General features: G+C 53.3%; 94 protein-coding genes and 3 tRNA genes (2 of these 97 cut by a window edge). 78 read left to right on the forward strand and 19 right to left on the reverse strand.

Annotated elements, in window-relative coordinates; genetic code table 11:
• Together JSS75_00440 and JSS75_00445 are read right to left on the reverse strand one after the other, a co-directional pair.
• A protein-coding gene (locus JSS75_00440; GenBank protein MBS1902156.1) for a DUF1501 domain-containing protein crosses the window boundary here: on the reverse strand, positions 1-83 show its start. It extends 1,537 nt beyond the left edge of the window; the window shows 83 of its 1,620 coding nt (coding positions 1-83); it begins with the start codon at positions 81-83; its stop codon lies beyond the left edge, outside the window.
• 28 nt (positions 84-111) lie between these two features.
• On the reverse strand, positions 112-1,854 hold the full coding sequence (locus tag JSS75_00445) for a DUF1800 domain-containing protein (protein MBS1902157.1): 1,743 nt from the start codon (positions 1,852-1,854) through the stop codon (positions 112-114).
• Positions 1,855-1,956: 102 nt separating this feature from the next.
• Here JSS75_00445 and JSS75_00450 point away from each other — a divergent pair, with 102 nt between their 5' ends.
• The gene (locus tag JSS75_00450) at positions 1,957-2,874 is read left to right on the forward strand and encodes a hypothetical protein (protein MBS1902158.1); all 918 of its coding nucleotides are present in this window, start codon (positions 1,957-1,959) and stop codon (positions 2,872-2,874) included.
• An 11-nt stretch (positions 2,875-2,885) separates the two neighbouring features.
• Here JSS75_00450 and JSS75_00455 read toward each other — a convergent pair whose 3' ends face one another.
• Entirely contained in the window at positions 2,886-3,458 is a 573-nt protein-coding gene (locus JSS75_00455) for a hypothetical protein (GenBank protein ID MBS1902159.1), read from the reverse strand.
• A 110-nt stretch (positions 3,459-3,568) separates the two neighbouring features.
• Here JSS75_00455 and JSS75_00460 point away from each other — a divergent pair, with 110 nt between their 5' ends.
• Genes JSS75_00460 through JSS75_00470 form a run of 3 tightly spaced genes read left to right on the forward strand, consistent with a single transcriptional unit; the run spans position 3,569 to position 6,623 of the window.
• Positions 3,569-4,591, forward strand: a complete 1,023-nt coding sequence (locus JSS75_00460) for a GNAT family N-acetyltransferase (protein MBS1902160.1) — start codon at positions 3,569-3,571, stop codon at positions 4,589-4,591.
• Positions 4,592-4,593: 2 nt separating this feature from the next.
• Positions 4,594-5,757 carry a glycosyltransferase gene (locus JSS75_00465; protein ID MBS1902161.1) on the forward strand — a complete coding sequence of 388 codons (1,164 nt, stop codon included), beginning with the start codon at positions 4,594-4,596 and terminating at the stop codon, positions 5,755-5,757.
• Positions 5,754-6,623 (forward strand): EamA family transporter, encoded by an 870-nt coding sequence (locus JSS75_00470; protein MBS1902162.1) that lies wholly within the window; start codon positions 5,754-5,756, stop codon positions 6,621-6,623. Before JSS75_00465 ends, JSS75_00470 begins: the two co-directional genes overlap by 4 nt.
• A 9-nt stretch (positions 6,624-6,632) precedes the next feature.
• On the opposite strand, the gene JSS75_00475 is transcribed toward JSS75_00470, so the two are convergent.
• Positions 6,633-8,000: a choice-of-anchor D domain-containing protein gene (locus JSS75_00475; GenBank protein ID MBS1902163.1), complete on the reverse strand. Its 1,368-nt coding sequence runs from the start codon at positions 7,998-8,000 to the stop codon at positions 6,633-6,635.
• Positions 8,001-8,406: 406 nt separating this feature from the next.
• Positions 8,407-11,706, reverse strand: a complete 3,300-nt coding sequence (locus JSS75_00480) for a choice-of-anchor D domain-containing protein (GenBank protein ID MBS1902164.1) — start codon at positions 11,704-11,706, stop codon at positions 8,407-8,409.
• Positions 11,707-11,846: 140 nt separating this feature from the next.
• Here JSS75_00480 and dut point away from each other — a divergent pair, with 140 nt between their 5' ends.
• From dut to JSS75_00495, 3 genes are all read left to right on the forward strand, one after another.
• Complete coding sequence (dut, locus tag JSS75_00485; GenBank protein ID MBS1902165.1) at positions 11,847-12,302, forward strand: dUTP diphosphatase; 456 nt, start codon at positions 11,847-11,849, stop codon at positions 12,300-12,302.
• A 64-nt stretch (positions 12,303-12,366) separates the two neighbouring features.
• Positions 12,367-13,377: a class 1 fructose-bisphosphatase gene (gene fbp / locus JSS75_00490; protein ID MBS1902166.1), complete on the forward strand. Its 1,011-nt coding sequence runs from the start codon at positions 12,367-12,369 to the stop codon at positions 13,375-13,377.
• Positions 13,378-13,389: 12 nt separating this feature from the next.
• Positions 13,390-15,129 carry a hypothetical protein gene (locus tag JSS75_00495; GenBank protein ID MBS1902167.1) on the forward strand — a complete coding sequence of 580 codons (1,740 nt, stop codon included), beginning with the start codon at positions 13,390-13,392 and terminating at the stop codon, positions 15,127-15,129.
• Positions 15,130-15,136: 7 nt separating this feature from the next.
• Here the strand turns inward: JSS75_00495 and JSS75_00500 are convergent, their stop codons facing one another.
• From JSS75_00500 to JSS75_00520, 5 genes are all read right to left on the reverse strand, one after another.
• Positions 15,137-16,249, reverse strand: coding sequence for a hypothetical protein (locus tag JSS75_00500; GenBank protein MBS1902168.1), 1,113 nt, complete (start codon positions 16,247-16,249; stop codon positions 15,137-15,139).
• 105 nt (positions 16,250-16,354) lie between these two features.
• Positions 16,355-18,871, reverse strand: coding sequence for a CHAT domain-containing protein (locus tag JSS75_00505; GenBank protein ID MBS1902169.1), 2,517 nt, complete (start codon positions 18,869-18,871; stop codon positions 16,355-16,357).
• Positions 18,868-19,656: a fibronectin type III domain-containing protein gene (locus JSS75_00510; GenBank protein ID MBS1902170.1), complete on the reverse strand. Its 789-nt coding sequence runs from the start codon at positions 19,654-19,656 to the stop codon at positions 18,868-18,870. Before JSS75_00510 ends, JSS75_00505 begins: the two co-directional genes overlap by 4 nt.
• A 50-nt stretch (positions 19,657-19,706) precedes the next feature.
• On the reverse strand, positions 19,707-20,504 hold the full coding sequence (locus tag JSS75_00515) for an RNA polymerase sigma factor (protein MBS1902171.1): 798 nt from the start codon (positions 20,502-20,504) through the stop codon (positions 19,707-19,709).
• 72 nt (positions 20,505-20,576) lie between these two features.
• Positions 20,577-20,651, reverse strand: a tRNA-Gly gene (locus JSS75_00520).
• Positions 20,652-20,856: 205 nt separating this feature from the next.
• Between JSS75_00520 and JSS75_00525 the strand changes: the two genes are divergently transcribed.
• The 17 genes from JSS75_00525 (at position 20,857) to JSS75_00605 (ending at position 39,594) form a co-directional block, all read left to right on the forward strand.
• Positions 20,857-21,396: a hypothetical protein gene (locus JSS75_00525; protein MBS1902172.1), complete on the forward strand. Its 540-nt coding sequence runs from the start codon at positions 20,857-20,859 to the stop codon at positions 21,394-21,396.
• A gap of 422 nt (positions 21,397-21,818) precedes the next feature.
• Positions 21,819-21,892, forward strand: a tRNA-Pro gene (locus JSS75_00530).
• A gap of 80 nt (positions 21,893-21,972) precedes the next feature.
• Positions 21,973-22,425, forward strand: a complete 453-nt coding sequence (locus JSS75_00535; protein MBS1902173.1) for an HIT family protein — start codon at positions 21,973-21,975, stop codon at positions 22,423-22,425.
• Between the two features lie 41 nt (positions 22,426-22,466).
• Complete coding sequence (locus JSS75_00540) at positions 22,467-23,162, forward strand: radical SAM protein (GenBank protein ID MBS1902174.1); 696 nt, start codon at positions 22,467-22,469, stop codon at positions 23,160-23,162.
• A gap of 32 nt (positions 23,163-23,194) precedes the next feature.
• Positions 23,195-23,626, forward strand: coding sequence for an NADPH-dependent 7-cyano-7-deazaguanine reductase QueF (gene queF, locus JSS75_00545; protein ID MBS1902175.1), 432 nt, complete (start codon positions 23,195-23,197; stop codon positions 23,624-23,626).
• Entirely contained in the window at positions 23,626-24,102 is a 477-nt protein-coding gene (locus tag JSS75_00550) for a 6-carboxytetrahydropterin synthase (GenBank protein ID MBS1902176.1), read from the forward strand. The genes queF and JSS75_00550 overlap by 1 nt, the downstream gene beginning before the upstream one ends.
• On the forward strand, positions 24,099-24,779 hold the full coding sequence (gene queC, locus JSS75_00555) for a 7-cyano-7-deazaguanine synthase QueC (protein MBS1902177.1): 681 nt from the start codon (positions 24,099-24,101) through the stop codon (positions 24,777-24,779). Before JSS75_00550 ends, queC begins: the two co-directional genes overlap by 4 nt.
• A 4-nt stretch (positions 24,780-24,783) precedes the next feature.
• The gene (locus tag JSS75_00560) at positions 24,784-27,495 is read left to right on the forward strand and encodes an LPS-assembly protein LptD (protein ID MBS1902178.1); all 2,712 of its coding nucleotides are present in this window, start codon (positions 24,784-24,786) and stop codon (positions 27,493-27,495) included.
• Entirely contained in the window at positions 27,482-28,918 is a 1,437-nt protein-coding gene (tilS, locus tag JSS75_00565) for a tRNA lysidine(34) synthetase TilS (protein MBS1902179.1), read from the forward strand. Before JSS75_00560 ends, tilS begins: the two co-directional genes overlap by 14 nt.
• A gap of 250 nt (positions 28,919-29,168) precedes the next feature.
• Positions 29,169-31,082, forward strand: coding sequence for an ATP-dependent zinc metalloprotease FtsH (ftsH, locus tag JSS75_00570; protein ID MBS1902180.1), 1,914 nt, complete (start codon positions 29,169-29,171; stop codon positions 31,080-31,082).
• Between the two features lie 181 nt (positions 31,083-31,263).
• Complete coding sequence (locus JSS75_00575; protein ID MBS1902181.1) at positions 31,264-32,289, forward strand: N-acetyl-gamma-glutamyl-phosphate reductase; 1,026 nt, start codon at positions 31,264-31,266, stop codon at positions 32,287-32,289.
• Positions 32,290-32,302: 13 nt separating this feature from the next.
• Complete coding sequence (gene argJ, locus JSS75_00580; protein ID MBS1902182.1) at positions 32,303-33,511, forward strand: bifunctional glutamate N-acetyltransferase/amino-acid acetyltransferase ArgJ; 1,209 nt, start codon at positions 32,303-32,305, stop codon at positions 33,509-33,511.
• 4 nt (positions 33,512-33,515) lie between these two features.
• Positions 33,516-35,426, forward strand: a complete 1,911-nt coding sequence (gene argF / locus JSS75_00585; protein MBS1902183.1) for an ornithine carbamoyltransferase — start codon at positions 33,516-33,518, stop codon at positions 35,424-35,426.
• A complete protein-coding gene (locus JSS75_00590) occupies positions 35,344-35,796 on the forward strand; it encodes an arginine repressor (protein MBS1902184.1) in 453 nt (150 codons plus the stop codon). Before argF ends, JSS75_00590 begins: the two co-directional genes overlap by 83 nt.
• 25 nt (positions 35,797-35,821) lie before the next feature.
• Positions 35,822-37,027 (forward strand): argininosuccinate synthase, encoded by a 1,206-nt coding sequence (locus tag JSS75_00595; GenBank protein MBS1902185.1) that lies wholly within the window; start codon positions 35,822-35,824, stop codon positions 37,025-37,027.
• Between the two features lie 3 nt (positions 37,028-37,030).
• Complete coding sequence (gene argH, locus JSS75_00600) at positions 37,031-38,428, forward strand: argininosuccinate lyase (GenBank protein MBS1902186.1); 1,398 nt, start codon at positions 37,031-37,033, stop codon at positions 38,426-38,428.
• Positions 38,425-39,594 (forward strand): acetylornithine transaminase, encoded by a 1,170-nt coding sequence (locus tag JSS75_00605; GenBank protein ID MBS1902187.1) that lies wholly within the window; start codon positions 38,425-38,427, stop codon positions 39,592-39,594. The genes argH and JSS75_00605 overlap by 4 nt, the downstream gene beginning before the upstream one ends.
• 68 nt (positions 39,595-39,662) lie before the next feature.
• Here JSS75_00605 and JSS75_00610 read toward each other — a convergent pair whose 3' ends face one another.
• Entirely contained in the window at positions 39,663-40,046 is a 384-nt protein-coding gene (locus tag JSS75_00610) for a cytochrome c (GenBank protein ID MBS1902188.1), read from the reverse strand.
• 325 nt (positions 40,047-40,371) lie between these two features.
• Here JSS75_00610 and JSS75_00615 point away from each other — a divergent pair, with 325 nt between their 5' ends.
• From JSS75_00615 to JSS75_00625, 3 genes are read left to right on the forward strand one after another with little or no spacing between them, the layout of a single operon-like run.
• Positions 40,372-41,040 carry a Crp/Fnr family transcriptional regulator gene (locus JSS75_00615; protein MBS1902189.1) on the forward strand — a complete coding sequence of 223 codons (669 nt, stop codon included), beginning with the start codon at positions 40,372-40,374 and terminating at the stop codon, positions 41,038-41,040.
• On the forward strand, positions 41,000-41,731 hold the full coding sequence (gene ric, locus JSS75_00620; GenBank protein ID MBS1902190.1) for an iron-sulfur cluster repair di-iron protein: 732 nt from the start codon (positions 41,000-41,002) through the stop codon (positions 41,729-41,731). The genes JSS75_00615 and ric overlap by 41 nt, the downstream gene beginning before the upstream one ends.
• A 44-nt stretch (positions 41,732-41,775) precedes the next feature.
• Entirely contained in the window at positions 41,776-44,004 is a 2,229-nt protein-coding gene (locus JSS75_00625; protein ID MBS1902191.1) for a nitric-oxide reductase large subunit, read from the forward strand.
• Here the strand turns inward: JSS75_00625 and JSS75_00630 are convergent, their stop codons facing one another.
• Positions 44,005-44,760: a YwiC-like family protein gene (locus JSS75_00630; GenBank protein MBS1902192.1), complete on the reverse strand. Its 756-nt coding sequence runs from the start codon at positions 44,758-44,760 to the stop codon at positions 44,005-44,007.
• Between the two features lie 148 nt (positions 44,761-44,908).
• Here JSS75_00630 and JSS75_00635 point away from each other — a divergent pair, with 148 nt between their 5' ends.
• The 33 genes from JSS75_00635 to JSS75_00795 all read left to right on the forward strand — a co-directional run bounded on the left by JSS75_00635 (position 44,909) and on the right by JSS75_00795 (position 89,539).
• Positions 44,909-47,617: a bifunctional acetate--CoA ligase family protein/GNAT family N-acetyltransferase gene (locus tag JSS75_00635; GenBank protein ID MBS1902193.1), complete on the forward strand. Its 2,709-nt coding sequence runs from the start codon at positions 44,909-44,911 to the stop codon at positions 47,615-47,617.
• A 241-nt stretch (positions 47,618-47,858) separates the two neighbouring features.
• A complete protein-coding gene (locus JSS75_00640) occupies positions 47,859-48,713 on the forward strand; it encodes an ATP phosphoribosyltransferase (protein MBS1902194.1) in 855 nt (284 codons plus the stop codon).
• Positions 48,713-49,999 carry a histidinol dehydrogenase gene (gene hisD, locus JSS75_00645; GenBank protein MBS1902195.1) on the forward strand — a complete coding sequence of 429 codons (1,287 nt, stop codon included), beginning with the start codon at positions 48,713-48,715 and terminating at the stop codon, positions 49,997-49,999. Before JSS75_00640 ends, hisD begins: the two co-directional genes overlap by 1 nt.
• On the forward strand, positions 49,996-51,045 hold the full coding sequence (gene hisC / locus JSS75_00650) for a histidinol-phosphate transaminase (GenBank protein ID MBS1902196.1): 1,050 nt from the start codon (positions 49,996-49,998) through the stop codon (positions 51,043-51,045). The genes hisD and hisC overlap by 4 nt, the downstream gene beginning before the upstream one ends.
• Positions 51,042-52,151 carry a bifunctional histidinol-phosphatase/imidazoleglycerol-phosphate dehydratase HisB gene (gene hisB, locus JSS75_00655; protein ID MBS1902197.1) on the forward strand — a complete coding sequence of 370 codons (1,110 nt, stop codon included), beginning with the start codon at positions 51,042-51,044 and terminating at the stop codon, positions 52,149-52,151. The genes hisC and hisB overlap by 4 nt, the downstream gene beginning before the upstream one ends.
• Positions 52,148-52,729 (forward strand): imidazole glycerol phosphate synthase subunit HisH, encoded by a 582-nt coding sequence (hisH, locus tag JSS75_00660; GenBank protein ID MBS1902198.1) that lies wholly within the window; start codon positions 52,148-52,150, stop codon positions 52,727-52,729. The genes hisB and hisH overlap by 4 nt, the downstream gene beginning before the upstream one ends.
• Positions 52,726-53,457 carry a 1-(5-phosphoribosyl)-5-[(5-phosphoribosylamino)methylideneamino]imidazole-4-carboxamide isomerase gene (gene hisA, locus JSS75_00665; GenBank protein MBS1902199.1) on the forward strand — a complete coding sequence of 244 codons (732 nt, stop codon included), beginning with the start codon at positions 52,726-52,728 and terminating at the stop codon, positions 53,455-53,457. The genes hisH and hisA overlap by 4 nt, the downstream gene beginning before the upstream one ends.
• On the forward strand, positions 53,451-54,206 hold the full coding sequence (hisF, locus tag JSS75_00670) for an imidazole glycerol phosphate synthase subunit HisF (GenBank protein MBS1902200.1): 756 nt from the start codon (positions 53,451-53,453) through the stop codon (positions 54,204-54,206). Before hisA ends, hisF begins: the two co-directional genes overlap by 7 nt.
• Before the next feature lie 3 nt (positions 54,207-54,209).
• Positions 54,210-54,818, forward strand: coding sequence for a bifunctional phosphoribosyl-AMP cyclohydrolase/phosphoribosyl-ATP diphosphatase HisIE (locus tag JSS75_00675; GenBank protein MBS1902201.1), 609 nt, complete (start codon positions 54,210-54,212; stop codon positions 54,816-54,818).
• Between the two features lie 526 nt (positions 54,819-55,344).
• Entirely contained in the window at positions 55,345-55,956 is a 612-nt protein-coding gene (locus JSS75_00680; GenBank protein MBS1902202.1) for a DUF4255 domain-containing protein, read from the forward strand.
• Between the two features lie 6 nt (positions 55,957-55,962).
• On the forward strand, positions 55,963-57,150 hold the full coding sequence (locus JSS75_00685; protein MBS1902203.1) for a hypothetical protein: 1,188 nt from the start codon (positions 55,963-55,965) through the stop codon (positions 57,148-57,150).
• Between the two features lie 11 nt (positions 57,151-57,161).
• Complete coding sequence (locus tag JSS75_00690; GenBank protein ID MBS1902204.1) at positions 57,162-58,613, forward strand: phage tail sheath family protein; 1,452 nt, start codon at positions 57,162-57,164, stop codon at positions 58,611-58,613.
• A gap of 46 nt (positions 58,614-58,659) precedes the next feature.
• Positions 58,660-59,097, forward strand: a complete 438-nt coding sequence (locus JSS75_00695; protein MBS1902205.1) for a phage tail protein — start codon at positions 58,660-58,662, stop codon at positions 59,095-59,097.
• A gap of 3 nt (positions 59,098-59,100) precedes the next feature.
• On the forward strand, positions 59,101-59,568 hold the full coding sequence (locus tag JSS75_00700; protein MBS1902206.1) for a phage tail protein: 468 nt from the start codon (positions 59,101-59,103) through the stop codon (positions 59,566-59,568).
• Positions 59,569-59,573: 5 nt separating this feature from the next.
• Positions 59,574-59,726 (forward strand): hypothetical protein, encoded by a 153-nt coding sequence (locus JSS75_00705; protein ID MBS1902207.1) that lies wholly within the window; start codon positions 59,574-59,576, stop codon positions 59,724-59,726.
• Entirely contained in the window at positions 59,726-60,406 is a 681-nt protein-coding gene (locus JSS75_00710; protein ID MBS1902208.1) for a hypothetical protein, read from the forward strand. Before JSS75_00705 ends, JSS75_00710 begins: the two co-directional genes overlap by 1 nt.
• A 20-nt stretch (positions 60,407-60,426) precedes the next feature.
• On the forward strand, positions 60,427-62,061 hold the full coding sequence (gene vgrG, locus JSS75_00715) for a type VI secretion system tip protein VgrG (protein ID MBS1902209.1): 1,635 nt from the start codon (positions 60,427-60,429) through the stop codon (positions 62,059-62,061).
• An 11-nt stretch (positions 62,062-62,072) separates the two neighbouring features.
• Positions 62,073-62,366, forward strand: a complete 294-nt coding sequence (locus tag JSS75_00720) for a PAAR domain-containing protein (protein MBS1902210.1) — start codon at positions 62,073-62,075, stop codon at positions 62,364-62,366.
• Positions 62,367-62,391: 25 nt separating this feature from the next.
• Positions 62,392-62,814, forward strand: coding sequence for a GPW/gp25 family protein (locus JSS75_00725; protein MBS1902211.1), 423 nt, complete (start codon positions 62,392-62,394; stop codon positions 62,812-62,814).
• Entirely contained in the window at positions 62,811-67,634 is a 4,824-nt protein-coding gene (locus JSS75_00730) for a baseplate J/gp47 family protein (protein MBS1902212.1), read from the forward strand. Before JSS75_00725 ends, JSS75_00730 begins: the two co-directional genes overlap by 4 nt.
• Before the next feature lie 48 nt (positions 67,635-67,682).
• Positions 67,683-71,174, forward strand: a complete 3,492-nt coding sequence (locus JSS75_00735; protein MBS1902213.1) for a hypothetical protein — start codon at positions 67,683-67,685, stop codon at positions 71,172-71,174.
• A gap of 77 nt (positions 71,175-71,251) precedes the next feature.
• Positions 71,252-72,604, forward strand: a complete 1,353-nt coding sequence (locus JSS75_00740) for a hypothetical protein (GenBank protein MBS1902214.1) — start codon at positions 71,252-71,254, stop codon at positions 72,602-72,604.
• A complete protein-coding gene (locus JSS75_00745) occupies positions 72,605-74,092 on the forward strand; it encodes an ATP-binding protein (GenBank protein ID MBS1902215.1) in 1,488 nt (495 codons plus the stop codon).
• A 34-nt stretch (positions 74,093-74,126) separates the two neighbouring features.
• Positions 74,127-75,200: a DUF4157 domain-containing protein gene (locus JSS75_00750; GenBank protein ID MBS1902216.1), complete on the forward strand. Its 1,074-nt coding sequence runs from the start codon at positions 74,127-74,129 to the stop codon at positions 75,198-75,200.
• 328 nt (positions 75,201-75,528) lie between these two features.
• Positions 75,529-78,720 (forward strand): DUF4157 domain-containing protein, encoded by a 3,192-nt coding sequence (locus JSS75_00755; protein MBS1902217.1) that lies wholly within the window; start codon positions 75,529-75,531, stop codon positions 78,718-78,720.
• 88 nt (positions 78,721-78,808) lie between these two features.
• A complete protein-coding gene (locus JSS75_00760; GenBank protein MBS1902218.1) occupies positions 78,809-80,158 on the forward strand; it encodes a sigma-54-dependent Fis family transcriptional regulator in 1,350 nt (449 codons plus the stop codon).
• Between the two features lie 263 nt (positions 80,159-80,421).
• Positions 80,422-80,502, forward strand: coding sequence for a K(+)-transporting ATPase subunit F (gene kdpF, locus JSS75_00765; GenBank protein ID MBS1902219.1), 81 nt, complete (start codon positions 80,422-80,424; stop codon positions 80,500-80,502).
• Between the two features lie 12 nt (positions 80,503-80,514).
• Positions 80,515-82,224 carry a potassium-transporting ATPase subunit KdpA gene (kdpA, locus tag JSS75_00770; GenBank protein ID MBS1902220.1) on the forward strand — a complete coding sequence of 570 codons (1,710 nt, stop codon included), beginning with the start codon at positions 80,515-80,517 and terminating at the stop codon, positions 82,222-82,224.
• Positions 82,225-82,245: 21 nt separating this feature from the next.
• Positions 82,246-84,303 carry a potassium-transporting ATPase subunit KdpB gene (gene kdpB / locus JSS75_00775; protein MBS1902221.1) on the forward strand — a complete coding sequence of 686 codons (2,058 nt, stop codon included), beginning with the start codon at positions 82,246-82,248 and terminating at the stop codon, positions 84,301-84,303.
• A gap of 17 nt (positions 84,304-84,320) precedes the next feature.
• On the forward strand, positions 84,321-84,881 hold the full coding sequence (kdpC, locus tag JSS75_00780; GenBank protein MBS1902222.1) for a potassium-transporting ATPase subunit KdpC: 561 nt from the start codon (positions 84,321-84,323) through the stop codon (positions 84,879-84,881).
• A 300-nt stretch (positions 84,882-85,181) separates the two neighbouring features.
• On the forward strand, positions 85,182-86,522 hold the full coding sequence (locus JSS75_00785; protein MBS1902223.1) for an outer membrane beta-barrel protein: 1,341 nt from the start codon (positions 85,182-85,184) through the stop codon (positions 86,520-86,522).
• Positions 86,523-86,583: 61 nt separating this feature from the next.
• On the forward strand, positions 86,584-87,708 hold the full coding sequence (locus JSS75_00790; GenBank protein MBS1902224.1) for a sensor protein KdpD: 1,125 nt from the start codon (positions 86,584-86,586) through the stop codon (positions 87,706-87,708).
• 4 nt (positions 87,709-87,712) lie between these two features.
• The gene (locus tag JSS75_00795; GenBank protein ID MBS1902225.1) at positions 87,713-89,539 is read left to right on the forward strand and encodes a HAMP domain-containing protein; all 1,827 of its coding nucleotides are present in this window, start codon (positions 87,713-87,715) and stop codon (positions 89,537-89,539) included.
• A gap of 231 nt (positions 89,540-89,770) precedes the next feature.
• Here JSS75_00795 and JSS75_00800 read toward each other — a convergent pair.
• Together JSS75_00800 and bshC are read right to left on the reverse strand one after the other, a co-directional pair.
• Positions 89,771-89,844 (reverse strand) — tRNA-Arg (locus JSS75_00800).
• A gap of 53 nt (positions 89,845-89,897) precedes the next feature.
• Entirely contained in the window at positions 89,898-91,580 is a 1,683-nt protein-coding gene (bshC, locus tag JSS75_00805) for a bacillithiol biosynthesis cysteine-adding enzyme BshC (GenBank protein ID MBS1902226.1), read from the reverse strand.
• Positions 91,581-91,640: 60 nt separating this feature from the next.
• Here bshC and JSS75_00810 point away from each other — a divergent pair, with 60 nt between their 5' ends.
• On the forward strand, positions 91,641-92,330 hold the full coding sequence (locus tag JSS75_00810) for an HAD family hydrolase (protein ID MBS1902227.1): 690 nt from the start codon (positions 91,641-91,643) through the stop codon (positions 92,328-92,330).
• Positions 92,330-92,515 (forward strand): CPXCG motif-containing cysteine-rich protein, encoded by a 186-nt coding sequence (locus JSS75_00815; GenBank protein ID MBS1902228.1) that lies wholly within the window; start codon positions 92,330-92,332, stop codon positions 92,513-92,515. The genes JSS75_00810 and JSS75_00815 overlap by 1 nt, the downstream gene beginning before the upstream one ends.
• A gap of 60 nt (positions 92,516-92,575) precedes the next feature.
• On the opposite strand, the gene JSS75_00820 is transcribed toward JSS75_00815, so the two are convergent.
• Both JSS75_00820 and recA read right to left on the reverse strand, forming a co-directional pair.
• On the reverse strand, positions 92,576-93,295 hold the full coding sequence (locus tag JSS75_00820) for a RecX family transcriptional regulator (GenBank protein MBS1902229.1): 720 nt from the start codon (positions 93,293-93,295) through the stop codon (positions 92,576-92,578).
• A gap of 87 nt (positions 93,296-93,382) precedes the next feature.
• Positions 93,383-94,456 (reverse strand): recombinase RecA, encoded by a 1,074-nt coding sequence (gene recA / locus JSS75_00825; GenBank protein MBS1902230.1) that lies wholly within the window; start codon positions 94,454-94,456, stop codon positions 93,383-93,385.
• A 553-nt stretch (positions 94,457-95,009) separates the two neighbouring features.
• Between recA and JSS75_00830 the strand changes: the two genes are divergently transcribed.
• The 9 genes from JSS75_00830 to JSS75_00870 all read left to right on the forward strand — a co-directional run bounded on the left by JSS75_00830 (position 95,010) and on the right by JSS75_00870 (position 103,107).
• Entirely contained in the window at positions 95,010-95,315 is a 306-nt protein-coding gene (locus JSS75_00830; GenBank protein MBS1902231.1) for a hypothetical protein, read from the forward strand.
• Positions 95,316-95,329: 14 nt separating this feature from the next.
• Entirely contained in the window at positions 95,330-95,854 is a 525-nt protein-coding gene (locus JSS75_00835; GenBank protein ID MBS1902232.1) for a dihydrofolate reductase family protein, read from the forward strand.
• A 319-nt stretch (positions 95,855-96,173) separates the two neighbouring features.
• A complete protein-coding gene (locus tag JSS75_00840; GenBank protein ID MBS1902233.1) occupies positions 96,174-96,923 on the forward strand; it encodes a glucose 1-dehydrogenase in 750 nt (249 codons plus the stop codon).
• Between the two features lie 46 nt (positions 96,924-96,969).
• On the forward strand, positions 96,970-97,491 hold the full coding sequence (locus JSS75_00845) for a GNAT family N-acetyltransferase (GenBank protein MBS1902234.1): 522 nt from the start codon (positions 96,970-96,972) through the stop codon (positions 97,489-97,491).
• Positions 97,492-97,590: 99 nt separating this feature from the next.
• Entirely contained in the window at positions 97,591-99,216 is a 1,626-nt protein-coding gene (locus JSS75_00850; GenBank protein ID MBS1902235.1) for an NAD-dependent malic enzyme, read from the forward strand.
• 149 nt (positions 99,217-99,365) lie between these two features.
• Positions 99,366-100,190, forward strand: a complete 825-nt coding sequence (locus tag JSS75_00855) for a class I SAM-dependent methyltransferase (GenBank protein ID MBS1902236.1) — start codon at positions 99,366-99,368, stop codon at positions 100,188-100,190.
• Between the two features lie 2 nt (positions 100,191-100,192).
• Positions 100,193-100,582 carry a nuclear transport factor 2 family protein gene (locus tag JSS75_00860; protein MBS1902237.1) on the forward strand — a complete coding sequence of 130 codons (390 nt, stop codon included), beginning with the start codon at positions 100,193-100,195 and terminating at the stop codon, positions 100,580-100,582.
• Between the two features lie 109 nt (positions 100,583-100,691).
• Positions 100,692-101,171 (forward strand): SRPBCC family protein, encoded by a 480-nt coding sequence (locus JSS75_00865; protein ID MBS1902238.1) that lies wholly within the window; start codon positions 100,692-100,694, stop codon positions 101,169-101,171.
• Positions 101,172-101,577: 406 nt separating this feature from the next.
• On the forward strand, positions 101,578-103,107 hold the full coding sequence (locus tag JSS75_00870; GenBank protein ID MBS1902239.1) for an amidophosphoribosyltransferase: 1,530 nt from the start codon (positions 101,578-101,580) through the stop codon (positions 103,105-103,107).
• A gap of 9 nt (positions 103,108-103,116) precedes the next feature.
• Here the strand turns inward: JSS75_00870 and JSS75_00875 are convergent, their stop codons facing one another.
• Positions 103,117-103,959 (reverse strand): DUF4397 domain-containing protein, encoded by an 843-nt coding sequence (locus tag JSS75_00875; GenBank protein ID MBS1902240.1) that lies wholly within the window; start codon positions 103,957-103,959, stop codon positions 103,117-103,119.
• A 160-nt stretch (positions 103,960-104,119) separates the two neighbouring features.
• Between JSS75_00875 and JSS75_00880 the strand changes: the two genes are divergently transcribed.
• The 6 genes from JSS75_00880 to rho all read left to right on the forward strand — a co-directional run bounded on the left by JSS75_00880 (position 104,120) and on the right by rho (position 111,645).
• On the forward strand, positions 104,120-105,664 hold the full coding sequence (locus tag JSS75_00880) for a methylmalonyl-CoA mutase (GenBank protein MBS1902241.1): 1,545 nt from the start codon (positions 104,120-104,122) through the stop codon (positions 105,662-105,664).
• An 18-nt stretch (positions 105,665-105,682) separates the two neighbouring features.
• The gene (locus tag JSS75_00885; protein MBS1902242.1) at positions 105,683-106,339 is read left to right on the forward strand and encodes an NAAT family transporter; all 657 of its coding nucleotides are present in this window, start codon (positions 105,683-105,685) and stop codon (positions 106,337-106,339) included.
• 297 nt (positions 106,340-106,636) lie between these two features.
• Complete coding sequence (rplS, locus tag JSS75_00890) at positions 106,637-106,978, forward strand: 50S ribosomal protein L19 (GenBank protein ID MBS1902243.1); 342 nt, start codon at positions 106,637-106,639, stop codon at positions 106,976-106,978.
• Between the two features lie 147 nt (positions 106,979-107,125).
• Positions 107,126-108,856: a DNA repair protein RecN gene (gene recN / locus JSS75_00895; GenBank protein MBS1902244.1), complete on the forward strand. Its 1,731-nt coding sequence runs from the start codon at positions 107,126-107,128 to the stop codon at positions 108,854-108,856.
• Positions 108,846-110,111, forward strand: a complete 1,266-nt coding sequence (locus tag JSS75_00900) for a bifunctional folylpolyglutamate synthase/dihydrofolate synthase (GenBank protein ID MBS1902245.1) — start codon at positions 108,846-108,848, stop codon at positions 110,109-110,111. Before recN ends, JSS75_00900 begins: the two co-directional genes overlap by 11 nt.
• 229 nt (positions 110,112-110,340) lie before the next feature.
• Positions 110,341-111,645 carry a transcription termination factor Rho gene (gene rho, locus JSS75_00905; protein MBS1902246.1) on the forward strand — a complete coding sequence of 435 codons (1,305 nt, stop codon included), beginning with the start codon at positions 110,341-110,343 and terminating at the stop codon, positions 111,643-111,645.
• A gap of 177 nt (positions 111,646-111,822) precedes the next feature.
• Here rho and JSS75_00910 read toward each other — a convergent pair whose 3' ends face one another.
• Entirely contained in the window at positions 111,823-112,545 is a 723-nt protein-coding gene (locus JSS75_00910; GenBank protein MBS1902247.1) for a YebC/PmpR family DNA-binding transcriptional regulator, read from the reverse strand.
• Positions 112,546-112,548: 3 nt separating this feature from the next.
• Positions 112,549-114,330, reverse strand: a complete 1,782-nt coding sequence (recJ, locus tag JSS75_00915) for a single-stranded-DNA-specific exonuclease RecJ (GenBank protein MBS1902248.1) — start codon at positions 114,328-114,330, stop codon at positions 112,549-112,551.
• Positions 114,331-115,188: 858 nt separating this feature from the next.
• On the opposite strand from recJ, the gene JSS75_00920 reads away from it, so the two are divergent.
• On the forward strand, positions 115,189-115,343 hold the start of the coding sequence (locus tag JSS75_00920; GenBank protein ID MBS1902249.1) for a hypothetical protein. Its footprint extends 1,138 nt past the window's final position; only the first 155 of its 1,293 coding nucleotides appear in the window; the start codon lies at positions 115,189-115,191; the stop codon falls past the right edge of the window.

A 115,343-nucleotide genomic window follows, 5' to 3' on the forward strand; every position in this document is an offset into this window, starting at 1 on the left:
GGGAAACCGCCCATCATGACCGGCAACGCATTCAATGCAACGCCGATCGTGGCTCCGTGCTTTAGAAAATCGCGACGTTTCATTCGAGTGTCTCCTATATCGGTGGGGTGATTAGATGAGCTGGTATTCCGGTAATGTCATGATACTGATCGCGAAGAGCGAGACGTAGGCATCGCTCAGGTAAAAATCGGAATCCGGCAGCGAAAGCGGATTGAGTGTAGCATAGAGCGTCGCAGATTCCTTCGGTCCGAGTGCGAACGAAAGGGTTGCTGATTCGAGTGCGGTGGCAATATCATGACTCTTCATCGAACTGACATTCGGCAACTGGTTTGCCCACCCCGTCGGGCTAAACGTCAGCTTCACACCCCGCACCTTCGTCGAGCCGTCGAGCGGACTCGGATATGTTCCCATCACGGCGGCGATCGCGAGTCGTTGGGGCAGCGTTCCGGTCGAGACCCAGTTGTGTGCGCCGGGCCAGCCTTTGACATTCGGCGGATTTAGTAATTGCTGGCCGAGCTCCACTCCGCCGATCGCGGTGACAAGGTAGGAATAGGATACGTTCGGATCGGAATACAGATTTCCTTTTGCATCGCTTCCATTCTTGGGCGGATCGCTCGGATCGAAATTCGGCAGCGACATGCCGAAGTCGCGGATGATCCCGGCCAGGAATTCGACCGGACTCTTCAATTGAGCACCCATGACGGCGCTGTCATAGAAATGCGCACTTGAGAGCAATGCCTTCATCACCGGTTTGATCTCCCAGTTGCTTGCAACGAAGAGGTTCGCCATCGCATCGACGACCTGCGGATTCGGGACGTAATACACGAATTGCGCATAGAGCTTCGAGCAGATGAAATACGCCACGTTATAGCCCGGCGCATTCTTCCCGTCGGTTGTCGTGCCTTTGGAAAGGATAATGTTGACGATATCGGACAACTGGAATTTACCGGTCTGTCCGTAAAACGTCTCGGTATCTACCGAGTCGTGCAGATTTGTATTGAACTGACCGACGAACGGCGCAGTCGTCGTAGGCTGCCAACCCGAGAGTGCCTTTGCAGCTTGCTGTACGTCGGTCTCAGTGTAGTTCGGCTCTCCGGTTTTTGGATCGGTCAGGCCGATGGTAAAGAGTTCTTGTAGTTCGCGCGCGTAATTCTCGTTGATGTTGTTAATGGTGTGCCCGTTCTTGATCGTATACGTATTTTGATTGCCATTGAGGTACACGAGCATCGCAGGGTCAATGGAGATCGCATTGACAAAGTCTTTGAAATTCCCGAGTGAGTGCTGACGCAGCGTTTGATTATACACAAACGAGTATTGTGGTGTTTTGACGGTAGAAGTACCGATCACGAAATGATTGCTCCAGAAAAACGTCATCTTTTCTCGGATCGACAGGTTCTCTTTGATCATCCGGTCGAACCACCAGTTCATCACTTGCAGCGTCTGGACCGAGTTTTTCCGCAGAAGCGACTGCGCGGGGCCAGTGCTTGCTACGGTATTGATCGTGTCTAACCAGCTTGCGAACGCTGGAGGCATCGGCTGATCGGCCAGGAGTTGATTGACGACCGCATTCATCGAGCCGAGAGCCTTCGCTGCCTGGAATTGTGAAAGCGGGACGCCAAACATGGCTCGGCCGAGAAGGTGGCGCACTTGTTGATCGCCCCACGGACCTGTATACGGCGACAGGTCGTTCGATTCGGTTTGTAGCGGTGCGGGGTTCGGATTGCCGGTGGTTGTATATCCCGGGATCGAGTAGGCAGAGCCCTTGCCTGCCGAAGCAGTGTCTGCAAGACCAGTTGTCGCTGCTGCGGCAGCGACCGTTGCACTCGAGCTTAAAAGAAATTTCCGTCGATTCATGAGCCTCGATAGTTTGATGAACGGAATTCGCGTTGCGAAGAACTGTTGTTGCTCTTAGGAGCGGCCAGATCGCCGGAGGTTTAAAGAAATAATCGATTGTACGTGAGCACATCGGATCGAATCATCCTCGTAGCCATCAATAGTGGCGGCTCGCATACCGAGATGTGTATCTCGTTTTCTGGTGGCAAGCAGACGCGATACGAACGCAGCGGTTCGTGGAAATACACCGATATCGGGATCGAGCGTTCGGTGTCGAATATGCTTCAACTGATATTTGATGCGGCCTCACCCGATGTGTATGATGTCCTGCGGGTCGTTATCTCAATGTCAGGGGCAAGTGATGAAATACGAAATCGGGAGTTCGAGACGGAGTTCACACATCGATCACCGTTCCGGCAGACACATATTCATCTCGAAGGGGATTCTTTGTTTTCGCTTCGAGCCGCCTATGGCTCACATGGCAGTGGCTTTCTTATGATTGCCGGTACAGGAAGTGTGGTAGTTGCAGCAGATCGTACCGGACGGGTTGTCAAACGTGGCGGATGGGGACGCATGCTTGGTGATGATGGAAGTGGTTACTGGCTTGGGCTGGAATCGTTACGACATTATACCAAGGCAATCGACGGAGCCGAGCGCACAGGAAGGCTCTTTGAACTTGTTCGAGAACAAATACGCTCGCTTGTGGGAAGCGATTTTGCCGACTTGCGTTTGGCGTTATATTCGGGTAAGGTTAGTCCCGCGCAATTTGGACGGTTGATATTTGAAGCCGGTGACGATCCTGCCGCGGATGAGATCCTTCGCAACGGAGCGAAGCACTTAGTCGATCTCGTTCGCTTAATTGAACGTGAAACCGGAGGATCCATCGATCGCATCGTTACCAGACACGGATCGGTCGCGTGTAGTCCGATCTACTCTGCTGCGATCGCCCGAGAGCTTGGTGATGGTTTCGAACTACGAACGCTTCACACTGACGACGTACTTGGGTTCGCACTAACTGAAGCAGCCCAGCTGGGAAGGTAAGCGAAGTCCTGTTATTTTTTTGCCCAGGTCTTATACAACGGGACCAGAGAACGCTCCGGTGCCTGTGCCTGAGAGAGCGCTACTTTTACGAAGAAATCGCGACTGCTTTCGTCCCAGAATACAAGTGGCATTTTGTCGCCGCCGAACGAGCCGTTCGATGCCTCGAACACCCCGCTCGAGAAATACCCGTCGGCAAGAGTGTAGTACATAAACGGTCCGGAATTCTTATACCGAAAGAAGCCAAGATCGGCAATATTGGCAAAATCGAAGGTAAGTTCGCCCGCGAGCTCATTGCCATCGAGGAATAAGCGTTTCTTGACGTTGGAGATATTGGGGAACAAGTCGGTAAGTTTCTTCCCCTGATAGTATTCCGAAATCAGCGAATTGAAGTCGTCTTTCGTCTGATCGGCCGTGTCGTTCGAGGCCTCGGAGTGGATGCGGGTAAAGAGGATAACGGCAGAGCCGCTCTTCCCATCCGGATTGAGCGAAACGCGCATTTCTTTATGGCCGGCGGTCAGGCAGGACGAGAGCGTGGCGGCAAGGAGCAGCGCGAAGGCGACGAATTGAGCGGTTGGTCGAATCATGCGTGCCCATAACACCGGAAGTAGGGTATTGAGATTCACCGAACAATCATGAAATTTTCCGTAGCGCGTCCCTTGTTGTTGCGGCCTGTAACCATCACTTTCACAACCCGTTGCCGACTTCCGAAGCGAATATAGAGATCCGTGTCGTCGAATACGACCCTGCCGTACATCGTTCGGAGTGGGATTCGTTCGTGCGCCGGTCGATGAACGGCACCGTCTTTCACGAGCAACGATTCCTGAATTATCATCCCGAGGGCCGCTTTGCGTTTGCGCATCTGCTGTTCTATTCGCAGCAGCGCCTGGTTGCAGTACTTCCAGGAGGATATAAGAACGGCGGCAAGATATACGAATCTCCCCTCGGCTCAAGCTATGGCTCGTTCGTCGTCGAAGACGTGAGTGCCGACGTTGCGCTCGCTATCGTCTCCGCATTCGAACGCTATATCGACGAACACGGCGTCGAAGAAGTATTCCTGACCAGTGCGCCGGTCATCTATTCACCGATCATTACACAAAATTTGGATTTCGCGCTCCTGTATAAGGGGTATGCGTACCAACGACATTATATTTCGCACGCGATCGAACTCTCGCGTGGCGGGGTGCCGTTCGATCGATTTCAGTCCACTGCACGCAAGCATATACGCCGTGTGACCCGGGAACATCCGGAGGTTCGGATCGAGGATGTCCCGCACAGCGAGCTGGAACGGGGACTACGCGAATTCTATCCGATTCTGCTCGAGAATAAAGCAAAGTTCGATGCAAAACCCACTCATACCCTCGACGAACTGCTGCGCTTGAACGAGTTGGTACCGGAGTTGATGCAGTTGTTTCTCGTTCGCGTCAATGACGAGCCAGTAGCAGGTTCGCTCCTGTTCCTCGCCAACAAGCGAGTGGCGCTGATCTTCTACCACATGCTGCGCTATGCGTTCGATGACATGAAGCCGATCTATTTGCTGATGAACCGAGTCACACAGTGGTCGCAGGAGAATGGCTTTGCGTTCGTCGATATCGGGGTGTCACAGGATACGCACGATGCGAACCCGATGACGCCGGCATTGTCGTTGATCCGGTTCAAAGAGAAGTTCGATTCGCGCGGGTTGCTGCGTTCGACGATGTCCAAACGTTATCGCCCATAAGAATGGCAGACGGCGGCGCGCGTAAGAGCATACGATTCCTCTTTGTCGGAGATCCTCGGTTCGACCGCCGCATTCGTAATCTCGTATCTCTCTTCGTTCGTGCGGGGTGGCGCATCGAGTTGTTCTATGGTTCTGTTACTCCGACCGAGGGAACATTGGATGGAGTGTCTGCGATGGTGCATATCAAGCCCTCTGCACCAAGCGGCCCAAGATTTTTCTTTTCCTACGATCGACTTCTGACAACGTACCTACGCAATGCACCTCCTGTGGACGTTACCGTGGTCTCGGACCTGTTCGGACTCAGAGCCGCAGCACGAACCAAGCCGGGGAAATCACTGCTCGTCTATGATGCTCGCGAGGTCTATACTCAACTTCCGGCAGTCGAGGGGAGCCAATTGAAGCAGTGGTTCTGGAAACAATGGGAGCGGCGAGGGCTTGGACAGACCGATCTCGTCGTTACCACTGCCCCTCTGGACGGCGACGTTATCAAAGCGGTGCATGGTACGTTGCCGCCAACGGTTGTTCTAAAGAACATGCCATCCGAAGCCGACATGGACAGCAGGAGTATCGATCTTCGCTCTGCTCTGGGCATCGGGCGTGACAGGGCGCTCCTGGTGTATGTCGGAGGGTTACAACAGGGCAGGGGCTTAGTGACTACTATCGAAGCACTGCAGCAAATCCCTGAGGCGGATCTGGTCTTGATCGGAACGGGAGCATTCACCGATACACTTCGTGAAGCGTCTGCACGAGCAGGATTGGCGAGCAGAACCCATTTCTACGGCCCGGCACATGCTGCGGACGTACTTCCGCTGCTGCGTTCTGCAGATGTCGGTATCTCGCTCATCGAACGGACATCCGGTAGTTACCGGCTCGCATTGCCAAGTAAGGTGTTCGAGTACTTGCATGCGGGGCTTCCGGTGGTATCGAGTCCGTTGGAGCAGGTGCAAATGTGCATCGGTGAGCAACCGTATCTATTCTATGCCGACGAGAACGATCTCGCTGCTGTTGTTCGTGCGATTCGAAACGCGCTCGACGCATCGACAGCAAGCGGAATGCGCGAACGCATCGCATCGGACGCCCGGGCCCACTATACGTTCGAGCATGATGCTGTGACATTGCTCGAACAGATCGAACGAATGACCTCACACGAACCACCCGTCGCGTGATCTATTTCTGGATATTTATACAACAGTCGATCGCCAGTATTACCCACATTGTCGGGCAAGATGCTGCGCGCGCACTGGACCCGGCCACGTTGTTACTGTTTCGTGCGAGCATTGCGTCGATCTCGCTCATGTTACTCGTTGGGGTTCAACAGCGGCGTTGGAATCTCTTTGCGGGCTTGACGCGCAATGAATACGCCCGCCTGCTCGTGCTTGGGTTTCTCAATATTGTCATTAATCAATTCCTCTATTTGGAAGGACTTCGGCTCACCACGCCGGCAAATAGTGCGCTCCTCTACGCTCTGACTCCTGCGATCGTATTTATATTTGCGCTCCGGGCACATTGGGAGCGGATGAACTGGAAGAAGATCGCAGGGATTCTCGTCGCCTTTGTCGGTACTGCAATTTTGATGTTCGAACACGGTGCCTCGTTTGCATCGCAGCATACCCAAGGCGATATTCTGATCTTCGTCGCTGTCCTTGCGTGGTCGTTATTCACCCTGCTGGGAAAACCGTTGATAGTAAAGTATGGGGCACTTCGTGTCACCGCATTACACATGACCGTCGGTGCGATTCTGTATCTGCCGATCGGCTTATGGAATTTTCACGCTCAGGAGGTGCTCACATATTCGAATCAGATCTGGATCGAGATACTCTACCTCGGCCTGTTTGCCTCGTGCGTGAATTACGTCCTGTGGTACTATGCGCTGGGGAAGATGGATACGAGCAAGGTAGCGATTTTCCAGAACCTCCAACCCGTGCTGACAACCGTTCTCGCGCTCGCACTCGGTCGAGCAGAACTTACCGGGGAGTTGCTCGCTGGCGGAGCACTCGCACTTGGCGGAGTGCTCCTGGTTCAATTTGGGTGAGGGTGACCGTTATCGAACGATCGCAATTTTGAATATGCAACGCGTCTGACTGCCCTCAATCACTCCGTGATACACTCCGGCCGGTAGGGAAGATACTTCCATTGCGAGCGTATTTTCTCCGACATTCACCGTCGATTGGTCAGACATACGTATTTGACGACCTGTTTCGTCAAAGAGACGGCACCGGACGACATCACTCGTATGTGCATAGAATTTCACGACGATCACATTTGTCGACGGATTTGGACTGACCTGCACTTCAGTCGCCGCATCAGTCGCTTCCAGCGACACATCTTGCGTGGTAATCACCGTTGCGTACAAATACACCGGAATACGAGATTTTGCCGCATTGGAAATAACGATGATGGAGTCTTTATATGTACCGATCAACGGCGGGTCAAAATGAACGGTCAGATCCTGCGCTTGATTTTGTGCAAGTTCTACATGGTCGTTGATGCCGGACACCGTGAACGGAGGGTGTGGGAAGAGTAAGTTCATGATCAACGTCCGCTGAGTATCCGAGACGTTCTTGATCGTCATGCTCAGTTGGACTTCCGGCGCGCTATGAATTGTAAATGTTCCGAAATCGAGCGATGTGGTGCTGAGGTAAATCTTCGGCAGCAATTCGTCCGCAGAATGGACATGGGCACGCAGGATCACAACGATCCGTCTATTCGCATCGTCGGCATTGCTGTTGATCACGATCGAATCGCGGAAGGTCCCGGTGTCTGTCGGAGCACATTGAACCGTCAGCGACTTCGACGCGCCACTATCGAGCAGGAAATTGCCGAGCCCGACGGTTACGAAGAACGGGGCATGTGCATTGACCACATTCCCGTTGAGTTGCAAACCGGTGTTTGTCACGTTCTTGATCGTCACATTGAGCGGCTTGGACTGCCCGGTGTACACGATGCCATAATCCAGGATGGTGGGCGACACGAGGATGCGTGCAACCGTATCCGGGACAAACCCTGTGCCACTGAGGTAGACGATGATCCGCTGGTGGGCGGAGTCCGAGTTCGTCGTGATCACGAGTGAGTCGGAAAACTGTCCGACAAACAGCGGTTTGAAGGAAAGATAGACCCGCCGCGCGGCGCCCGAATCGAGGCTTGAGACTCCTCCGCCGGAATCCACTGCAAACGGGGAGCCGAGCCCGCCGACCGAATCGGTGAGCGTGAACGCACCGGTACTGGTGTTGGTGATGACAACCGAAAGTTGCTTGCTGTTGCTGACAGCGACCCTCCCGAAATTAAGCGCTACCGGAGTAACGCTGACCTTGGGGATCGAATCGGCTGCCGAAAGCGGGTGCGCAAATCCAATCGAGGCCCCCGCCATGTATAACAATGAGAAAAGTACCAGTCGTGTAGCGAATCGCATAGTGCGGTGTAGTAGCATGATACGATTAAAGTTGTGCGGACGATGGATAGTTCTAAAAATTTCTTTGAAAAAAATTCAAAAGCTTGTCACACGCCCCTTGGGGTCGGGCGTTAGACCAATAGATAACGACGGAATATCTGGATCTGTAATGCTGAGTGCTCACATTGATCGCAGATAGTCATCCGAACGATCAGCCGGGTCATCCGGGCTCGAGGTAGAGGGATGAACGCAGCTATCCGCTTCCGATTTCGTGGCAATGGAAAACGGATAGCAGCGAAACGCTCTCTCTCGGTGGAAATGCTTGCCGTACGTCTGGGGAGTCACATGGTAAGCGCTACTGCCACGAGCCCGTATGGCCCGCCGCGATCGATACGTCTCAAGGAAGAGCGGCCTCGTGCCGCTTTTCTCATTTTCGGACCACAAGCTGCGAACTGCTCACAATCCCAGCATCGGTCCGCAGTTCAACCGTGTAGATGCCCGGGGCGAGGACGAGTCCGTCCGGCATAGTCATTTGATTCGGTCCCAGCTGTCGGAGCGCCCCCTCGAAGACCACCTGACCAAGTACGGTAACGATCTTCGCCTGCACCCCTTTCAGTGGTGAGTCTGAGATAACCCCAAGTGAACCAGACGATGGGTTCGGTACGATCCGAAGCTGCGGAGGAATCCCCCGCAAATAGTCGCGGAGCGTCGGGTGTCCGCATTCGTTTTGATAATTGAACGTGGCACTGATGGTAAACGCCACAGCGTGACAGCCGGTAAAGATCGAATCGTCCCCATTAAAACGTACATCCCGCATCGAGAGGGACGTTTGCTCGGCGGTCGTAAGATACACGCCGAATGTGAACGTTGCTAATGCATTGACAGAATCGATGTGCAGCCCGCTGTCATTTTCAATATGAATGTTGCGGCCATCGCTATCGACGACTGTATTCAACGAGTTGTGGCCTCGGTACTCGAGAAGATCGTTGTTATAGTCGAGTGTGAGATCGACAGCCGAAATATTATCGAGTTCGTGAGGATTTGTTTTCAGCGTTGCAGTCCACAATTGTCCTGCGGTGAGCGGCGTAGGGTCGGTCTCAAGCCAGAAATGCACTTGTTTTGGGTATCGGATGCCCATGATACAGGGGACCGGCGGAATGGCCGAATCCGAGTTTGTTCGAAAACTCGCCACCGATCGGTTGTCAGCCGGGTGACCGTTCGTATCCGGCTCGGAAATGATTTCGAGTTCTGTTACACTTCCTGGCAGAAGCGTCAACGGAAGCGGAGTCAGCACTCGGAAGGATGACGATGACCAGTCCACACCCGAAATGACGACAGAATCGCAGCTCGGATTTCGAAGGGTGACTCGTTTGACCTGCTGTTCGCACACCCAGGATGTATCGAACGTTAGGGTGCCGACGGAATCGAGCGTTAGGCGACGCACGGCACGAAGCGAAGCAGCGGTCAGTGGAATCGAGATGGACCCGCCCGAATCGAGCGGGACGGTAATCACAGCGAATTTCAAACCGACCGAATTCGGCACGAACGATACAGTAAGCACAATGGAATCTCCGGGAGCGATCGATTTTGTGCCTTGTGTTTGCAACACGAAGTCAGAATCTCCTGAAAGAGTGATCGCGCCGAGCGAGAGAGAATCGCAACCGGTACTGTAGACCGTGATCGTGCGTGCCTGGCTCTCACACAAATGCAGCGTATCGAATTGTAGCATCGACGCGGAGAGAGAATCTGCAGAGACTCCCGGGAAGCCGACGGCCATGACAGTGAGGAGAGTGTCGAACGTCACTGTAGCGGTCGGTTCGTAAAAACTCAAATGCGCCATCGCCTGAGTGGATACCGGTCCTCGAACAGTGGGAGTAAATCGAATTCGTAATCGGATACTGTCACCGCTTTGTACCTGAACCGGCAGTTGATTCGGGAATACGGTAAACGGCGCTGCCAGCGTAAGCGAATCAACGGAAATTGTTCGGCACGTTGGGTTAGTCAACACGATCGAGCCATCGGCTACCTCACACAGAGGCGAGCGCAACGTATCGGTTGCGGCAACAATAGCACGCTCATCCGGGAGAACATTTGCAACGATCGGGATCGTGAATGTTCCAATACTCGTATATATCACCAATGAGGCCTTTTTTGTCCCAGATTTCAACGGGTGAAAATTGACGGCAATGCCTTTTGGCCCGTCGGTTGATTTGAGTCGCAACTTGCGAATACCTGAAATACTCACTTCAAGGGAAGTCAGCGAGTCGCTCAGGAGTATCGTGCTGTCGATCATCAGTGGCAGGCACCCAATCGCAGAGAGGCTGATCGTATCAAGCCCCCCGGCACCGCAGAGCGATTGCGTTGCGAAGCGGAGCGAGTCTTTGTGATCGATTACTAATTCCGTCGGATGTGCAGTAACGACAATGACGAGTGGGAAAGTAGTGTCGACCCCAGTCCAGTCGGATGCGCAATAGTGCAGATGAATTGTCGCCTGGTACGTCCCCGGCGTTGTCGGAACGATGGAGAGATACGATGTGTCCGGGGCACCGGTATGGATGATCTTATTCGGCGTGATTATCGTTTTCGTGGAGCCTCCTGCAAAATTATCGAGCGTGAGACTTTGGATACGCATGTAGTCACAGGCCGAGAAGAACGTCTGTATCCGTAGGAGCGCCGAATCGCATGCATCGATCACGAGGGTGTCGCCCACATTCGAGTAAATACGAGCATCGCTCAGCAAGGGGGTGACGACGCTTCGGTCGGTGAATTTCCAGATCGTATCGCTGTCATACCAGGTGTCGATTGCATAACACACGCTTCCGCGCGTGGTTACCCCGCAGATCGGGACGTCATCGCGTTGGTCGGTCCCTGCGCTCGGTCCGCCGATGGGCGTCCAACTTGCGCCGAGATCGGTCGAACGCAGCACTCCGCCGGGGTATGTATTGCCTTTCATCTGCGTATACGCGATACATGCATCGCCCCAGAGGCCGTCGTCAAGTCCGAATCGCTGTGCCGGTCCGAGGACTGTGTTCCACGTTGCGCCGCCATCGGTCGAGCGCTGAATCCTCGATGCCCCGGGTCGCGGAAGCGTGTCGTCTCCGCCGGCTCTTATGTAAATGAGTGAAAACGGGAATGCATAGCCGTAGTCTGCTTCGATCGCATTTTGCGAGACATTCCAGGATAGCCCTCCGTCGGTAGAGTACAGACCGGGCACGAGTCCCCGGCTCGAACTACCACCCCAGATCGCGATGCTCTTATCAAGATTTCCGGTAATGCATTCTCCGGCAGTCAGCACCGATCTCGACCAGTTCTGAGCATGGTCGGCACTGATGCGCCCGCGACAATCGAAGAAGATGTCGTTGAGAATATATAATGGCTGGTCACGATAGACCGTAGGGTTCCAGAGCGTGCGCCAGGTCGTTCCGCTGTCCGTGCTTTCGTAGGTGCCGTAGAGGAAAATATTCGCCGGGGTATGGAAATAGCATTGTCCCATTCCGAGCATGGGAGCCGGGGTGCGGATCTGCTTCCAGTTCTTGCCGCCGTCGGTGGTGCGGAATACCTGATTGTTGGCAAGGGTAACGAATCCGTACTGTTCGTTGAGAAATGCGGCACCGACAGGGGTGCTGGAATTCAGTGAGGTAATGAACGGTTGCCACGCCGGTTGCGCTGAGGCGATCGACGTGCTCAGGATAACGAACACAGATACGACGAGCGAACGTATCTTCATTCTGTGTGGGATACTGGGTACTTGTGCGGTTTCACACAACCTCGGGGGAGTCAAATATACTACAATTGTATCCTCCGATCAATTTCCGGCCTCCGGCCATTTCCCGGGACGTACTATCGTAACTTTGCACCGTATTATCGATCATAACCCCGATGGAGCTGAAAATCAAACGTTTATACCCCGACAGAGATACAGATATTCCCTTGCCGTCATACGCGACGGAACATTCGAGCGGCCTCGACCTGCGTGCATCCGAAGACGTTGAGCTTACGAGCGGCGCATGGACACTGGTGCCGACCGGCCTTGCGATCGAAATACCCGAAGGGTTCGAAGGACAAGTTCGCCCGCGTTCGGGGCTGGCAGCCAAGCATGGTGTCACGTGCCTGAATACTCCCGGCACGATCGACGCCGATTACCGCGGAGAGGTACGAGTGATCCTGATCAATCTCGGCCCTGATTCCGTTCGCTTTTCTCGGGGCGAGCGCATCGCGCAGCTTATCATATCGCGCTATGAACGCGTTGAAGTCGTCACTGCGGATACTCTGACCGATTCGGAGCGCGGGAGCGGGGGCTTCGGCCACACAGGGGTACACTAACGCCCTTCGGGCCTGCGTAACACTTCTTTCGTAATTTGCGAAGCATACCAAGAGATGCGATATCATGTCAAATAAAGTTATTACGATCGAGCGTCACATTATCGAAGAAGAGCGCTCGTCGAACGGTGCGACCGGCGATTTTTCCGGATTGTTGCGCGACCTGACCCTTGCGATCAAGATCATTCACCGCGAGGTGATCCGAGCTGGGCTTGTCGATATTCTTGGCGCGACCGGGCAGGAGAATGTTCAAGGCGAGATCGTGCAGAAGCTTGACGAATATGCAAACGACGTGATCTTCCGTGCAATGGATCACGGCGGACATCTCTGTGCAATGGCAAGCGAAGAGAATGAGGACTTGCTGAAGATACCGGCCGAATATCCGAAAGGGAAATATGTATTGTTGTTCGACCCGCTCGACGGTTCGTCGAACATCGACGCAAACGTATCGATCGGGACCATCTTCTCGATCCATCGCCGGGTGACCGAGTCGGGCGACGGGACCGAAGCCGACGCACTGCAACAAGGCTATAAGCAGGTTGCGGCGGGATATACGATTTATGGCCCGTCCACGATGCTGGTCTACACAGCGGGGCGGGGAGTGTTCGGGTTTACGCTCGACCCATCGGTCGGCGAGTTCTTACTTTCCCATCCGAACATCCGCATCCCCGAGCACAAAGGAATTTACTCCGTGAACGAGGGCAACTACAACAAATGGTCGCCCGAGATGCGACGCTACATCGACTGGTGCAAACAAGACGATCCTGAGAGGAATAAGAAGGCGTACAGTCTGCGCTATATCGGCTCGATGGTCGCCGATGTGCATCGTACGCTTCTCTATGGTGGTGTATTCCTCTACCCTGCGGATGTCAAGAGCAAAAAAGGCAAGCTACGCCTGCTCTACGAGGCAAACCCGATGTCGTTCATCGTCGAGCAAGCTGGCGGCCGTGCAACCGATGGAATGGGAAAGCGACTACTTGAGATCGAACCGAACGAATTGCACCAGCGGACGCCGCTTGTCGTCGGTAGTCCCAAGAATGTCGAAGAGGTCGAGTCATTCCTCCAAGGTACACGCTGAAACCGAGAACCTGTGAATAGTCTCCGTTCCAGCCATATCCATCCGCTGACCTCTCCGCTGCCGATCGTGCTCGGGGTGACGGGTCATCGCGATCTGCGTACACAGGATATTCCGCAGCTCAAGCATAGCGTCCAGACCATCTTCCGTGAGCTGCTGGCAAACTACCCCTCAACTCCGCTGACGATGCTCTCATCACTTGCCGAGGGAGCGGATCGACTCGTCGCCGATGTGGCGCTCGAGATGGGTATCGATCTCGTTTGTCCGTTGCCGTTGCCCCCGGAATTATATCGAAGCGATTTTGTGACCGAAGAATCGCGTGCAGAGTTCGACCGGTTGCTTCGCGCAGCGAAGAGCTGGTTCACCCTGCCGCTCGTCGAAGGAGTCACCAATGAGGATATTAAGACGCATGGTCGCCCGCGTGATCTGCAATATGCACAGGTCGGTGCATATCACGCACAGCATAGTCAGATACTGATCGCGCTCTGGGACGGGCTCGTGCTCGACAGCGTCGGTGGGACGGGGAAGGTCGTACACTACAAGCTCGACGGAGTGCCGAAGATATTCGGGAAGACTCAAAGTCCGCTCGATCCAGTCGAGACCGGTCCGGTTTATCATGTGCTTACCCCGCGCGAGTCGAACGCTGACATCAAGGATGCGCCATTCACGGTAAAAAAGTATTTCCCTCGTGGTTATGGTGAAGATCAGGAAGCGCGGACTGCATTCGACCGCATTTTCCAGCAAATAGATCGTTTCAATTCCGATACCGAGCGATATACGCTTCATCTGCAGCAACACAAACCGCAAAGCGAAGCGTGGCTGCTGGGTGAGCAATCGAAAGAAGAACTATCCGAAGAACTGCGTTCGATCGTCGATCACTACAGTACTGCCGATACACTAGCAACCTACTTCCAACGATACACCCGCAGAGCGTTCGTGGGGATATTCTCGTTCGTGTTCTGTGCAGCAGCTTTCTTCGATCTCTACGCGCACCTCTTTCACGACGAACCGCTGGTATTGGCAGGATACCTGTGTGCATTGATGCTTGCGTTTATTTGGTACGTGTTCGCAAAACGGCGTCACTATCAGACGAAGTATCTCGATTATCGCGCGCTTGCCGAAGGATTGCGCGTGCAGTTCTTCTGGAGAGTTGCCGGGCTGAGGCAGACCGCCGGCGACTACTACATTCGAAAGCAAAAGAGCGAGCTCGACTGGATCCGTTTTGCCATGCGGACGGCAGCAATCCCGCTCAACGCCGATTCCGATGCGATGGACCCGGGCGATACCGCAAAACTGCGAACGCGACTCGAGCGAGTTTTGCATTCGTGGGTCGAGGATCAGGCGAAATACTATCCAAAGGCGCTAAAGCGTGATCATCACCGGCTTCACCGTTTGGAGCGGACGATCAACATATTGTTCTACGTAGGCGTCATACTTGCGGTTATTCAACTCTTGCTTGAGATACCGCACGAACTCAAAGATTATGTAGTGGTCGCAACCGGGCTGGCCCCCATTACTGCTGCATTACTCGGTGGCTATATCGAACGCAATGCACTGATCGGACATATTAAACAGTACGAACGGATGGGGGTGATGTTCGTTCAGGCAAAAGAGTATCTGGTTGCATTACTGAAGGATCGCCGCTATGCCGAAGCATCGGATTTTATCTTCGAACTCGGTACCGAAGCGCTTGGTGAAAGCGGCGACTGGATGCTTTTGCATCGTGAGCGTCCGCTTGAAGTGCCGAAGGGATGATCCGTAGTTAACGGCCGGTGCAACGCCGGTATCGGTCCATCGCTGCATCATAGAGCGCACGAACGGATTCATGGTGTTTTACTTGGGCTTTAACCCGTTCTTCGGCGCTTGCAATCCGAGGCTTGAGTTTGTCCGTGTCATAGACGTCCGCTCGTGCTTCGGCCTCGAGAAGCTCCTTGCGCAAGCGTTCGAGCTGCGCGTAATCCTGCCAGTAGGATTCTTCGATCCGCATCAACGAATCGGAGCGATTAGTGACCGAGAGCAACAGGCGCAAACATTCTTCTTGCGATGGTAATGCAATGAGCGTATTCGGCTCTGCGAATCGCTCCGGCATATTAATCGGCGAACCGTCAGGATCTTCCGCCTGCACACTCCACACGAAGTCACCACCTTGCGACGGCAGCCGAAACTCCGCCGGCCACATCAGTTGTGTAACATTCGTAACCACCCGTTCGAAAAACGAGCGGTTGTTAAGGATGGCCTGTTTTGGATGCTGGTTCGGCAATAACTCGACGACTTTTAGGCGATAGACTACGGCCGACTGTGGGGTAGGAACGATCGGTGTCCAGGAGAAAAGAGTGCTTGTCTCCAGACCCGACGTGATGGTCGCTGCATTGGCTGGTTGCAACAACTGAGGCAGTGAGTATCGAGTCAGAAAGAACGATCGGCATTCGAGCGGCGAGATCGTCTCGCGGGTATCTGCAGCCACGAGATGGACGCAGAGCTCATAGTTTCCTTCGGGAAGCATCCCGGTACGAAGTGTCGTCGTGCTTGCGTCGCCTTTGAACGTCAGGGCATTGGACGGGAATAGATCACCGCCATAGTATGTGCTTTGTCCCGGTGTGATCGACAGGACAGGCATCGATTCGGTTCGTGTCGAAGCAACTTCGTTTCCATTGAGTGTAAGCGATGCGACGATACGTGCATCGACGTTTTTATTGGTTGTATTTGTGATAAGAAGCGAGGCAATCTCGCGACGACTTTGCCAGTCGGTTAACCGTAACGAGGGATGCGGAGAAATACTCAGGTGTATCTGCATTCCTTGCCCGTGGATATCGGCTGTCTTGACAAGCAAAGCCAAAAAGAATACACTAATGATGAAGAGCGGTGACCTCGCCATGTTCTTTAAACGATCTGTGAATGGATGCCGTGACACCTCAGGGATCGCCGCCGCGGATCCAATGTGTGATCGAGAAGCCATCATATCGGTCGTTCGTATCATGGTTCAATATCCGATCAGTTCGAACCCTGCCCAATACAGAGGTTCGTCGTTGCCCATTCGTTTGTGCACGACAGAGCGCATCTTCAACTGCGCGGCACGCAGCGCCGCAGGTTTCGAGTCGCCTTGCAGCAATCGTTTATAGAAAATCGTCATCAACTCTGCCGTTTCGCGATCCGGGATTCGCCAGAGGCTCATCAGAACGTTGCGTGCACCGGCTGTGCGAAGGGCCCGAGGAAACCCGAATACACCTTCGCCCGGTTCGATCGTCCCTCTGCCACTCTCACAGGCAGAGAGTGTGACGAGATCGGTCCCGTACAGATCCAAATACATCGCTTCAAGACCGCTGACAACGCCATCGTTCGAGGGGTCATCGCTGCCGCGTCGAAGTGTTTTGTTTGCGCCGCTGAGGTAGAGTGCACATTCGAGCAGATCGTCGGTGATCGTATTGCCTTCGGAGCTATCCGGTCGAAATGTCGCATGTGTTGCGATATGAACGATCGAGCGATCACGGAGCCGGTCGAGATTCTGTTCACTCGCGTCGGAACCAAGAAATGATTGCACATCCCAATGAGCACCCCGAAAAATCGCGCCGATGTTCGATGCCTCTGATTTCGTTGCATTGAGCTCTTGCAGCATGCCTTTCTCCCGTGCGGTCGGCAGCGCTGATACGACAGAGGTACGGACATTTCCATACGCGGGGTCGGCAAAGATCGTGATGGACTGTGTCCGTTGTGACGGAACATCACGGGCTACGTCGCCAGTATTTGTAAGCGTGGCGATCTCATAGCGATCGATGACTTGTGTGCGATCGTCGATGGGTAGCATCGGAAGTGACAACTGCGAATAGATCCCATCGGGTGAGATGTACACTGTGCCGACATGCGGTAATAATTCGGCGATCGGAGCCCATATGAGTTTGCTTACAATCTTCAGCGCCTCGCGATGTTTGGTGCCAGGCACAAGTGCCAGATAATATGCACGGAGCATAGCGGGGTCTTCTAACGTCGTTGCATCTCCGATCACGGTGCTCTGCGGAGCAATACTATCGTGAGGCGAGACCACGAATGCGGCGTAGGTAGCGGTGTCGGTCTGCCGTTCGCCGTCGAAGTATGGAAACCGTGCGATCTCGATTGCAACGGACTCCGGTTGCAATCGGTCGCGGACGTTGTTCCACGAGACGCGCGGGAATTGAAGCGCCTTGCCGGCTCGTGCGGAGCGTCTGACAAGTTGTTTCTGAAGTCGCTCGATCGCGACATCGAGACTGTCGCTGCCGAAGAGCGGTTTTGCAATGAGCAGACTGTCGCCACTGCGTAAGGCCGAGCGCCGTGCAGCAAGGATGGCGATGTGTGCTATGAGTGAACTTGCAGTCGTGTCTCCCGAACGAGAGAGCGATTCCCGATTGGCGGCAAGGCTGGTGACCGCCGCTGCTTTCTCGAACAACAACCAATCGTACGCAACCGCCGATCCTGCCGGATAGATGGAACCGGTGCGAACCGCAGTACTGAACACGCGACCGCTCGTGCGATATATTTCACGGAGAAATTCTAATCGCTCCCGCTCGCTCGTGTAGCTGAAGTTGACCTGCGCCGCGTCCTCATAGATCGAGAGTGCGCGGTTGTACGCTGCAAATGCGGCATTGGGACGATTCTGTAACTCGCAAATGCTGCCGTCGACCAGTTGCGAGAGTGCACGTGTTCCGTAGGATCGGTCGCCGGTTCGCATGAGATCGTTCTCGCAGGCGCGGATATCCGGTTCTGCGGAATCGGGGTCAGATGCGATCGCTCTGGTTCGAGCTCGTGCAAGACGAATGGAGGCTCGGAGTTCGAGTCGAGGTTCGTTTGCAGCGGAGAGGAGTTCTAATGCCGTCGAATAGATCCGCTCCGCATTGTGATACCGTCCTTTCTCGAATGCAATATCTCCGGCAAACCGTTGGATGCGAATTGATTCGGTGCTACCGTTCCCAAATCCCGACATGATTGTCGCCGAAAGGCCGCTGGCAAGGTTTTCGGCTTCTTGTGCATTTCCGCTGCGAAGCGCATACTCGGCCGAAGCAAGCGTGGCAAGGGCTGTGAACTTGTTGTCGGCGCCAAGTTCGACACGATATGCACTCACTTGTTCATTCGTTGCTCGAACAGCGTCGCGGTAGCGTCCTTGTTCCGAATATAGCCGGGCGAGTCTGCTCCACGCAGAGGCGACAATAGGATGGTGTGCGGAATAGAGGCGTGTGTTCGCGGCGATTGCACGTTCCAGCGCTTCTTCGGCTTCGCCGTATTCTGCTTGCTCGAGCGTGAACACCCCAAGCATGTACTCGCAGTATGCAGCAACGGAGTCGTTGGGTTTGGATGAATGGTGATCCGCTAAGATCGAGCGTACGTAGTATTCACCATTGTGAAGGTCGGCAGCATACAGAAGGGAGTCGCAATGACGTGTTACAACGGCAAGCGCGGGTGGTCCTTGTGCCTGAGTCGGAAGGGGAGTCGAAACGAAGAACAGAAATAATAGGAGTACTCGATCGATCACGGAACAACGATGCTTTGCGCATCGGAGGACGGACCCTTGGCACGTCCCTTTGTAGCGGTTACACGAACACTGACGGAATGTCCGCTAGGGAGTGAGCCGATCCGGGCATACGCATGCGCAACCTGGGCAACAGGATGAAAATGTTGATCATTCTCGGTCTTGATCTCGACGATATAGCTAAGCGCACCCTCGACCGGTTGCCACGTCAGACGGATCGAACGCGGAGTTCCGGGCTCGACGGTAAGCTCGTTCGGCCGTTGGATCTGACCGGTGAGCGAACGCCGCAAGCGGGCGAGATCTTCCGGAGAGTTCGACCGGGACGATCGAGCCTGATCGTCTGCACCGCGAAATTGGGTTGACGATGGCGTACTCGTCGTTGTCGATTGATCGGTCGGTGTCGAAACGGGGGCAGGGGGGGCAGTGATACTCTGATCGGAAACCGGTGTCGTCAGCGGAGTGGTAGCGGACCACGGGCGCCATGCGAGTAAGGCAACGACAACCACGGCTGTTGCTCCGACGAGGCGGTATGTGGTCTGCGATGCAAAGATCGAGGTAAGTCGGGCAAAAAAGCCGCTCTCGCTCTTTATGACGACGGAAGCTGTTGGAGCAACGGCAAACCGCTGGTATGCCATTGCAATAGCCGAATCGCTTGGGTGGCCGACATCGGCGAGATATCCGTAGAGGATTGAGAGCGAATGAGATTGCTCTCGAAACGAATCGCCGAGTTCGGGGTATGCGCGCTCATAAGAGGTCAGCACCTCGGCTGCATTTGACCCTTCAAGCATAGCGGCAACGAAGGAGTCACTAAAACGATTGATAATGTGCTCAGACTCTCTCATATAAATAACCCCAGTGATGCAATGACGAAGAAGATCCCTTTGCCGACGAGTGCAGAGTAAAATGCTTCCAGTGCTTCGTCCTCTGAACTGACTTGGTCGGCCGTGACATCCTCCCGAAGATATAAGCGTCTGAGCACGGCATTTTGTGACGCATCCAGTGTGGAAAGCACGCTACGGTGCTTGGAGATCAGTTTTTGGCGCAGCATCATAACGCCTCGCTTATGGATCTGGCGGGCATTTGCAACGCTAATTCCATTGTTTTCAGCGATTTCCTCGTACTCGAGCCCAGAAACGCGCTCTTCGATCACTTTCCGGTACTTTTCATCGAGCTCGGAGAGGATTCGGACAGTCTCCATCCCGCCGAGTATAATGTCGGAAATATCAGCCTGTTTGTCTGCCGGTTGGAGCCGAGCTTCCCAATTTGCGGCGGCGTTCTCTTCGGTGGGTGAGTCATCGAAGCTGATAAATACGCGATCCTTGCGATTGCGGCGGCGGTTGTGGTCCAGCGCAGTATGCTCGGCCACCACATGGACGAACCCAAAGAGTCTGCCTTGTTCAATTACACGTTCTGCCTTCTCTGGATTTCGGAATGTCGCCAGAAGCTTTTCCAGCGTCTCCATCATGATATCGTTCAGTTCGTCTTCTCCAAACGATGTGCGCCAGTGTTTTTTGAGCGACGCGTAGACAAATTTATAGAGCAGCGAAAACAGTCGTTCCTCGCAACGGCGATCACCCTGCGCAGTGCCCCGAACAAGTGGTTCTACGTTCGGCAGATCGTTTACGGCAACGGACATTTCAGGGTTGTGTCAAGAAGTGGAGAAGTGTATAGTATTGTGTAATCACGCTCTCGAAGAGATGGCTCTGTCTGGAGCGGGAGACGGGGATCGAACCCGCGACGTTCAGCTTGGGAAGCTGACATTCTACCACTGAATTACTCCCGCATGGTGCACGATAATGCAATTATGCCTCCCTATGAAATCGAAATCGGTGAAAACAGTTTCATTCTTACACAAACACTTGCTGCAAAGCCCATGCCAGAGGGGCGTTTCGGAGTTTGGTACGAATATTGATTGATTCCTTTAATGAATGCAATGATGTATAGAGCGGCCGCGGCATCACGGCCGGATGGAGAGGAGAGATAGAACGATGAAATTCACCCGAAGCATCAGAATGATCGCCCTAGCGCTCTTAGTCGCAGGGACCGCACACGCCCAACGATTTGTGGAATCGCCAAATGATTGGGTCACCAAGAATGTCCGCGAACACGGCTTGGATACAACGCGTCTCGAAATGCACGCGTCGTTCGCCCTCGATCCGATCAACGACACGATCGGGCTGATCTATCACGAACCCTATCCGGATTCCGTAATGCCGAAGACCGCCATCGAAGTCGCGGTGATCACTGTCCAGGCGGAAGAAGCGGACGAAGTAGTGGAAACGATCGAGAAAGAGGCCCGCAAGATCGGAGCGGATTGGATTATCGGCTTCAACGAACCGCGTTTACATGTGATCCGCTATCATGGCGATGCCCGAGGGATCTACCGTTCGACGGCAACGCTCTATCGCGTGATCAACGATGAATTGGTACCCGCATCCGACATCGCAGTAATCGACTGCGGCCCGAGTCACCTCAACGAATGCAAAGCTGTCTTGACATGGCTTGAGGACGAACACAAATCGAAGTGAACCTAATACAGGGTAATCGATTAGCCTCTGAAAGCCCGAAGAATAGTGCGATGTCAAAAGTGATGATTCTGCATTTTTTTTTCTGAATTGTGAACTCGGTACCTGTTTTTTTGTTTTTCACTGCAGAACGTCGTATGTTTGTATCGCTGTTGTCGTTGGACGAACGGCGGACGTTCAAAGAATTTGACAAGTAGGGGCGCTTCGGAGACTGGCGTGCGTTTCACAAAGGGAGGACCAATTTCTCTTCACCGCCCACGCAGAGCCGAAGCGCTGTTTTTTTGAGGATGAGTTATTCATCCGAACGCGAAAGACCCGGAGCATCTCCGGGTCTTTTTCGTTTTCGGCAACTGCTTCATTCAAAGAAATTTGAAACTTCGTGCCCATCGCAGCGGTTGTAAGCGACTCAAAACTGATTAATAGTTCGGGGCGTGGCTCAGCCTGGTAGAGCACCTGGTTCGGGACCAGGGGGTCGGAGGTTCAAATCCTCTCGCCCCGACACTTCAACCGCAAGGCGGTACTCCGACCATCCCACGATATTCTTCCGATCCTTCAACACGTTCAATCACCGTTCGTCGTATGGAGACCAACTGTATCTTCTGTCGCATTATAGCTGGCCAGGAGCAATCATGGAAGGTATATGAGGACGAAGCGCATGTCGGGTTTCTCACACCGTATCCCAATACTCCCGGGTTCACAGTGCTCATTACCAAGGAGCATCATGAGAGTAACGTGCTGCATCTCGATGAAGCGCGATACCTGTCAATGCTCCGTTCCGCACGGATACTCGCCCACCGGCTCGAATCGAAACTCGGCGCACGACGTATTGCTTTGGTGATCGAAGGAATGGGCGTCGACCATGCACATATCAAGCTCATCCCAATGCATGGCATTCCCGACGGGCCCTGGCAGCCGATCCATTCGAACGAGCCGACGATGCACGAAACGTACCAAGGATTTATCGCAACGCACGACGGGCCTCGCATGAGCGACGAGCGCCTCGATGCAATTCGCCGTCAAATAGCCGAATAGGTGCCGCGAACATCATCTCTATCGGCGGTGTTTAAGACACGATGCTCGAGATTGCCCCGCAGTCGCTGACGATCGCCGAACGGCAACGCCCAGATATCCTTCGCGTGAACGAGATATTCTACTCGATTCAGGGTGAAGGTTCTCGTGCGGGCGAACGCTGTGTATTCGTGCGGATGACCGGCTGCGGACTCCGGTGTAGTTACTGCGACACGGAGTATGCCTTCTATGAAGGGACCGATCGCTCGATCGAAGATATTCTGTCGGAGATTGCAGTCCATGACTGTTCGCTTGTCGAATTGACCGGCGGTGAACCGCTGGAACAAGAAGGAGTATATACGCTCATCGACCAGTTGCTCATTCGAGGCTATGAGTTGATGATCGAGACAGGCGGTCATATCGATATCAGCCGTGTCGATATGCGTGTCAAGCGAATCGTCGATCTGAAGACGCCATCGTCGGGGATGTCGAAACGAAATCTGCTCTCGAACATCGACGTTCTTGGGAAGCACGACGAGGTGAAGTTTGTCATCGGCGATCGCGCCGATTACGAGTGGAGCCGGCAGATGATCCGCACCTACTCCCTTCACGAGCGTGTGGGCACGATCCTGGTGTCTGCGGTTGCCGGCGTGCAATCGCTCGAAGAACTCGCGAAGTGCATACTCGAAGATTCGCTTCCGGTAACACTGCAGGTGCAGTTGCATAAGCTCATTTGGCCCCATGTCGAGCGTGGCGTCTGAGCGAACGGTTACGATTTTTTTATTCCGAACGAATGGCACGATCCAATAAAGTAGAACTCGTTGTATTCAAGAACCCGCACCCTGAGCGCGACTATACGATCACGCATGTCAACCCGGAATTTACATCGGTGTGCCCGGTGACTGGCTTGCCGGATTTCGGGGAGATCTCGATCGAGTATGTTGCCGACGAACTCTGTGTAGAATTGAAGGCACTGAAATATTACTTTCTCTCATTTCGTAACCGCGGTATCTTCTACGAAGCAGTGATTAATGAGATTCTCGATGATCTGGTCACGGCAATGAAGCCTCGTTCGATCACCGTTCGCGGTGCATTCTCGACGCGCGGCGGCTTGCACTCGGTTGTGGAAGTCGGCTATATCAAAGGGCTCGATCGCGAACCGAAGCCGTCGCCGCGAGTGAAGATCGTCCGCCACACAAAACCCGTTGCAAAACCTGTCGCCTGATGCTCACGAAGATCTCAAAGACGTTCCGTTGGGAAATGGCACACCGACTGCCGTTTCACGAGGGCGGCTGTCGCAATATTCACGGACATAGTTACGCGATGACCATCGAGATCGGCGGAGAGCCCGATGCGAATGGGATGGTTCTCGACTACTTCGATCTGAGTTCGATCTGCGAACCGTTGGTCAAAGAGATCGATCACGCGTTCTTATGCGATCGCTCCGATGCCGAGGTGAGAGACTTTCTTGTGAAGACAGGATACAAGGCGGTGTTTGTGGACTTCCCGACAACGGCGGAGAACATTGCATCATGGTTCTTCAGTCGGTTGTCCGATCATTTTATGATCTTTAAGCATATCCGTACACTTCGGGTCGTGGTGAGCGAAACGGAACGCACGACTGCCGAAGTACACGGTGAGATCCGAATCCCGCCGCTCGACCCGAGAATGCTCGAACATCAATCGCACATGCTCGAATGAGATCCGTCGTACTGCTCTCGGGCGGAATGGACTCGACATTGACGGCTGCGATTGCACGAGCCGAATCGGATGACGTTGCCGCGATTCATTTCAACTACCGCCATCGCACCGAACGCCGCGAGCTCAAGGCATATCACGATGTATGCGATGCACTCGGCATCGAGAAGCGATTGGTGGTGGATGTGGAGATTCTCCGGCGGATCGGCGGTTCGAGCCTGACCGATTCGTCGATCCCCGTAACGGCCGCTGACTTCGAATCGAAACATATTCCCAGTTCCTACGTGCCGTTTCGTAACGGCACGTTCCTTGCGATGGCAGCCGGCTGGGCAGAGACCATCGCTGCGGAGCGCATCTACATCGGAGCAGTGGAAGAGGACGGATCCGGCTATCCGGATTGCCGAAAGATTTTCTTCGAAGCCTTCGAACAGGCAATTGCTCTGGGGACGAGACCCGAAACGAAGATTACGATCGTCACACCGCTTATCGCGATGAAGAAATCCGATATTGTCCGTCGTTCGCTCGAGCTCGGTGCGCCGCTTGCTTCGACGTGGTCCTGTTATCAGTCGGAGGAACTGGCGTGCGGTGTTTGCGATTCGTGTGCACTTCGTCTGCGCGGCTTCGCACGAGCAGGTGCCGAGGATCCGATCCCGTACGCACAACGGCCCTCCTACGCATAGCTTCATGAAGGCGGCAGCGACTCGACTCTTTCACGCCCTGGTTCCGATCTTGCTGGCGCTGGTCGCGTCCGATACCTGCGTGTTCGTCCATTCCGCCGCCGCACAACGAATCGCACTCGACTCAACTGCCGGCAAAAAGGCAGGGTTGGTACAGCCCAGAGCAAAGCGCCCGGGGTTCGATCTTCCGGACTCACTCTATCATGCAGTCGATTCTGTTAAAGGACAGATCGATACCATCATCTACTACACGGCACAGGATTCCGTCGTATTCAATGTCCCGAAGAAGACGGTGGTGATGATCGGGGATGCGACGCTCGACTACGAGAACAAGAGTCTGCGCGCACACGGGATCATGGTCGATTTTCCTACCAACACCCTGACGGCGACAAGTTCGGCGGCGGATTCCGTCATTCAGTCGTCGATCGCGCATCAACGACGAATCCTCCGAGACACGGCTCGCATCAAGAGCAGAGGCGCTCCAAAACTTATGGATGGCAATACGCCGTATGAGGGGGAAATACTAACGTATAATCTTCAGACTCGCCAAGGCACCGTACAACTCGGTACAACGGAAATGCAGGGCGGGTTTTATTACGGCGAGAAGATCAAGCAGGTCGATCAAGGTGTCCTCTTTGTAAAAAACGGCAGATATACCACGTGCGACGCACCGACGCCGCACTTTTATTTTGAATCGCCGAAGATGAAAGTGATCAGCGGCGACCAAGTCTTTGCCGAACCGCTGTATCTCTACATCGCAGATGTGCCGATCTTTGCATTGCCGTTCGCTGTGTTCCCCGAACATGAGACGGGCAGACATTCCGGTCTGATCGTTCCGAACTACACCACACAGAACGCCCGTGGATTCGGCCTGACGCATTTGGGGTACTACGTGGTGTTCAGCGATTACATGGATATCGCATTCCGGTCCGACCTCTATACCAAAGGTGGATATAATCTGGAGCTCGCGACTAACTACATGCAGCGCTATGTCCTCAATGCGCCGATCAACCTGACACTTGCGTACGGCAAGGCCCGAAGCAATAGTGTCGATCCTTATACGGAAGCCTACCGACTGGACTTTTCCGTTCCGAACTTGATCATCGATCCGGTCACTTCGCTGAACTCGAGTGTACACTTTCAGTCGCAGAACTTCCAGCGCTTCAACGCGACGAACCTAAATGATCTTCTCAACCAAAGCATCACTTCTCAGGCATCGTTCTCGACATCGTTCGAGAAGCTAGGGGTGTCGTTGGGCGTCAATTACTCACGAAATCAGGACCTCATCACTGGCGAATACGGAGAGACCAGTCCCGACGTGAGCATTTCGCGTTCGACACCGATCTTTCTCTTCGGCAGCGTTGATAATCCCGAGGCTTCCTCCGGCCTCCTGCAAACCGTGGCACTGAACTTCGGACTTCGTCTCTTTCGATCTGTGCACAAGTCGCCGGTTCGCATCCCTGCAGACACAAGCCGTGGTATCGTCGGAGATACGTCGTTCGTGACGAAACAAAGCTACAGTGCATTGCTGAGCCCGTCGTTAACTATTTCTCCGAAGGTTGGGTATATTTCCTTCACTCCTTCCGTGAGTCTGAGTGAAGCATTCTTTATTCGTGACAAGATCAAGACGCCCCGGCTCGTCATTAATACCTACAATGGGAAAAGCGACACCACGGTAACCTTCGATCAGACGTACAAGTATGGCTTCTACGGTGCCGGCAATGTGAACTTCGGGCTTTCGGCAGCCACTACACTGTTCGGAATCCTCAACCTCGATGCGCTTGGCGTGAAGGCTATTCGCCATGCATTCCAACCCTCCATCTCGTTCAATTATCATCCGGACGTTTCGAAGCAGGCGTCGCGATATTATACCGACCCGATCACGGGCAAGGAGATCCGATACTCTCGGTTCGAGGACGACGGGAATGGTACGATTGCCGATGGCGGACGTTCAGGTACGGTATCGCTTTCGCTCGGCAATGACTTCGAAGCGAAGATCGAACACAAGATCTCGGCCGATTCGAGCTGGGAAGAGAAAGTGAAGCTGCTGAACTTGAGCGGGTCCAGTGGATACGATCTCATCCAGAAGCGCTGGAGTCCGGTCTCGGCCTCGGCGAATACGCAGATCGGCACGCTCTTTAGTTTGGGTGGCAATGCTTCATTCTCGCTCTACCCTGCGAATTACCTCGGCGGCGACTCGACCGGTGGACACACGTTCCGCATGACGAGTGCATCATTCCACATGGGCGGTGGCTTCTCGTCGAGTCAGACGACTTCCGGCGAGAATTACGATTCGTTGAAACGTCTTTTTCATCTGAACTCCCCAGATGAAGAACGCTCGATGTTTCTTGGCGGACAATATCAAGGAGCGTTTGTGTATGTGCCGTTTCGCCCCAAATGGAATCTGAGTTACGATTTTTCATACACGCTTGGCTATGCCGGGCCGATCGTGTCGAAGAACTTCTCGGCGAATGCCCGGCTGTCGGTTTCGCTGACACAGAATTGGAGTTTGTCCTCCGGCATTGGGTATGATTTGCAATCGAAGCAGATCACGGTGCCCGATATTACTATTCATCGCGATCTGCATTGCTGGGAGTTGAATTTCGATTACCGCCCAGTCGGATACGTTCGCGGGTTTAACTTCGAAATCCGGCTGAAGGCACCGCAGCTTCAGGACATCAAGCTTACCCGTCAGGAGAGTACGTATGGCACGTTCTAAGCCCGACGGTCTCCTGGAGCGTGTGCGGACGACGCTCGTCCGCTTCGGTGTATCGAAGGCTGATTCGATCGTGGTCGGTGTCAGCGGCGGGGTAGATTCGATGACCCTGCTGCAGTTGCTTCATACTCTTAATAGTAAAGGAGTCTTCCGCCGTTTGGTAGTCGCGCATGTCGATCATGGGCTTCGCGGAGACGAATCCGATGCCGACAGACAACTTGTATTACGAACTGCGATCAAGTACAAACTGGAGTGTTTTGTAGAGGCTGTGGATATTAACGCACGCGCCGCTTCCGCTGGCGTTGGGATTGAGGAAGCAGCACGCGACGAGCGCTATTCCTACTTCCGCGACATTGCAGAGCACGAGAAAATCGCATGGGTCGCAACAGCACATCATGGTGGTGACGTACTCGAAACCTTGCTCATGAATATTGTGCGTGGGACGGGCCTCAGAGGGCTTGCCGGCATGCCCGCAAACAGGCCACTCTCGTCGAGCGTCACTCTTATTCGCCCGTTGCTCGGTGCGACGCGGGACGAGATTACCGTGTATGCGCGCAAACACCGCATTCGGTGGCGTGAGGATAGCAGCAATAGCTCCGACGTATTTACTCGCAATCGCATCCGTCATCGTGTGATCCCGGAATTGGAAAAGGCCATGCCGGGGCGTGATCTTGACGAGGCCGTTCGTCGGCTGACGACTTCAAGTACGGAGGTATTGGATTTCCTGCGTCAGTGCGCGGATGAACTCGGACGCAACGCCACGATCAAAACAGAGCCCACATTTTTCGTTTCGAATCGAGCGACCGCGTTCCGGTTGGATGTCTTGCGCAACACATCGCCGGTAGTGGTTCGCGAACTTCTGATCGATGTCTTCGCGCGTATGCGCCAACCCGCGTTTGTGCCTGATACCCGCACTTGGAATAGAATCTGGGCAATGATCCAACAGGGGAAGCCGGCAGCGTTGCAGATCACTGCCGGTCTGAGGCTCTCGCAACGCGACAATATTCTCCTACTCGAACCGTCTATTAAAGCAGTACCGCTTCAGGCAACTCTGGCGATTGGCGAGACACTGACGACTGAGATCGGCACACTTTCGCTTCGTCGTACCAGGCGCTCGGCAACGGTCACAGACCCAAACCGATGTATGTTGCCGGCTACATTGGTGCAAAAAAACGGCTTGTCGGTGCGAATCTGGAAGCCTGCGGACCGCATCAAACCGTTCGGGATGAAGGGAAGCAAGCTCGTCAGTGATCTGCTTTCCGAGGCAGGGGTGAAGACCGAAGCTCAAAAACGTCGCTTTCCGCTCGTTGTGCTCGCCCACGACCCAAATATAGTAGTCTGGGTGCCTGGGATTCGGGCGTCGGAGATCTGCCGTATCGCCGGCCGCGCCGAAACAGCCGTACTATTAGAACGTAAACTTTCGTAGACGCTACGAACCGAGCTATCGGGGCGGGTGTTTTCAAAAACCAAGTATGCTAAACAAGTTGAATATGGCAGACCGCTCCGGAGGCGACTCCGAGGAGCGTCCCTCCAGCCGCGGAAACGGTCCGGGTCGTGGTCGCATGACCCCGCCAAGCGGCCCCGGTGGCAAAGGCGGACCGGATATGAACAATCGCCAGCACATGATCCGTACGATTGCGTTGTGGGTCGTGATGATTACAGGTGCGTCGCTCATCATGCTCGTTGCCCGTGGTGGGAGCGACCCTGACGAGGTCGAGGTATCGAATACGTACTACCAAAAGCTTCTCGCCGACGGCAAGTTCGAATCGGGCACGATCGAGCAATACGATCAGAATGCATTCCGATTCCACGGTGTCTTCAAGCAGACCGAGTCTATCCCGGGGAAGGATAATACAGTTCTTCACACGAAGAAAATCGTCACCAATCTTATCCCTGAGACCATCGCAGAGCAGAATAAGGTCTGGATCGACAAAGGGCTCGTTATCAGAAAGGTAGATAGCAAGGGTACATGGGTAGATTCGCTGATCGCGATCCTCCCGTGGATCATTAGTTTCTATATCGTCTTCCTGATCATGCGCCGCATGCAGAACCAGGGAATGAACGGTCCGAAGGGCTTATTCTCGTTCGGCAAATCACGAGCGCGCATGTCGGATGAAAAGTCGCCGCGTGTGACATTCGTCGATGTGGCCGGTTGTGACGAGGCCAAAGTAGAGTTACAGGAGATTATCGAATTCCTAAAAGAGCCGGGTAAATTCCAGCGCCTCGGCGGTAAGATTCCGCGTGGTGTGCTGCTCCTCGGCCCTCCCGGAACAGGCAAGACCTTGCTTGCACGTGCCGTAGCCGGCGAAGCAGGTGTGCCGTTCCTTTCGATCTCAGGTGCTGATTTTGTCGAGATGTTCGTCGGCGTGGGCGCTTCGCGCGTTCGCGATCTGTTCGAGCAGGCAAAAAAGAATGCTCCGTGTATCGTGTTCATCGACGAGATCGATGCCGTTGGTCGTCATCGCGGTGCAGGGCTTGGTGGCGGACACGACGAGCGCGAGCAGACGCTCAATCAGTTGCTCGTTGAAATGGACGGGTTCGAACAAAATAGCGGCGTCATTATTGTCGCTGCCACGAATCGTCCCGATGTGCTCGATCCCGCATTGCTGCGCCCGGGCCGTTTTGATCGTCAGGTCGTTGTCGATCGTCCGGACATTCGAGGTCGCGAAGGTATCTTGAAAGTGCACACCAAGAAGGTGCCGCTTTCAAGCAACGTCGATTTACTGATTATCGCGAAAGGTACCCCCGGTTTTTCTGGTGCGGATCTTGCAAATCTCGTGAATGAGGCAGCGTTGTTGGCCGCACGTCATAATGCCGATCGTGTCTCGATGAACGATTTCGAGGATGCGAAGGACAAGGTGATGATGGGACTCGAACGCAAGTCGGCCGTCATCAACGAGGAAGAGAGGAAAGTTACGGCGTATCATGAGAGCGGACACGTCATCGTCGCAAAGAAGATGCCGGAGGCCGATCCGGTACATAAAGTGACGATCATCCCACGCGGTCGTGCGCTTGGCGTCACCAGCTATTTGCCGGTTGACGAAAAGCATACCTATTCGAGAGAATATCTCGAGTCGGTCATTGCATACGCACTGGGCGGTCGTGCGGCAGAAAAGATCGTGTTCAACCGCATCACCACCGGTGCCGGCAACGACATCGAACGTGCTACCGACCTTGCTCGCAAAATGGTGTGCGATTGGGGCATGAGCGAAAAGCTCGGGCCGTTGAAATACGGACGTGGCGAACACGAGGTATTCCTTGGTCGTGATATGTCGTCGGAGAAGACGTATTCCGATACGACCGGTCGTATTATCGACGAAGAGATCCGACGGATTGTCGAAGAAGGGATGCAACGTGCAGAGACGATTCTGCGCGAGGAGCATGCAATCCTTGACCGCATGGCGCAGGAATTGCTCATTCGTGAGACCCTGAATCAAGAAGAAATCGACCGGATCATGAACGGACACGAGCTCGCTCCGTATGAGAAAAAGGTCGAGCCGCAGAAACCGGAGAAGAAATTCACCATCGCAGACAATGTGAAGGTACCACCGCTCGGTGATCTTGGCGGGATTGCGCCGATGCCTGCATAAGAGTTTGCACCGCTTTTGTCTAAGAAGGCCCCGTTTCGGGGCCTTTTCTGCATCTATACCCCTCCTCCCCAGAATCCCACGGCAAACAAATGTCACTGGAATTGCGGAATAAAGCAATAACATGCGTATTTCTGCAAAATTATGCAACTTCTCGCAATTTTATGCGTTATCATTCCTACCAATGCAAACGACACCGGCCATCACTGTATCTGTCATCGGCGCGTCAGGCTATAGCGGCCTCGAACTCGTTCGAATCTTAGCCAGGCATCCGCAGGTACGGATCGGCTCGCTCATTGCTCAGTCAACGGTGGGCAAGAAGTTCAGCGACCTTTCCCTAGTCCCGGGCTTCGATGCACCGTTCGTTGCATTCACACCGGACGCTGTCGCCGGGAGCGATCTCGTGTTCGTTGCCTTGCCTTCGGGCGAGGCGCTCGACATCATTCCGACCCTCGTCGCCTCGGGTGCGAAGGTAATCGATCTCGGCGGCGACTTCCGTCTGCGTAACACAACTGAGTATTCGACCTTCTATAAGCGTGAGCATTCAGCTGTAGAATTGCTCGCAACGTCGGTATATGGATTGCCGGAGTGGAACAAGGCGGCGATTCGGAATGCCTCGTTCATTGCAAACCCCGGCTGTTATGCGACAAGCATCGCACTGCCGTTATTGCCGCTCGTAAAGGATACGCAGATTGCGAATTCGAACGTCATGATCAGCTCACTCAGCGGCGTCTCGGGGGCTGGCAAAAAGAGTGCGTTCGAATACAGCTTTACGGAGATCAACGATTCGGTGCAGGCGTATCGCACCGGCGGTACGCATCAACACATTCCGGAAGTGCGTCAGGCATTGCGCGAGATTGCCGGCGGAGACATCTCGTTTTCGTTTGTACCGCATCTTGCACCGATCACGCGCGGAATTCACACGACGATTATGGCGCCGCTCGCAAGTGGTGCGACAGCGGAGAGCGTTGCCGAGTCATTCGCCGCTGCCTATGCCGATGCGCCGTTCGTCTCGCTGATCGGCTCTGCGGCCCCGGCACTCAAGCGGGTACAACAGACGAACATGATCGAGATCGGCTGGAGTATCGATCGCGACGCGAATACGCTCGCAGTCTTTGCGACGATAGACAATTTGCTCAAGGGTGCTGCCGGACAAGCAGTGCAGAATATGAATATTATGTGCGGGTTCGACGAAACCACCGCGCTGTAATGGAAGGACAGGAATGATCACGGTTGTACACGATGAAGGGGTAACATTTGCGAAGGGCTTCGATGCCGGTGGAATCTATTGTGGTATTCGCAAAAAGAAGAAAGATCTGGCAATCATTCGCTCGGCGACGCCGGCAACGGTTGCCGCAGTGTTTACACAGAACCGCACGATCGCTGCCCCAGTCGTCGTCTCGAAACGTACATTTCTCAATGGCAAGCGATGCAGTGCGATCGTCGTCAATAGCGGGAATGCGAATGCATGTACCGGCGAGATCGGGATGGAGCACGCCGAACGGATGGTCAATGCGACGGCTGCGTCGCTTGGAATTGCGGCGAACGAGATCATCGTCGCTTCGACCGGCGTGATCGGACAATACCTTCCGATCGAGAAGATCGAACTCGGAATTCAGCAGCTATCGACACAGCTCTTCGCCAACGGCAGCAGCGATGCGGCAGAGGCAATCATGACTACCGATACGTTTGCAAAATCCTATGCTGTCCGCTTCGAGATCGGCGGCAAGGAAGTGCGCATCGGCGGCATTGCCAAAGGCTCGGGCATGATCGAGCCGAACATGGCCACCATGCTCGCATTTCTCACGACCGACGCCCAGATCGAGCAAGAACTGCTGCAGCGTGCATTTTATACCGCTGTCGGCCGGTCGTTCAATCGCATTAGCGTTGATGGCGATACGAGCACCAACGATATGGCAACCATCCTTGCCAATGGTGCGAGCGGCGCGCCGGCAATTGTTGCAGGGACACCGGAGTACGAACTGTTCAAGACCGCACTGACGCAGGTCACGACCGAACTCGCAAAAATGATCGCACGCGACGGCGAGGGAGCGACGAAGCTGATCGAGATCGAGGTTGCCGGTGCTGAATCGGAGGACGAAGCGCTCAAGGTAGCGCGTTCGGTTGCCAACTCGAATCTTGTGAAGACAGCGATCCACGGCGAAGACCCGAATTGGGGCCGCGTAATCGCTGCGATCGGATACTCCGGAGTCGACATCGATCCGCAGTTTGTCGAGCTCTCGCTCAATACGCATCCGGTGCTTCGCAGGCAGTATCAGATCGTGATCGACGAACCGGTCGTGCAAAAGAGTCTGAAATCGGCTGATGTGTTGCTCTCGATCGATCTCGGTCGCGGCTCGAAGACCGCTCGGTTCTGGACGTGCGACCTGACGCGCGACTACATTTCCATCAATGCAAGCTATCGCTCCTAAGACCATGACGAACGACAAGCACCTTTCGAAAGAAGAGACCCTGATCGAAGCGTTGCCGTATATCCAGCGCTACGAGGGGAAGACATTCGTTGTCAAGTACGGTGGTGCGGCGATGACCGATGCGAAAGTCCGCGAAGGCTTCGCGCGCGACGTGACATTACTCCAGAAGATCGGGATCCGTATTGTGCTCGTGCATGGTGGAGGTCCGGGCATTACCGAGCTCGAGCAACGTCTCGGTACGAAGTCCACGTTTGTCAACGGGCTCCGTTATACGGATACTGAGACGATGCGCTCGGTACTGATGTCGCTGGCGGGTTTGACGAACAAAGAACTGGTGCACCAGCTCATTCTCTGCGGTGCAAATGCACTCGGGCTTTCCGGTATCGATAGCGCACTACTCGTGGCAAAAAAACAACGCGCAAACGGGGCCGATCTTGGTCTCGTGGGGACGGTCAGCCATGTCAATACCACGATCATCGAAGATCTTCTTGCGAAGAAGATCATTCCGGTGATCGCTCCGGTGGCATACGGCACCGAAGGGGAAGTGCTGAATGTGAACGCCGATGAAGCAGCGGCAGCGATTGCTGGTGCACTCGGCGCGGAGAAGCTGTTCTTCATTAGCGATACGGACGGCGTGCTTGTCGGCGGCGAGCTGGTGCCGACGTTGACGCGCAGCCGCACGGAACAACTCATCAAGACCGGGGTAATCACCAAAGGAATGATCCCGAAGGTGCATTCCGGTTTTCACGCGCTCGATGCGGGTGTGAAGAAGGTGCACATCATCGGCGGATCGTCTCATTCATTGCTACTCGAGATATTCACGCATGAAGGCGTCGGGACGCAGATCATCAACGACGAATCTCCGGTCGGCCTCAAACAGGAGCCGATGCAGACAGGCGGGAAAGCGGCATCGCTGCTCGATTTCTCAAACCTGACACGTACGTCGGTTGAGCATCTCTTCGCGCTTGCCGATACGCTCCGTCTTCATCCCGAACTGAAGCCGCTCGCCGGTAAGAGTGTTGCAGTGCTGTTCCAGAAGCCGTCGCTTCGCACGAGAGTATCGTTCGAGGTCGGTGTTGCCGAACTTGGCGGAACTCCGGTCGTGCTTGGGAACGAGACGGTCGGACTGGGAAGCCGCGAAAGTGTGGCGGACGTTGCGCGTGTGCTCGAACGCTACTCCGATGCAATCGTCGCTCGTGTATTCGGCCATGAGATTCTTGAGGAGTTCGCCCAGGTTACGAATATTCCGATCGTCAATGCATTGAGCGATCTGCTGCATCCATGCCAAATTCTCGCAGATGCATACGCGCTCTACCGACACGGTAAGTTGCGCGATGGCGTCAAGATCGCGTTTATTGGCGATGGCAACAATGTTGCCAACTCATGGATCGAACTCGCTCAAATACTGCCGATCGACCTGGTGATCGCTTGTCCGACAGGCTATGAGCCCCCGATCGAACGGTTCATGCGCCCGGATGCGGTGGGGACTGTGACGGTAACGAACGATGCGATGATCGCTGCTGCAAACGCGGACGTCATCTATACCGATGTCTGGACCAGCATGGGGCAGGAAGAGGAATCCGCCAAGCGATTGCATGACTTCGCGGGCTTCGAGGTGAATACCACGATGCTTTCGGTCGCAAAACCGACCTGTGCGGTGATGCACTGCCTCCCCGCACATCGGGGAGAGGAAATCTCGGCAGAAGTGTTGGAATCTCCGAATTCAATTGTCTTTGATCAGGCCGAATGCCGACTGCATATCCAAAAAGCAGTGCTGGCATGGCTGCTGGCCCCGAACACTGGCACGGTCAATGGCGCAACACGGCAGCATCATGAGCAAGCAACGCAGACAGTTTCTCATCAAGGAGATCATCTCTCGGTCGGTCATCGCACATCAGGAGGATCTGCTCGCTGAACTGCGCACGAGTGGCGAAGACGTCAATCAGGCGACGCTTTCGCGTGACCTGCGGGATCTCGGGGTAAATCGCATTCACACACCCGAGGGACCGCGATATGTGCTCTCGGACGAAGTTCATTCGTCGCATCTTCGAGCGATGATCTCCTACGAGATCACGAACATTGTGGCCAACGAGAGCATGGTCGTGGTCAAAACCCTTGCCGGCAGGGCGCAAGGAGTCGCCGAACAGATCGATCACTTGAAACTGTCGAATGTTCTTGCGACGCTTGCCGGGGATAATACCATTTTTATCGCACCTGTTTCGGTCGCCGACACCAAGGCGCTCGAACAGCAACTAAAAGCACTCATTACAGAGAATACGGAATAGAACCATGAGCTACGGACTCGACTCGATCAAAAATCAAAAGATCGCATTGGCATTCAGCGGCGGACTCGATACATCGGTCATGATGCGCTGGCTACAGGAGAATTTCAATGCAGAGATCGTCACCGTCACCGGCGATCTCGGACAAGAAAAGGAACTCGTCGGAGTCCGGGAAAAAGCATTCGAGCTTGGAGCAAAGGCTGCCTACTTCGTCGACCTCACCCAAGAGTTTGTCACCGATTTCGTCTGGCATTCGCTCAAGGCCGGAGCCTTATACGAGGGTATTTATCCGATGGGCACGGCGCTCGGGCGTCCGCTCCTTGCGAAGGCGCTTGTCGATGCGGCTCGCAAAGAAGGATGTACGGTCGTTGCGCACGGATGCACAGGAAAAGGAAACGATCAGGTTCGTTTCGAAGCCGGCGTTGCTGCGCTTGCACCGGATCTTCAGGTGATCGCCCCGGTTCGTCACTGGGAGTTCAAGTCGCGCGAGCAGGAGATCGAGTACTGTGTTGCACGTGGCATCAAGGTCAACGCAACGAAGGCAAGTCCGTATTCGATCGATGAGAATATTTGGGGGACGAGCATTGAGTGCGGCGTTCTCGAGGATCCGACGGTCGCTCCGCCGGAGGATGCATACCAGCGCACCGTTTCTCCGCAGGCTGCGCCCGACTCACCGGAGAGCGTTACGATTGCGTTTGAAAACGGCATCCCTGTCGAAGTCAATTTCAAAAAGCTCGGCGGAGTCGATGTGCTCAAGACACTCAACGTCATTGCCGGCCGCAATGCGATCGGTCGTATCGATCTGATCGAGAATCGTCTCGTCGGCATCAAGTCGCGCGAAGTGTACGAGGCTCCGGCAGCATTTGTGCTGCAGGCAGCACTCACCGAGTTGGAGCGTCTGACGCTCGACCGCTACACCGTGCGCATCAAGCATCAGCTTGCAAGCCAATATGCAGACCTTGTGTATAACGGCTTGTGGTACACCCCGGCCCGCGCGGCGATCGATGCGTTTAACGATGAGGTTGCGAAACGCCTCAGCGGCGAGGTCACACTTTCGCTCTACAAAGGAAACATGAACGTACTTTCTCGTACGTCGCAATTCTCGCTCTACGACCAGGCATTGGCTTCGTACACGGAAGAAGATACCTACGATCATCGTGCCGGCGAAGGCTTCTCGAAAGTGCATTCGCTGCCGTTGAAGGTGATGGGTGCTACACAAGGGTACCTCGTCTGAGGCATGGCTGCAACCGACACGGCATTGTGGGGCGGCAGATTCTCCGAGCAACTCTCTTCGCTCTCCGCTCGATTCTCGAACTCGCTCTCGAGCGATCTGACCTTTGTCCAGGATGACATTCAAGGTTCGATCGCTCATGCAACGATGCTTGGCGAATGCGGCGTGATCTCAAAAGAAGAGGCACGATTGATCGTTGTCGCCTTGGGCGAGATCGCCCATGAGATCACTGCAAACGGAGCTCCGCCGGAAATTGAGTGCGAAGACGTTCACTCGCTTGTCGAGATGATGCTTGTACGCAAAGTCGGGGATGTCGGAAAAAAACTCCATACGGCCCGCAGTCGCAACGATCAGGTTGCGCTCGACGAACGCTTGTATTTGAAGCGTACGGTGTCGGCGCTTCGCATCGCAATCGAAGATGCTATTCGTGCAATCGTATCGAAAGCCGAGTCGTCGATCGGGATTCTCATGCCGGGATATACACATCTGCAACACGCCCAGCCGGTGTTGCTTGCGCATCATATCCTGGCATACGTTTCGATGTTCGATCGCGATGTTGAGCGCTTGACCGACGCCCTCTCTCGTTCGGATGTGTCTCCGCTCGGTTCTGCCGCATTCAGCGGGACGTCGTGGCCGATCGATCGGGAGGCAGTGGCGCAACATCTTGGCTTTTCCGGGATTACCGAGAATAGTATCGATTCCGTGAGCGATCGCGATCATGTGATCGAAGTAATCTCGGATTGTGCGATCATCATGATGCATCTGAGTCGCTTCGCCGAAGAATGCGTATTGTGGAGTTCGTCGGAGTTCAACTTCGTCCGCTTCCCCGATACGCTTACAACCGGCAGCAGCATCATGCCGCAAAAGCGCAACCCGGATATGGCCGAGCTGATTCGTGGCAAGACCGGTATCGTGTACGGTGCACTGATGAATATTCTGACCACGATGAAGGCGCTACCGCTCGCGTATAACCGAGATATGCAGACCGATAAGCAGCCGCTATTCGACGCACTGGGTACGACAACCGACTGCGTGAAGATGGCCACAGAACTCATCGACGGCGCAGTCTTTAATGCGGATGCGATGCGAGCCCAGCTCGCGGCAGGTTTCCTGACGGCGACCGAGTTAGCCGATTATCTTGCGGCAAAGGGTGTGCCGTTCAGAACGGCGCATGAAATCACCGGATTGGTTGTCGCACATTGTGAGCGCAGCGGGCATCAATTGCATGAAGTGCCGCTGAAAACACTCCAGACATTTTCAACTGTGATCGAGGCCGATGTATTCGACGCCCTGGATCCTGTTCGCTCGATCGAGCGCAAACGCTCGACGGGCAGTACATCAACGATTGAAGTTCAAACACAAATAGCCCTGTGGAAAGCACGTTACTCGCAGATACCGTCATGACCGACGCGTCGCTCGCCGAACGCGAATCGGCCGCATTATTTCATACATACGATCGTCTGGCCATTGGTGCGGTGACACACACCGAAGGCTGTACGATCTATACCGAAAAGGGTGCATATCTCGATCTCATTTCGGGGCTTGGGGTGAATGCGTTGGGATATTCCCACCCGGGAGTGATCCGAGCCATCGAAGAACAGGCTCACAAGTATTTGCACTTGTCGAACCTGTATCTACAAGAGCCGCAGATCGTTCTCGCAGAAAAGATCAAGAAGCTATCAGGATACGATAAAGTCTTTTTCTGTAACAGTGGTACCGAAGCGGTCGAGGGTGCGATTAAACTTGCCAGGAAGTTCGGCGCACCGGCAGGGAAGTATGAAGTCTTCGGTCTGGAGAATGCTTTCCATGGCCGCACGTATGGCGCGCTCTCGCTCATGGACAAGCTGAAGTATCGCGAAGGCTTTTCTCCGCTTGTCGAAGGGATTCGTTGTACTTCCCCGGATGCTCTCGAGTCTGTTGTAAGCGAACGGACGGCGGCGATCATTCTTGAAGTGATCCAAGGAGAGGGCGGGATTAAGGTTGTCTCTGCCCAGACCGTCGCGCTGCTGAAGACGCTACAGGAACGCTATGGTGTGCTCATTATCGCCGACGAGATCCAGAGCGGTATCGGCCGCACCGGGACGTTCTTTGCGTTCGAGAAGCTCGGATTGAAACCAGATATCATCGTCTCGGCCAAAGCCGTGGGTGGTGGGCTTCCGCTCGGTGCGATTATTTCGACCGATCGTGTTGCCGCAGCATTTACGCCGGGCGTACACGGTACGACATTCGGTGGGAATGCACTGTCATGTGTCGCCGGCGCCGTAGTTCTCGAGGAGATTGAGAACGGCTTGATGGATCGTATCAACGAACTATCGTCGTGGTTCTTCGGGCGACTCAATGAGCTCAAAGCACGCTTCCCGAAGACCATCGGCGAAGTGCGAGGCGCAGGGTTGATGATCGGCATCGAATGTGTGATCGATCCAAAGCCGATTCACAAAGCACTACTCGATCGCGGTATTATTACGAATGTGACAGCGACGAATGTAATTCGCTTACTACCACCGTTGGTGGTCACAAAGGAAGAGTTGGAATCCTTCCTCGAAGCATTTGAAGCAGTCGTGGAGCAGTAATTGACTCCGGCCAGAAATACAGAAGGACAGCCGATGGCTGCCTTCTGTATTTCAGCACTGGTCTTCTGCTACTTTGCCAGTGACCGTACGTAGGCAAGCAAGGCGTTAATTTCGTCTTCTTTGAGCTGTGGTTGCGCCGGCATACCCGGGTAACCGAATTGCGCTCCGCCCTTCTTGATCGTATGCCCGATCCGATCGTCGGTAAGCTTACTCATATATGCTCCGTTTGTATGGTCGCGGGGCTTCGGATTCAGGTTTGCTGCGGCAGGGCCGTCGCCTTTTCCGGTTTGACCGTGATACGGTGCGCACGTTGTGATATATAATTGATGCCCCTGCTCGAGCGTTGCCGGGTTCGCTTTGTATACAACCTCCGCAATACCCGCGTCGTCCTTCTTTAGCTCGTCCGAGTTCGAGTCGGATTTCCCGCCATAACTCGAGAGAGTCAAGAGCAACGCAAACGATGCGACGATCGATGCAACACTATCCGAATGAAGCCGCCTGGGATTAGGATATACGCAGTATTCGAGACAACAGAAGCTGCTTAGCTATGTGGACGGTGGATGTTAACTGATTGATAATAGGCGCGTTGGGTCTGGCTGTGCACAGTAATCTGTACCCGTAGTAACTCGAACAAATGTTCGTAGCTACGCTTTCAAACCAATTAATCACGGAGGGTGGATGTTGTCGCATCCTGATCGGAAGATCGTGCGGTTGTCGTATGACATACGTCATAATGATTGAGCATAGGATCTGGATATTTTTGTATCGAGAGCAACGATGAATGAACTGTATTCGGAGGAGCTCTTACGACGATACGGTGCAACGCTCATTCGGTTGAATAAGAATGAGATAATATTTGGACAGGGAGAACGGGCGGAGCACTTCTACGTCGTATGCAGCGGTAAAGTGAAGATGTCGCATTTTAGCGACGAAGGGCGAGAGTTTGTGCAGGGGTACTTCACTGCAGGCCAAAGTTTCGGCGAACCGCCGCTGCTTGCCTCGATGAACTACCCGGCGACGGCACTCGCCGTCGAAGAATCGACTGTCTATTCGTTACCGCAACCGGCGTTCCTTGAGATGCTCCGAGACAACTTCGACGTACACTATGCCCTGCTTGAAACGCTCGGCAAACGCCTGATGTACAAGTCGATGATGCTCAGCGAAGTAGCCGTCGAAGAGGCCGAGCACCGCCTGAAGTCGCTCATGGCGTACTTCAAACGCTCGCGCGGTCTTGGCCGGCAGGACGAGTTCGTCGTTCCGTTCACACGGCAGCAACTTGCCGACATGACCGGACTTCGCGTCGAAACCGTGATCCGCACGATCAAGCATATGGAGCAGGAAGGGCAGCTGGAGATCATTGAAGGGAAAATATTCTGGACACCCAAACGATCGAAGACTGGAGCCCATGATGGAAACAACGAATCGAACACTCCGCGAACTCGTTAGCGACAATCCCAACGCTGCGAAGATATTCGAACACTATGGTCTGGATTTCTGCTGTCATGGCGCCGAATCGTTGCGCACGGCATGTCAGAGCAAAGGTGTCGATGTGCACGAAGTCTCACAAGAACTGGAGTCGCTGCCGAACGATCTATCGGCGAATCGGTATTACCAATGGGATCTGGGATTTCTGGTCGATTACATCTTCAATAATCACCACCGCTATATTCGCTCGAACACGCCGCTATTGCGAGGGCATTTGTCGAAGGTCGTGCAGGTTCATGGCACTCGGCATCCCGAATTGATCTGTGCCGCAGAGATATTTGACGCAGCAAGTGCTGAACTCGATCAGCATCTGCTGAAGGAAGAAGTAATGATCTTCCCGTACATCCGTCAACTTGTTTATGCGCAGGCAAACAACCAGATCGTCCCCCGAACGCCGTTCGGCTCGGTATCGAACCCGATTGCTGTGATGATGAGCGAGCACGACGCGGCGGGCGACGCATTCGCGCAGATTCGCGAACTCCTTGACGAGTACGAACCACCGACGGATGCGTGTGAAACGCTCCGCCTCACATACCATGAGCTCGAAGAGTTCGAGCATGACTTGCACATGCATGTGTTTCTTGAAAACGCCGTGCTATTCCCTCGCGCACTAAAGCTTGAGACCGAAGTGTTAAATAATATGGGTCACTAATTATATAGTGGCCCTGAACGTGTTTACCACCCACACATCCTACAATGAAGCGCCTTTGGATTGCATTTACTGCTGTGATTGTCTGTTCGTTCGCAGTATTACTTTGGGTTGGAACTCGAATCTATCAACAAGCACCGCCCATTCCGAAACGAGTAGTCACGACTGACGGAACGGTCGTTATCCCGGATGATGCCATCGAACGAGGACAAAATGTATGGCAGTCGATCGGAGGAATGGAAGTTGGCTCCGTATGGGGGCACGGCAGTTACGTCGCGCCGGACTGGACTGCGGATTGGTTGCATCGAGAAGCCACATCGATCCTGAATCAATGGGCGAGTGCGGATTCGTCGAAGGTGTTGTACGATCAACTGCCGCCTGAGCGCCAAGCCGCACTCCGTGAGCGGCTCCAGGGGATGATCCGTGTAAACACGTTCGATGCGTCGCGGGAAGCGATTGTTGTCTCGAAGGAGCGTGCATACGCAATCGATGGGAATCTGAATTATTACGCAGACCTGTTCTCTCATGGCAACGATGCGTACGCAATACCGCGCGGTGCGCTTACCGATAGTATCAAGCTGCGCGAGTTGGGTGCCTTCTTCTTCTGGAGTGCGTGGGCTGCAACGACGAACCGTCCGAACGACAACATCACATACACCAGCAACTGGCCGCATGAAGAACTTGTAGGAAACAAGCCGAGTGGCGATGCGATCGTCTGGACCGGCGTCAGTATTCTCATGCTCCTTGCCGGAGTCGGAGCGATGGCATGGTTCTATGCGACAAAACAGCGTCATGCTCCGGACGATGCCGACACGCCAGAGTACGATCCGTTGCTTGGCTATCAGCCAACTCCATCGCAGCGTGCGACTGTGAAATACTTTTGGATCGTGTCGTTGCTCGTGTTGCTTCAGATACTCATGGGGGTAATTACTGCCCATTATGGAGTCGAGGGTTCTGCGTTTTATGGGATACCACTGGCGCAGATTATCCCGTATAGCATCGCCAGAACATGGCACACACAGCTTGGTATTTTCTGGATCGCGACTGCCTGGCTCGCGGCGGGCCTCTATATTGCGCCTGCCGTAAGTGGATTCGAGCCGAAAGGACAACGGCTTGGGGTGAATGTTCTATTCGGTGCGCTGCTCGTTGTTGTTCTTGGTTCGATGGCTGGCGAGTATGCCAGTGTTCACCAGTTGTTGCCTGCTTCACTGTGGTTCTTATTCGGTCACAGCGGCTATGAGTATATCGATCTCGGACGTGCATTCCAGCTTGCACTCTTCGTTGGTCTTCTCCTGTGGTTATGGCTTGTGGCACGAGCGATCATGCCGGCGCTACGTCGAAAAGATGCGCAACGGCCCATCCTCGTGCTGTTTCTCATATCGGCGATTGCGATCGCCGGATTCTATGCGTCGGCACTTGCGTACGGGAAGCATACAAATCTTGCAATTGCCGAGTACTGGCGGTGGTGGGTTGTGCATCTCTGGGTCGAAGGATTCTTCGAGGTATTCGCCACTGTCGTCATTTCATTCCTCTTTGCCAGAATGAAATTGATCCGTGTCGAGAGCGCATCTTCTGCAACACTGCTTGGAAGTACGATCTTCCTTTCCGGTGGTATCATCGGAACATTGCACCATCTGTATTTCAGTGGTACGCCGACACTTGTCTTGTCGCTTGGCGCTGTGTTCAGTGCGCTGGAGGTTGTACCGCTGACATTTGTTGCATTCGAAGCCTGGGAAAACCTGAAGCTGGTCGAAGCGAAGCCCTGGATCAGACAGTATCGGTGGCCGATCTATTTCTTTGTTGCGGTCGCATTCTGGAATTTGGTTGGTGCCGGACTCTTCGGGTTTATGATTAACCCACCCATCGCCCTGTACTATATGCAGGGATTGAACACCACACCCGTCCACGGACATGCCGCGTTGTTTGGCGTGTATGGAATGCTGGGCATCGGGTTGATGCTCTTCTGCCTGCGTGCGCTGAAGCCGGGCCGCGAATGGAACGAGACATTGGTAAAATGGTCGTTCTGGATGATTAACTTCGGACTGATGACCATGATCTTGCTCAGTCTATTGCCCGTTGGGCTGCGTCAGACCTGGGCATCGGTCGAACGCGGATATTGGTATGCCCGCAGTGCGGAGTTTATGCAGACGGACCTGATGTCAACGCTCCGATGGCTGCGTGTGCCTGGCGATACGATCTTTGCAATCGGTGCATGCGCGTTGGTGGCGTTTGTTGTCGGACTCGGAACGGGCTTCTCGTATAAGAAGTCGAACTGATTATCTGATTACGATCGTAAGTCCGAGCGCAAGCAAAGCGACGATCGTTTCCTGAATGCCGATATACTTGATCGGTAATCGCGTATATCGTTCTCGTGTAAACACGATCAGTACGAAACGAACGAGAGGCACGAGCATACACCACACTGCCGAGATCGGCAGCAGTTGCGAACGAACAAGAATCGACACGATTGCGAACGCGATTCCGTGATAGAGGAGTGCATTTCGCATTGCGCCGGATTCGGAAAGCCGTATGGCGACGCAATAGATCGATGTGCAAAAGAAGAGGGTCGCAAATATCCAAACAAGAAACAGTGCTGTGAGCGATGCTGCCGAGCCGGAGGCGAGCATCGTCATCGGAGTAAGGAGCGTCAGGCCGGCAAAGCCGACGAATGATCGAGCGATCGCGCTGCGTTTGTTGCGCAGCATGACAAAGTAGAGTGCACCGATCACCGTGAGTGGGACGACGCACATCGCAACGCTAGGGGTGCGGGCAATCATTGCCGTCCCGCTGACCGCACCCAGAAGTGCAAGTGTGAGCGCTGCGGTGCTCGCGAATGGGTTCGACCCGCGTTTCGGACGAGAAAATTGTTTGAAGGGATCCTGCAGAAGAAAGATCGATAGAGCGGAGGTTAGGGCCAGCGCGGAACCGGCAGTATCGGTTGGATGCGTGTAGAGTACACCGAATACCCAAGAGGCGATGAGCACAACATAGGCGCCATGTTCTCTTGGGATGCGGTAACGAACGGTGGTCATAGATGCTGGGCTGGAACGCGCGTTCTTTATCGATTGATTCCGTTCTTAGGCACGGCGATTCACGTCTTCGTAATTTTGTAACGCCCTTGAACACCGGTCAGACTCCACCCTGACCCCATAGCGGCTACGCCGCGCATATCATATTCGAATGGAACCACGACAAGTTGTCACTTCACCGCTCGAGGCCATCCTCAATCCTCGAACGGTAGCGGTCATTGGTGCGACGAATAAACCCGGGACGGTTGGACGGACTGTGCTCTGGAATTTGCTCAACGATCAATTTCATGGTACCGTATTCCCGGTCAATCCGCGGCAATCGAACGTCTTAGGTATCAAGGCGTACCCAACGGTCGCTGCGATCGGCGAGCCGGTCGATCTTGCAGTGATCATTACCCCGGCAGCCGCCGTCCCGCAGATCGTCGGCGAGTGTGCCGCGTCGGGAGTGAAAGGATGCGTCATCATCTCGGGAGGCTTCAAGGAGGTTGGGCCTGCCGGCGAAGCGTTGGAACGTGAGATCCTTGAACGTGTAAGTGATTCGGGGATGCGCATTGTGGGGCCGAACTGCTTCGGTGTGATGAACCCATTGATCGGTCTCAATGCGACGTTCGCTGCAGGAATTGCACGAGCGGGGAATGTCGGGTTCATTACGCAATCCGGTGCGCTTGGTGCGGCAGTATTGGATTGGAGTTTCCGTGAGAATGTCGGGTACAGTTCATTCGTATCTGTCGGCTCGATGCTCGATGTCGATTGGTCCGATCTAATCAATTACTTCGGCAACGATCCGCATACGGAAAGTATTGTGGTGTATATGGAGTCGATCGGTAATGCGCGGTCGTTCATGTCCGCCGCCAGATCAGTAACGCACCGCAAGCCGATCATCGTTATTAAGCCCGGTCGTACGGAGGCAGCTTCGCGGGCAGCAGCGTCTCATACGGGCTCTCTCTCTGGGAGTGACGATGTGCTCGATGCTGCATTCCGTCGTTGTGGCGTTGTTCGCGTCGCGGAGATATCGGATCTATTTCATCTCTCGGAAGTGCTTGCCAAACAACCGAGACCGCAAGGGCCACGTTTGACGATCCTCACCAATGCCGGTGGCCCGGGAGTATTGGCAACCGATGCGCTCGTCGCAAGCGGTGGAGTACTTGCAGAACTATCGGAGTTTACGCGCGCCAAACTCGACGCGATATTGCCGCCGCATTGGAGCCACGCGAACCCGATCGATATTCTCGGCGATGCAAGCGCCGAACGGTACTCCGAAGTTCTTAGTATCATCGCCAATGACCCTGCAAGCGACGGGCTGCTTGTGATCGTTGCTCCGCAGGCAATGATCGAACCGACCGATATTGCCGAACGGCTGAAACCGTATGCGCGCATTAATGGAAAGCCGGTGCTCGCGTGTTGGATGGGGGGACGCCACGTCGAGCCGGGGATCGAAGTGCTCAACCGCGCGAACATACCGACATTCGGATATCCGGACGAAGCGGCACGAATGTTCACGATGATGTGGCGCTATAGCGATAATCTTCGAGCGCTCTATGAAACACCGACGCGTGTCCGAACCAACGAGGAGGCCGAGCGATCAGCTCATGAACATGCATCTAGAATGCTCTCGACCATTCGTGCGTCGGGAAGAGAGCTGTTGAGCGAGTATGAATCGAAACAGTTACTCGTACTCTATGACATCCCTGTCGTCAAGACTGAGATCGCGACGACAGTGGAACAAGCCGTAGACGCAGCGCACTCAATCGGGTATCCTGTCGTACTCAAACTTCATTCACATGTCATCACGCATAAGACAGATGTCGGAGGGGTCCGGCTCAATCTCGAGAGTGCCGATGCAGTGCGGCGCGCGTTCGTAGATATTCGCACAGCAGTCTCCGAACATTCCGGCAATTCGGCATTTGCGGGAGTGACAGTACAACCGATGATTCGCAACAACGGCTACGAACTGATCGTCGGAAGTACGACCGATGCTCAATTCGGCCCGGTGTTGTTATTCGGTACCGGAGGGCAGTTGGTGGAAGTATTTAAGGATCGCTCGCTCGCATTGCCACCGCTCAATACGACACTTGCTCGACTCATGATGGAGCGAACGAAGATCTACGACGCGTTGAAGGGAGTTCGAGGACGAACAAGCGTCGATCTGCAGGTGATCGAAGAACTACTGGTGCGCTTTTCCTATCTTGTTACAGAGCAGACGACGATCAAAGAAATCGATATTAATCCATTACTTGTATCTGCCGACGGACTTCTTGCCTTGGATGCTCGTGTCGTGCTTCATGGACCGAGTATCAATCTGACTACGATACCTCCGACGGCGATTCGTCCGTATCCCTCGGAGTATATATCGCACTGGATTACAGACGACGGGCAGGATATCGTCTTCCGTCCGATCCGTCCGGAAGACGAACTGGCGATGGTTGAGTTTCATGCATCGTTATCGGATCGCTCGGTCGTGCAGCGGTTCTTGCAGCCGATGAACTTGCGCGACCGCGTTGCCCACGAACGACTCTCGAAGATATGCTTTCCTGATTATGACCTGGAAATGCCACTCATTGCATGCCGCCATGATGGAAGAACCGGGACCGAGACGATCATGTGCGTTGCTCGAATGAGTAAGTCGCCTGACGGCAGGAGTGCGGAGATTCATCTTATTGTCGGAGATCCATTTCAACATCAAGGTATTGGTGGTGAAGCATTGAGTCGGCTTACGTCGATTGCGAAGAACGAGAACATTCGACGCCTGTATGGTTATTTGACGGCCGGCAGCACCGTGCTCGAAGGACAGTGTCAAGCGCTCGGATTCGATGTCTCTGCCGAACCCGATGGGGATATTCTGGTTACTCGTATGCTGTGATTGGTTGGCAGGAATCGTCGAATATCATATTGGTAACGAGCGAAGATGCGACGAGATTGAACTTTTCATATTCTTGCGAAGTTGTTTTCGCCGACGAACTACATGAAGCAATTCTTGCATATCCATCATCACCATATCTTACCAGACGGTAAGCGGGATGATGCTATGTAGATTCTAAACAGATCGAATTTCATCAGGGCTTACCGGAAACGGTGAGCCCTTTTTGTTTTTAAACCTTCAAATGAGACTTCGCATAGCCATCCAACGCAGCGGCAGACTTGCCGATGCGTCGCTCGCCCTCTTGAAAGAAAGCGGGATCGGCATCAGCAATGGATTGAACAAGCTCAAGAGCGAGGCGGATAACTTTCCGGCAGAGGCATATTTCCTTCGTGATGACGACATCCCGCAGTATGTGGAGGATGGGATTGCCGATGTCGGTATCGTCGGCGAAAACGTACTGCTCGAGAAAGACCGTCGTGTATCGCTCGTATCGAAATTAGGGTTCGGCACATGCCGACTATCTATCGCAGTCCCGAAAGATAGAGAATTTGAGAGCTGCCGTGACCTCGAAGGAATGCGAATCGCGACTTCATATCCGAATATCCTTTTTCGCTATTTAGCCGAGAATAACATTACGGCAGAGATACACCAGATCAGCGGATCGGTGGAAATTGCGCCGGGCATTGGGCTTGCCGATGCGATCTGCGATCTTGTGAGCTCAGGTAGTACGCTCTTTCTTAACGGTCTGAAGGAAGCACAGGTCGTACTACGTTCGCAAGCTGTGCTTGTGCAGCACGAGTCGCTCAGTGCCAGCAAGCGTGAACTACTCGATATGCTGCTGTTCCGGTTCAATGCATTGCAGACGGCACGTAATAATAAATATATTTTGCTCAATGCGCCGAACGATCGGCTCGGCCGCATTTGCGAGTTCCTGCCCGGGATGAAAAGCCCAACGATCCTGCCGCTTGCGAAAGAGGGCTGGAGCTCCGTGCATTCGGTTGTGAGCGAAAGCGAATTTTGGGAAATTGTAGAGTCACTAAAGGCACATGGCGCAGAAGGAATCCTTGTCATTCCAATCGAAAAAATGATCGTATGATGCACGTATATACATACCCACCACAACGCATGTGGCCGCAATTGCTCGCTCGCCCTGTGTCTGACGACAGAGCCATCGAGACAGTTGTGACAGAGATATTGAAGCATGTTCAGCGGGAGGGTGACGCTGCTATCAGGCGATATGTCGAACGGTTTGACGGTGTATTGCTGCATTCGTTCGAAGTATCTGGGTCTGAGCTGCAAGCGCTAGCAGATCAAGTCGATCCGAAATTGCGTGAAGCGATCGAATGTGCGCATAAGAACATCGAGCGATTCCATCGTGCTCAGCTTCGACCGGACATCTATGTGGAAACACTCCCTGGCGTGCAGTGTTGGCGACGGGCTGTTCCGATTGAACGCGTGGGCTTGTACATTCCTGGAGGGACGGCGCCGCTATTTTCTACACTGTTGATGCTTGCCACCCCTGCACGAATTGCCGGTTGCGACGAGATTATTCTGTGTACCCCGTCGGGCGGGGTACAACGGCTGCATCCGGCACTTGCATTTGCGGCGCTACTAACCGGAGTCGATCGCGTGTTCACCATTGGCGGTGCTCAAGCCATCGGCGCAATGGCGTTCGGTAGTGCATCAGTGCCCAGTGTCGATAAAATATTCGGACCGGGAAATAAATACGTTACCGAGGCGAAGCAGCTCGTCAGTCGCTATGGTGTCGCGATTGATCTTCCTGCCGGGCCTTCGGAGGTTGCGGTCATTGCAGACGATAGCTGCGACCCACACTATGTTGCGGCTGATCTGCTGTCCCAGGCGGAGCATGGTCGAGATAGTCAGGTCTTGCTTGTCAGCGATAGCGAACGGGTGATCCGGGAAACTCTGGCTGAGATAAAGCGGCAACTCCCGCTGCTTCCACGGCGAACGATCGCCGAGGCAGCACTTGCATCGAGCCGCGCCATTCTCGTACAGAGCGTCGCAGAAGGATTGGAGTTGCTCGATCGCTATGCGCCGGAACATCTTATCATTGCATGTCGCGAAGACGAACGTCTCGCAGCCCAGGTACAAAACGCCGGTTCGATCTTTCTCGGTAACTACTCCCCGGAGAGTGCTGGTGATTATGCTTCAGGCACGAACCACACGTTGCCGACCGGCGGTTACGCGCGCGCCTATAGCGGGGCCTCGCTCGACGCCTTCATGAAATATATTACAGTCCAAAAGCTGAGTCTTCCGGGGCTTACAACACTAAGCGATGCGATCATCCCAATGGCTGAAGCCGAAGGACTTCGAGCGCATGCGAATGCTGTACGACTGAGGATCGGGGAGGAGATGCCATGAGAGTAGATATTGCATCACTTGTGCGGCCAGGTATCGCACGGTTAGTACCATATAAGAATGCACGAGCCGAGTTCGATTCTTCGGCGGACATCTTTCTGAATGCGAACGAGAACAGCTACGGAGCCCCGATTACTGGTAACTTCAATCGATATCCTGATCCGCTTCAACGCTCGCTCAAAGTTAGACTGGCCTGTTTAAATGCAACGCACGAAGCGAACTGCTTTATAGGTAACGGTAGCGATGAGGTGATCGATCTGCTCATTCGTTCGTTTTGCGAACCTGGTATCGACAACGTCATTATTTGTCCGCCAACGTACGGAATGTACGAGGTGTCGGCGCGCATCAACGGCGTTGAAGTGCGCGAAGCGCCGCTAACGACACACTTTCAACTCGATACGGATGCGATTGTCAACTGTGCGGACAAGAATACCAAGCTTATCTTCCTGTGTTCGCCGAATAACCCGACAGGCAATGCTCTTACACGAGCCGATGTGATGCGTATCGTCGACGCAGTGCACGCCCTCGTCGTCGTTGACGAAGCGTACTGGGATTATTCCTCCTCAGCCTCGTATATCGGAGAGATCGAACGGCATAACAATGTCGTCGTCATGCGAACGCTGTCTAAAGCATGGGGGCTTGCGGGGTTGCGAATCGGGATGGCATTCGCCGATAGCGAGGTCATTGCAGTCCTTAATAAAGTAAAACCACCCTATAATGTCAATGCAGTATCTCAGCAATTAGCATTGGATGCTGTCGAGAACGAATCTATCGTGCAGCAGTGGATACGCCTGACCATCCGCGAACGGGAGAACGTTCGTGTGCTGCTCGAAGAATTGCCAATCGTGAGAACGGTATTCCCAAGCGATGCAAACTTTTTGCTGGTGCGAGTAACATCAGCTACGGAAGCGCACGGAGCGCTCCTTCGGCATGGTATTGTCGTACGCGATCGCAGCACAATGTTAGGATGTGAGCAATGTGTGCGCATCACAATCGGGACTTCGGAAGAAAACAACAGACTTATTGACGTACTGAAACAGTGCAAATGAAAAAGATACTATTTATCGATCGTGATGGGACAATCATAGTCGAGCCGCCGAATACATACCAGGTCGACTCGCTGGACAAGTTGCGATTTGTGCCTGGAGTAATCACATGGCTTGGCAAAATCGCTCGTGAATTAGAGTATGAGTTAGTGATGGTCACCAACCAGGATGGTTTAGGGACAGATTCATTTCCAGAAGAGACGTTCTGGGACGCGCATAATCGCATGCTCGAAATACTTACTGGGGAAGGGATACTATTCCATGAAGTCCTGATCGATCGTACGTTCGAACATGAACGAGCGGAAACCCGAAAGCCCGGAATCGGAATGCTTCGACACTATCTTGCGGAAGACGTCGACATCTCGAATAGTTATGTGATCGGTGATCGGATGACGGATGTGCAACTCGCGCATAATCTCGGTTGCAAGTCGATATTCTTACAAGGTGGCAATTGGACGGTTGCACCCGGACCCATTGCCAGCCATACCTTTGAATCGTGGGAGCACATTTATACGATGCTACGCGGCGTTCGACGATCCGCAGAAGTCATACGCAACACTTCTGAGACGAACGTGCAGGTTTATATTGATCTTGATGGAGTAGGTAATGGCACGATCCATACCGGCATCGGCTTTTTCGACCATATGCTTCTGCAGGTCGCAAAGCACTCGGGAATGGATCTTCGTATTTCGACTCGTGGCGATTTACACGTTGACGAGCATCACACAATCGAGGATACCGCACTTGCTTTTGGGGAAGCATTTGCGAAGGCATTGGGCGACAAGGCTGGTATCGAACGGTATGGGTTCGTTCTGCCGATGGACGACGCGCTTGCAACGATAGCGATTGATCTTGGGGGACGAAGCTGGCTGGAATGGGATGTCGAATTCCGTCGTGAAAAAATCGGCGATATGCCAACCGAGATGTTCGCTCATTTCTTCCGATCCTTCTGTGAGGCGGCGAAATGCAATCTGAATATTAAGGCGAGCGGGACGAACGAGCATCACAAGATCGAAGCGATCTTCAAGGGGTTTGCTCGTTCGATTAGATCTGCAATTCGACGCGATGATCGGAATCCAATCATCTCAAGCACGAAGGGCGTACTATGACGATCGCGATTGTGGATTATGGAATTGGGAATACCTTTTCGGTGGCCGCCGCATTACAGCGATTAGGTGCTGATATCACTATCACCAGTGACGCATCAATAGTGCAACAGGCAGATCGAGTTGTGATTCCAGGTGTCGGCGATGCCCGTGCAGCGATGAATGAACTTCGCTTGCGGGGTCTTGATACAGTCATACCGCTACTTGAGCAACCGGTATTGGGAATTTGCCTCGGGATGCAACTGCTCTGCAGGAACTCCGAAGAAGGTGATACTCAGTGTATGGGCGTCTTTGATGCCGATGTCGTCCGCTTCGATGGTCCTTTGAAGGTGCCACACATGGGGTGGAATACGATCGAACGGACCGTTGGGCCACTCTTTCGCGGAGTAGACCAGGGGACATTCATGTACTTTGTCCACAGTTATCACGTGACACGCACGGAAATGACGGTGGCGCTCAGCGATTATAGTGGATACTTTAGTGCAGGTTTGTCTCGACGAAATTTTTTCGGTGTGCAATTTCATCCCGAAAAGTCGGGTGCAGCAGGAGCACGGCTGCTTGAAAATTTTATGAGCCTATGATTGAAGTGATCGTTGCAATGGATATTATTGATGACCGGTGTGTCCGGCTCACGCAAGGGGACTACGACCAAAAGACAGTGTATGCAGGATCGCCGCTGGACATGGCCAAAGAGTTCGAGTCTGCCGGCGTTCGCCGGTTGCATCTCGTCGATCTCGATGGTGCACGCACTCGCAAGCCTGTTCATCTTCATGTGCTCGAGCGTATTGCATCACAGACATCGTTGAACATCGACTTCGGAGGTGGGCTGGCTTCTTCTGCGGATCTCGAATCGGCGTATGACGCCGGCGCAACGATCGTAGTTGTTGGAAGTGTGGCAGTCGAACAACCTGAGTTGTTCTGCAACTGGCTTCAAGAATATGGGGGTGATGGGATACTACTTGCAGCCGATGTCCGAGGCGAATCTGTTGCGATCAACGGTTGGCAACAGACAACATCGCTACGGATCGTTGATCAGCTCAGAAGATATATTCCTTATGGGTTGACCCAGTACTTGTGCACGGACATCGCAAAAGACGGCATACTCGACGGGCCTTCCGCAGAACTCTACAGTGGGCTCAATCGCGTGTTTCCGCAATTACGACTTATTGCAAGTGGGGGAGTGTCTTCCATCGAGGATATACAGGCACTCGAACGAGTGGGTTGCCACGGTGTAATTGTTGGGAAAGCACTCTATGAAGGGAAAATCGATATGCCATCTCTTCAACCTTTTTTTGAGACACAATGCTGACCAAACGAATTATTCCGTGTCTGGACATCGCCGCAGGTCGAACGGTGAAGGGTGTTCGCTTTGAACATCTCGCCGATGCCGGCGATCCTGTCGAACTCGCCATACGGTATTGTGATGAGGGGGCGGACGAACTGGTGTTCCTCGACATTAGCGCTACGAATGAGCGACGTGGAACACTCGTCGAATTGGTGCGACGCATTGCGTCGAACATCAATATCCCGTTTACTGTCGGCGGAGGGATTCGTTCAGTTGAAGATGTGTCCGTGCTACTGAGCGCTGGTGCGGACAAAATCTCTATAAACTCCGCTGCCGTTACCTCTCCGACTCTAATCGAAGATGTTGCACGTCGATTCGGAAATCAGTGTGTCGTTGTAGCATTCGACACGCGTGTCGTCGATGGCGAGTGGATGGTATATCTCAATGGCGGTCGGTTGGCGAGCGGTATATCTGCACGTGCTTGGGCTCAGGAAGCGACGAACAGAGGAGCGGGAGAACTTCTGGTGACCTCGATGGATCATGATGGCACGAAGAAGGGGTTTGCCGTCGAGTTGATCCGTACAATTTCCCAATCGGTCGGTATTCCGGTGATCGCCAGCGGCGGAGCCGGCGCCGAACAGGATTTTCTCGAAGTGTTTCGTGAGGGTGCTGCCGATGCGGCGCTCGCAGCAAGCTTGTTTCATTATCGTGAGCTAACGATCGGAGGATTGAAGTCCTATCTTGCTCAACGAGGTATTCCAATACGAAAATAATCTATGCCGCCACAATTCGAACGATCGACTGACGGGTTATTACCAGTTGTCATTCAAGATGTATCCACATCAAAAGTATTGATGCTCGGGTACATGAACGCCGCGGCATATGCAAAAACCTGCCTCGAAAAACGAGTCACGTTTTATAGTCGCTCGAAACAACGACTCTGGACGAAAGGTGAGGTCAGTGGTCATTACCTTGCCGTCCGTGATGTTGCCGTCGATTGCGACTGTGATACAATACTTATCAAGGTTATACCTCATGGTCCTGTCTGTCATACCGGCTCCGATACATGCTTCGCGGAAGTAAATGAATCGTCGTCGATACTCAGTGATCTGGAGCAGGTGATCGCTTCGCGCCGTAAGGGACCTCCGGATGGTTCATATACCGCTTCTCTATTCGCCAGCGGACTCAATCGTATCGCGCAGAAAGTTGGTGAGGAAGCTGTCGAGATTGTAATCGCCTCGAAGGATCAGGACCAGTCAATATTCCTTAACGAAGCCGCGGATTTGCTATTTCATTATCTGGTGCTACTACAGGCAAAAGATGCGCGGCTTCAGGATGTGCTTACGGTATTGGAAACGAGGCGTTCATCGCCCTCGGCGCATTGACGGGAATGCGAATAGGATAGAGGAACAGTCACGCTGCTGCATGGTTGTAGAATACTCCAAAACGAGATCCAATTATCAATATACAATTATTTTTTTTATTCGTGAGGTGGATTTTCCGGAGTTTGTCATATATTCGTCCGGCTGCATTTGAAAACAGGTGCTTTGCAGTAATTACGATACACAACGGATACATCTTCTCAGTGTGTAATGTCATCGATTCATAGCTTGAATCGACGAAAAAGAAGATAGACGAATGCCAAATATCCAATTCTGGCATTCTAACAACAGGATACATCTAGAGCGGACGGTATTGCTGCTGCCAGGCATACGTCAGCTGCTTGAATCATCCGATTCCGACTCGGAACACGACAAGACAACGTACAACATTACGACTCTCCAAACAGGCATTCATTGCATTGGAGGGGTAGCTATTACATAGGGAATTGATCGGCGAACGGAGATGCTCGGCGGCCATTATTATGGACGAGTGTATTGCTTTGCCATTGTTTCCATCGAAGGGTTAGTAATGATCAGGACAGCACTGAAATTTATTCAGTCCGAACTTGAACGCTACATCGTAGCTCGCGAACAGGATCCCAGCTATTCGCCAGGACAAGTAGTCGATCTGAAATCGGTGATCAAGCCGAACGGTGATAGCAATATCACGGACACAACACATGTGACCCTGATGCTTGTCGGGGTGGACGAAGTTCGCCGCGAAGGCAAGCGGCCATATTATGTAGCGACGTCAAATCAGGAATTCGCAAAACTCAATCCGCCGCTCGAACTTGATCTGTTCGTCTTGTTCGTGGCAAATAATGCAGCATATGACACCGCTTTACGAGATTTATCGGATGTGATCGCATTCTTTCAATCGAACCCTGTCTTCGACGCAGCCCATTATCCTGCACTCAACGATAGTGTTTCGGATCAGGCGGCTAAACCATGGCAATTGATCGAGCGACTGAGTACATCGGTGCATTCGATGGGATTCGATCAGATGAATAATCTCTGGGGTATTCTCGGCTCACGCTACATGCCGAGCATTGCGTATCGAGTCCGGATGCTAACGTTCTTCGAGACCAGGAGCCGCGAGCAGATCGCTGCAATCACCGATCTTCATCTGGGAGAAAATTAGACAATCATGGGCGGACCTACCCTCAGCTATCGTCAACTTGCTGCCGTATCGGTTCGCCAAGCGTTCTATATGAACGGCTTGTTCGCTGCCACGACATCGGCTGATCCCGCGATCGACTTTCAGTTTATTCCGAGCGACGATAGTCTCGCCTTGATGAATAGGCTGAATCTGTTGCTTCGTCCGGACGATCGCAACTGTGGTTTTGAAGTGTACGCCGAGGTCATGGGAACGACAATGGGCGGGTTGCCGCTCGTACGGTTTTATCCGAAGGATACCGATCGGTTAACGTTTTGGATTACTGCGCAGAATTCGTGGATCGTGAATTTCGATAATGTTTCTGGCAGTGTTATCAGGTCCGGGATATATTATCTGAGTAATCAGCGATCCGGTTCTCCCAGAACAAATGCCGCTCTGACCGCATCGCCGACAGGCCTAAGTCCGACGACCGATCTTATGACGCTCACGCGTGCAGAATATCGCTATCATCACCCCGGCAGCCTTACAAGCGCAGATGCGGTTGTGACCCACTTAGATACCGGTATGACCGTCGCACCTGATTCGGTGGTAGTATCGGCATCCGGGTCCGATGTGATCTTCGATCTCAGTTCGATGCCAATCGGCCGTATAAGACTCGATATACTCACGGTCCCAACGGAAACCCGGTACTACGTCGGGACGAATGCACCGGTGGCAATCTTCGGTGTTGTCGAGTTGTCGCTTTCGTCCGCACTCGATGCGAACTACCGCATTATCGAATCCGACTATTCGCTCACCCCAGTACGCCCGACGTACTCCGTGACAATCCCGAACCGACCGACCCGATGGCGGTATCATGTGAGCTTGACGTCGACGAGTGCGCTCGCTCGTGAGATTGCAGCGCTCGCTCCGGCAGCACGGTCGGCGTTCATTGCGGCAATCGGCCTGGTGAGCAACGATCCGACGATCTCATTCACTGCAACGTGGGACGGTGAGAGTCACGCTGTCTTCGAAGCCAATCGCGACATTGGGTTGCAGGAGCGGTACTTGGTTTCAACCGGAGGAAGCGGGTCGCGGCTAAATTTTTCACTAAACAAAAACACAGTGATGGGTAGTGGCGGGACCGTCGTATTCGACGCCCTTCCGTATCCGTCACCGGCACTTGTCGACACGCGTACGCCGTCGACGAGTTACTCCGATATCGTAGTCACACTCTAATTTACACGGACATGGCAGTAATCAAGTTATCCACTCCGGGCGTATATGTCCAGGAGATTTCCGTATTCCCTCCGTCGGTTGCCGAAGTCGAGACCGCCATTCCCGCTTTTGTCGGGTACACGTCGACGATAAAGGACCCGACCGGTAACTCACAGCAATGGATTCCAAAGAAGATATCGAGTTACGATCAATACGAGATATACTTTGGAGGAACACCGGTTGAAGCAGACGACTATCTCACCGTCGATGTCATCGACGATAGCAGCGGCCAGTACACGGTCACTGTTGCCGCCGACGATACGAAGAAGTCGAATCACATCATGGCGTATTCAGTCAAACATTTCTTTGATAACGGAGGGGCAACTTGCTATATCGTCACCGTTGGTGAATATGGGACGCCAATCGCCGAGGCCGATCTTACAAAAGGATTGAAGTCGGTTGAGCAGGTGGATGAGGTGACCTTGTTAGTCGTTCCTGAAGCCGTCTCGTCCGGCTCATATAAAAATGTCGTTCAGGCAATGATTAATCAAGCATCCAATTTAAAAGATCGGTTTGCGATTATTGACCCGAATACAGTCACCTTAAAGACGCCGCTTGCTCCGACAGGTGATGTTGATACCGATATGGCGTCTATCCGAAACAATACCTCGGGTCAGGGACAGGATCGTTATGCGGCTGCGTATTACCCCAATCTCACAAGTTCGTATCCGCACAACCTCAATCTTCCCAAGGTCGTCATTAAGACATATACGCATACCGGGACGGGACCGAAAGTAAAGACGACGGCCAACATAGATTTGGCGTCCGGTAATACCGTGGGTGATTTGCCTCCGACCTCAGTGTTGTATGCAACTATCAAGACGGCGGTCAATGCGCTCACCGTTGTGGTCCCACCCTCCGGTGCGATTGCTGGTCTGTACGCACGGATCGATAACTCCAAGGGTGTTTGGAAAGCACCTGCGAATGAATCGTTACAGTCGGTGAATAGTCCAACCGTGCCATTATCCGACGCAGAGCAAGGTTCAATGAACATCGATACTACGGCCGGGAAATCGGTAAACGCAATTCGTCAATTCCCGGGCTTCGGAACACTGGTGTGGGGCGCCCGAACGCTTGAGGGCAACGACAACGAATGGCGGTATATCAGTGTCCGACGGTTCTTTAATATGGTCGAAGAATCGATCAAGAAGTCGATCCATTGGGCGGTATTCGAGCCGAATACGATCGACACCTGGGTGAAAGTTCAGGCGATGATCGAGAATTACCTCTTCCTCAAATGGAATGAAGGCGCACTCGCCGGAACAAAGCCTGATCAGGCGTATTTCGTCAACGTCGGTCTGGGAAAGACAATGACGAGCGACGATATCCTCAACGGGATTATGAACGTCGAAATCGGGATGGCCGTCGCACGTCCGGCCGAGTTCATTGTACTGAAATTCTCGCAGATGGTGCAACAATCATAACCGCACGATAACGAACATTCACTCATAATTTTTCTACACTACGATCATGGCGACTGCATATCCACTTCCCGCCTTTTACTACAAAGTATCATGGAACGGCGTAGACATTGGCTTTTCCGAAGTTTCTGGCTTGACGCAGGAACAGCAAGCCATCGAATACCGCGACGGCCTGATGAGCGGAACAACGCTTCCGCTGAAGCGTCCCGGTTTGCGCAAAGCGAATAATATCTCGCTCAAACGAGGTATTACTCAAGGCAATAACGACCTCTATACGTGGTTCAATAATGCTGGCGCTCCGAACGTCGAGCGACGCGATGTGACGATCACATTGCTCAATGACGAAGGATCGCCGGTCATGATCTGGACGGTCTTGCAGGCGTGGCCTGTCAAGTGCGAAGGTCCGTCACTCAAGGCATCCGGCAACGATCTTGCCATTGAGTCGATCGAGCTCGTGCACGAAGGTCTTTCACTCAAGACGGCCTAAACGATGCCGCCATATACTCCACCGACCTCATTCCACTTCAAAGTCGAGTTTCTCGGCGTCGACGGCATGTCGAGCGACGCCGAGCACCGATTTCAAGAGGTTAGCGGCCTCTCGTTCGAAGTGCAGACCGAGGAGCTTCGCGAGGGGGGCGAGAACCGTTTTACATATAAGTTACCGAAGCGCACGCAGTACCCAAACCTCGTTTTGAAACGAGGGCTGCTGAGTGGTACTGCGGTTCTCGATTGGTTCAATGCCGCACTCCGGACATATTATACGGTAGCGCTCTATGACTTCAAGCCGGCCGATATGATGATTACGCTCCTAAACGAATCGTCCGAACCGGCCGCGATCTGGAACGTCATACAGGCATATCCGCTGAAGTGGGCCGTGTCGGAATTCCGATCGACCGACAACACCGTTGCCGTCGAAACGATCGAATTAGCGTACCATTATTTTGAACGTAAACTATAACGCAAATGCCGGTACAGATCAATGAAGTGATTATCCGTACGACCGTCGATGCTGGGACACCACAATCCGTTGCGGCCGTGCCGAACACAAACACTGCGTCACAGGAAGATACCCTCGAACGCATCTTGCAGATCATCGAAGAAGAAAAGGAACGGTAATGGATACGCAAAGTCTGGCAAAACTGCCATTCAACCTGAAAATCATTCCTGTAAACGCGCAGAATATTCCGGCTGGTGCTCCGTTTATCGCGATGTTCAACCCCGAGCAGTTCACGATTCAGGAGACCGTTCGGTCAGTGACTGAGCCACCGCCTGGCAGATCCAGCACTGAGTCACGTTTTGTCAATACGCCTCCGCGAGAATTCACGATGGAGTTTACTATTGATGGTACGGGTGTCAATACAAATGGTGTCAAGATTCCCGTAACCGCCCAAGTTCTATTGTTTCGTGCTGCAACGACAACACTGATCTCCAGCGATCATCAGCCCCCGACGCTTCTTGTACAATACGGTCCGTTCATTTGTACATGCGTTCTCAAATCGTCGTCGGTGACCTACACGATGTTCGATATGTTCGGTTTGCCGATCCGTGCGAAGATTTCCGCATCGTTCACCGAAAGTATCGACAATACGCTCAATGCGATCACATCGATGCTGTCGTCGCCGGATCTTACACATCGTATTACGGTCTCCGAATGGGATCTGCTGCCACTGTTGTGCTACCGAACGTATAACAATCAAGACTACTACTTACAAGTTGCGCGAGTAAACAAACTCAAGAATTTTCGGAAGCTTCAACCCGGTACGACGCTAACGTTTCTACCAATCTCAAAGAAATAATTTAGACTCGATATTTCACGATGAGCTTAACCAGCCTCATACCTGGAGCAACGGATACAAGTGGTGTGATCGCGTTCTCGATTCTGTTCGATGGCACGCCTATCAGTGGCGAGACGGAGGTTGTACACATAACGGTATCGAAATCATTCAATAAGATATCCTCCGCTACAATAGTGATTCGAGACGGTTCGGCGGCGACCCGCGATTTCCCCGTCAGCGATTCTTCCACAATGGTACCGGGCACACTGGTCACGATCGGTCTGGGGTATCATGGCTCGACCGATACCATCTTCGAAGGAGTAGTTGTCAAACATGCTCTCAAAATTCGTCCGAACGGAGCGTCGATGCTTGTGATCGAAGCGAAGGACAAGGCCGTAAAGTTGATTGCCGCTCGTAAAAGTGCATATTTCATCGACAAGACAGACAGCGATGTCATTACGCAGTTGGCAGGTGACTCCACGCCGCAGGTCGATTCGACAAGCGTATCGCATCCGCAGCTCATCCAGTTCGATACGACAGATTGGGATTTCATTTGCACCCGAGCCGAGGCGAACGGTATGCTTGTGCTGACAGACGACGGAAATCTCATTGTAAAGAAACCGACGACATCGTCGCCATCTATTCTGACGGCGACATTCGGTGATACGATCTTCGAGTTCGATGCTGAAATGGATGCGCGACGACAGATGCAGTCGGTGGCGAGCCATGCATGGGACTATACGAAGCAGCAGGTACTGCAATCCGAACCAGGATCGGCGACATTCGATGAGAATGGTAATATTCCCGCCTCCACGATTGCGTCGGTTGTTGGAGCAGATGTCGAGTTGCGCCAATCCGGCAACCGTTCGAACGACGAGTTGAACGAGTGGTCGAATGCCTATGCGCTACGCAGTGTGATTTCAAAATCGGTCGGTCGAGTGCGGATCCAAGGGACGTCGCTCGTCAAACCGGGTAACATGATTACGCTCGACGGTGTGGGCGACCGCTTTAACGGCAATGTCTTTGTTTCCGGCGTCCTCCATACGTTCGACGGCGAGTGGCGCACCGACATTCAGTTCGGCTGGAAATCTGAATGGTTTTTTACAAAGGAAGGCGTGACCGAGAAACCGGCTGCCGGCTTGGTGGCCGGAGTAAACGGCTTGCAGATCGGTCTCGTGCTCGACACCAACGATTCCGACGGTCAATACCGTGTCAAAGTGTCCGTGCCGACGATCACATCGGGCAACGAAGGCCTTTGGGCACGGGTCGCGACGCTCGATGCCGGTGCAAAGCGTGGTACCTACTTCCGACCGCAACCGAACGACGAAGTGGTGCTCGGATTTCTCGACAACGACCCGCGCGAACCAATCATCCTCGGATATCTGCATAGTTCGTCGTCGCATGAGTCACCGTTTCCAGAGACCAGCGGAAAAGAACAGTACGGCATTCTAACCAAGGCCGGGACTAAAGTAATGTTCGACGATTCGGTGCCGACATTGACCCTGCTCGTCAAAGCAAGCGCAGGCGAGAAGTCGATCGTAATCAACGACGACACTGGCGCGCTCATCATGAAAGATGAGAATCAGAACTCGATCAAGATGGATGCGACCGGAATCACGATCAGTTCTTCGAGTGGGATTGTAACGATCAAAGGGTCGCAAGTACTCATCAATTGACCGAAGTACCGATGCCGCCAGCAGCAAGAGTCGGGGACAATCATATCTGCCCGATGGCAAATCCGAACGGCAGCCCGCATGCGGGCGGGCCGATTATGCCGCCTGGTGTGACGACTGTGCTTATCGGCGGGGCGCCTGCAGCAGTGCTTGGCACAATGTGCACCTGCGCGGGACCGCCGGATAGCATTGCGAAGGGCTCAGCAACGGTACTCATCGGCGGGCAGCCCGCTGCACGACTCGGTGATTCAACTGCTCACGGTGGTTCTGTTGCCGCAGGACTTGCAACGGTGCAGATCGGCGGCTAACTACAAATTTTGCAAAGGAGCAACGATGGCTCAAGAAAAGATCGACCGCTCATTCCTCGGTATCGGCTGGAGTTTTCCGCCCACGTTCCGACGCGAATTCTATGGAGTCGAAATGCTTCATGAAGAAGCGGACGTCCAGAGCTCTCTTGGAATTATCCTCTCGACGATTACCGGAGAGCGCGTGATGTTGCCGACCTTCGGAGCGAACTTACAGCCGTATGTCTTCGAACCGATGAACGTGCCGAACATCGAGATGATCAAGAAGATCGTTCACGATGCGCTCGTCTATCACGAGCCTCGTATCATCGTCAATGATGTGACTGCAACCCCCGATCAGCAGAACGGGGTATTGCTGATCGATGTCGCGTATACGATCATTACGACTAATACGCGCTATAATTATGTCTATCCGTTTTACGTCACCGAAGCAACGAACATTACCACATGAACGACTGTCAATGCCATTGCGACCCGACGAGTGACGGTACTGCACAACTCGGCAGATACCTTGCTGCGCTGGACCCGTCGTACGCACCGATCGACGGACGAAGCTTCGAGGATTTGCTGGTGTTCGCGAAGCGATATGCCGATCAGGTGCGATTTTACGACGTGCCGGGGAGTACGATCCCCGAGGTTTCCGACCCGGTTCACGAAAGTCGTCGTCTGTTCTTTCGTTCGAATCCGGCGATTGTCGATGCGGCCAAAACCATTAAGAATATAAAGGAACGCAAGACGGACTTCGAAGCATTACGCGAGTCACTCGAAACATATCCATCCCGTGACAGTTTTCTTGAAGTCTGCAATGCCGTGGTGTCGATGCTCGGTGCCGCTGATACGTGGTATTCCGCAATCGTCAAGAACGATCCTGTTCATGCCGGCCTCGATCAACAGATCGCCGCAGCAATTAAAGGGTATACCTCAAAGGTGCCGGGCTACGAAGCCGGGTATAACACGATCGACGAGGCACATCCGCTCGGACTCGACTTCTCGAAGATCGCGAATAAATCTGTGTGGGGAATTGGCGGCACAGTAATTCCAGACGACTCGATCTATCAAGGACCGTTGTATGAGGACAAAATCCGCTATGCGGGAGTCCACTTTGAAGACGTATTCTACGCAATCTACGAGTTTTTGACCGATGCGGTTGCTGCCGCTCACGGCGATGAAGTAAGCTGGGCAGAATTCTTCCGACGCGATATTGCGGTAGTTGCCGCGTCGATTGCAACCACAACACCGGCAACGATTCGTGCGGAATACGACGAACGTCGCGAACTCGTCGAAGCTGATCCAATCCAGCAGAACTTCGGTGTGCTGTTTGATCCCATCCTCAAGATGGTTGTCCAGATCGATCATTGGTATTCCCAGTCGATCCCCGGGCATCCTCTTCACAACGATCTCTCGCTCGCAATCGACTCGTATTTGGGGACACAGTTTCGTCGGGCGATTTCGTATGCTGAAGCGTATCGTTATGTCGATGCGAAACATTCGATCTCTATCGACATTACTCGCGTCGTGAATCAAGAGTTGTGGGGACTCGAACAGACGATTGATCCGGATGCAAGCGTGTATGTCGGCGAGAACCTCGAAGACATGATCCGCTCGGCCGCATTGTTTGTCGACGATGTGTTCAACACGATATTCGCATTTCTCGACAAGACCGTCGAGGAACGTGCAGTGGTGTATCTGCAAAAGGCACTCGAGGAATTTCCGGGGCATCAGCCCCACGTGACATTGTTCATTGCCTTCCTCGAACTCTTCCGCATCGCGCAAGATCAGCTCAATGGGTTGACTCAGCGCATGCTGGATTATTATTATGCCGATATTCTCCAACTCGATAGAAAGCCTGCCGAGCCCGATCATGCATTTGTGGTGTTCGAATTGGCACAGAGTGCTGCCGGGCCGTTCGATCTTCCGGCCGGCACGCTCCTCAAAGCTGGCAAAGATGCATCGGGACACGACCTGACATATCAAACACAGAGTGATCTGGTCGTGCATGCAGCCAAGGTCAAAGAGCTAAAATCGGTCTTCATTCAAAAGACTGTTGATGCAGCCGCCAATCCTGGAAAAGTGATCGGCGTCTATGCGAGACCGGTTGCAAATTCAGGCGACGGTATCGGCGGCGACTTTACCGACCCGAGCAAGAAATGGCCCACGTTTGGGACCGGTGCACCTGTTGTAGCAAGCCGTAGTAACATTTGTGACTACATCGAAGCCGAAAAGCAGCAACTTCATCCGGTTAAAACTACCGGGATCGGATTTGCCGTTGCTTCGCCTCATCTATACCTGCAAGGAGGCAATCGGATTATTGGCTGGCGCGTACCAGGCCTTTCAAAAATTCTGACGGATCCGACCAAGCCCGCGACAATCAGACTCACGGGCGAAAAAGGGTGGATCAGCGTCCTCTCCAACAGCGGTCAGAATGTTGTAGCAGCAATGCGTGCGGCGCTCGATCAAGGTGATTTTTCAAAACTTGGGGCTATTGACACGTCAGCCTGTGTGGTCATCGACCCAGCAGCAAATCTCGAAGAGATTCTTGTCTATCTTCCTGTAGCGGAGAAGGGGATTATTCAGTTTGATAAGAAGATTCATACCGGATCGAGTTACTCGACGACATCGCCGGTAATGGAGCTCTCGATCGACTCATTGAATGTGTTAGTGTCCGATTATATCATGTCCGAGATTGCGACACAATCGGTAGAAGTACGCGTTGGCTCTATCTCGACGACACAAGACGCGGCGGGGAATACGGTTCCGGCTCTGAATTTTGACGGGTTGCGTACACTCGTGCTCCAAAACGAAGCGATGGTTTTTGCACCCGGAAAACCATTCGATCCATATACGGCATATCCGTCGCTTGGTAAGTCGTTCTATATTGGCACCAACGAAGTATTCTCGAAGTCGCTCGGAGAGCTTTCCATCAACATAAAGAAAACAAAGGACGGCGACGTTGTGCCAGATTTATCAAATGACAAATGGGGATCGACAATCAGCATTCTCGACGGTCGGCAGTGGAAATCGCTAATGACAGATGTGGGGCAGTCGTATTCACGTACCCAGCTTGCAGGCAATGTTCTTACACCCATCGTTTCTTCGCCTCCCGAATTTAATTCGGAGTTGATGATGAAGAAAGCGGCAACACTGCCATCGAGCGGTGGAGACGCGACGAAGGCGACAACCACTCTGTTCCGTTCGCTGATCGAACCGATCACCCAGTACGATTTAAGCAAGACAAAGGGATTTATTCGCGTTACGAATACACTCGAACCGAGCACAAACGATAGAGGGTCGGTCATGCAGAGCGCCCAGGACCTTGCTCCCGACCTCCAAATCAGCGATGTATCACTGAGCTACTATGCATCGATCGATCGTCTCAAGCCTGGGGTCGATCAGTATTTTCATATCTATCCGTTCGGGGTCGCAGAAGTCCTGCTCGAGGGCGCTGTCACTTCAGCCCCATCGCTCGCTCTTAATGCCGGACAAAAGTTGCTTCCGCAATTTACATTTACTGACGGTACGAGCACCCGAGCAACAACTACAGGATCAGAATACATCGGTGATACCATCCGCAAAAGAGTCGATGTCACCTGTAGTGGCAAGACGGCGAACGATCTCGCACTTGGCAAATTGCTGTACGAATCGAGTGGATTGCGCGCCGCACGTGAGGGTGGGTTCAACCAGTACTCTGGTTCGATCGAACAGGAAGGATCGCTCTATATCGGCATCGAGAAACTCAATCCGCTTGATTCGATTGCATTACTCTTTCAATTCGCGGAAGGAAGTGCGACGGACGAAGATGACGACCCTCCGCAGATTCGGTGGTCGTATCTGATTGGAAACGAGTGGCGTCCGCTCCCTCAAGAACATCTGATCTCCGATTCCACGTATGGATTTCAAACAACGGGTATCGTCAAGATCGATGTACCGGGCGATGCGAATACACATCATACAATGATCACCGACGGGCTCTTGTGGTTCTGTGCCAGTGTCGAGGATCATACCGACCGCATCCCGATGCTCGTCGATATCGTAGCACAGGCGGTCGAAACGCAACTTGCATCTGTGACCGGGATTGACCAAGCCCATTTCGATACCGCACTGCCGGCTGGAACGATCAGTGCACTTACAATTAAACGTGCCGAGATCAGCTCGGTAACGCAGCCGTTTGCATCCTTCGATGGGAAGCACCGCGAAGTCGGTGCCGAATATTACCGTCGCGTTAGTGAGCGCTTGCGTCATAAAGGACGCGCTGTCACCGCGAAAGATTACGAGTTGCTCGTGCTCGAGGCATTTCCGAGCATCTATAAAGTAAAGTGCCTCACGACAAGTGATCCGAATTGTTTTTGTCGCGAATCCGATCCCAACAACACATCGCATCAGCACGACTGTTGCGGTCCGCAGGTTGCTCCGGGGCATGTCACACTCATTCCAATCGCGGACTTGAAGCATCGTAACGGGACGAATCCGTTACAGCCGAAAACCAGCAGATTGACATTGCTTGAAATCGAGGATTATCTGTCGGCTCGTACATCCCCGTTCGTATCGGTGTATGCCAAGAATCCGGTATATGAACAAGTGCTCTGCTACTTCCGCGTTCAGTTTGTCAGCGGAGCAGATACCGGCTATTATCTTGCAACGCTGAACAACGAACTAATCAAATTCCTGACCCCGTGGGCATTCAGTGAAGATGCCGACGTCTCATTCGGTCAGAAGATCTATGCATCGACGGTCATCCGCTTTATCGAAAGCCGCGACTACGTCGATTTTATCGATGATTTTCTCATGTTCGTCTGCAAGGACTGTTGTTGTCCGACCCAGCCGGCCATCGCGACGAAAGATACTCCTGCGACGGCTCCGACGTTCCCAGAGCAACTTGCGGCGGCACTAGATTGCTGCGACCTCGAGACGCTGTTCGAAGCAGCGCCGAATCTGCTCGGTGAAACAGTCGTCTCCCCATCGACTCCACGCAGTATCCTGGTATCGGCTAATAAGCATATTATCCTGCCGTATGAGGTACCGCCGAATCTGACACCCTGTGAAAAGCGAGCTGCACAAAGTGTATTGGGGACAGCGAACCAAATGACACCGGGCGGTGGGGAAGTATCTCCGATGGCGCCTAGTCAGGAGGCTGCAATCGCAGTGGTAGCTACCCAACAGGTATCTCGAGCGGGCTCAACTGTTGCCAAGGAAATAGTTGCCGCAAAGAAGCAACCGGCAACCTCCGCATCAAAGACGACCAAAGTGTCGTCACGAACCTCCGGGAAAAAATAGCCGGGATCAATTATACTCATCGTCCAGACTTTGAAAGGACCGTTAACTATGGCAGACTCGATCGTTCTCAATAAGTCGAATCCGCTTTTGCCAGCCGAAGATTATACCGGACTCCGCGCAACGGGGTTTGACGCCATTGAGCGACTCGGCCACATGCTCTGGACCGATTACAATAATTCCGATCCCGGAATCTCGATCCTCGAAGCTGTTTGTTACGCCATCACCGATCTCGCGTATCGCACCGGCTTTGCAGTAAAAGATATACTCGCACCGGAAACACTGACGCCGGAAACTTGGAAGCAGATCTTCTATACCGCCCGGCAAATCCTCCCGAACAACCCGTTGACGATCGAAGATTACCGCAAGCTTCTCATCGATGTCCCGGGAATCCGAAACGCATGGCTCGAGCCGAGCAAGGACTACGAAGTACCGGTCTGGGTGGACTATAATCGTTGGGATGTCCGCTTCGATCAAGACTGCCAGTGCGAACAGCCGCATGAAGATGAATGTCTTGGTAAGCTCCGGCTCGATCCGCTGATGCACGGCGATCTGAATATCTGCAAAGAAAATCAGGCAACGATCGACGCGATCACCAAACGTATCGATGCGCTCACCACCCATGGCGATACACTGAAGGAGAAGTACGACACAATAGCGAAAGAGAACCCGAACTCCGAAGGACCCGACGGTAAGCCGATTCCAACGAAGGAGATGGTTGAAGTTCAACGCCGTATCGATGCTCTGACGCAACGGGCTGTCGATCTCAAGGCTATTGTCAATAAGCACGTGACTCCGACCAACCTCGATTCAAAAATCGTCGAATTCGAAGGTCTCTACAATGTGATGATCGAGTATGAAGAAGACGTCCTCGATGCCGGTCACCGTGAATCAGTTCGTCAACTCGCGATCGATCGTTTGGCGCGTCATCGCAACCTGTGCGAAGATTTTCTCTCGGTTGATGCGGTCGAATATGAGGACTTCGGGATTCGGGCATCGATCGAACTCGAAGAAACGGCCGATCCCGACCAGGTGCTTGCCGAGATGTTCTTCGAATTGTATCGGTACTTCACTCCGTCGGTGCCTCGGTTGACCCTCGAGCAGATGCTCGAACGGGGGTATCAGGTGGACGAAATCTTCGAAGGACCGGCGCTCGATCATGGATGGATCGACTCGACCGATCTGGAGGCGACGGATCTGTATCGGGATATTTATCTTTCGGATCTGCTTGCAACGATCGCGTCGATCTCGGGTGTCAAAGGAATTTTGTACTTCCATATCGTCCAGACCAATGCTGCGGTCACGGATACACTCGAATCGGCTCGCCGGTTCTTCGCACAATGGGTCGAACGGCTCCAGGCCGAGCGGAAAGTCGCGAGGATCGTCCCGGAGCGGTCGTCGGTGCTGATGTGTAAGTCTCGAGAGATCTATTCATACTATAGCGGACGTGACGACGACCGACGTCCGGCACGAATGCTGAAATTGTTCGGCGATCTCAAAGCGGCCGAACGTTCGCATGATCTGACAGGACATGATACCGATCTTCCGATCCCAGTCGGCGAAAACATGCAGTTGCAGGATTACTACCCGATCACGTATTCACTACCGATGACCTACGGTGTGAGCGAACGTGCGGGGCTGCCAGCCAATGCGAGCGAACTGCGGAAAGTCCAGGCGTTACAGTTGCGTGGGTATCTGCTCTTCTTCGAGCAAATGCTGTTCGACTATCTTGTGCAGCTCGATCATATTCGAGACCTGTATACGTTCGATCTGACACCGAAGCATACATATTTCGCAGCCGCAGTCAACCAACTCGCAGGCTTACAAGAGATATTGATGCATGGGACACATGCTCCGAATCAAACATCGGATCAGGTTGCAGCAACATTCAGCCATATCGTGCAAGGTCTGGTCGAGAATCAAGAGTTGTTCGCGTTGCGTCGGAATACATTTCTCGATCACATGCTCGCACGCTTCGGTGAAGATCTATCCGAGTATGAAGGGATCGTACGAAGTCAGTGGCCGAATTCAGACAAACGTCTGATTCGAGACAAGTCGAATATCCTGCGTGACGGACACTATTACGGAATCAGCTCCGGTCGCAGCCAAGGCTATAATTATGCATCGGCGCGTTATTGGGATACCGAGAATATATCGGGTACGGAGCGCCGTGCGGGCCGTCTACTTGGTTTTGCCGATGTCCGTCGCCGCTCGCTTGTTCCGACAAATATCATTGTTCGCGATGCCGCTGCCGAAACACCAACTCGGTCCACCGCACCGGCCTCAACACCTCCACCGCCAAAGAAAGAGATTGTCATCGTCGATTCGACAGCGCAAGGTGACCCGCTTCTGGTAAGCGTCCCGGTGCTTGACGGATGCTGTGCGGAATCACTGCTGACCGACATTCTCACGCATGCTTCGAACAAAAAGTTTTTTGTGTTCCGCTCCGAGCGCAAGCAAAAAAGCCGAGCCACGGCCGGCATCGTCGGGACGTTCTGGTTCGAGCTATACAACGGTACCGATCCGAAGACAGCGGACCTTCTTGCAACTGGGAAGAAGTACGAAAAGCCCGAACAGCGTGCCGAAGCGTTCTCGCGGCTCGAAGCGATTATGGCGGCAATCAACGCGAACGAGGGAATGCACCTCGTCGAACATATTTTACTCCGCCCCAAGATTGATCAGGTGGTCGGTGAGGACGCTACAGTTATGCCTGTCTCACTCCTCGACATTTGTCTCGATGCGTGTGATATTGCAATCGGCGCAGGTCAAAATACCGATACGATTCATTATCGCAAGAAGATCACTCGCATTCCGGCAAAATTGTGTTACGGGCTGCCACCCTGGCAGCTTGAGTATATGGGGTTTAATTCCACGACCAAGCTGTTCGACGAATCGGTACTCTTCCAGAAGGTACCGACCGACGGGACGCCGATGATCAACCTTCGCTTCCTGCGGTATGAAGACTTGACGCAACGTGTGCGCGATTTGCAGGAATTCGGTTCCGAGCGCGTGAATTACGAGATCGTTTCTAACGGGGCGGAAGATCCGACAAAAGTAAAGTACGGTTTCCTGATCCTTGGCACGCATGGCGTCGTCTTAGGGCAAAGTGCATTCCGCTTTCACAAGAAGCCGGCGGGTAACGACTCCGATTCTACGAACGAGATCGAATTTGCTATCGCGGAGATGATGCAATATCTCAGTTTCGAACTCGATCTATATTGCCAAGCCGACCCATGCGATAACGACGAAGATCCGTATTCGCTTCGATCGACCGTCGTGCTTCCGTGCTGGCCCGAACGATTCCGTGACAAGACATTTCGTCAACTTGTCGAGAGGACGCTTCGGTCTGAATCGCCCGCTCATGTCGATATCCGTATTCGATGGGTAGGAGTTCTGGAGATGAAGCGCTTTGAAGACGTCTTCCAACCTTGGTTGAAGGAAATGTCGCAGACTGAGTTGCCATCGTATGAAGTCACGAATCCGCTTGTCGATGTGCTCAACACGTTGCAGACATGTGGTACGTGTCTTGACGAATGTGATTGATGTCGTCCGAACAGATACATACGATCCGGCGTATCCGCCTCGACACGACTTGTCGTGACGAGGAATGGGCATTGAATTTGAGCAGGCATTTCGCATCGTCGATCCAGCCGAGACTTATCGAAGCAATCGACGAAGTGTGTAATGATGCAGTTGACGCAAGCGAGTTACTCGTTATCGATCGCCTTGAGCTCGATCTTGGCCTCGTGCGTCCTGATAGTATGGAGCGTGACTTATTGGTGCTTGTGCGTGAAAAACTTCGTGCCGAGTTGCAAATTCGTCGCAACGAACGCACGCTCGAGGAGCGACGTGAACTTCTACATCAGTCGACGCTCGAAAACATTCTCTATGCATTAAAGACGGGCACGCTGCCCTGGTGGGCTGTATCAGACACATTCGATCTCAACGAGCAGATACTCCTACTCGACGCTCCCTCTCTTCAATGGCTTCTCAATGCGCTTCGTGAAACACAAGATGCTTCGTACGCCTGGGAGCGCATGGCGCTTCGGTGTAGCGACGATGCAATTGCATTGATCGTGGGTAGCTCCTCAATATTGACATCGGCAGTACAGGCATTTTTTGAGCGTATTAATCAACTGAAGACGAGTTATACGGGAATACTTGACAGTGTAGCTACTTCCAAACAAACAGTAGCTCGCGAGATCATTCGAGCTGGGGGCTCATTGCTTTCAGGGTCGGATACGAATTCGGCACTTGCTCGAATGATGATGAACTTGGTCGTTGCTGCTGTCGGTCAAGATATAGCCATCGCCGGTCCAGAAGGTGCATCGATAATCTCAACTATAGAAACGCTCTTTAGCCTCTCTGCCGGATCGCTTCAAGCTGTGTTATCACACACCGAAGAGCCTGTTCCGAGTATGAAGACGGATACCATTCTATCGAGTCCACAAGGTAGTACGGGTATCGACGCAATTGAGTCTCTCTCAACGAATACGGCCGGATTGGTGATTGCCGCGGTATACATTCCTATGTTCTTCGAGCGACACGGGTTCACAAGGAACAACGAATTTGTATCCGGTGCGCATCGATTCGAAGCGGTACAGGCGCTTGGATATCTTTCGTATGGCAGAGGAGATGTCGAAGAGCACTTGCTCGTAATGGAGAAGTTATGGTGCGGGCTGGATCTGCGCGAGCCAATCCCTCCGGGTGCGCCGATGACGAGCGAACGGTGCGCGCAGTGTGATGAGCTGTTGCACGCCATCGTCGAGAATTGGTCAGTGCTCAAGAATACGTCGATTGCCGGATTGCGCGAGACATTTCTACGGCGTCCCGGCTTGCTTGAACGTCGTGAGCATTCATGGCATCTTGTTGTCGAACGTCGTACAGTCGATGTACTGCTCGAACGCTTACCCTGGACCATATCACGCGTCACATTTCCCTGGACCAATCTCCCAATAGAGGTGGAATGGTAGATGACTGACGTACACGAACTGACCATTCGGGAGCCTGTCGTCGATCCGGTCGATGCGAATGCGGCGTGCATTGCGCGAGAGATCGGTTGGTTTTCCCAAGTCGTAAATCGTCGTCTTGCGAGCCATGAATCTTCAGTACACACGAATGGCCATGAGAGTACAGCCAAACAGTGGCTGACGCATAAGACACATTCGTCGAACGGTTCTGCCAGCCATGTATCGACCGAAGCACCGCCTTCCGTTTCGTCGGTACCGTTTACCATGCCCGAACCGCCGGATCTGCGCGGAGATCAGTCGGTGTATGCACAACTGGTGCAATATTACGAGTTCACACCGACCGAACGCATCATACTTATGCTGGCGATTATTCCGCATGTGCAGCCGCATTTACTCGATGTATTTCTGTCGGTCAATACTGCGACCGGCCGGGGATACAGCGAATTCGGCGGGCTCAAAGGAGTGCGCCACGGCGGATTTTTACCGACGATTGAAACAGCGCTCTTCATTGCGACCGGCAACGATCTTTCGGAGCGATTTCGGATGCATCGTCTCTTCGAGCCGTCGCATGTTTTCTCAGCGCATTCGATTCTCTCATTCGATACTGCCGGATCGTCGGAACCGTCGTTTAGTAGCGGCATTGCTCTTTCGGAAGAGTATGTCGATTTCTTTACGACCGGCAACGTTCGCAAGCCGCAATTCAGCATGGAATTTCCGGCCAAGCAGTTGACCACAGCGTATGAATGGTCGGATCTGATCGTCGATGAATATACGATGCGTCAACTTGAGCAGATCCGCACATGGCTTGAACATGGTCGGACGCTCTATGAGGACTGGGGAATGCATACAAAACTTTCACCCGGCTTCAAAGCATTGTTCTTTGGCCCCCCGGGAACGGGCAAAACACTAACGGCGGCATTGCTCGGGAAATACTTCCAGCTCGATGTGTACCGCATCGATCTGTCGATGGTCGTTTCGAAGTATATCGGAGAAACCGAGAAAAATCTCGAAAAAGTATTTCGTAAGGCAGAAAACAAGCGGTGGATTTTATTCTTCGACGAAGCCGATGCACTCTTCGGTGCCCGCACGGCCATTTCGGATTCCCACGACAAATATGCGAATCAGGAGATTGCATATCTGTTGCAACGGCTCGAAGATTACCCGGGTCTTGTGATTCTTGCGTCGAACATGCGCAATAATGTGGACGAAGCATTCACTCGCCGCTTGCAGGCCGTGATCAATTTTCCGAAGCCCCAGTTCAATGAGCGTGTGCGCTTGTGGCAGAATGCGTTCAGTCCGCTGTCGCAGCCGCCGGGGCCGGAAGAGATACGTCGAATCGGACAGCAGTATGAGATATCGGGAGGTGCGATCATGAACGTCGCGCGATTCGCATCGCTCGAAGCGCTTAAACGTAGTGAAGTGACCATTACTGTTGACGATATCATCGAAGGCATAAAGAACGAATATCGAAAAGAGGGAAAGATCGCATGACCGATGGGTCGATCTGGCAGGAAGGGATATGACAATGCACACACAATCGAAGCACGGCGAACAGGATACAAGACGGACACCGACGAGCTCGGCTTCGGCGACTCGCATCCAACGAAAGATGATACTCGGTTCGACAAACGATCCGGCGGAACATGAAGCCGATGCGATGGCGAATCACGTCATGCGCATGCCCTCCCCAGCGCTGATCCAGCGCAAGTGTGCTGCGTGCGAGGAAGAAGACACGCACATCCATCGAAAGGCAGATGGAGATGGAGTTGCGGTGACCGATGCTATTGCGAGCCGCATCCAACAGCGTGCGGGCGGCGGGTCGACGTTGCCCGGCGCGACACAGAGTTTTATGGAGAGTCGGTTCGCAACAGACTTCTCCAGCGTGCGTGTCCACAATGATAGCGAAGCACAGCATCTCACCCGGGATCTGAATGCACAGGCGTTTACAATCGGGAATAATATTTACTTCGGTGCAGGGAAGTATTCGCCCGAGACCACAAGCGGTCAGCATCTGCTGGCACACGAATTGACACACACCCTGCAACAGAGTTCAAATATTGTCGCAAAACGCATCCAGCGTGCCGGATTCGGCGACCTACATCTGGCAGAATCAAAAGCTAACCAGCCCCAGCAGTCACAAGCTAATCAGTCGGACGGAAAAGCGTGTCCTGTACAAATGACGGGTACTCTCAGTAAGGTTTCGTGGGGAGAAACGAGTGGTATCTATCCTACAAAAGATAATAGGTATACTCCGGAAAAATGGGATCCTCAAAAAACCTGTGACCTCCTGCGTGCGCGTGGTGCTGTCAATGCTGTAGGAGCTCGGGGGCAAAAAGTGCATGAAGCCTCACCAGGTTCAAGTGTGATCGAGTTGAAGTTGAAACCATATCATTTTACCGAGAATTTTCCATCTCTCGATCCTGAGATCGCTGATAATGCGGTAAAATGGTTTTATCTCTCTCCGTTATCCTCACTTCCACAACACCCGACAATGAGTATGCTGACAAGCGTGAAATCATACGGAGCGTTTTATAATAATGGTGGGGGGGATGTTCCAGCGGGAGACATTTATATCCATTTCTATAAGAAAAAGGTGTGATGACCGATAGCGATGTTACCCTGTATATATAGTACGTTGAAGTTGTGTATCGATGGCGTCGACACAGAAAAAACGTGCGCAAGAACGAGGTGCCCTATGGAAGCGCGCTGCGGGGTAGATTCGCCAATAGCTGCAACTCTTACCCCATCTTCCGTCCGCCGCGTACGATCATAAGCGCTGATATCAATTCTTAAAATGAAGACGAACAAAGAGAGTCGCACATACGCGCACACGTGTAAATGCAATTGATGCGATGATCATGCGCTTCTGATAATCCTGTACTGCCTGAATGTCCAAAGACCACTCACACTCTATACAAGCTACCTCTGTGCCGAAGGCTTCAGCCGCATCGGTGCAATCGGCTTCGCCACTCCGCATCTCGGATGTGAATCATCCGCTCGAACGCGAAGCTGATCTCACGGCATCGAGAGTGATGCGAATGCCTACGCCCGATTTCGTTCAGCGCAAATGCACTATATGCGACGAAGACGATCGACGCGCGCAGCGACAGGCTGACGGAACTACAAACTCGTCATCCACACAAACGTCTGGCGGCGGAGAAGCGATTGTGAGCCAATCGGTCGCACATCGTATCAGTGCATCTCGCGGCGGCGGTTCTGGACTCCCGCAACCGACAAAGAGTTTTATGGAATTCAGATTCGGCGAAGATTTTTCTGCCGTCAAAGTACACACCGGTCCAGAAGCCTCTCAACTCTCAAGGGCACTTGGAGCTAACGCATTTACCGTGGGCTCGGATTTTTTTTTCGGTGCGAATAAGTTCGAACAGCATACACATCAAGGGCAGCATCTTCTTGCGCATGAATTGACGCACACGCTACAGCAAACGGGAGGATCCTCGGTTCAACGGAAAACTATAACCGCCAAAGAGCCGATGATCATGCGCGATAGTGCAAAAACCGCCGGCACTGCGCCTATCACTGGCGATAATGTGATCACATTCGGTGCGACAACTGCCGACGGCGGCTTCGGCTCGAAGGTGACTGTTAGTCGTCTAACGAAGACCGTTACCGGAGGTTCGAAACCGACCGTCACAAACTCGAAGTGGGATATCCTTCGTCAACGAAAGAATGTGAATGATTCGGGCGGCGCCAAAACGGCCGGTGGTACAACATATTATGTTCGAGGACATTTACTCAACGGTGTGCTCGGTGGTACGGGGGCAGATTGGCAAAACCTAACACCGCTTACACAGAATGCCAATAATTGGGGCGAAGAGTCGCATTTGCGTGCGTTCGAGGTCCCGGTCAAGACGGCTGTCCTTGATCAAGGCCAAGCGGTCGATTTTAGCGTCGAAGCGAAATACGAACAGCGACCTGCACTCGAGAGCCAAATCACTGCTCGAAGTCAAGCCGTTCCTGCGAACGATCCACAACTTGCAGTCATGAAAGCCGAGCGTGCCGTTCCGACGAAACTCGAATGTACCGCCGTCAACTCGGATACAAAGGCTTCAATCGTTGCAAACCCCGTTATAATAGATAATGCAATCGATACCGATCCTGCTTCGTACTTTTTATCGACGAATGCCTCATCGGTCGTCGCTCAGCAGAATGACGCCCTCAAAGCGGATCTGGCAGAGTACCCAATATCCGTCGCCGAAAAGCCGCTGGTGCTCTATGTCAGTAAGTCGAAGCCTGCTGGTGCGAAGAGTTGGGTCGATCAGATCCTTGAGTCGCCAGTCGCCGAAAATCAGGCGGTCGCGAAAGCCGTTGCGGGCTTGACACTCGTCCGTCTCGACCGATCGAAGTCGGTGCATCACGTCATTGCCAGGTTCGACCCAGCCAATGAGGGGCCGCCAGTGACGACTTCCAGTCCGGTGGAAGTCATGCTGGATGTTGTTTCAGGCACACTGAAACTCTCGGCATCTAAGCTCAGCGTGCCAATCGACTACCCATATTTGAGCCCCGGTAAGTTTACGAAGTTTATGCTTGAGCCGGACGGTTTGGCGGGAGAAGGAATAATACATCCGTCGATCCCGCTTTTTGGAGATCTCACCGTTGCGTTCGGACCGTCGAGACTTGCAGTGACAAAGGGACTCGGACTTGCGGGCAAAAAATCCCCGATCCCCAACTTCCGTATTACGAAAGACGAGCTTGCTCTTGAACTTGCACCGGAATTTAAGCCGTCCGGTACCATCGAGTTTGCTCTCGGGCCCGAGGCAACCCCGTATGCCACCGGCTCGGTTACTGCTACCGTAGAGAACAATGAATTCGTTGCCAAAGGTACACTTCATGCAAATATTCCCGGTCTTAGTGCAGCCGATGGCGAAGTTAAGTACTCGAAATCTGGTGGATGGACCGGCTCCATTGCGATTGCAACGAGCAGTATTCCAAATACACGGGACGTACACGCAACAGTATCGATCGGCCCGAACGGTTTAGCTGCGGAAGGTGGATTGTCAATCGTGCTTCCAGGGGATGGCAATACGGTCTCGATGTCGCTGGTATATAAGGATCAGAAATTTGTCCTCGCCGGGTCGGGACAATTGAAGATCCCGGTTAGCGGGGTTGATCCGGTTCAGTTATCGTTCGAGCATGACGGGACACATCTCAACGGTTCTGGAAAGACCGGCATCACGATCAATGGACTAAAGGGTACGATTTCGATTACCTATAATGACGGTAAGATCAGCGGGGAAGGTACGATCACGTTCGCAAAGGGGAAGGCCGCCGGTAGTCTGAGTGTCAAACTAAGTGAAGAAAATAAACTTTCTGGCGAAGGGTCGATGACCTATCAGATTACCGATAACCTTCAGGCGAAGGCTGGGATTATTCTCAAAGAAGATAAGTCCGTTCGGGTCAAAGGAGCGCTCGAAGTCACGAAACCCATCGAACTGTTTGCCGCACGGGCTGGTCAACAGACACTCTTACACATTCCGACTATTAAGATTCCGATCCCCGGGGCGTCGATCGGGCCTGTTGGATTGGTAATCACGATCGATGGTGGGATAGGGATCCATTACTCGGTCGGACCGGGCCAATTACGCAACACCAAGATCGAGGCGGCATTCAATCCGCTTGATGATAAGCCGGACGTCGACGTGATCATTGGAACACAGTTATATGTCGGTGCACGAGCCGGGATCGGTGGCTCGATCCGTGGTGCCCTTGCGATCGATGTGTGGGTTGCCTCCGTTTCCGGCGGATTGACCCTTGGGGCTCAAGCCGACCTTAGTGGCTCTGCCAGCGCAGATCTTCAACTCCATTACACAAAGAATCACATCGAGTTCGATGCCATCGGCCGAATCAATGCGGGGCTTATTCTTGGACTATCGATCGACGGGGATGTGACGGCAACGGCTCTGACCAAAGAGTGGAAAAAGGTATGGAGACTTGCAGGATATCAATATGACACCGGCTTGCAGTTTGGGCTGGAAGCGCCACTGCACTACGCGAGTGATAAGTCCTTCCGACCACCGTCGGTATCGGATATTAAATGGACAATCCCAAAACTTGATCCGGCAACCATACTGAAAGACGCAATAGCAAAAGCAGGGGGATAAACCGGATATCGACTGCGAGACATCTCATGACGCAACACACCTCCCGTGGAAGTTGTTACGGTACGCATCGAATAGACTTCCGTCAATAATGACTAATCTGCCAGTACTGATCATTGATGATGAACCCTCGCTCCGTACCCTGTTGGCGAAGTTGCTAACACTGGAAGGATTCACCGTCTTTGAAGCAGAAAACGCGGCGAAGGGGAGGAAAACTCTTGAAGAAGAACTAATCTATGTTGTGGTCTCCGACGTAAGGCTACCAGATGCAGACGGTGTAGAGTTGGTCTCTCAACTCAAAGAACAGTATCCCGATATCGAGATCGTTGTGATAACGGCGTTCGGCACCATCGAAGGCGGCGTTACCGCAATAAAACATGGAGCATTCGATTATATTACCAAGGGAGAAGAAGACGATCGTGTTGTGCTTACTGTCCAAAAGGCGGCTGAACGAGCATCGTTACGCAAACAGTTGCGAGAGCTTCAGCAACGGATCGATTCGAAGGTCGAATTTTCAAAGTTGATCGGCTCCTCAGAAGCGATTGCGCGTGCAATCGAGCTTGCAAAAAAAGTGGCCACTACTGACACAACCGTCCTCTTACTTGGTGAGACCGGGACCGGAAAAGAACTCTTTGCCGAAGCAATCCACCGTTCGTCGAAGCGCCGCAACGGGCCGTTTGTTGCCATTAACTGCAGCGCAATCCCGAAAGATATTCAGGAATCCGAACTCTTCGGCCATGCCAAAGGGGCGTTCACCGGGGCAGTGACCGATAAACGCGGTTTTTTTGAAGAAGCGAATGCGGGCACGATCTTCCTCGACGAAATCGGCGATATGACGCCGGAGACACAGACAAAATTGCTGCGCACCTTCGAGTCTCGTAGCATTACGCGTCTCGGCGAGACGAAGCCAAGACCTATTGATGTTCGTATCATTGCAGCGACGAATGTCAATCTGCGGGAAGCGGTCGGTGAAAAACTCTTCCGGGAAGATCTCTACTACCGTCTCAACGGCTTTACAATCTTCCTCCCGCCGCTTCGCGAACGCCTTGACGACATCGATCTGCTGGCATATCATTTCCTACGATCGTTCGCATCGGAATTCGGCAAAGACATTTCGGGTATGAGCAGTGGTTTCGTGACTGCGCTTAAACGCCACCGATGGCTCGGCAATATTCGCGAGCTCAAGAATGTGATCGAACGGGCGGTCATCCTATCCACCGGCAACACGCTCACCGAAGATCTGCTGCCCGAAGACGTTCGCTCGGCGCGAAACTCGGATGCCTCTGCCGCCCATGACGTTATCCCAACACTGGACGAACTCGAGCGAAAACACATCACCGACATCCTGCGCAAATGCAGCAATAACAAGACGCAGGCCGCGACGCTATTAGGCATCAGTGTAGCGACGCTGTACCGGAAGTTAAAAGAGTACGGTCTCTGACGTGTAGCTGACTCTTCGTTTTCTTCATCCAACCCATTCAAAATGATCTGGTCTTCTCATTTTGAGAGGGTCGGCGCATGCAGTTGCCTCGTTAGAGAGTCCTTTTTGAGCGCTTCAGATTGGCACGGAATTTGATATAGGTCCATGTGAAAAACATTTGGCGAAATGGATATTCTCAGCAGTATCGGCTTGCTTGTAGTAGGGCTCGCCTTCTTCGGTCTCTTCTTCAAGAGTATTGATGCATTTGCAAAGCTCTGACCCCTATGCTTATTACTCTCTTTGTAATCAGTATCGTGTTGTTTTTTTACCTCGGTTATGTGCTGATCAAGCCCGAGAAATTCTAACGCTATGCGATCATGGATATCCTGAGTGTCGTACTTCTTATTGCTCTGGTAGTCGGCCTTTCTATCCCACTGGGAAGATACTGTGCGAACGTGTTCATGGGTCGAAGATCGTTCTTCGATTGGTTGGCGCCGCTCGAACGATGGTTCTTCCGGATTGCCGGGATCGACACTACCCAGGATATGGATTGGAAGCAAAGTCTCAAGGCCTTGCTCACGATCAATCTTGTGTGGTTCGTCTGGGCGACGGTAGTGCTGTGCACACAAGGATGGAATCCGATTCTCAACCCGGATCATATCCCGTCGATGTTGCCCGATCAGGCGTTCAATACGGCGATCAGCTTCATGACGAATACAAACCTGCAGCATTATTCCGGTGAAACAGGAGCATCGTACTTCTCGCAGCTCCTTGTGTTCACGTTTCTGCAATTCGTCTCCGCAGGCACCGGTATCGCAGCGATGGTTGCATTGTTCCGTGCACTTTCGGTCAAGAGTGCCGGAAAGCTCGGCAATTTCTATGTGGACATGGTAAAGGCATGCACACGCATCCTGTTGCCGCTCTCGGTCGTTGTTGCAATCATCCTTCTGTTGAGCGGCACTCCGATGACATTCACCGGTGCATCGACGGTTATCACCCCACAGGGCGATACAGTTCATGTCGCGCACGGCCCGGTTGCTGCGATGGTCTCGATCAAGCAACTCGGCACCAATGGTGGGGGATTCTTCGGTCCGAATTCCGCACATCCGTTTGAGAACCCGACATACCTCACGAATGCGATTGAGTTCGTATGCATCATCCTTATCTCAATGGCTATGGTATGGGCATTCGGACACTTCGTCGGCAACAGGAAATTGGCGTTGATGATCTTTGGCGTCATGTTTGTTGGATATGCAATCTTACTGGTGCCGACACTGATCTCCGAAAAAACTGGGAATCCATCGCTTGCACACCTGGGAATCGATCAATCCCAGGGAAGTATGGAGGGGAAGGAAGTAAGAATCGGTGCGGCGCAATCGGCACTGTGGAGCATTACAACCACCTGCACATCGAACGGATCGGTAAATGCGATGCACGACAGCTTCACGCCGATATCGGGTATGTTCATCATGCTTGGTATGCAGCTCAATGCATTCTTCGGTGGTGTCGGTGTCGGGTTTATCAATATGTTCGTCTTCGTAATCATGGCTGTCTTCATCGCCGGACTGATGGTCGGGCGAACACCTGAATTCCTCGGCAAGAAGATCGAAGCGAAAGAAGTGAAGATTGCCGTGATTATCGCATTGATGCATCCGCTGCTCATTCTCGCAGGCACGGCGCTGTCGTCGCATGTGTGGACGACGACCGCGCATCCGGCAAAGACCCTTGGGTGGCTTCTTAATCCGGGATATCACGGCTTTTCCGAGATGCTCTATGAGTTCACATCGGCATCGGCAAATAACGGCTCGGGGTTCGAAGGGCTTGGCGATTCGCCGTCGGTGTTCTGGAACATCAGTTGCGGTATTGTGATGCTCCTCGGAAGGTTTATCCCGATCATCGGTCCGATCGCGATCGGCGGCGCGTTTGCGAGCAAACGCACGGTGCCGGAATCGGCCGGCACACTCCATGCGCACTCGTTCACGTTCGGGGTTGTGCTACTGACCGTCATTGCGATTCTCGGCGCTCTGTTGTTCTTTCCCGCACTCGCGTTGGGTCCGATCGCAGAATCGTTGTCGTCTCTCAAATAATCTCTTTGCAAGGAAATCACTATGTCCGCGGCTGTAGGTAAAACAAACCCCACATTGTTCGATCGCGAACTTTCAGGAGTGGCATTCAAAGAGTCGTTTCGGAAGCTCTCGCCGAAACTGATGGTAAAGAACCCGGTGATGTTCACTGTCGAGGTCGGCACGGCGATCATGATCGTGGTGACAATCCTGCTGGCAATTCGGCCCGATGCAGCACAAGGCAGTCTTGGGTATAATGCGCTGATCACTCTTATCCTATTCGTGACGCTCCTGTTCGCGAACTTTGCAGAGGCAATTGCAGAAGCGCGTGGCAAAGCGCAGGCGGCTTCCTTGCGCAAAGCTCGTGAGGAAACGCCTGCAACAGTATTGTTGCCGAACGGAGAACGCCGTGTTGTCAGTTCGCAGCAATTACGCAAAGGTGATGTGTTTCAGGTGGTCACCGGCGAATATATCCCAATGGACGGCGAAATCATCGAAGGTCTCGCAACCATCGACGAATCGGCGATTACAGGGGAATCCGCACCTGTCATCCGCGAAGCAGGTGGTGACAAATCGGGAGTAACCGGCGGGACGAAGGTCCTTTCCGATATGATCGTCGTCCGCGTGACGACCGATCCCGGTGAGTCATTCCTGGACAAAATGATTTTGCTTGTCGAGGGGGCATCGCGCCAAAAAACACCGAACGAGATTGCGCTGTCGATCCTCCTTGCCGGTCTTACGATGATGTTCATCATAGTTACCGTGACACTCGAACCGTTCGGACGGTATGCAAATACTCCGATCACCATTGCTTCGCTCGTCTCGCTCTTTGTGTGCCTGATTCCCACAACGATTGGAGGTCTCCTCTCCGCAATCGGCATCGCAGGGATGGATCGTGCGTTACGCGCCAATGTGATTAGCAAGTCTGGCAAGGCGGTAGAAACCGCGGGCGATATCGACACGCTGCTGCTCGATAAGACCGGGACGATCACGATTGGCAACCGTAAGGCGACGAAGTTTCATGCGGCGAATGACCGTCCGGAATCCGAGTTCATGCGGTTGTGCGCGATAAGTTCACTGGCGGATGAGACTCCCGAGGGCAAGTCGATCCTCGAACTAGCTGAATCGCACAGTGTATCGGTACGTCGCGGCGATTACGGTGGCTCGACGTTTATTAACTTTACGGCACAAACGCGAATGAGCGGTGTCGATCTGTCGAACGGCGCGTCGATCCGCAAGGGCTCGATCGACGTCATTCGTCAACTTGTCGAACGCAGTGGCGGCAACATTCCGAATGCAATGAACGATGTGGTCACCACCATCGCATCGAATGGAGGCACACCTCTTGCCGTCGCCGAGAACGGTGCATTTGCCGGAGTAATCGAACTACAGGACATCATCAAGACCGGCATCACCGAACGGTTTGCCCGGTTACGGAAAATGGGTGTCAAGACTGTCATGGTTACCGGCGACAATCCGCTCACGGCAAAGTACATCGCCGAGAAAGCAGGAGTCGATGATTTTATTGCCGAGGCGAAGCCCGAAGACAAACTCGAGTACATCCGTCGCGAACAGGCACAAGGCAAACTTGTTGCAATGATGGGAGACGGCACAAACGATGCACCGGCGCTCGCACAAGCGGATGTCGGTGTCGCAATGAACTCAGGGACACAAGCGGCAAAAGAAGCAGGCAATATGGTCGATCTCGATAATGACCCTACCAAGCTTATCGAGATTGTGGAGATCGGGAAACAACTGTTGATCACTCGCGGGACGCTTACGACATTTTCCATCGCAAACGACGTGGCAAAATATTTCGCGATCGTCCCGGCCTTGTTTATCGCGTCGATACCATCGCTGCAGAAGCTGAATATCATGGGGCTCGCCAGCCCACAGTCTGCGATTCTTTCTGCTGTAATCTTCAATGCCATAATCATCCCGATGTTGATACCTCTTGCGTTACGTGGTGTACAATATAAACCAATTGGTGCGAGCAAATTGCTGGCGAGAAATCTGCTGATCTACGGGCTTGGTGGTGTCATCGTACCCTTCGTCGGGATCAAAGCCATCGATCTGCTTCTCGTAACAATCGGCATCGTGTAAGAACAGGAGAACAAGACATGAATGATCTTCGCATATCTCTACGACTCACGTTTATTCTGATCGTACTCTTCGGACTTGTGTATCCCGTCTTTATTTGGGCGGTCGGACGCATCGCGCCAAATGCAGCAGACGGATTCCCGATCAAGGTACACGGCTCCGTTGTTGGGTACGAAAATATCGGCGAGAAATTCACCGACGATAAGTACTTTTGGGGACGTCCCTCCGCAGTCGACTATAATGCTGCTGCATCCGGCGGATCGAACCAGGGACCGACTAATCCGGACCACATCGCCGCCGTGAAGGCGCGGATCGATTCGTTTATGGTGCATAATGCTGGAGTGCAGCCGGGCGATATCCCCACCGACCTCGTGACCGCCTCCGGCAGCGGGCTCGATCCGCATATATCGCCGCAGTCTGCGCGAATCCAGATTGCTCGGATCGCACGTGTGCGCGGACTGTCGGAAACAAGACTCCGTTCGCTTGTTGACGAACACATCGAGCATCCGATCTTCGGGTTTTTCGGCACCGAGCGCGTCAATGTGCTCAAGCTGAACATCGCCTTGGATGAATTGAAGTAATACGTGAACGGGGGGCAACGATATGCTGTACGTGCAAATGACGCCCGGCGAGCAGCAGAGCTTCCGCCGACTGATCGTTGTCTGTTGCGTCGTTGCGCTGCTATTAGCATGTTTGTTTGCAGCGACCGGGTTATTCTTGCATCATTAATGGACTAGTGTACATACTTCTCTTAAGAAACGACAATGAACACCATACGAAGAAATAGCCTTGCAATACTGGCAGCCGTAGCAGCATCGTTGTTTATCGCAGATGTCGTCTTCGGTGCTTCGAACATGACAGTTGACAAACAGGATACGAGTATGCATTCTCAGCCAGTTACAACGGTGGTAACCGATACTGTAGCTGCCTCGCAACCCTCCAGTGAGCCGTTTGCCTGGGGGGACTTTACTTGGGTCATGGGAAATGATCGTCGTCACACGGCACTGCTCGATTCGAAAGTGGTCACGTGGCGTTTCTTACTGGATGCAAACTATACCGCATCGAATCAACATCCCGTCGATCATACGGTTATTGGTTCGACATCACTTGCGCGCGATAACGAATTTGCGATCAATGTTGCTGCGCTCGGCGGAGACTTTCACTACGACAATGCACGTGCCTCACTGTTATTGCAGATCGGTACTCGGTCGACCGTCGTTCCGCGAAACGATTACAGTCCATATCACGGGCAGTATGATCTCACAAATGCGTACCGCTATCTTAGCGAAGCAAACGCGGGGTATCATTTCGATGCGATGCATGGGATTAATGTCGATGTTGGCCTTTTCATGTCATACGTGGGCCTCTTTTCCTATTATAACGCAGAGAACTGGACATATCAGCCGTCGTTCACGTCGGATAATACGCCGTGGTTCTTTAATGGGATGCGTATTCAAATGTTTCCGAGCGATCGGATGAAGTTCGAGCTATGGCTGGTGAACGGTTGGCAGTCCTACGCCAAGTTCAATAACGGTCCTGGGATCGGCCTTCAGTTCACCTGGCGCCCGCTTGAATCCATTCAGGTTCTCTCGAACAATTATTACGGACATGACGCAGCCGGACTTCCTGACCGCATGCGCTTCCATACCGACAACAGTTTTCTGCTACGGTATTATAATAATCCCGGTTCGAGCGGACTTTCAAAGATGGCGTTCTCTGTGACGCAGGATTTCGGCTTCGAAGACGGAGATGGTATTGTCTCCGGTATTTCAAAAGTCGCAGGCCAACAGCAGCAGTATTTCATCAGTGGGATGTTCTACAACCGGATGTGGTTTGCCAACGACCACATCGGTGCGACGATAGGCGCAGGGTATATCAATAACCCTGGTCGTTATCTCGTGCTCTATCCGACGGGTGACGCAAGTCCACTACCGAACCCGAATGATCCTACGACGACAGCCGGTTCGCATCCCTTCACTGCAAATCCCGGGGATCCGTTCCATGGATGGGATGCAACGATCGGTGTCGATTGGATGCCGAACGACTATGTCCAGTATCAATTTCAAGTAGTTCATCGCGAGGCAGACGTGCCGTATTTTGCAGGCCCAGGCGGTGTGACTGGCCCCACCGGATATACGACCGGCACCGTGCCCACCAGTTGGGCACCCGATCTCGTAAAAAATGAGACGAGGTTTATCGGGGCCGTCTTAGTACGATTCTGATACGCCGTACAATGAAGACTATGTATTGTGTTCATCCGATGGATTGAGTAATGGTACCGACATATCGCGCGAACGGTCGGTCGAGAACTTCCTCGACCTGATTCGTCGTTCGCGATCCGGGAGGCTAAAAATATATATCGGCTTAGCTGCGGGTGTTGGAAAGACATATCGTATGCTGGACGAAGCGCGCTCGCTACGCTCACTCGGCGTCAATGTGCTCGTTGGGTATGTCGAGACACATGGCCGCCGTGAAACAGAAGAGAAGCTTGAAGGTTTGCCGCAACTCGCACGCAAGAAGCTATTTTATCGGGGCAGACAATTGGAAGAATTCGATATCGACGATGCGCTCGCCCGACATCCGGATGTCATCGTCGTTGACGAACTCGCGCACTCGAATGCCCCCGGCAGCCACAACGAAAAACGATATCAAGATGTGGAAGAATTGTTGAATGCGGGTATTAACGTTATATCCGCCGTGAACATCCAGCATCTTGAAAGCCTCAATCATATCGTCGAATCAATTACCGGCGTCGAAGTCAGCGAACGCATTCCAGATAGCATCCTCAAACGTGCCGATGAAGTGGTAAATCTCGATCTTACGGCCGACGAATTGATCGCTCGCTTAAAAGAAGGAAAGATCTATGCACCCGAGAAGATCGAGCTGGCACTGCGCAACTTTTTTCAAAGAGACAACCTGCTAAAGCTTCGCGAACTCGCGTTGCGCGAAGTTGCCGACCAGCTCGAACGCAAGATAGATGTCGAGACCAGCGATGTAAAAAAGAAACAATTCGGACGTATTGCGGTCTGTCTTTCCGAAAACTATACGATGGCAGAGCTTCTTATTCGTAAGGCCGCTCGTCTTGCCGACCGATTTGCGGTACAATGGTACGCGGTGTTTGTTGAAACGCCCGACCTTTCATCCGATAAGATCGATCTCGCCGTCCAACGGCATCTCATAAATAATTTCAAGCTGGCAACCCAGCTCGGCGCTCATGTCGATACACTCAAAGGATCGAACGTGGGGAAAGTTATTGCAGCGTTTGCACGAGAAAAGAATATTCAGTTGCTGATTGTCGGTAAATCTGCGCCAAAGCGATTCCCGCGGCTATTCGGCACATCAATCGTCGATGCGTTGATGGAGGAACTGGAAGACGACGAGATCGATATTCAAGTAGTATCGAAATGATCGTATGAAACTCAGAACACGAATATTGCTTGCGCTTGGGCTCATGACCGTGCTGATCGGAGCACTGGCAGTCGCATCGGCATTCGTAGTGAAGCGACTGGGTACCGCGTCCGAAAATATTATCAAAGACAACTTTATCAGCATTGAGGCCGCAAATTACATGACCGATGCACTCGATGAAATGGACAATGCGGTCAGTCACCGACTATTCGCGCCCAAAACTCGTGCGCTGGATTATCGTGCCACATACGCGAGAAACGACTCGATGTTCCGCAAGTATCTCTCGGTGGCAGAGTCGAACGTAACCGAACCCGGCGAGCGCGATATTCTACAAGCGTTGCATTCGAGGTATAATGAGTACACGCAGAAAGCTAGTGCGGACTCCCTCACGTACGCTAGTTACCTGGTCGATCTGGCCCAACATTATGAATCACTGAAGGCCAGTTGTATTGCGCTATTGGAAGTCAACAAGAAGGGAGTGTACCTTAGAAACGAGCGCGCAAAGCGAGTGGCCGCCGAAGCGATTCTCTATACGATCCTGCTGGCAATTGGCGCGTTGGTGATTGCTATTATCATGCTTGTGCGGTTTCCCCGACTTGTAATACATCCGATTACGGAATTAACGTCGAAGATCAAGGCTGTTGCAAATCGTAAGTATTCGGAACGTATTGAGTACGCCGCCCATGATGAGATCGGCGAACTGGCTACCAGTTTTAACCAGATGGCGACCAAATTAGATGAGTACGAACGGTCAAATATCGAAGCGGTTATCACTGTTAAGAAGCGGTCCGAGGCAATTGTAGGGAGCATGAGCGACCCTGTCATCGTATTGTCGGACGACTGGAGTATAGTTCTTGTAAACGCGGTCGCTTCGGGGTTGCTCGGTGTGACAGAAGAAGATATCCTTGGCAAGGATGCTCGAGTAGTGGCGAAAACCAATAACCTGCTTGCCGAACTGATAAAAGACATAGAGATCCCAACCGCCCGAATTACCGCTGACAAAGGATATCTCCGTATTTATAACAACGGTAAAGAAGAGTTCTATCTCAAAGATGTGATCCGGATTAATCGTACCAAAGAAGAAACCGGCACGCCGCTTGGGTATATCATCGAGCTTAAAAATATTTCGGAATTCAAAGCGCTCGACGAAGCAAAATCGGGATTCGTCACAACGGTTTCGCACGAACTGCGCACGCCGCTATCTGCATTGAATATGAGTATTCGCCTATTACAGGATGAGCGCGTTGGCTCGTTGAATACCGAACAAAGCCATCTACTCGAGGCAATGAAATTCGAAGTGAGGCGGCTGCTTCGGATCGTGAGTGAGTTGCTTGAACTCTCGCGTGCTGAAATCGGAGCCGAACTGATGCACATGGAGTCGGTCACTGCGGAAAACATCGTCGATGCGGCCGTCACACCAATGATGCTGCAAGCGGCGCAAAAGCAGGTGACGCTGGATATTCATCTTCCATCCGAACTCCCGTTTGTGCGGGCAGACAGCAGTAAAATATCGTGGGTGCTGATCAATCTCCTCAGCAACGCGATACGCTTCACTCCGCCGGGTGGGATCGTGCGGCTTTTAGTATCGGAGAAAAACGCAACGGTAGAATTCGTGGTCAGTGATACTGGTGTCGGTATCGAACCGCCATATCTTGATCGGATTTTCGATAAGTTCTTCCAGGTGGATTTGAACAAAACAGATCAACATTCCGGGGTCGGTCTCGGACTCGCGATTTCAAAGGAGATCGTCGAAGCGCACGGAGGAAAAATATGGGTCAACAGTGAAGTTGGGAAGGGAAGTACATTCGGATTCTCTCTACGTAGTGCATAGAGTTCTTCTATTCATTGAAGTGATAAAAAGACTCGCTTCTTGGGACGTAAGTGTACCTTGTGTACACGTGCCCATATTGTTCTTCGTCCGGGCGCCGTTACGGGTACCGAATCTCAGAAAAACATTACACAGACAAGGCAAATAATGCGAAAGTTATAAAATATAAAAGCCGGGCTTTCGCCAGGCTTTTCGAGAATTTGTTTTCTCTTGTTTTTCGATAATTGTCGTTTGTACACCCGTAGGGACTCGAACCCCAAACCTTCTGATCCGTAGTCAGATGCTCTATCCAATTGAGCTACGGGTGCCTGCTTTTTCGAAGCGGACTAATAACGACAACTTGGGACGGGAAGTTCTCGTATCATTGAGCTTCCGTCGGCTTGGGTTCGAGGATCGACGAGATCGGTATCAGGTGGTGCTCTTTGAGCGAACGATCCGACCCCATAACGTGTGCCTTGAACGCCTGCCAGAACCCGATGCCGTAACGGTTGAGAAAATATACCAAGTTCAATTCGCGTTCCTGTAACTTGTTCTCCGGGAGCAACACCTGGAGCGCCTTCTCGAATTGTTGGCGTGAGGCTTGTTGCTTTTTCCGTTCGGCAGCAGCAACCTTCGTACCGAAATCCCGCAATTGTGTGATCGTCTTTCCCTTGAGGTTCGTCAGTGCTCCGCCGAGGGTTGCATCGGTCGATTCCACGAGATTGCGCAGCCGCTCGATCGCCATCTCGGCGTCTTCGACCGACTGTTCGAACGACTCCGAGATTGTGTCCTCATGTTCGCTTTTCAATAGCTCTTTCACAAGGTCTGTTCCGAACTCGAGAAGCGACTCCAGAGAGGTCGAGAACTTGTCGGCAAGTTTATAAAAGCGATCGTCCACCAATGTCATGCTGATGCGCGGGATAATTACCGGCATGTGCATTCCGGCCCACGTGTATGCCGAACCGAGCTGTGCGAAATAGGCGATCTCGCCCGGGCCGGCTATATAGGCTGCCGTCGGAAGGATCGTATCCTGCACTAGCGGCCGCAGGACGACATTCATACTGAATCGCTCTGGTTCGTTCTTAAGTGTTGCGAGGAGATCCGAATCGGAGATTGCTGTATCTTGATAGCGGAATCCGCCTGCTTCCTTGTGTAGTTTGTATCGCTTGCCCGATTCCACGAAGAAGGTATTCATCCCGTTCGCGTCGATCTGGGCATGATACTGCGGCTTGAGCGATTCGCTGTAGGAGTTGAGTGTGTCGGAGAGAGTCGGGGTCGTTGTAAGTTCTTTTTCGAAGATCGGAGAAGCGTAGGACTTGAGGGCTCGCGTATTCGCGTTGAGGATCAGCAGCCCGTCCTCGGCAAACAAGCGACAGAGCATTGCCGACTGCGCCTCGGCGAACGGTACGCCCGGCGCATAACATCGTTCGCAGAGTGCGATCACCTCATCGGTGAATTCCGTTTTGGGGAGTGCAGCGCGAAGTTCGGCGAAAAATTCGTTGAGCGCTTCGAGTTCGAACGGCATGGCGCCAACCTGTTTGCGATCCGGCGGCTCGGCAGGCGTGTAAGTAATATGCTTGAGTTGAAAGTCCGAATTCACAATCCCCACCGAGCTCACTTCGGGAAAATCATGATCTTCGGTCTCTTGCCAAAAGACCGGCACGAACGAATACTCCGGGAAGCGCTTGGAGTATTCACGTGCGATCATAATGGTATGAAGCGTTTTATAGAGCGTATACAGCGGTCCGGCGAGAATACCGACCTGCTGGCCGGTGACGATCGCAAAGCATGAATCGTCGGCAAGCATGCGCAGGTGTTCACGAACTGCATCGGTCAATCCGTTCGCGGCCCGGTGTGTTTCGGTGATTCGTTCGATCACGGCCGTACGCAAGCCTTCATTCCCTTGTGCAGCCTGATCTGCGCGTCGTGCAGCGATGCTTGCTCTGATCTCTTCGTCGGAAGGAAATGGCGGGTATGGAAAGAATTGCCGGATCGCCGACCCATCGTAGTTTCCGATGAAGTCCTGCACCAATTTCGAAAAATGTCGTGAGGAAGCGATGGTCATGCGTTCGGGAAATAATTATGGCTTCAAACATTCGGTCACTGCGAAGTGTTTAGAACAAATATGAATTCTCACACTCTGCTTTTGTTCGATATCGACGGTACACTCGTCTTGTACCGCGACGACTTTCCGCACCGGATGTTCGAAGAAATGACGAGTATGTTCTTCGACCGGCCCGTTTCGCTGGCCGATTACCGGTTCTCGGGAAAGACCGATAAACTCATCATTTCCGAAGTGTCTGCACTGGCCGGCGTCACTGCTACCGAGCTTGAATCGCGCGAAGCAGACATCGTCGAGTGGATACCGAAGCGACTCGAAGAACACATAGACGAATCCACGTTCGAATTGTTACCGAACGTCCGCTCGATTCTCGATCAACTCGCCGCTCGCCCGAATACGACGCTTGCACTGTTGACCGGTAATTTACCACGTTGCGCCGAGCTGAAGCTCGGTCAATTCGGATTGATGAAATACTTTGAATTCGGTGCGTACGGGATCGAATCGCGCGATCGAAACGATCTGGGGCCGATCGCGCTTCGCAAATTTCAGGAGTCGAAAGGGTTCGAGCCTTCGGATGTCGTGATCGTCGGCGATGCACTACCGGATATCCACGTTGCAAAGCATATTGATGCCCGGGTTTTGGTAACGCTGACCGGCCGTACGACACGCGACGAAGTACTCCCGCACGAACCCGACCACATCTTCGACGACCTTACGAATACCGAGGCCGTGCTACAAGCGATCTACGGCTGATGTCATATCATATATACTATTGCGCCGTGTGCGGCGAACAAAACGAGACGTTCGTTGACGAATCCAACGGGCAGCGTCAGCACTACGTCGAAGACTGTGCCGTATGTTGCCGACCCAATGTGATTCGTGTCATGATTGACCCCGAGTCCGGTGAAGTGGTCGTTGAGGCAGAATTCGAAGGCTAAGAGACTTAGTTACTTATCGTCTGCGAGCCCAATGATATTTCCGAACGGGTTCTTGTATGCTCAGTTATCGTAAACGTCTTCTTCGGTTGGCTCGTCAGTTGATATGAGTTCGGATACGACCGTTTTGATCGTCGTTCCGCCGAATCCTCTGGAGGCGAGGAAGGCATAGAGCTTCTGTTTTCGTTTTCGGCTGTCCGGCTCCCGGCGTACTAATGACTCCCATTTCTTTGTGGCGGCTTCCCGCGCATGCTGCTCTTCGGTACCGTTGTCGGTTACATCTGCAAGGGCGACGGCCATCGTCTGCTTTGCAATGCCTTTCTTGATCAACAATGACTCGAGCTCGCGTCGTGATGCCGATTTCGTCAGCAGCTTGTCGTGGATGAACGCCCGAGCATATGCCTCGTCGTCGATCAGACCGTACTCTTTCATCGTCGCGAGCACGGAGTTGATCGTTTCGTCATCGAAGCCTTCGCCTTTGAGCTTGGTGGCGACATCGCGCTCGCTGCGCCGGCGTGCATTCAGGTACTTCGATGCGACCCGTTTCGCCGATACGCTATCGTCGAAGACCCGCAGCTTCTCGAGTAATGCCGCCGTCAGTTCGTCGCCTTTGCGAAGCCGGAATTGTTCGATGGTTGCGACATTGATTCCGAACGCGAACTGACCACCTACAAAAACCGAGGCTCGCAGCTTGTCACGGACCTGATAGGTGATCGACGAGATGACGGGCGACCCATCGGCGGGGAGGCGGTAACTGGCTATCGTCTCGCGGGGCTTTCGCATGGAGGCCGACCCTGGGCAACAGTGGAGCCGGCGTTCAGCCGGCTGGCTCCGACCATTGGTCGGAGCCACTGCATACAATAGGAAGCGCTATTTCTTCTTTGCAGCCTTCTCCTCTTCGGTGGCTGCCTTTTGTGCAGAGCCGAGCGCCGGTTCGACCGCATCGGCAATGCCAAGCTTAACTTTCACCGCCTGTTCAACGGCCTTGAACGCATCGGGATACTCTTTGAGATACGCTTTGACCGATTCACGCCCCTGGCCGATTCGCTCGCCGCTGAAGCTAAACCACGAGCCGCTCTTCTGAATGATATCATTCTCGATGGCAACGTCGATCATATCGCCCATCTTCGAGATCCCCTCATTGTAGAGCACATCGAATTCGACCTCGCGGAACGGCGGGGCCATCTTGTTTTTGACGACCTTGACGCGGACACGGTTACCGATGATATCGGTGCCTTCTTTAATGACGTCGCGGCGACGAATGTCGAGTCGGAGCGAAGAGTAGAACTTCAGCGCATTACCGCCGGTCGTCGTTTCCGGGTTGCCGTACATGACGCCGATCTTCGATCGAAGCTGGTTCGTAAAGATTACCGTCGTATTCGACTTGCCGATGACGGCCGTAATCTTGCGCATCGCCTGCGACATCAGTCGTGCCTGCGCGCCCATTTGTGCATCGCCCATCTCGCCTTCGATCTCGGCGCGTGGGGTAAGGGCAGCGACGGAGTCGACCACGATGACATCGATCGCCGCCGAACGGACAAGCTGCTCAAGAATATCGAGTGCCTGTTCGCCGTATTCCGGCTGCGAGAGGATGAGTTCGTTGAGTTTTACACCGAGTCGCTCGGCATACTTGATATCGAGTGCGTGCTCGGCGTCGATGAAGGCAGCCGTTCCGCCGCGTTTCTGGGCCTCTGCAATAATATGCAGACAAAGAGTCGTCTTTCCCGACGATTCCGGTCCGTAGATTTCAATAATGCGGCCGCGCGGGACGCCGCCGATGCCGATCGCTGCGTCGAGCGAGAGCGAGCCTGTCGGAATCGCCTCTACTTTCACATGCGGAGCGTCGCCGAGGCGCATGACCGATCCCTTGCCGTGTTGTTTTTCGATCGCATCGAGGGCGATCTGTAATGCCTTTTGCCGAGCGGCTGCTACTGCTTGATCCATTGTCGGTTCGATAACTGTAATAAAAGATCTGTTAGGGAATCATGCCAATGTAAGTATATTATTTATAAATAACATAGTAGTATACTCACACCGACTCCACCCCTCGGGATAACGATGCCGAAACCCATCTCCTAACCGTCCCGGCATGTCCCGGATTCCTCGAAAGAACGAACTAGGTGCCTATCAAAGCACTGTTTTAATATACTACACAAATAGGCACCATGCAAGTGGTAGTGAAAGATTTAATATTACGGGCACCTATCGAGTAGGTACATCATCCTGAATTCGCCAATTCGACCGGCTACTATTACGAGTTCATTGTGAACCGCCACAGGGATGGTTCGGTTAGTGAAGGGTATCTGTCTGGGTTACTCTCCCCGCTCGCTCATACACAGCAACATTCCGTACCATCGATACTAACGTCTACGGCCGATTCTTTGAACAACGAAAATGTCTGCGCTTTGTCGGCAACAGAATTCTCGATTTGCTCAACGAACCGTCAACAGAACGAGCAAGATGTTATGAGTGTCATTTAACAATAGTCCGAATAATTATGAAAATCGTACGTGTATCCTATACCACAACGCCGGAATACTCCGAGCAGAATCAAATGAACATCCGGGCAGTCATGGCCGCGATGCAGGAGATCGATAATCCCAATGTGCGGTATGAATGTTTTCTCGCACCGGACGGGAAGTCGTTCACACACCTGGCAGTATTTCAAACGGACGAGGCTGAACAAGTTCTGCTCACATTGCCGCAGTTCAAGGCGTTTCAGGAACAGCTCAAAGCAAGCGGACCCGAGACGCCCCCGAAGCAGGATATTCTGAACATCGTCGGATCATCAGTGCGGAAGTAAAGACGATTCACCGTATGAAAACGATATTAGTATTCGTCACCACCCTTGACGGGAAGATCACCAAGTGGGGAGATCCTCATGTGCATCGGTGGTCGTCCAAAGAAGATCAAGCATACTTTAAGCAAATCTGGAAGGATTACGATCTCTTCGTCATGGGCAGCGCAACCTACGCCTTCGACCCGATGAAGCCGAGTTCGGAGTATTTGCTTGTGGTAATGACGAGCGACCCGCAGAAGTACTCGACGTATGCGGCCCCCGGGCAGATCGAGTTTACGGCAGAATCGCTGAAAGAGATTTTTGAGCGGTTTGCGAGTGCGGGTCACAAACAGATGGTCGTGGTCGGCGGCGCACATATTGCAACGTCATGGCTGGAGGCAGGATTAATCGACGAATTGTGGCTGACGCTCGAACCGAAGATCTTTGCCAGCGGAGGCAATTTTGTTGCCGAAGCTAAGCTCGAAATCGATCTGCATCTGACAAGCATCGAGAAAGTAAATGAGAAGGGGACGCTTATATTGAAGTACGAGGTTCTCAAGTGAAGTGTGCTGCCACAATTGAGATAGTGACCTATTAGTAGTCCCGTCATTCTGAGCGAAGCGAAGAATCCCTTGCTGAAACGTAGTGAGGCTCCGCCGCAAGGATTCTTCGCTTCTGCTCCTGTGGTCGCAGAAGAATGCTCAGAATGACTGTCTAACGTGAACCTAGTACTCAAATCTCGAAATCAGTGCAATAATCCGGCATTGGATTTCGTTTTTGTAGTTGCCGTTAAGACACTATTTCCTTTGTACTGTCGTCTTCCTGCTTCCCTTTTTTTTCAGGAGGACAATGAGTTCGATCCATATCAATACACAAACGATTATGAATAGTCTCGAACATAAAGTTGCAATCGTGACTGGCGCCGGCAGCGGCATCGGTCGGTCGGTGTCGCTCATCTATGCCGCAGAAGGAGCGAAGGTGGTCGTGTCCGACATCAACGAACAAGGCGGAAACGAGACCGTCAATATGATCAAGAAGAATGGCGGGGACGCCCTGTTCGTCAAAAGCGATACATCAAAACCTGTCGATAACGAAGCGCTCGTGAAGGCCGCCGTCGATACTTACGGTGGGTTGCATATCGCTTGTAACAATGCCGGTATCGGCGGGCCTGCTGCGCCGACTGGCGAGTATCCGCTCGACGGTTGGGAGCGTGTGATCGGTATCAATCTTTCCGGTGTGTTCTACGGAATGCGTTACCAGATCCCGGCAATGCTGAAGTCTGGCGGCGGGTCGATCGTGAACATGGCGTCCATCCTCGGCGCCGTCGGCTTCCGTAATTCCGTTGCGTATGTGGCCGCAAAACATGGTGTGGTCGGCATGACACAGAATGCCGCGATCGAGTATGCAGCACAAGGTATCCGCGTAAATGCCGTCGGACCCGCGTTCATCAACACGCCGCTGCTTTCGGGGATGGATGCACAGACGATACAGTATCTTGAGTCGCTGCACCCGATTGGCCGCCTCGGCAAGCCCGAGGAAGTGGCCGAACTGGTGCTGTTCCTCAGCAGCGACAAGTCGTCGTTTATCACCAGTTCGTACTACCCGATCGACGGCGGATATTTGGCGCAGTGAGCGAACCCACAACAACCCTTTTGAAACGTCGAGCGGTTCTCTGCCAATGACCGAGCAACTTTGTATTCGCAGAGCCGAGACGTCGGATGCTGCTAACCTGACTGTGCTTCGGCAGCAGGTCTGGATCTCGACGTATGCGACCGAGGGGATCCGTAATGAGTTCTCGGAGTACGTCCTTGCAGAGTATACGATCGATACGATGCGCTCCGCACTCTGCGACGCACAGCGGGCCATACTCGTCGCGACGCTGGACGATCACGTAGTTGGCTATGTGGAGATCGGTCTCAACCGTCCGTGTCCCGTCGGCGACTTCGCAGTCCCGGAGATCATGACACTCTATGTGTTGGAGCGCTTTGCAGGGCAGGGGATTGGATATCGATTACTCTGTGAAGCGGAGCGCTGGGTGAGCGACCACGGGTACCGGCAGGTTTGGCTTGACGCCTACCATGAGAATACGCGTGCACTTGAGTTCTACGCGCGTCAGGGATACCGGCGGATTGGTATCTCGTATTTCGAGGAGTTGTCGGAGCGCTACGAGAACATCGTCTTCTTGAAGGATATCTCCTAAGTCGGATCAATATTTCCAGCGATGTCACGTGTATGGAATTGGGGGCTTATTTATGCCCTGTTTTTGTTATGTGTTGTCAAGTATGTTTAGACTTTGAGTATGCAACTGACGTTTACCGACCACGGGTATCAAATTCTCCGCGACCCGTCCCTGAATAAAGGTACCGCCTTTACCGAAGAAGAGCGAAATGATTATGGATTGCGTGGCTTGCTGCCGGGTGTCGTCGAGACATTGGATCAGCAAGTAAAGCGAGCCGAAGAGCAAGTCGGCCGGATCGAAAAACCGATCGACAAGTATATCTACCTCACCCAGCTTCTCGATAATAACCAAACGCTGTTTTACCGTACGATCATGAGCGATCCGGCAGCGTATTTGCCGATCGTCTATACTCCGACTGTCGGCGAAGCGTGCGAGAAGTTCGGTCACATCATGCGCCGCCCGCGCGGGCTCTATATTTCGCTCAATGACCGTGGGAATATCCGTGAAGTCTTGCGCAACTGGCCGATCCCAGATGTTCGGTTCACTGTCGTGACCGACGGCGAGCGCATCCTGGGGCTCGGGGATCTCGGCGTGTGCGGCATGGGCATCCCGATCGGGAAGCTTACACTCTATACTGCGTGTGCGGGGATCGACCCGAACCTTGCACTGCCGATCACGCTCGATGTCGGCACCAACAACAAGTCGTTCCTAAACGACCCGCTCTATCCCGGCCTGAAGCAGCCACGCGTGCGCGGAGAAGAGTACGAAGCGTTCATCGAGGAATTCGTACAAGCCGTCACCGAAGTATTCCCGAAGATCTGCATCCAGTGGGAAGACTTCGCCGGTCCGAATGCCGTCAGCATTCTGAATCGGTATCACGATCGCATCTGCACGTTCAACGACGATATTCAAGGTACGGCAGGTGTCGCGGTCGCAGGCCTGCTTGCAGCATGCAAGCAGAGCGGCAAGCCGCTGACCGAGCAGCGATTCTTGTTCTTTGGTGCGGGAAGTGCGGCGACGGGAATCTCCGGTCTGCTGGTATTGGCATTGCAGGAGCTTGGTCTGACGCGCGAAGAAGCGCTCGATCATTGCTGGCTTTTCAACTCCGGTGGACTTGTGATCAAGTCGCGCACCGATCTTGACGACTATAAAGCGGTCTTTGCGCACGACCACGAACCGATCACCGATTTCGTGGAAGCGATCAATGTACTCAAGCCGACCGCCATCATCGGTGCGAGTACCATTGGCGGCGCGTTCACGAAGGAAGTCATCGAAGCTGTCGGTGCGCTTAATGAGCGACCGATCATTTTCCCACTCTCGAACCCGACCTCGCACTCGGAGTGCACGGCCGACGAAGCGTACTCGCTTACGCAAGGTCGCGCGATCTTCGCGAGCGGCTCGCCGTTCGGTCCGGTCACGGTCAACGGACATACATTCCTGCCGAGCCAAGGCAATAACGTCTATATCTTTCCCGCTGTCGGACTCGCTGTGCTTGCAACAGAGTCCACTCGCGTGACCGATGGGATGTTCCTCACGGCAGCCAAGGCGCTCTCGAGCCAAGTGACGGATGAGATGGCAGCCAAGGGCATTTGCTATCCGCCGATCTCAGAGATATATGATGTGGAGCGTAAGGTAGCCGCGGAGGTTGCGAAATACATCTTCGACAACGGCTACGCACAAGTCGAGCGGCCGGCCGACCTCGATCAGTTCGTGCGCGAGAAGATGTACTTTCCGCAGTACGACTGACCAGTCTGTACGCATCTGTCAATATCGCGACGGCGGCCGGTTTGGCCGCCGTTTGCGTTTCAATAGGATATTACTTGTGCAAATAGTGTATATTTGATGGAGTGCCAATCATTCTTCGATCGCACGGTAATAATCACAGAACCACCGCCATGAGCACGACTAACACGAGCACCATCAATACATCATTCTCCGGCGGGATCCCGGACACCTACGACCGGTATCTCGGTCCGATCTTCTTCGACTGCTATGCAGACGACCTCGTCGAGCGCCTGAGGCCGCTTGCGCCAAAGTCGATTCTCGAGCTCGCCTGCGGAACGGGCCGTGTGACTCGGCAGCTTCATGCGGCGTTCGGCGGCACAGCGAGCATTACGGCAACCGATCTTAGTCCCGACATGCTGCGTACCGCACAACGGCTCACTGCGGCGGATGGCATTCAATGGGAAGCGGTGGACGCAGTCTCGCTCCCGTATGCAGATAACAGTTTTGACGCGGTCGTCTGTCAGTTCGGTATCATGTTCGTACCGGACAAACCGAAAGCATATCGCGAAGCGATGCGTGTGCTCAAGCCGGGAGGGACGATGATCGTGAACACGTGGGACGCGATCGAGTACAACCCGATCATTGATATTGCCGATAAGCGACTGACGAAGTTCTTTGGCCCTGATGGCCCCAAATTTTATAGCATTCCGTTCGGATACTACGATGAATCGGTGATCCGCGATCATTTGATGCAGGCAGGCATTGGCGATGCGAAGATCGAAACGGTCAGCCTCGAAGGAAACAGTCCGTCTGCTGCCGACGCCGCAAAAGGGCTTACACAGGGGACCCCGGTGGTCATGGAATTACAGTCACACGGTGCGGACGCACTCGAGGTCATTTCGAAGCAGCTTGCCGAGGATATCGTCGCCGCATTTGGTCCCGGCGCGTTCACCGATCCCCTGCGTGCAAAAGTGATCACTGCACGAAAACCCTGAGCATGCGTACTGCGCAAGAGAGTACTTCGGAGATTACAGCACTGCTTCATTCATACTATGAGGCATTCCATCGCCGCGACTGGGATGCCTTTGCTCGTCCTCTTGCTGCCGGATTCCGATATTTTACCGATCACGCGACGATACAGTCGCGCGATGCATTCGTTTCGTGCTTGAAGAACGATCCATGGGAACCGGTCTCGTATTCCATGAGCGAACTCGCTATCATCGTCTCTGCGTCGAACGATGTCGCGTATGCAACCTATTGCATGCAGTTTGACGGCCGCATGTCCGGAACGGTGATGAGCATTCGTGCGCTTGAAACGGCGGTGTTCGAGCGCACCGCAGGAGAATGGAAACTGGTCCATTTCCATTCGTCGAACAAAGAGCTCTGAAAATCGACCATCTGGTCAGTTTTGTGAAACTCACTCCCCCGAGCGGCGTAGTATCTGACAAATACTGCAGGCTGCCTCACTTCAGGACAGCCGGAATATCTTCACCGCTATGTCATATATTACCGTTAGTGAATCCGAGATTATTCATGCGCCGAGCGATCTCGTCTATCGTATTCTTGCCGATTATCACGAAGGGCACCAGGCGATCGTCCCAAGAAAATATTTCAAAGAAGTAACCGTTACCAACGGTGGGTTCGGAGAGGGGACCGAGATCGATCTGGTCATGGTGATCATGGGTCGTACTCGATATGCGTCGATGCGTGTCTCGGAGCCGGAACCGGGCAGTGTGATTGTCGAAGAAACGTCCGATGGCACGATGCGCACCGTCTTTACACTCGAAAATCTGCGCGATGGCCTGACCCGTGTCACGATCAGCACGAAGTTCACCAAGTCTCCGGGACTCAAGGGCTGGATCGAGGAACGTACGATCCCAGGAGTATGCAGCAAGATATACCGCGAAGAACTCAATAACCTAAATAATTACGCCAAAGATCGTTCTGCCGCTTCCCACATCCCGTTGTTTGCATGAGCAATGCTCGTGCATTCCTTCCCCCGAATGCCCTGCCGGAAACGGTGGGGCATTTTCATTTTTGGACATCTCCACTAATTAGTAGAACGCGTCACTATCGTTAATGCACGTCGTTCTGAGCATTCTTCTGCGACCACAGGAGCAGAAGCGAAGAATCCCTGTGGCGGAGCCTCACTACGTTTCATTAAGGGATTCTTCGCTTTGCTCAGAATGACCTGTTCGTGTACCATTCGAACGGAGTTGCTCCCCCTCGCCGGAGGATTTTCAACTAATCCTTCGGCCTGCGTGTTTATCTCCGCGCATCTCACAACCGAACTCTACCTGCGTGAACGAATCGTTGTTCCCGATCCTGAACTCCTCGACAGCGGAGGAGACATACAGCGTTTCATGTTCCACGTGCGCCGCCGTGCCGCGTCGGACAGACGAGCTCGACAAACCCGAATCGAATTGCGGTGTTGTCGGCGTGTTTCATCACCCGCAAGCATCCGTGATTGCCTACTATGCACTGCACTCGCTGCAGCATCGAGGCCAGGAAGCGGCGGGGATACTGACGGCGGAATGGCAGCAGAAGGGGAGCACGCGAACCCGGGAATTCAATATCCATAAAGACCATGGTCTGGTCCTTTCGATCTTCGCCGACCACAAGTTATTGACCGAACAACTCCGCGGCGATGCGGCCATTGCGCATAACCGATATTCTACTACCGGTGCAAGCGGAAAGATCGAGAATATTCAGCCGTTTTATATGCACTACCGCCAGGGCAATTTCGGCTTGGCGCATAACGGAAATCTCGTCAATACGGCATCGCTTCGGCATGCGCTTGCCGAGCAGGGCACACTGTTCCAGACGACAACCGACAGCGAACTGATCCTGCATCTGGTCGCACATTCGCAGGAGACCGACCAGATCCTTCAGATCCGCGATGCGCTTCGGCAGTCGCTCGGTGCGTATTCGCTTGCGATCCTGACCGACAAAGCACTGGTGGCTGCACGCGATCCGCACGGTATTCGCCCGCTGAGCATCGGCCGACTCAAACGGACCGACGGCCAATGGGCATATATGGTCGCCAGCGAAACCTGCGCGTTCGATATCGTCGGTGCCGAATACGTCCGAGACGTGGAGCCGAACGAAATCGTCATCATCGACGATCATACGGTCGAGACCGGCAAAATCCGCTCGATGAAGATCGAAGAACAGGCGCCGACGCCGCGCAATTGTATCTTCGAGTATATCTATTTTGCACGACCGGATTCGAAAATTTTCGGAGAAAACGTCGACAAGGTTCGTCGCCGCCTCGGGAAAAATCTTGCGCAAGAAAGTCCTGTCCCGCAACTCGGCGAAAAGCGATTGACGGTGATTAATGTGCCAGACTCCTCGAATACCGCGACGCTCGGCTACGTCTCGCAGAATAACAAAGAAGGCAATCCGACGAAGTACGAAATCGGCTTGATCCGCTCGCACTATGTCGGGCGCACGTTCATCCAACCCGGTCAGGATAACCGCGAGATGAAGGTGAAAGTAAAGTTTAATGTCGTCAAGGGCGTCTTGCGTAACCGTCGGGTGGTTGTCGTCGACGACTCCATCGTCCGAGGGACGACAAGCAAGTCGCTCGTGAAGCTCATTCGCGAAGCGCAGCCTGCCGAGGTCCATTTACGTATTACCTCACCCCCGATCACCCATCCGTGCAAATACGGAATGGACTTCCCGAGCAAGGAAGAACTCATCGCAAACGACCACAACCTGAACGTCGAGGAGATCGGCGAAGCGCTTGGGGTAGAATCGTTGCGGTATCTTTCGGTCGATAAACTGCTCGCAAGCGTACCGCATGCGAACAAGAAAGGTGAACCGGTCAGCTACTGTACCGCGTGCTTTACGGGGATCTATCCGGTCCCGATCGACGAAGAGGCGATGAAACAGACCGATAACGACGACTGAGCGAGAACCTTACTCCGCGTCGATCACAAATACATCCGTCCCGTTCGATTTTAACCCGACCAATCTGGCGGTATAGAATTTACCGCTTTCGAAATTCAACGCCGCAGTGTAAAAATTATCCTGGTTCGTGACGCTGCGAGCGAAGAGCGTATGCCCACCGGCTGGCATCTTCGTGTAGTTGCGCACACTCTGATACGAAATCGCTTCGTCGTTTCCGCCGGCATCCGTAAATACCGGAGTGCCGTTGACGCCATCGAGATGAATATACACACTCGGCGTAGGTTGAGGAAAGTCGGGCAGGCCGTTGACAAAGCGGATGTAGCAGTACCCCGGTTCTGTGACGGCCTTCTTCATACTGTCGTCGACGATGTAGGGAAACAGCAGGGTGTCGCGTGTTTGAAAGACGACAACGGTCCGAAGTGAAAACGGCGTTAGCGAATCGCCCGGCACGAAAATCGAATCGTGATGCAGCGAGCCGGGAAATGTGCCGGCATTGAACTCGGCAAAGAGAGTAAAAGATGAATCGCTGCGAACGGGCACATATTGCAGATCCATTTGCGGCAGAGCAACGAGCCACGGAGCGGTGGCAGTACTCGATGTCCGAAGCGAGATTGTCCCCTTGTTATCGGTGATGGCGAGGAATCGGAGGAAGGCAGGGCCGCTTGGATGAAGCGTGTCTCGATGGACCAGCGTATCGGTGTCGTGAACGGTTTCGTAATCGACCGTATGAGCACAATTGAGCGATACACCGGCGATGAACGGTAATACGAACAGACATTCCACCAGCAAGACAAAGATGTGCTTGCGGTGCCTGCGTAGTCGGCCGAGTCGTCGAGTTGGTTTTTCCACCATTTCCCCATACGAACATACGAAAGTTTTGTGACTTTCGTGCCAAAAATGGGGAAAAGTGGAGAAACAGTAATTCCGCCTCTGTTAACCATTTCTCGGCTCTACTGCTGCCCATTTCGTGTTGTGGTACGCTCGTGAGTCAGAGAGTACGTACAAGCACGTTGTGAGAAAGAAGCAATTTCTAACCCCGTCGGGTATCCCGATCGACCGAGTGTATGGCGCCGAACACGGCGATGCCGGCGAGCATCCGTTTACGCGCGGAGTGTATAAGGATATGTACCGCTCCAGGCTCTGGACGATGCGCCAGTATGCAGGCTTTGGCTCGGCGGCGGAGTCGAACAAGCGGTACAAGTTCTTGCTCGCCAGCGGCACGACAGGACTTTCCGTGGCATTCGATCTTCCGACTCAGATCGGCTATGACTCCGATCATCCCATGTCCGAAGGCGAGGTTGGGAAAGTCGGCGTGCCTATCGATTCGATCGAAGATTTCGATGTGCTCTTCGACGGGATCGAGCTGCAGAAGATCTCGACATCCATGACGATCAACGCGACGGCGAGCATCCTCCTTGCCCTGTACGTCGCGAAGGCGAAGCAGCAGAACGCCGATCTCTCGAAGATCTCCGGCACGATCCAGAATGATATTCTCAAAGAGTACGCTGCGCGTGGTACGTATATCTACCCGCCGCAAGCGTCTATGCGCATCATCACCGATATTTTTGCGTGGTGCGCCAACGAATTGCCGTCATGGAATACAATCTCGATTAGCGGTTATCATATCCGCGAAGCAGGCTCGACGGCCGTTGAAGAGATCGCGTTCACGATCTCGAACGGGCTGGCGTACGTCAACGCTGCTGTCGAAGCCGGACTCGATGTCGACGACTTCGCGCCTCGCCTGTCGTTCTTCTTCAATTCGCAGATCAATTTCTTTGAAGAGGTCGCTAAATTTCGTGCAGCTCGTACACTCTGGGCGGAGCTGATGAAGGAGCGTTTCGGCGCGAAGAAGCCCGAATCGTTGAAGCTTCGCTTCCATTCGCAAACGGCAGGTTCGAGCCTGACAGCGCAGCAGATCGAAAACAATATCGTTCGGACAACGATCGAAGCGATGGCTGCAGTGCTCGGCGGTACGCAATCGCTCCATACGAATGCAAAAGACGAAGCGCTTGCACTCCCGACGGAAGCTGCAGCCCGCACGGCCCTTCGTACACAGCAGGTGATCGCATACGAAAGCGGAATTGCCGACACGGTCGATCCGCTTGCAGGCAGCTACTATGTCGAAGCCTTGACTACCGAACTCATGCGGCGCAGCCGTGAATTGATTGCGGAGATCGATGTACTCGGCGGTTCGGTCCGGGCCATCGAGTCGGGCTTTATTCAAGAGCGAATCGCTCGTAGTGCATACGAATTCCAGAAACGCATCGAGAGGAAAGAAGACATTATCGTCGGCGTCAACGACTTTACCGAAGCCGAGGACGCGGCGCCGCCGACGCTCAAAATCGATCCGGCACTGGAGAAAGAACAGGTCGAACGCCTGCGTGCGCTCAGAGAGCGGCGTAACAATAGTGCGGCAACATCCGCAGTTGCCGAGGTCGAAGCCGCTGCGCGCGAGGGTGGCAATCTGATGCCGAAGATCATTGCCGCCGTCGAAGATCGTGCGACGCTCGGCGAGATCGCAAACGCGATGAGAAACGTCTTCGGAGAATTTGCGTAGAAGATGCAGATCTCAGGAATGTCAACCACTCTGTCATATCTGCATCTTGTTGCGGTCGGTATCGTCACGCTCTTTGCGCCGATTAATCCGGTCGGGACGGCGCTTATCATGGATCCGCTGCTTGCCGGTTCGTCCCAGCAACAACGAAAAGCGATCTCTCGCCGCATTGCATTCTATTGCTTCCTGATCTGTGTAATCGCAGTCTTCGCCGGAACCTGGATATTCCAGATCTTTGGCGTTTCTCTGCCGGTGGTGCAGATCGCCGGCGGTATCATCATCTGCCGAATGGGGTGGCAGTTGTTGTCACCGGAACATTCGATCAAAAAGGCGAAAGAGGCCGCGAAGCCAGAAGAGGGAGAGAATCTCGAACAGCATGCGTTCTATCCGCTCGCATTCCCTATGACGGCCGGCGCCGGGACGATCTCGGTCCTACTAACGCTGAGTGCCCGCAACGAAGATGTTGCCCTCGCCGAGCACTGGTTGAATCTCTCGGCCCTTGTGATCGCCATTCTCGTGATGTGCGTCATTATCTACCTGTCCTATGCCTACACAGCCTCGATCATCCGCCGTCTGGGACCGAGGGCTGAGCAGATCATTAATAGACTCAGCGCTTTTTTGATCTTCTGCGTGGGCTTACAGATCGGGATTGGGGGCATCTCGCACTATATGAAGTAGCCAATACGACAAGCGGAAGCCGGATTGGGCTTTTGAGGGTACCAATTGCATCCCACGAATCCCATCCGTCCCCAAAATCCAGTAACGGCTCAGAGTTCACTGTATTGCTACTGTCATTCTGAGCAACGCGAAGAATCCCTTGATGAAACGCAGTGAGCCCCGCCTCTGGGATTCTTCGCTTCGCTCAGAATGACAGTTTCTTACACCGGTTCAAACTGAGCCACTCCGAAAAACCCCAGTCTGAAACTTCTCGCCCGATTTCTGGGTTTTACGCGTCCCAATAGAAAGAGAATTGTAATGGAACAGGTAATTCGAGCGATCGGTAGCGGCCATCTCCGCAGCGACATCCCCCAATTCCGGGCTGGCGACACGTTGAACGTGTCCGTGAAGGTCGTTGAGGGCGAAAAAGAGCGTATTCAGCACTTCGAGGGAATCGTGATCGCCCGCAAGGGAGCCGGCGTGAACGAGACGTTCACGGTCCGCAAGATGTCGAACGGCGTTGGCGTCGAGCGTATCTTCCCGATCCACAGCCCCCGCATCGCCAAGATCGACTTCGTGAAGGCCGGCCAAGTCCGCCGCGCGAAGCTCAACTACCTCCGCAGCCTCGGCGCGAAGGACGTTCGCCGCAAGACCACCTAACTTTGGGTCGTTGGTGACCGATTGTCGGTCGTTAGTATCTTCGGGTACTAACGACCTTTTGTTTTGTGTCCGTCGAATTTCTCTCCCGATGCCATCGTTTACATTGCACACCGATCTGCTAACGTTTAACGACAGACCCCACGCCCCGTGCTTCGCTCGCTACTGATTAAGAATTACGCTTTGATCGAAGAGGTGACGGTCACATTCGACCGCGGTCTCTCGATCATTACCGGAGAAACCGGTGCGGGCAAGTCGATCCTGCTCGATGCGCTCGGCCTGGCGCTCGGCGAACGCGCATCGGCAGATTTCATCCGTAAAGAAGCCGAGAAGGCGATTGTCGAAGCGGAGTTCGATCTCTCGAAGGTTGCGCGGGTGAAAAAGTTTGTCGAGGCCCAAGGGTTCGACTGCGACTCGGATACGCTCGTTATCCGACGGGAGATCAATCGCAAAGGGACCTCCCGCTCATTTATCAACGATACGCCTGCCACGTTGCAGGCGATCGCCGCAGTCGGCGAATTGCTGGTCGATCTGCATGGGCAGCATGAACATCAATCGTTGCTCAAACCGGAACGACACGTCGTGTTTCTCGATGAGTATGCCGATACGGCCGCGCGGATCGCCGAGTTTGCGAAGTACTACGATGAGTTCGCAGCGTTGAAGCGGCAATATGCTGCGCTCTCGAGCGATCGAGAAAACAGCGATCGCGAGCGAAGCTTTCTCGAATTCCAATTGCAGGAGATCGACGCGGTAGATCCGAAGCCGAATGAAGACCAGGCCGTAACGCTCGAACTCGAACGGCTGGAACACTCCGAAGAGCTTCAGCTAACGGCCTCGCAACTGCACGGACTGTTGTACGAAGACGAGGACTCCATCTTCGAACGACTCTCGGCGGCCAAAACCTTGCTCGAACGATTATACAAGTTCGACCCGTCGTTCGCGACGCAGCTTGAAGAATTGCAGGGCTCGCTCGAATCGACACGCGAGCTTGCCATCGCCCTCGGACGCTATGGCGAGAGTATCGAATCGGATCCGAACCGGCTCGAAGAACTCCGCCAGCGCGAGCTGCTGCTCACGAGGCTGAAAAAGAAATACGGTCCGACACTCTCCGAGGTCATCAATCTGCGTACGAAGCTTCAGGATCAACTCGCCGGGGGCGGCAATGCGGAGGAGCAGTTGGCACATCTCTCCGAGCAGCTTCGAAGCGTGCAAACGCGAGCCACACGCTCGGCAATCGCGCTACGCGATGCCCGCGCACACGCAGCGAAAAAATTTGCGAAGGCCATCGTTGCCGAACTTGTGACACTTGGCCTCGAACATGCATCGTTTGTTGTGGAGCAGACACACGAACGGGCGACCGGATCCGACGAGTTCGCCTCTTGTGTCATCCTCGACGGAACGTGTCATCAAGCGACCCGCCAGGGGATCGACCATATCGAGTTCTTCGTATCGACGAATAAAGGCGAATCGCCGAAGCCGCTCGTGAAGGTTGCTTCCGGTGGCGAAGTCTCGCGCATCATGCTTGCCATCAAGACGGCACTCTCCGCATCCGAGCAGATTCCCGTACTCATTTTCGACGAGATCGATACCGGCATCTCGGGCCGTGTCGCTCAACGCGTCGGTACTGCCATGAAACGGCTTGCGCGTAAGCATCAGATCATTGCGATTACGCATCTCGGTCAGATTGCGGCGTTCGGCGATTACCACTACGCTGTCGAAAAGCAAACCAAGTCCGGTTCGACCATTTCGTCACTGCGTTTGCTCACGGCCGCCGAACACGAGGCTGAGATCGCACGGTTACTTGCCGGCGAGAAGGTGACGGGCGAATCGCTCAATGCTGCACGATCCCTTGTGAAAGAAGCGGAAGTCCTTGCTGCCTAACCAATCATACGAGGCGGCTCTTTCGGAGCTGTTCAAACTCGAGTTCACTGGGATGAAGCTCGGGTTGGAGAATATTCGTGCGCTGCTCGAGTCGCTTGGCAATCCGCACCGGTCGTTCAAATCGATCCACGTTGCCGGTTCGAACGGAAAAGGAAGCGTGAGTGCGATGCTTTCCGCTGCGTTGCAAGGGAATGGGTATCGTGTCGGGCTCTACACCTCGCCGCATTTGGTCAGCTTCCGCGAGCGGGTGAAGATCGGTGACGAACCGATCTCCGAAACGCATACCGCAGAGATACTCTCTGCAATGTGGCCAATGGTCGAGCAGCTACATGCCACATTTTTTGAAGTCACAACTGCGCTGGCTTTCAAGTATTTCGCACAGGAAAATGTCGATGTTGCCGTGATCGAAACCGGCCTCGGCGGACGACTCGACGCAACCAATGCGCTCGAACGTCCGCTTGCTACTGTAGTAACATCGATTAGTCTCGAGCATACCCAATTTCTTGGCGACACGCTCGAACTCATTGCCGGAGAAAAAGCGGGAATATTCAAGCACGGCGCGCCGGCAGTCGTTCATGTCGATCCGATGTTGCGGCATGTGTTCGAAGCGAAGGCGGCGGACGTTGGGACGAGTGTCCTCTTTGCCGATGACGTTCGTCTCTCGAACGAATATGCTCACCTGAAGCCACCGCTCGAAGGCCTCCATCAGGAAAAGAATTTGAAGACCGTTCTTGCGGCGCTTGCCGTGATCGGATTGCGGATCGACCCAAAACGCACATGCGAGGGAATTGCACATACGGTAATTCTGACCGGTCTGCGTGCTCGGTTAGAAGCGTATGGTGACGAACGGTTCACGTCGCGAGGTGCGTCGCTGATTCTGGATGTCGGTCATAACCCGGACGCATTCCACATGCTCGCCTCGCATTTTCTTCGCGCAGGGATCCGCCCGGTAGTCGTGATCGGTCTGGCGAAAGACAAAGCGTTGCTGGAAGTATTGGGAGAAGTTGCGCGGTTTGCTTCGCGCGTGATTACGACGCAGGCCGATCATCACCGCGCTGCTCCGAGTGCCGAACTGGCTGCCATGGCACGGATTCTCGGTCTTCGGGCTGAAGACGGCGGAGCCGTCGTCAATGCAGTAGCACACGCTGCTGCCGGGGCTCGTGGCGGCGAGGTGTACCTCCTCTGTGGGTCGCATTACGTGGTGGGCGAGTATCTTGCACGAATGGAACGAGATACTACCATCAAGAGAAATTGAAAATTCTCGGCACTTATTTCGGATACTGTTCTGTTTACAAAATCAGCCAAGAATACTTCTCGTCCCAACGAACTCGCGTATTTATCCTGTTCTATTCCAAGTTCGGATTGTTCTAACGGGTTTTTCCATTGAGTGCGTCGAATAAGCGCATCCACCGAGATTCAGGACGACACCCCCATCTTTGGCATAATTCAGTATTATCCAACCGCATTTTTCTCATTCGATTTCCATGCTCAACGCAGCAGAATTAAAGACGAAAAAGATCGTCGAACTCAACGACCTCGCCAAGAAACTTGGCATCGAAGGTGCTCAGGACCTCCGCAAGCAAGACTTGATCTTTAAAATACTCGAAGCCGATTCGAACCAGACACAGCGTTCGCGGCCGCAGCCCAATGGCAAAGGCCCGACCCCTGCCGAAGAAGAGAGCGGGCCCGCCGCATCCGGTGTGCTCGAGTTGCTTCCCGATGGCTACGGCTTCTTGCGCTCGCCGGATTATAACTATCTGCCGTCGCCCGATGACATCTATGTCTCGCCGTCGCAGGTCAAGAAGTTTCAGCTTCGCACCGGTGACACGGTCGAAGGCTCGGTCAGGCCACCGAAGGATAGCGAGCGATTTTTCGCATTACTGAAGGTCGATCGTGTTAACTACCAACCGCCCGAGTTCACCCGCGACCGCCCGCTCTTCGATAACCTCACGCCGCTTTATCCCAACGAACAGATCAAACTCGAGACCTCGCCCGGCGAGTACTCGATGCGTATCATGGATCTCGTCAGCCCGATCGGTAAAGGGCAGCGCGGACTGATCGTCGCACAGCCGAAGTCGGGCAAGACGATCATCCTTCAGAAGATCGCAAACTCGATCGTTCGCAACCATCCGGAAGTAAAACTCATCGTGTTGTTGATCGACGAACGTCCGGAAGAAGTGACGGATATGGAGCGTTCGGTGCGCGCCGAGGTGGTTGCCTCGACGTTCGACGAACCGCCGGAGCGTCACGTTCAGGTCGCCGAGATGGTGATCGAAAAAGCAAAGCGCCTCGTCGAAGCAAAGCAGGATGTTGTTATCCTTCTCGATTCGATCACGCGTTTGGCGCGTGCCCATAATACGGTGACCCCGCACTCGGGTAAGATCCTTTCCGGCGGTGTCGATGCGAATGCATTACACAAGCCGAAGCGCTTCTTCGGTGCTGCGCGTAATATCGAAGAGGGTGGCTCGCTCACGATTATCGCGACTGCGCTGATCGAAACGGGCTCGAGAATGGACGAAGTCATCTTCGAAGAATTCAAAGGTACGGGCAATATGGAAATTATGCTCGATCGCAAACTCTCCGATCGTCGTCTGTTCCCGGCAATCAACGTCAATATGTCCGGTACGCGTAAAGAAGAATTGCTTCTTAGCGCCGACGAACTCAATCGTATTTATATCCTTCGTAAGTTGCTCGCGGATTACAATCCGATCGAGGCGATGGAATTCCTGCTCGAGAAGATGCAAGGCACCAAGAGCAACAAAGAATTCTTGCGCTCGATGTCGAGCTGATCGTAATGTCGATGTTCTGAATTCAGAAATCCGAACTATAAAGAAGAGCCGGCGTTTCGCCGGCTCTTCTGTTATGGGTGTCATTCTGAGCAACGCGAAGAATCCCTTGAGGTATGCACGAAACGCGCGAGCATGCCCGAAGGGATTCTTCGCTTCGCACAGAATGACAGGTGGTGGTTAGAACTGCGCGTTCGAATACACGTTCTGGACGTCTTCGTTATCTTCGAGCGCTTCGAGAAGCTTTTGGAGTCGTTCGCTGATGTGTTCGTCAATCGCAACGAGGTTCGATGCGACGAGGCCCACTTTATCTTCTTCGATAGGGATATTTGCGGCAGCAAGCGCATTCATGACCGACTCGAATTGCTCCGGTGTGGTATCGATCTCGAAGAATTCCGGATCGTCGGTCTTCAAATCGTCCGCGCCGGCATCGAGTACAATCGCGAGGAGTTCGTCTTCATTATGGCCTTCTTTCGGGACGAGGATGATCCCGCGTTTTGTGAACATCCATCCAACGGAGCCGCTGTCGCCGAGTGTTGCATTGTACTTGCCGATGATATGACGGATCTCACCGATGGTCCGATTTCGGTTGTCGGTTGCTGCTTCGACCATGATTGCAACGCCACCCGGCCCATATACTTCGTAGGTCAACTCTTCGAGGGCCGCACCGCCATCGGCCCCGGAGCCGCGTGCGATGGCGCGTTTGATGTTGTCGTTCGGCATCGAGGCCTTGCGAGCTCGCTCGATGGCGAGCCGCAGACGCGCATTTCCATCCGGATCGGGGCCGCCGAGACGCGCTGCGATCATGATCTCCTTGATCATACGCGTGAACATCTGTCCGCGCTTGCCGTCGACGATCGCTTTTTTCCGTTTGATCTGCGACCACTTGGAATGACCGGACATATACTACCGAAAATCTTTAAGTACTAACTGCGGGGTCACGCGCCCACCGAAATCATTTTCATCGAGTGCGAATACCATTTCGAGATCGCTGCGAAGTTTGCCGGGCGATGCCGAGAGCTCGCTGACGCGGTCACCGAGTCCGAAACCAATCGCATCGACCGCCGCACCGCCGATGCACAGCGGAACGGTATTCGGGCTGGGATACTGTCCTTTCGGTTGTATGGTCTGCGCAGGCCGTACGTTACATTTCAGATGCGGCACAGCCTTGCCCACAATTCGCGGATACCCAACCACCTGAATGTCTTTTGCTGCGAAGAGCGGACGTGCATTGTCGGGGCCGAACGGTGCAAGCTGCCGGATGACGGCGAAAAACTTCGGCGTCAGGTCGGCAAGCGTGATTTCGGCATCGATGTGTAACTCACGCTCCATCATTTCTTCGGTGAACATTTCTCGCGCGACATCATTGATCGCTTCGCGGAATTCGTTCACTCGCTCGGGCTGCATCGATACTCCGGCGGCATATTTGTGCCCGCCGAACGTGATCAGCTTATCTTCGCATCGCTTCAGCGCCGAGTGGATATCGAAGTTGTTGATCGAACGCGCACTACCTTTTGCGACGCCGTCGATCGTCGTCATCAGCACGACCGGCAAATGATACCGCTCGACGAGCCGCGATGCAACGATCCCGATCACACCGGCATGCCAATCGGGATTATGGACGACAATGATGCGGTCGCGCTCGCGGTTGAGGATACGGTCGACGATCTGGCTGGCCTCGGCAAATGCTTCTTCGTCTATCTTCCTCCGGTTCAGATTTTCTTCTTCGAGCACGAGTGCGCTCAGCGCCGCGCCATCTGCGCTGGTGGACATCAGCAGTTCGACCGACCGGCTGCCTTCGCCGAGACGCCCTGCCGCATTGATGCGCGGTGCGAGTCCGAAAACGATCTGTGTCGTCGTGATCTTGCCAAGCACGATATTCGCACCCTGGATCAGTGCTTTGATCCCCGGACGAGGAGACTCGTTGAGAAGCTTCAGCCCATAGTGCACCATAATCCGGTTCTCGCCGGTAAGCGAAACGATATCGGCGGAACTGGCAAGTGCGACAAAGTCGAGGTACTCATACGCTTTCTCAGGAGTGCCGTAGGATCGGGCAAGCGATTGAATCAGTTTGAACCCGACGCCGCAGCCGCAGAGATGTTTGAAGGGATACTCACAGCCCGGTTTGATCGGGTTGAGGATCGCATTGGCATTGGGCAGGGTATCGGTCGGCTCGTGATGGTCGCAGATAATGACGTCCATCCCTTTCGAGCGGGCGTACGCCACCGCATCGATTGCCGTTACGCCGCAGTCGATTGAGATGAGCAGATCGGGTTTGCCTTCGGCCAACAGGCGGTCTAGACTGGCAGCCGTCAGTCCGTAGCCTTCGGTGAAGCGGTTTGGGATGTGGAACGCAACGTTTGCCCCAAGCGACCGCAGATACATTGTCATCATCGCCGTACTCGTGGTGCCGTCCACGTCGTAATCGCCATACACTGCAATACGCTCGCCGTGCGCAACGGCTGTGCGGATTCGTTCGGTGGCGACCACCATATCAGACATCAGAGCAGGGTCGAGCAGATCGTCGAGCGACGGGCGAAAGAATACCCGCGCTTCGTCGAACGTGCGCACCCCACGACTTACGAGGATCGATGCAATACTCTCCGGTACATTTAATTCTTGAGATAAACTGCGTATAACGAGTTCGTCCGCCGCAGAAACCTGCGGCAGCCGCCAACGATAACGCACGTAGAGCTACCTTTCATAATTAATTAACTGTAACTACTAACTCTCTCAGCAGGGAGTTCGTGCCACAGTATGAAGGTGGGTAGTGTCACAGTGTTGGCGTTATTTATACCGTCATTCTGAGCGAAGCGAAGAATCCCTTGATGAAACGCAGTGTGGCTCCGTCAAAGGGAGTCCTCGCGGAGTGTACACTGAGCAACGCGAAGGTGCTCAGAATGACGTCGGCGTAAACCATTCAAACGGAGACATTTATTGGGAGTGACCCCGTGGAGCACATGTGAAGTATATGGTAGGAATCAGGATCCTTTATAAGGTAAGATTCTAGTCAAAGTCTTTATAAATAAAGAGTTAGTAGGAGTTAATACTTGTATTGGGTCAAATATTGTTTTGCTCTTTTTTGTCAGCGGGTGTATTTTTCAGTGAACTCGTTGATATGTCTTGGGAAAAACTCCTCCCGAAAATATGAATACCCGTGGCTTAACCCAGGACCTATACGCAATGAGTAGAGCCTAGTGAGCATTGTTTAGTGCTGTAGATGCACTACTCTCGGGGCTTTTGTGGTGCATCTGCAGTACATACTTATTCAACGACGCATCTCCAATAATAATAATACTTTATTGATTGTATTTTTGCAATAATACAGGAATTATTTGCTGAATACATGGTTTATGTTTACACATCATCGATCATTTCTTGTGGGTTACAGTGCTTTGAGTTTTGCACACTTGCCCACCGCACATACAGGAGAGTCACTAGTACGCCATGCCCGGACAGCTTGAGCAATTTGTTCGCTCACTTGATCCATTGGAACGTAAGCAGATACGACCCCTTCAATTCCGTGGGGCGAAGCGTTCTATTGTATTGCATCTGCTGCGGGATCGTTCGAATGCACCGACCAATGCAGGCGATGCACGCAGCGCACAGAAACTCTCGCGTGAGAGGCTTGCCCAAGTCAAAGGTGAAATCCTTCAGGTGCTCTACAAGCAATTGGTACCAACCGGTGGAGTCGATATCAT

This window comes from Bacteroidota bacterium (assembly GCA_018266755.1).
Lineage (GTDB): Bacteria > Bacteroidota > Ignavibacteria > Palsa-1295 > Palsa-1295 > JAFDZW01.

Coding starts and splice junctions, on each gene's coding strand:
- JSS75_00575 (MBS1902181.1), top strand. CDS start 31,264: ATGCAAACGACACCGGCCATCACTGTATCTGTCATCGGCGCGTCAGGC.
- kdpF (MBS1902219.1), top strand. CDS start 80,422: ATGCTTATTACTCTCTTTGTAATCAGTATCGTGTTGTTTTTTTACCTC.
- JSS75_00875 (MBS1902240.1), bottom strand. CDS start 103,959: ATGGTGGAAAAACCAACTCGACGACTCGGCCGACTACGCAGGCACCGC.
- JSS75_00560 (MBS1902178.1), top strand. CDS start 24,784: ATGAAGGCGGCAGCGACTCGACTCTTTCACGCCCTGGTTCCGATCTTG.
- hisB (MBS1902197.1), top strand. CDS start 51,042: ATGAAAAAGATACTATTTATCGATCGTGATGGGACAATCATAGTCGAG.
- JSS75_00865 (MBS1902238.1), top strand. CDS start 100,692: ATGTCATATATTACCGTTAGTGAATCCGAGATTATTCATGCGCCGAGC.
- JSS75_00785 (MBS1902223.1), top strand. CDS start 85,182: ATGCATTCTCAGCCAGTTACAACGGTGGTAACCGATACTGTAGCTGCC.
- argF (MBS1902183.1), top strand. CDS start 33,516: ATGACGAACGACAAGCACCTTTCGAAAGAAGAGACCCTGATCGAAGCG.
- JSS75_00840 (MBS1902233.1), top strand. CDS start 96,174: ATGAATAGTCTCGAACATAAAGTTGCAATCGTGACTGGCGCCGGCAGC.
- JSS75_00685 (MBS1902203.1), top strand. CDS start 55,963: ATGGGCGGACCTACCCTCAGCTATCGTCAACTTGCTGCCGTATCGGTT.
- JSS75_00845 (MBS1902234.1), top strand. CDS start 96,970: ATGACCGAGCAACTTTGTATTCGCAGAGCCGAGACGTCGGATGCTGCT.
- JSS75_00680 (MBS1902202.1), top strand. CDS start 55,345: ATGATCAGGACAGCACTGAAATTTATTCAGTCCGAACTTGAACGCTAC.
- JSS75_00820 (MBS1902229.1), bottom strand. CDS start 93,295: ATGCGAAAGCCCCGCGAGACGATAGCCAGTTACCGCCTCCCCGCCGAT.
- JSS75_00730 (MBS1902212.1), top strand. CDS start 62,811: ATGAACGACTGTCAATGCCATTGCGACCCGACGAGTGACGGTACTGCA.
- ric (MBS1902190.1), top strand. CDS start 41,000: ATGATGGAAACAACGAATCGAACACTCCGCGAACTCGTTAGCGACAAT.
- JSS75_00750 (MBS1902216.1), top strand. CDS start 74,127: ATGCACACACAATCGAAGCACGGCGAACAGGATACAAGACGGACACCG.
- JSS75_00455 (MBS1902159.1), bottom strand. CDS start 3,458: ATGATTCGACCAACCGCTCAATTCGTCGCCTTCGCGCTGCTCCTTGCC.
- JSS75_00860 (MBS1902237.1), top strand. CDS start 100,193: ATGCGTACTGCGCAAGAGAGTACTTCGGAGATTACAGCACTGCTTCAT.
- JSS75_00475 (MBS1902163.1), bottom strand. CDS start 8,000: ATGCGATTCGCTACACGACTGGTACTTTTCTCATTGTTATACATGGCG.
- JSS75_00445 (MBS1902157.1), bottom strand. CDS start 1,854: ATGAATCGACGGAAATTTCTTTTAAGCTCGAGTGCAACGGTCGCTGCC.
- ftsH (MBS1902180.1), top strand. CDS start 29,169: ATGCTCGTTGCCCGTGGTGGGAGCGACCCTGACGAGGTCGAGGTATCG.
- JSS75_00465 (MBS1902161.1), top strand. CDS start 4,594: ATGGCAGACGGCGGCGCGCGTAAGAGCATACGATTCCTCTTTGTCGGA.
- recA (MBS1902230.1), bottom strand. CDS start 94,456: ATGGATCAAGCAGTAGCAGCCGCTCGGCAAAAGGCATTACAGATCGCC.
- vgrG (MBS1902209.1), top strand. CDS start 60,427: ATGAGCTTAACCAGCCTCATACCTGGAGCAACGGATACAAGTGGTGTG.
- JSS75_00525 (MBS1902172.1), top strand. CDS start 20,857: ATGAAATTCACCCGAAGCATCAGAATGATCGCCCTAGCGCTCTTAGTC.
- rho (MBS1902246.1), top strand. CDS start 110,341: ATGCTCAACGCAGCAGAATTAAAGACGAAAAAGATCGTCGAACTCAAC.
- JSS75_00550 (MBS1902176.1), top strand. CDS start 23,626: ATGCTCACGAAGATCTCAAAGACGTTCCGTTGGGAAATGGCACACCGA.
- JSS75_00675 (MBS1902201.1), top strand. CDS start 54,210: ATGCCGCCACAATTCGAACGATCGACTGACGGGTTATTACCAGTTGTC.
- JSS75_00720 (MBS1902210.1), top strand. CDS start 62,073: ATGCCGCCAGCAGCAAGAGTCGGGGACAATCATATCTGCCCGATGGCA.
- JSS75_00540 (MBS1902174.1), top strand. CDS start 22,467: ATGCTCGAGATTGCCCCGCAGTCGCTGACGATCGCCGAACGGCAACGC.
- JSS75_00630 (MBS1902192.1), bottom strand. CDS start 44,760: ATGACCACCGTTCGTTACCGCATCCCAAGAGAACATGGCGCCTATGTT.
- JSS75_00535 (MBS1902173.1), top strand. CDS start 21,973: ATGGAGACCAACTGTATCTTCTGTCGCATTATAGCTGGCCAGGAGCAA.
- JSS75_00760 (MBS1902218.1), top strand. CDS start 78,809: ATGACTAATCTGCCAGTACTGATCATTGATGATGAACCCTCGCTCCGT.
- JSS75_00695 (MBS1902205.1), top strand. CDS start 58,660: ATGGCGACTGCATATCCACTTCCCGCCTTTTACTACAAAGTATCATGG.
- JSS75_00615 (MBS1902189.1), top strand. CDS start 40,372: ATGAATGAACTGTATTCGGAGGAGCTCTTACGACGATACGGTGCAACG.
- queC (MBS1902177.1), top strand. CDS start 24,099: ATGAGATCCGTCGTACTGCTCTCGGGCGGAATGGACTCGACATTGACG.
- JSS75_00705 (MBS1902207.1), top strand. CDS start 59,574: ATGCCGGTACAGATCAATGAAGTGATTATCCGTACGACCGTCGATGCT.
- JSS75_00635 (MBS1902193.1), top strand. CDS start 44,909: ATGGAACCACGACAAGTTGTCACTTCACCGCTCGAGGCCATCCTCAAT.
- JSS75_00885 (MBS1902242.1), top strand. CDS start 105,683: ATGTCAACCACTCTGTCATATCTGCATCTTGTTGCGGTCGGTATCGTC.
- JSS75_00815 (MBS1902228.1), top strand. CDS start 92,330: ATGTCATATCATATATACTATTGCGCCGTGTGCGGCGAACAAAACGAG.
- JSS75_00795 (MBS1902225.1), top strand. CDS start 87,713: ATGAAACTCAGAACACGAATATTGCTTGCGCTTGGGCTCATGACCGTG.
- JSS75_00835 (MBS1902232.1), top strand. CDS start 95,330: ATGAAAACGATATTAGTATTCGTCACCACCCTTGACGGGAAGATCACC.
- JSS75_00640 (MBS1902194.1), top strand. CDS start 47,859: ATGAGACTTCGCATAGCCATCCAACGCAGCGGCAGACTTGCCGATGCG.
- argH (MBS1902186.1), top strand. CDS start 37,031: ATGGCTGCAACCGACACGGCATTGTGGGGCGGCAGATTCTCCGAGCAA.
- hisF (MBS1902200.1), top strand. CDS start 53,451: ATGCTGACCAAACGAATTATTCCGTGTCTGGACATCGCCGCAGGTCGA.
- hisH (MBS1902198.1), top strand. CDS start 52,148: ATGACGATCGCGATTGTGGATTATGGAATTGGGAATACCTTTTCGGTG.
- bshC (MBS1902226.1), bottom strand. CDS start 91,580: ATGACCATCGCTTCCTCACGACATTTTTCGAAATTGGTGCAGGACTTC.
- JSS75_00700 (MBS1902206.1), top strand. CDS start 59,101: ATGCCGCCATATACTCCACCGACCTCATTCCACTTCAAAGTCGAGTTT.
- kdpA (MBS1902220.1), top strand. CDS start 80,515: ATGGATATCCTGAGTGTCGTACTTCTTATTGCTCTGGTAGTCGGCCTT.
- JSS75_00745 (MBS1902215.1), top strand. CDS start 72,605: ATGACTGACGTACACGAACTGACCATTCGGGAGCCTGTCGTCGATCCG.
- tilS (MBS1902179.1), top strand. CDS start 27,482: ATGGCACGTTCTAAGCCCGACGGTCTCCTGGAGCGTGTGCGGACGACG.
- JSS75_00510 (MBS1902170.1), bottom strand. CDS start 19,656: ATGCTTGAAGGGTCAAATGCAGCCGAGGTGCTGACCTCTTATGAGCGC.
- kdpC (MBS1902222.1), top strand. CDS start 84,321: ATGAATGATCTTCGCATATCTCTACGACTCACGTTTATTCTGATCGTA.
- JSS75_00710 (MBS1902208.1), top strand. CDS start 59,726: ATGGATACGCAAAGTCTGGCAAAACTGCCATTCAACCTGAAAATCATT.
- argJ (MBS1902182.1), top strand. CDS start 32,303: ATGATCACGGTTGTACACGATGAAGGGGTAACATTTGCGAAGGGCTTC.
- JSS75_00830 (MBS1902231.1), top strand. CDS start 95,010: ATGAAAATCGTACGTGTATCCTATACCACAACGCCGGAATACTCCGAG.
- JSS75_00590 (MBS1902184.1), top strand. CDS start 35,344: ATGAGCAAGCAACGCAGACAGTTTCTCATCAAGGAGATCATCTCTCGG.
- queF (MBS1902175.1), top strand. CDS start 23,195: ATGGCACGATCCAATAAAGTAGAACTCGTTGTATTCAAGAACCCGCAC.
- JSS75_00810 (MBS1902227.1), top strand. CDS start 91,641: ATGAATTCTCACACTCTGCTTTTGTTCGATATCGACGGTACACTCGTC.
- JSS75_00855 (MBS1902236.1), top strand. CDS start 99,366: ATGAGCACGACTAACACGAGCACCATCAATACATCATTCTCCGGCGGG.
- kdpB (MBS1902221.1), top strand. CDS start 82,246: ATGTCCGCGGCTGTAGGTAAAACAAACCCCACATTGTTCGATCGCGAA.
- JSS75_00725 (MBS1902211.1), top strand. CDS start 62,392: ATGGCTCAAGAAAAGATCGACCGCTCATTCCTCGGTATCGGCTGGAGT.
- JSS75_00690 (MBS1902204.1), top strand. CDS start 57,162: ATGGCAGTAATCAAGTTATCCACTCCGGGCGTATATGTCCAGGAGATT.
- hisD (MBS1902195.1), top strand. CDS start 48,713: ATGCACGTATATACATACCCACCACAACGCATGTGGCCGCAATTGCTC.
- JSS75_00500 (MBS1902168.1), bottom strand. CDS start 16,249: ATGGCGAGGTCACCGCTCTTCATCATTAGTGTATTCTTTTTGGCTTTG.
- JSS75_00625 (MBS1902191.1), top strand. CDS start 41,776: ATGAAGCGCCTTTGGATTGCATTTACTGCTGTGATTGTCTGTTCGTTC.
- hisA (MBS1902199.1), top strand. CDS start 52,726: ATGATTGAAGTGATCGTTGCAATGGATATTATTGATGACCGGTGTGTC.
- hisC (MBS1902196.1), top strand. CDS start 49,996: ATGAGAGTAGATATTGCATCACTTGTGCGGCCAGGTATCGCACGGTTA.
- rplS (MBS1902243.1), top strand. CDS start 106,637: ATGGAACAGGTAATTCGAGCGATCGGTAGCGGCCATCTCCGCAGCGAC.
- JSS75_00605 (MBS1902187.1), top strand. CDS start 38,425: ATGACCGACGCGTCGCTCGCCGAACGCGAATCGGCCGCATTATTTCAT.
- fbp (MBS1902166.1), top strand. CDS start 12,367: ATGTCAAATAAAGTTATTACGATCGAGCGTCACATTATCGAAGAAGAG.
- JSS75_00735 (MBS1902213.1), top strand. CDS start 67,683: ATGGCAGACTCGATCGTTCTCAATAAGTCGAATCCGCTTTTGCCAGCC.
- JSS75_00515 (MBS1902171.1), bottom strand. CDS start 20,504: ATGTCCGTTGCCGTAAACGATCTGCCGAACGTAGAACCACTTGTTCGG.
- JSS75_00910 (MBS1902247.1), bottom strand. CDS start 112,545: ATGTCCGGTCATTCCAAGTGGTCGCAGATCAAACGGAAAAAAGCGATC.
- JSS75_00850 (MBS1902235.1), top strand. CDS start 97,591: ATGCAACTGACGTTTACCGACCACGGGTATCAAATTCTCCGCGACCCG.
- JSS75_00480 (MBS1902164.1), bottom strand. CDS start 11,706: ATGAAGATACGTTCGCTCGTCGTATCTGTGTTCGTTATCCTGAGCACG.